Annotated in this window: 98 protein-coding genes and 2 pseudogenes (2 of these 100 running past the window's edge); 42 read left to right on the top strand and 58 right to left on the bottom strand. The window is 67.9% G+C overall.

Annotation, left to right across the window (positions count from 1 at the left end; all coding sequences use genetic code 11):
- Positions 1 to 182, top strand: partial view of an esterase/lipase family protein gene (locus tag C5E41_RS03995; protein WP_104374444.1) — the end only. It extends 1,060 nt beyond the left edge of the window; the window shows 182 of its 1,242 coding nt (coding positions 1,061-1,242); the start codon falls outside the window, past its left edge; the stop codon is at positions 180 to 182.
- Positions 183 to 386: 204 nt separating this feature from the next.
- Here C5E41_RS03995 and C5E41_RS03990 read toward each other — a convergent pair whose 3' ends face one another.
- Positions 387 to 962 carry a TetR/AcrR family transcriptional regulator gene (locus C5E41_RS03990; protein WP_104374552.1) on the bottom strand — a complete coding sequence of 192 codons (576 nt, stop codon included), beginning with the start codon at positions 960 to 962 and terminating at the stop codon, positions 387 to 389.
- Positions 963 to 1,251: 289 nt separating this feature from the next.
- On the opposite strand from C5E41_RS03990, the gene C5E41_RS03985 reads away from it, so the two are divergent.
- Positions 1,252 to 2,367 carry an aminotransferase class I/II-fold pyridoxal phosphate-dependent enzyme gene (locus C5E41_RS03985; RefSeq protein WP_181063088.1) on the top strand — a complete coding sequence of 372 codons (1,116 nt, stop codon included), beginning with the start codon at positions 1,252 to 1,254 and terminating at the stop codon, positions 2,365 to 2,367.
- Between the two features lie 19 nt (positions 2,368 to 2,386).
- Here the strand turns inward: C5E41_RS03985 and C5E41_RS03980 are convergent, their stop codons facing one another.
- Positions 2,387 to 3,061, bottom strand: a complete 675-nt coding sequence (locus C5E41_RS03980) for a TIGR04282 family arsenosugar biosynthesis glycosyltransferase (protein WP_104374442.1) — start codon at positions 3,059 to 3,061, stop codon at positions 2,387 to 2,389.
- Positions 3,058 to 3,720 (bottom strand): glycosyltransferase family 2 protein, encoded by a 663-nt coding sequence (locus tag C5E41_RS03975; protein WP_104374441.1) that lies wholly within the window; start codon positions 3,718 to 3,720, stop codon positions 3,058 to 3,060. The genes C5E41_RS03980 and C5E41_RS03975 overlap by 4 nt, the downstream gene beginning before the upstream one ends.
- Positions 3,721 to 3,884: 164 nt before the next feature.
- On the opposite strand from C5E41_RS03975, the gene C5E41_RS03970 reads away from it, so the two are divergent.
- The 3 genes from C5E41_RS03970 to C5E41_RS03960 are packed head-to-tail and all read left to right on the top strand — an operon-like array spanning position 3,885 to position 7,002.
- Positions 3,885 to 5,240, top strand: a complete 1,356-nt coding sequence (locus C5E41_RS03970) for a hypothetical protein (protein WP_104374551.1) — start codon at positions 3,885 to 3,887, stop codon at positions 5,238 to 5,240.
- A 6-nt stretch (positions 5,241 to 5,246) separates the two neighbouring features.
- Positions 5,247 to 5,936 (top strand): response regulator transcription factor, encoded by a 690-nt coding sequence (locus C5E41_RS03965; protein WP_104374440.1) that lies wholly within the window; start codon positions 5,247 to 5,249, stop codon positions 5,934 to 5,936.
- A complete protein-coding gene (locus C5E41_RS03960; RefSeq protein ID WP_258080720.1) occupies positions 5,926 to 7,002 on the top strand; it encodes a sensor histidine kinase in 1,077 nt (358 codons plus the stop codon). Before C5E41_RS03965 ends, C5E41_RS03960 begins: the two co-directional genes overlap by 11 nt.
- A 33-nt stretch (positions 7,003 to 7,035) precedes the next feature.
- Here C5E41_RS03960 and C5E41_RS03955 read toward each other — a convergent pair whose 3' ends face one another.
- The gene (locus C5E41_RS03955) at positions 7,036 to 8,100 is read right to left on the bottom strand and encodes an NAD-dependent epimerase/dehydratase family protein (RefSeq protein WP_104374438.1); all 1,065 of its coding nucleotides are present in this window, start codon (positions 8,098 to 8,100) and stop codon (positions 7,036 to 7,038) included.
- A gap of 313 nt (positions 8,101 to 8,413) precedes the next feature.
- Here C5E41_RS03955 and C5E41_RS03950 point away from each other — a divergent pair, with 313 nt between their 5' ends.
- Entirely contained in the window at positions 8,414 to 8,887 is a 474-nt protein-coding gene (locus C5E41_RS03950) for an NUDIX hydrolase (protein WP_104374437.1), read from the top strand.
- Between the two features lie 268 nt (positions 8,888 to 9,155).
- On the opposite strand, the gene cbiE is transcribed toward C5E41_RS03950, so the two are convergent.
- Positions 9,156 to 10,451: a precorrin-6y C5,15-methyltransferase (decarboxylating) subunit CbiE gene (cbiE, locus tag C5E41_RS03945; protein WP_104374436.1), complete on the bottom strand. Its 1,296-nt coding sequence runs from the start codon at positions 10,449 to 10,451 to the stop codon at positions 9,156 to 9,158.
- A gap of 246 nt (positions 10,452 to 10,697) precedes the next feature.
- A complete protein-coding gene (locus C5E41_RS03940) occupies positions 10,698 to 11,453 on the bottom strand; it encodes an SDR family NAD(P)-dependent oxidoreductase (protein ID WP_181063087.1) in 756 nt (251 codons plus the stop codon).
- 43 nt (positions 11,454 to 11,496) lie between these two features.
- Between C5E41_RS03940 and C5E41_RS03935 the strand changes: the two genes are divergently transcribed.
- Entirely contained in the window at positions 11,497 to 11,907 is a 411-nt protein-coding gene (locus C5E41_RS03935) for a TIGR03618 family F420-dependent PPOX class oxidoreductase (protein WP_104374435.1), read from the top strand.
- 50 nt (positions 11,908 to 11,957) lie between these two features.
- Here the strand turns inward: C5E41_RS03935 and C5E41_RS03930 are convergent, their stop codons facing one another.
- A complete protein-coding gene (locus tag C5E41_RS03930; protein ID WP_104374434.1) occupies positions 11,958 to 13,085 on the bottom strand; it encodes a M24 family metallopeptidase in 1,128 nt (375 codons plus the stop codon).
- 103 nt (positions 13,086 to 13,188) lie between these two features.
- Here C5E41_RS03930 and C5E41_RS03925 point away from each other — a divergent pair, with 103 nt between their 5' ends.
- Positions 13,189 to 14,154 carry a 5'-3' exonuclease gene (locus C5E41_RS03925; protein ID WP_104374549.1) on the top strand — a complete coding sequence of 322 codons (966 nt, stop codon included), beginning with the start codon at positions 13,189 to 13,191 and terminating at the stop codon, positions 14,152 to 14,154.
- Positions 14,155 to 14,468: 314 nt separating this feature from the next.
- Here the strand turns inward: C5E41_RS03925 and C5E41_RS03920 are convergent, their stop codons facing one another.
- From C5E41_RS03920 to C5E41_RS03850, 15 genes are all read right to left on the bottom strand, one after another.
- Positions 14,469 to 15,191: a DUF4333 domain-containing protein gene (locus C5E41_RS03920; RefSeq protein WP_104374433.1), complete on the bottom strand. Its 723-nt coding sequence runs from the start codon at positions 15,189 to 15,191 to the stop codon at positions 14,469 to 14,471.
- Positions 15,192 to 15,295: 104 nt separating this feature from the next.
- Positions 15,296 to 17,995, bottom strand: a complete 2,700-nt coding sequence (locus tag C5E41_RS03915; protein WP_104374548.1) for a DEAD/DEAH box helicase — start codon at positions 17,993 to 17,995, stop codon at positions 15,296 to 15,298.
- Complete coding sequence (gene tatC / locus C5E41_RS03910; RefSeq protein WP_104374432.1) at positions 17,992 to 18,981, bottom strand: twin-arginine translocase subunit TatC; 990 nt, start codon at positions 18,979 to 18,981, stop codon at positions 17,992 to 17,994. Before tatC ends, C5E41_RS03915 begins: the two co-directional genes overlap by 4 nt.
- Before the next feature lie 111 nt (positions 18,982 to 19,092).
- On the bottom strand, positions 19,093 to 19,383 hold the full coding sequence (gene tatA / locus C5E41_RS03905; RefSeq protein ID WP_062997181.1) for a Sec-independent protein translocase subunit TatA: 291 nt from the start codon (positions 19,381 to 19,383) through the stop codon (positions 19,093 to 19,095).
- Between the two features lie 98 nt (positions 19,384 to 19,481).
- Positions 19,482 to 20,525, bottom strand: a complete 1,044-nt coding sequence (locus C5E41_RS03900) for a 2-dehydropantoate 2-reductase (protein WP_104374431.1) — start codon at positions 20,523 to 20,525, stop codon at positions 19,482 to 19,484.
- Positions 20,522 to 21,526 (bottom strand): helix-turn-helix transcriptional regulator, encoded by a 1,005-nt coding sequence (locus C5E41_RS03895; protein WP_104374430.1) that lies wholly within the window; start codon positions 21,524 to 21,526, stop codon positions 20,522 to 20,524. Before C5E41_RS03895 ends, C5E41_RS03900 begins: the two co-directional genes overlap by 4 nt.
- 40 nt (positions 21,527 to 21,566) lie before the next feature.
- Entirely contained in the window at positions 21,567 to 22,562 is a 996-nt protein-coding gene (locus C5E41_RS03890) for a helix-turn-helix transcriptional regulator (RefSeq protein WP_104374429.1), read from the bottom strand.
- 118 nt (positions 22,563 to 22,680) lie between these two features.
- Positions 22,681 to 24,039: a Pup--protein ligase gene (gene pafA / locus C5E41_RS03885; protein WP_030518120.1), complete on the bottom strand. Its 1,359-nt coding sequence runs from the start codon at positions 24,037 to 24,039 to the stop codon at positions 22,681 to 22,683.
- A gap of 322 nt (positions 24,040 to 24,361) precedes the next feature.
- Positions 24,362 to 25,144: a proteasome subunit alpha gene (prcA, locus tag C5E41_RS03880; protein WP_104374428.1), complete on the bottom strand. Its 783-nt coding sequence runs from the start codon at positions 25,142 to 25,144 to the stop codon at positions 24,362 to 24,364.
- On the bottom strand, positions 25,141 to 25,959 hold the full coding sequence (gene prcB / locus C5E41_RS03875; protein WP_104374427.1) for a proteasome subunit beta: 819 nt from the start codon (positions 25,957 to 25,959) through the stop codon (positions 25,141 to 25,143). Before prcB ends, prcA begins: the two co-directional genes overlap by 4 nt.
- Positions 25,960 to 25,985: 26 nt before the next feature.
- The gene (locus tag C5E41_RS03870; protein WP_030518123.1) at positions 25,986 to 26,180 is read right to left on the bottom strand and encodes a ubiquitin-like protein Pup; all 195 of its coding nucleotides are present in this window, start codon (positions 26,178 to 26,180) and stop codon (positions 25,986 to 25,988) included.
- Positions 26,181 to 26,362: 182 nt separating this feature from the next.
- Complete coding sequence (gene dop / locus C5E41_RS03865; protein WP_104374426.1) at positions 26,363 to 27,862, bottom strand: depupylase/deamidase Dop; 1,500 nt, start codon at positions 27,860 to 27,862, stop codon at positions 26,363 to 26,365.
- An 82-nt stretch (positions 27,863 to 27,944) separates the two neighbouring features.
- Positions 27,945 to 28,700: a TetR/AcrR family transcriptional regulator gene (locus C5E41_RS03860; protein ID WP_258080719.1), complete on the bottom strand. Its 756-nt coding sequence runs from the start codon at positions 28,698 to 28,700 to the stop codon at positions 27,945 to 27,947.
- 214 nt (positions 28,701 to 28,914) lie between these two features.
- Entirely contained in the window at positions 28,915 to 29,292 is a 378-nt protein-coding gene (locus C5E41_RS03855; RefSeq protein WP_104374425.1) for a nuclear transport factor 2 family protein, read from the bottom strand.
- A gap of 118 nt (positions 29,293 to 29,410) precedes the next feature.
- Complete coding sequence (locus tag C5E41_RS03850) at positions 29,411 to 29,779, bottom strand: arsenate reductase family protein (RefSeq protein ID WP_062965134.1); 369 nt, start codon at positions 29,777 to 29,779, stop codon at positions 29,411 to 29,413.
- 114 nt (positions 29,780 to 29,893) lie between these two features.
- Between C5E41_RS03850 and C5E41_RS03845 the strand changes: the two genes are divergently transcribed.
- Positions 29,894 to 30,502: an acyl-CoA-like ligand-binding transcription factor gene (locus C5E41_RS03845; RefSeq protein ID WP_104374424.1), complete on the top strand. Its 609-nt coding sequence runs from the start codon at positions 29,894 to 29,896 to the stop codon at positions 30,500 to 30,502.
- 50 nt (positions 30,503 to 30,552) lie between these two features.
- Positions 30,553 to 30,759: pseudogene (locus tag C5E41_RS03840) on the top strand (FAD-dependent monooxygenase); the annotation flags it as partial.
- 220 nt (positions 30,760 to 30,979) lie between these two features.
- On the opposite strand, the gene C5E41_RS03835 reads toward C5E41_RS03840, so the two are convergent.
- From C5E41_RS03835 to C5E41_RS03825, 3 genes are read right to left on the bottom strand one after another with little or no spacing between them, the layout of a single operon-like run.
- Positions 30,980 to 31,840: a biotin-dependent carboxyltransferase family protein gene (locus tag C5E41_RS03835; protein WP_104374423.1), complete on the bottom strand. Its 861-nt coding sequence runs from the start codon at positions 31,838 to 31,840 to the stop codon at positions 30,980 to 30,982.
- A gap of 17 nt (positions 31,841 to 31,857) precedes the next feature.
- On the bottom strand, positions 31,858 to 32,490 hold the full coding sequence (locus tag C5E41_RS03830; protein WP_104374422.1) for a 5-oxoprolinase subunit B family protein: 633 nt from the start codon (positions 32,488 to 32,490) through the stop codon (positions 31,858 to 31,860).
- Positions 32,487 to 33,236: a LamB/YcsF family protein gene (locus tag C5E41_RS03825; protein WP_104374421.1), complete on the bottom strand. Its 750-nt coding sequence runs from the start codon at positions 33,234 to 33,236 to the stop codon at positions 32,487 to 32,489. Before C5E41_RS03825 ends, C5E41_RS03830 begins: the two co-directional genes overlap by 4 nt.
- Positions 33,237 to 33,342: 106 nt before the next feature.
- Between C5E41_RS03825 and C5E41_RS03820 the strand changes: the two genes are divergently transcribed.
- Complete coding sequence (locus C5E41_RS03820) at positions 33,343 to 33,861, top strand: NUDIX hydrolase (RefSeq protein WP_104374420.1); 519 nt, start codon at positions 33,343 to 33,345, stop codon at positions 33,859 to 33,861.
- Positions 33,862 to 33,903: 42 nt separating this feature from the next.
- Here the strand turns inward: C5E41_RS03820 and C5E41_RS03815 are convergent, their stop codons facing one another.
- The 4 genes from C5E41_RS03815 to C5E41_RS03800 all read right to left on the bottom strand — a co-directional run bounded on the left by C5E41_RS03815 (position 33,904) and on the right by C5E41_RS03800 (position 54,834).
- Positions 33,904 to 34,569 (bottom strand): DUF6875 domain-containing protein, encoded by a 666-nt coding sequence (locus tag C5E41_RS03815; RefSeq protein ID WP_104374419.1) that lies wholly within the window; start codon positions 34,567 to 34,569, stop codon positions 33,904 to 33,906.
- Between the two features lie 136 nt (positions 34,570 to 34,705).
- Complete coding sequence (locus tag C5E41_RS03810) at positions 34,706 to 51,985, bottom strand: non-ribosomal peptide synthetase (protein ID WP_258080718.1); 17,280 nt, start codon at positions 51,983 to 51,985, stop codon at positions 34,706 to 34,708.
- Positions 51,986 to 52,295: 310 nt separating this feature from the next.
- Positions 52,296 to 53,165, bottom strand: coding sequence for an SDR family NAD(P)-dependent oxidoreductase (locus C5E41_RS03805; protein ID WP_258080717.1), 870 nt, complete (start codon positions 53,163 to 53,165; stop codon positions 52,296 to 52,298).
- 31 nt (positions 53,166 to 53,196) lie between these two features.
- A complete protein-coding gene (locus C5E41_RS03800; RefSeq protein ID WP_104374417.1) occupies positions 53,197 to 54,834 on the bottom strand; it encodes a GMC oxidoreductase in 1,638 nt (545 codons plus the stop codon).
- Positions 54,835 to 55,109: 275 nt separating this feature from the next.
- On the opposite strand from C5E41_RS03800, the gene C5E41_RS03795 reads away from it, so the two are divergent.
- Both C5E41_RS03795 and C5E41_RS03790 read left to right on the top strand, forming a co-directional pair.
- Positions 55,110 to 56,228: a cytochrome P450 gene (locus C5E41_RS03795; protein ID WP_258080716.1), complete on the top strand. Its 1,119-nt coding sequence runs from the start codon at positions 55,110 to 55,112 to the stop codon at positions 56,226 to 56,228.
- A gap of 93 nt (positions 56,229 to 56,321) precedes the next feature.
- Entirely contained in the window at positions 56,322 to 57,791 is a 1,470-nt protein-coding gene (locus tag C5E41_RS03790) for a class I adenylate-forming enzyme family protein (RefSeq protein WP_181063084.1), read from the top strand.
- Here C5E41_RS03790 and C5E41_RS03785 read toward each other — a convergent pair.
- Positions 57,779 to 57,991, bottom strand: coding sequence for an acyl carrier protein (locus C5E41_RS03785; RefSeq protein WP_181063083.1), 213 nt, complete (start codon positions 57,989 to 57,991; stop codon positions 57,779 to 57,781). The two genes, C5E41_RS03790 and C5E41_RS03785, sit on opposite strands and share 13 nt — an antisense overlap.
- 96 nt (positions 57,992 to 58,087) lie before the next feature.
- Here C5E41_RS03785 and C5E41_RS03780 point away from each other — a divergent pair, with 96 nt between their 5' ends.
- Positions 58,088 to 59,413: a phthiocerol/phthiodiolone dimycocerosyl transferase family protein gene (locus tag C5E41_RS03780; RefSeq protein ID WP_104374413.1), complete on the top strand. Its 1,326-nt coding sequence runs from the start codon at positions 58,088 to 58,090 to the stop codon at positions 59,411 to 59,413.
- A 51-nt stretch (positions 59,414 to 59,464) separates the two neighbouring features.
- Here the strand turns inward: C5E41_RS03780 and C5E41_RS03775 are convergent, their stop codons facing one another.
- Positions 59,465 to 60,145: a TIGR00266 family protein gene (locus tag C5E41_RS03775; RefSeq protein ID WP_030518137.1), complete on the bottom strand. Its 681-nt coding sequence runs from the start codon at positions 60,143 to 60,145 to the stop codon at positions 59,465 to 59,467.
- A 120-nt stretch (positions 60,146 to 60,265) separates the two neighbouring features.
- Between C5E41_RS03775 and C5E41_RS03770 the strand changes: the two genes are divergently transcribed.
- Entirely contained in the window at positions 60,266 to 60,997 is a 732-nt protein-coding gene (locus tag C5E41_RS03770) for a peptidylprolyl isomerase (RefSeq protein ID WP_308706025.1), read from the top strand.
- 83 nt (positions 60,998 to 61,080) lie between these two features.
- On the opposite strand, the gene arc is transcribed toward C5E41_RS03770, so the two are convergent.
- Positions 61,081 to 62,841, bottom strand: a complete 1,761-nt coding sequence (arc, locus tag C5E41_RS03765) for a proteasome ATPase (RefSeq protein ID WP_104374411.1) — start codon at positions 62,839 to 62,841, stop codon at positions 61,081 to 61,083.
- 379 nt (positions 62,842 to 63,220) lie between these two features.
- Here arc and C5E41_RS03760 point away from each other — a divergent pair, with 379 nt between their 5' ends.
- A complete protein-coding gene (locus tag C5E41_RS03760; protein WP_258080715.1) occupies positions 63,221 to 63,652 on the top strand; it encodes a hypothetical protein in 432 nt (143 codons plus the stop codon).
- A 101-nt stretch (positions 63,653 to 63,753) separates the two neighbouring features.
- Here the strand turns inward: C5E41_RS03760 and C5E41_RS03755 are convergent, their stop codons facing one another.
- Positions 63,754 to 64,587: a tRNA (adenine-N1)-methyltransferase gene (locus tag C5E41_RS03755; protein WP_104374409.1), complete on the bottom strand. Its 834-nt coding sequence runs from the start codon at positions 64,585 to 64,587 to the stop codon at positions 63,754 to 63,756.
- A gap of 83 nt (positions 64,588 to 64,670) precedes the next feature.
- Between C5E41_RS03755 and C5E41_RS03750 the strand changes: the two genes are divergently transcribed.
- The gene (locus C5E41_RS03750; RefSeq protein ID WP_104374545.1) at positions 64,671 to 65,534 is read left to right on the top strand and encodes a RecB family exonuclease; all 864 of its coding nucleotides are present in this window, start codon (positions 64,671 to 64,673) and stop codon (positions 65,532 to 65,534) included.
- 22 nt (positions 65,535 to 65,556) lie between these two features.
- Here C5E41_RS03750 and hisG read toward each other — a convergent pair whose 3' ends face one another.
- The 9 genes from hisG to metH form a co-directional block, all read right to left on the bottom strand.
- Positions 65,557 to 66,408 carry an ATP phosphoribosyltransferase gene (gene hisG / locus C5E41_RS03745; protein ID WP_062965127.1) on the bottom strand — a complete coding sequence of 284 codons (852 nt, stop codon included), beginning with the start codon at positions 66,406 to 66,408 and terminating at the stop codon, positions 65,557 to 65,559.
- A 93-nt stretch (positions 66,409 to 66,501) separates the two neighbouring features.
- Positions 66,502 to 66,765 (bottom strand): phosphoribosyl-ATP diphosphatase, encoded by a 264-nt coding sequence (locus tag C5E41_RS03740; RefSeq protein WP_030518144.1) that lies wholly within the window; start codon positions 66,763 to 66,765, stop codon positions 66,502 to 66,504.
- A 14-nt stretch (positions 66,766 to 66,779) separates the two neighbouring features.
- Positions 66,780 to 67,442 carry a GNAT family N-acetyltransferase gene (locus C5E41_RS03735; protein WP_258080714.1) on the bottom strand — a complete coding sequence of 221 codons (663 nt, stop codon included), beginning with the start codon at positions 67,440 to 67,442 and terminating at the stop codon, positions 66,780 to 66,782.
- A 217-nt stretch (positions 67,443 to 67,659) separates the two neighbouring features.
- Positions 67,660 to 69,474, bottom strand: a complete 1,815-nt coding sequence (locus C5E41_RS03730; protein WP_104374408.1) for a choline/carnitine O-acyltransferase — start codon at positions 69,472 to 69,474, stop codon at positions 67,660 to 67,662.
- Positions 69,471 to 70,280, bottom strand: a complete 810-nt coding sequence (locus tag C5E41_RS03725) for a class I SAM-dependent methyltransferase (protein ID WP_219823086.1) — start codon at positions 70,278 to 70,280, stop codon at positions 69,471 to 69,473. Before C5E41_RS03725 ends, C5E41_RS03730 begins: the two co-directional genes overlap by 4 nt.
- A gap of 28 nt (positions 70,281 to 70,308) precedes the next feature.
- Positions 70,309 to 71,169, bottom strand: a complete 861-nt coding sequence (locus C5E41_RS03720; protein WP_104374407.1) for a HalD/BesD family halogenase — start codon at positions 71,167 to 71,169, stop codon at positions 70,309 to 70,311.
- A 581-nt stretch (positions 71,170 to 71,750) separates the two neighbouring features.
- A complete protein-coding gene (locus C5E41_RS03710; protein ID WP_258080713.1) occupies positions 71,751 to 72,416 on the bottom strand; it encodes an HAD family hydrolase in 666 nt (221 codons plus the stop codon).
- Positions 72,417 to 72,441: 25 nt separating this feature from the next.
- Complete coding sequence (locus tag C5E41_RS03705) at positions 72,442 to 74,082, bottom strand: serine/threonine-protein kinase (RefSeq protein WP_104374405.1); 1,641 nt, start codon at positions 74,080 to 74,082, stop codon at positions 72,442 to 72,444.
- Between the two features lie 73 nt (positions 74,083 to 74,155).
- Positions 74,156 to 77,734 carry a methionine synthase gene (gene metH, locus C5E41_RS03700; RefSeq protein WP_104374404.1) on the bottom strand — a complete coding sequence of 1,193 codons (3,579 nt, stop codon included), beginning with the start codon at positions 77,732 to 77,734 and terminating at the stop codon, positions 74,156 to 74,158.
- A 162-nt stretch (positions 77,735 to 77,896) separates the two neighbouring features.
- On the opposite strand from metH, the gene C5E41_RS03695 reads away from it, so the two are divergent.
- The gene (locus tag C5E41_RS03695) at positions 77,897 to 78,757 is read left to right on the top strand and encodes a PAC2 family protein (protein ID WP_258080729.1); all 861 of its coding nucleotides are present in this window, start codon (positions 77,897 to 77,899) and stop codon (positions 78,755 to 78,757) included.
- A gap of 72 nt (positions 78,758 to 78,829) precedes the next feature.
- Here the strand turns inward: C5E41_RS03695 and C5E41_RS03690 are convergent, their stop codons facing one another.
- Positions 78,830 to 79,135, bottom strand: a complete 306-nt coding sequence (locus C5E41_RS03690) for a hypothetical protein (protein ID WP_062965122.1) — start codon at positions 79,133 to 79,135, stop codon at positions 78,830 to 78,832.
- A 286-nt stretch (positions 79,136 to 79,421) separates the two neighbouring features.
- Between C5E41_RS03690 and C5E41_RS03685 the strand changes: the two genes are divergently transcribed.
- From C5E41_RS03685 to C5E41_RS03665, 5 genes are all read left to right on the top strand, one after another.
- Complete coding sequence (locus tag C5E41_RS03685) at positions 79,422 to 80,561, top strand: hypothetical protein (protein ID WP_104374541.1); 1,140 nt, start codon at positions 79,422 to 79,424, stop codon at positions 80,559 to 80,561.
- Between the two features lie 112 nt (positions 80,562 to 80,673).
- Complete coding sequence (locus C5E41_RS03680; protein WP_104374402.1) at positions 80,674 to 81,438, top strand: DUF2127 domain-containing protein; 765 nt, start codon at positions 80,674 to 80,676, stop codon at positions 81,436 to 81,438.
- A 159-nt stretch (positions 81,439 to 81,597) separates the two neighbouring features.
- Positions 81,598 to 83,106, top strand: a complete 1,509-nt coding sequence (locus C5E41_RS03675; protein ID WP_104374540.1) for a TIGR02677 family protein — start codon at positions 81,598 to 81,600, stop codon at positions 83,104 to 83,106.
- Positions 83,106 to 84,551, top strand: a complete 1,446-nt coding sequence (locus tag C5E41_RS03670; protein WP_104374401.1) for a TIGR02678 family protein — start codon at positions 83,106 to 83,108, stop codon at positions 84,549 to 84,551. The genes C5E41_RS03675 and C5E41_RS03670 overlap by 1 nt, the downstream gene beginning before the upstream one ends.
- Before the next feature lie 2 nt (positions 84,552 to 84,553).
- The gene (locus C5E41_RS03665; RefSeq protein ID WP_104374400.1) at positions 84,554 to 88,774 is read left to right on the top strand and encodes a TIGR02680 family protein; all 4,221 of its coding nucleotides are present in this window, start codon (positions 84,554 to 84,556) and stop codon (positions 88,772 to 88,774) included.
- A 39-nt stretch (positions 88,775 to 88,813) separates the two neighbouring features.
- Here C5E41_RS03665 and C5E41_RS03660 read toward each other — a convergent pair whose 3' ends face one another.
- Positions 88,814 to 89,107, bottom strand: coding sequence for a hypothetical protein (locus C5E41_RS03660; RefSeq protein ID WP_181063082.1), 294 nt, complete (start codon positions 89,105 to 89,107; stop codon positions 88,814 to 88,816).
- Positions 89,108 to 89,275: 168 nt separating this feature from the next.
- Positions 89,276 to 89,764 carry a M15 family metallopeptidase gene (locus C5E41_RS03655; RefSeq protein WP_104374539.1) on the bottom strand — a complete coding sequence of 163 codons (489 nt, stop codon included), beginning with the start codon at positions 89,762 to 89,764 and terminating at the stop codon, positions 89,276 to 89,278.
- Positions 89,765 to 89,922: 158 nt separating this feature from the next.
- Here C5E41_RS03655 and C5E41_RS03650 point away from each other — a divergent pair, with 158 nt between their 5' ends.
- Complete coding sequence (locus tag C5E41_RS03650; RefSeq protein ID WP_104374398.1) at positions 89,923 to 90,507, top strand: NADPH-dependent FMN reductase; 585 nt, start codon at positions 89,923 to 89,925, stop codon at positions 90,505 to 90,507.
- Between the two features lie 10 nt (positions 90,508 to 90,517).
- A complete protein-coding gene (locus tag C5E41_RS03645; RefSeq protein ID WP_104374397.1) occupies positions 90,518 to 90,985 on the top strand; it encodes a YybH family protein in 468 nt (155 codons plus the stop codon).
- 16 nt (positions 90,986 to 91,001) lie between these two features.
- Here the strand turns inward: C5E41_RS03645 and C5E41_RS03640 are convergent, their stop codons facing one another.
- Positions 91,002 to 91,253: a hypothetical protein gene (locus tag C5E41_RS03640; RefSeq protein ID WP_258080712.1), complete on the bottom strand. Its 252-nt coding sequence runs from the start codon at positions 91,251 to 91,253 to the stop codon at positions 91,002 to 91,004.
- 118 nt (positions 91,254 to 91,371) lie between these two features.
- Here C5E41_RS03640 and C5E41_RS03635 point away from each other — a divergent pair, with 118 nt between their 5' ends.
- Positions 91,372 to 91,560 carry a hypothetical protein gene (locus C5E41_RS03635; RefSeq protein WP_104374396.1) on the top strand — a complete coding sequence of 63 codons (189 nt, stop codon included), beginning with the start codon at positions 91,372 to 91,374 and terminating at the stop codon, positions 91,558 to 91,560.
- A gap of 53 nt (positions 91,561 to 91,613) precedes the next feature.
- On the opposite strand, the gene C5E41_RS03630 is transcribed toward C5E41_RS03635, so the two are convergent.
- The 5 genes from C5E41_RS03630 to C5E41_RS03610 form a co-directional block, all read right to left on the bottom strand.
- Positions 91,614 to 92,318, bottom strand: a complete 705-nt coding sequence (locus tag C5E41_RS03630; RefSeq protein ID WP_104374395.1) for an ESX secretion-associated protein EspG — start codon at positions 92,316 to 92,318, stop codon at positions 91,614 to 91,616.
- A 3-nt stretch (positions 92,319 to 92,321) separates the two neighbouring features.
- Positions 92,322 to 93,680, bottom strand: a complete 1,359-nt coding sequence (locus tag C5E41_RS03625) for a WXG100 family type VII secretion target (RefSeq protein ID WP_104374394.1) — start codon at positions 93,678 to 93,680, stop codon at positions 92,322 to 92,324.
- 2 nt (positions 93,681 to 93,682) lie between these two features.
- Positions 93,683 to 94,321, bottom strand: coding sequence for a DUF3558 domain-containing protein (locus C5E41_RS03620; RefSeq protein ID WP_181063081.1), 639 nt, complete (start codon positions 94,319 to 94,321; stop codon positions 93,683 to 93,685).
- A complete protein-coding gene (locus tag C5E41_RS33175; protein ID WP_146097454.1) occupies positions 94,311 to 94,682 on the bottom strand; it encodes a hypothetical protein in 372 nt (123 codons plus the stop codon). The genes C5E41_RS03620 and C5E41_RS33175 overlap by 11 nt, the downstream gene beginning before the upstream one ends.
- Positions 94,683 to 94,919: 237 nt before the next feature.
- The gene (locus tag C5E41_RS03610) at positions 94,920 to 95,132 is read right to left on the bottom strand and encodes a hypothetical protein (protein ID WP_104374391.1); all 213 of its coding nucleotides are present in this window, start codon (positions 95,130 to 95,132) and stop codon (positions 94,920 to 94,922) included.
- A gap of 764 nt (positions 95,133 to 95,896) precedes the next feature.
- Here C5E41_RS03610 and C5E41_RS03595 point away from each other — a divergent pair.
- From C5E41_RS03595 to C5E41_RS03585, 3 genes and pseudogenes are all read left to right on the top strand, one after another.
- Positions 95,897 to 96,766: a helix-turn-helix domain-containing protein gene (locus C5E41_RS03595; protein WP_104374388.1), complete on the top strand. Its 870-nt coding sequence runs from the start codon at positions 95,897 to 95,899 to the stop codon at positions 96,764 to 96,766.
- Positions 96,763 to 96,975 carry a DUF397 domain-containing protein gene (locus tag C5E41_RS03590; protein ID WP_104374387.1) on the top strand — a complete coding sequence of 71 codons (213 nt, stop codon included), beginning with the start codon at positions 96,763 to 96,765 and terminating at the stop codon, positions 96,973 to 96,975. Before C5E41_RS03595 ends, C5E41_RS03590 begins: the two co-directional genes overlap by 4 nt.
- Positions 96,976 to 97,032: 57 nt before the next feature.
- Positions 97,033 to 97,206 (top strand): annotated as a pseudogene (locus C5E41_RS03585) (DUF397 domain-containing protein); the annotation flags it as partial.
- A gap of 316 nt (positions 97,207 to 97,522) precedes the next feature.
- Here the strand turns inward: C5E41_RS03585 and C5E41_RS03580 are convergent.
- Positions 97,523 to 98,299, bottom strand: a complete 777-nt coding sequence (locus C5E41_RS03580; protein ID WP_104379730.1) for a DUF3558 domain-containing protein — start codon at positions 98,297 to 98,299, stop codon at positions 97,523 to 97,525.
- 337 nt (positions 98,300 to 98,636) lie between these two features.
- Here C5E41_RS03580 and C5E41_RS03575 point away from each other — a divergent pair, with 337 nt between their 5' ends.
- Both C5E41_RS03575 and C5E41_RS03570 read left to right on the top strand, forming a co-directional pair.
- A complete protein-coding gene (locus C5E41_RS03575; RefSeq protein ID WP_104374385.1) occupies positions 98,637 to 99,368 on the top strand; it encodes a dienelactone hydrolase family protein in 732 nt (243 codons plus the stop codon).
- Between the two features lie 339 nt (positions 99,369 to 99,707).
- Entirely contained in the window at positions 99,708 to 99,863 is a 156-nt protein-coding gene (locus tag C5E41_RS03570) for a hypothetical protein (RefSeq protein ID WP_181063578.1), read from the top strand.
- Positions 99,864 to 99,992: 129 nt separating this feature from the next.
- On the opposite strand, the gene C5E41_RS03565 is transcribed toward C5E41_RS03570, so the two are convergent.
- Together C5E41_RS03565 and C5E41_RS03560 are read right to left on the bottom strand one after the other, a co-directional pair.
- Positions 99,993 to 100,256 (bottom strand): hypothetical protein, encoded by a 264-nt coding sequence (locus C5E41_RS03565; protein WP_104374384.1) that lies wholly within the window; start codon positions 100,254 to 100,256, stop codon positions 99,993 to 99,995.
- A gap of 220 nt (positions 100,257 to 100,476) precedes the next feature.
- Positions 100,477 to 100,884, bottom strand: coding sequence for a PPOX class F420-dependent oxidoreductase (locus C5E41_RS03560; RefSeq protein ID WP_104374383.1), 408 nt, complete (start codon positions 100,882 to 100,884; stop codon positions 100,477 to 100,479).
- Between the two features lie 364 nt (positions 100,885 to 101,248).
- On the opposite strand from C5E41_RS03560, the gene C5E41_RS03555 reads away from it, so the two are divergent.
- The gene (locus tag C5E41_RS03555) at positions 101,249 to 102,475 is read left to right on the top strand and encodes an FAD-dependent monooxygenase (RefSeq protein ID WP_181063079.1); all 1,227 of its coding nucleotides are present in this window, start codon (positions 101,249 to 101,251) and stop codon (positions 102,473 to 102,475) included.
- 307 nt (positions 102,476 to 102,782) lie between these two features.
- Here the strand turns inward: C5E41_RS03555 and C5E41_RS03550 are convergent, their stop codons facing one another.
- On the bottom strand, positions 102,783 to 104,459 hold the full coding sequence (locus C5E41_RS03550; RefSeq protein ID WP_181063078.1) for a fumarate hydratase: 1,677 nt from the start codon (positions 104,457 to 104,459) through the stop codon (positions 102,783 to 102,785).
- A 251-nt stretch (positions 104,460 to 104,710) separates the two neighbouring features.
- On the opposite strand from C5E41_RS03550, the gene C5E41_RS03545 reads away from it, so the two are divergent.
- The 6 genes from C5E41_RS03545 (at position 104,711) to C5E41_RS03520 (ending at position 110,014) form a co-directional block, all read left to right on the top strand.
- Entirely contained in the window at positions 104,711 to 105,238 is a 528-nt protein-coding gene (locus C5E41_RS03545) for a MarR family winged helix-turn-helix transcriptional regulator (RefSeq protein ID WP_104374537.1), read from the top strand.
- A gap of 152 nt (positions 105,239 to 105,390) precedes the next feature.
- Complete coding sequence (locus C5E41_RS03540) at positions 105,391 to 106,284, top strand: STAS domain-containing protein (RefSeq protein ID WP_030518330.1); 894 nt, start codon at positions 105,391 to 105,393, stop codon at positions 106,282 to 106,284.
- 12 nt (positions 106,285 to 106,296) lie between these two features.
- The gene (locus C5E41_RS03535; protein ID WP_030518329.1) at positions 106,297 to 106,671 is read left to right on the top strand and encodes an STAS domain-containing protein; all 375 of its coding nucleotides are present in this window, start codon (positions 106,297 to 106,299) and stop codon (positions 106,669 to 106,671) included.
- A complete protein-coding gene (locus C5E41_RS03530) occupies positions 106,671 to 107,087 on the top strand; it encodes an ATP-binding protein (protein ID WP_372464269.1) in 417 nt (138 codons plus the stop codon). The genes C5E41_RS03535 and C5E41_RS03530 overlap by 1 nt, the downstream gene beginning before the upstream one ends.
- Positions 107,080 to 107,712 (top strand): SpoIIE family protein phosphatase, encoded by a 633-nt coding sequence (locus C5E41_RS03525; protein ID WP_104374381.1) that lies wholly within the window; start codon positions 107,080 to 107,082, stop codon positions 107,710 to 107,712. Before C5E41_RS03530 ends, C5E41_RS03525 begins: the two co-directional genes overlap by 8 nt.
- A 40-nt stretch (positions 107,713 to 107,752) precedes the next feature.
- Positions 107,753 to 110,014, top strand: a complete 2,262-nt coding sequence (locus C5E41_RS03520; protein ID WP_104374536.1) for a SpoIIE family protein phosphatase — start codon at positions 107,753 to 107,755, stop codon at positions 110,012 to 110,014.
- Positions 110,015 to 110,079: 65 nt separating this feature from the next.
- Here C5E41_RS03520 and C5E41_RS03515 read toward each other — a convergent pair whose 3' ends face one another.
- Positions 110,080 to 110,976, bottom strand: a complete 897-nt coding sequence (locus C5E41_RS03515) for a TetR family transcriptional regulator (RefSeq protein ID WP_104374380.1) — start codon at positions 110,974 to 110,976, stop codon at positions 110,080 to 110,082.
- A gap of 130 nt (positions 110,977 to 111,106) precedes the next feature.
- Between C5E41_RS03515 and C5E41_RS03510 the strand changes: the two genes are divergently transcribed.
- From C5E41_RS03510 to C5E41_RS03495, 4 genes are all read left to right on the top strand, one after another.
- A complete protein-coding gene (locus tag C5E41_RS03510; RefSeq protein ID WP_104374379.1) occupies positions 111,107 to 112,315 on the top strand; it encodes an acyl-CoA dehydrogenase family protein in 1,209 nt (402 codons plus the stop codon).
- Entirely contained in the window at positions 112,312 to 113,334 is a 1,023-nt protein-coding gene (locus tag C5E41_RS03505) for a phosphotransferase family protein (protein ID WP_104374378.1), read from the top strand. Before C5E41_RS03510 ends, C5E41_RS03505 begins: the two co-directional genes overlap by 4 nt.
- On the top strand, positions 113,331 to 114,077 hold the full coding sequence (locus C5E41_RS03500; RefSeq protein ID WP_104374377.1) for an SDR family NAD(P)-dependent oxidoreductase: 747 nt from the start codon (positions 113,331 to 113,333) through the stop codon (positions 114,075 to 114,077). Before C5E41_RS03505 ends, C5E41_RS03500 begins: the two co-directional genes overlap by 4 nt.
- Before the next feature lie 525 nt (positions 114,078 to 114,602).
- Positions 114,603 to 114,941 (top strand): hypothetical protein, encoded by a 339-nt coding sequence (locus tag C5E41_RS03495; protein ID WP_104374376.1) that lies wholly within the window; start codon positions 114,603 to 114,605, stop codon positions 114,939 to 114,941.
- Between the two features lie 4 nt (positions 114,942 to 114,945).
- Here C5E41_RS03495 and C5E41_RS03490 read toward each other — a convergent pair whose 3' ends face one another.
- Both C5E41_RS03490 and C5E41_RS03485 read right to left on the bottom strand, forming a co-directional pair.
- Complete coding sequence (locus C5E41_RS03490) at positions 114,946 to 115,209, bottom strand: DUF3618 domain-containing protein (RefSeq protein WP_104374375.1); 264 nt, start codon at positions 115,207 to 115,209, stop codon at positions 114,946 to 114,948.
- Positions 115,206 to 115,343 carry the final stretch of a phage holin family protein gene (locus C5E41_RS03485; protein ID WP_104374374.1) on the bottom strand. The gene runs 276 nt beyond the window's last position, so 138 of the gene's 414 nt are visible here — the last part of the coding sequence; its start codon lies beyond the right edge, outside the window — the gene reads right to left on this strand; it ends in the stop codon at positions 115,206 to 115,208. The genes C5E41_RS03490 and C5E41_RS03485 overlap by 4 nt, the downstream gene beginning before the upstream one ends.

Below are 115,343 nucleotides of genomic sequence, written 5' to 3'. Positions count from 1 at the left end.
TGGTGCTGACTACGAGCGGTTCGGGCCGGAATCGCGCCCGCCGCATCGGTTTCGACGACGACAATGGCCTGCACCTGTCCGGGGCGAATCATTTCACGCTACTCAACCACGAGGCAGTCTATGAAGCATTGACCCACTGGCTGTGCGGCGAGCGCGAACAGCGGTCTCGTCGTCCAGTCTGACGCCGACCCCGCCCCGGCCGACCGCCAGTGGAAACCTCGACGCCGCGCCACTGAGCCACCACAACAACCGACAGTTCTCCACCGGCTCCGGAGACGACCGAGGTACCAGTCCACGCCGAGATGGGTTGTGGCCGGGGCGATCCCGACCGATTCCAGAGCCCCTCCACCCGCGTCACCCGATCGGCGGTCATTCGGATACGAACATCATGGCCGGAGGCCGTCCATCAGAAGGTCCAGCAGGCGGCTCGCCACGGCTTCCTGGGCGGGCCGCGGGGCGACGGTGAAGATTCCGACGAGCATGGCGGCGATGTCTTCGGCGGTGGCGTCGGAGCGATGGTCGCCCGCCGCGTGCCCGACGTCGAGGATCATGGTGATGGCCGCCGGTAGCTCGGTTCGGGTCTGCGCATGGGCGATCTCACCTGTCTCGATTATCGACACCAGCGTGTCGAGCATCCCGTTCTTGGTCGCGATCCAGTCCCCGAACAAGTCCATCCACTGCCGCATCGCCGCGGCCGGGGCCAGTCGGCCGAGCAGTTCGCGGGCTTCGGCCGTCAGCCGCACGACCTGGTCCCGGTAGACCGCGTCGACCAGCGACTCGCGGGTCGGGAAGTGCCGATAGAGCGTGCCGATGCCGACGCCGGCCTCGCGCGCGATCGCACGCAGCGACGCCTCGGACTCACCCGAGGCGAACATGCGGGTCGCCACCGCGAGCAGCTGGTCACGGTTACGGGTTGCGTCTGTAGGCCGAGTGCGGGCTGAGGCGCCTGCAGACCGAACCATGCTCTCGACGATGCGATGCATCGAGTGGAGGCCGCTCTGTCGTCGGGCCGAGTTCCATCCGCGGATGTGGCTCGGCCCGAGGGGCTCCGCGCCCTCGACACCCCGCATCACGCGAAACGGGCCCGACGAGACGAGATCATGACGTCATTGTTTCGTCATCGCATCGCGGGGCACCTCCCCCTCGGAGTGCGCGATGATCTTCGGGGCGCCTGCTCACCAGGCTGTGGCGGCGGGCGCCGACCAGGCAGGCGAATCACACCGACGAGCGCGACCTACCGAGGAGACCGAGGTGGCAACAGTCGCCGAGCGCGTGCAGCAACATATCGGCCGCGGCGACGCGGCGCAGATGCGAGAGGCCCGGATGTTTCTTCGCGGCCCCGGCACGGCCGCCACAGACATCGGGCTCTCGACGAGCGACTACCTGGCGCTCTCCCGCGACCGGCGGATCACAGCCGCCATGAGCGAGGCGCTGCTCACCCCGAGCGAGCCCGAGACCGGTCCTCTGGCGCGCCGCCTGGCCGGCTACACCCACAGCGCTTCGGCGGTGCTGTGCCAATCCGGCTGGGCGGCCAATATCGGGTTGTTACAAGCCATCGCGGCGCCGGGCGTTCCGATACATGTCGGGGAGAACACGCACATGTCCTGGCGGCAGGCGGCCCTCGCCGCGGCCGCGCCGCTGCACATCTTCGGGCACAACGACCCCGCCCGGCTGGCAGCGCAGATTCGCGCCTACGGCCCAGGCATCATCGCCGTCGACGCAATCGACAACACCACCGGCACACCCAGCCCGCTGACCGCACTGTGCGACGTCGCCGACGAGTCCGGCTCCATTCTCGTCGTCGACGAATCGCACTCCCTGGGCGTCGTCGGCCCGCACGGTGCGGGTGCCGTGGTCGCGCTCGGACTCACCCGACGCGTGCCGTTTCGCACCGCGAGCCTGGCCAAGGCGTTCATCGGCCGGGCCGGGCTGGTGACCGCACTCGACCCCGAGTTCGCACCCTATTTCGAGTCGGTGTCCTACCCCGCGATCTTCTCCTCGGGCCTGCGATCCCACGACATCGCCGGGTTGTCCGCCACTCTGGAGCTGATCCGGGCCGAGGACGGACGCCGCGCCCGGCTCCGCGAGATCGCCCACACCGTCCGAAACGCGCTCGCCCGCATAGGATTCGACATGGCGGGAGTCGACAGCCACATCGTCGCTGTTCCCGCCGGAACCGAAGCCGACGGTCGCGCGGTGCGGTCGATCCTGGAAGCACACGGTGTCCTCGGCGCGCCGTTCTGTCCGCCCGCCACCCCTCCGGGCAGGTCCCTGATCCGGCTGTCGCTGCACGCCGCACTCACCGCCGAGCAGGTCGAACGAATCATCACCGCGTGCGAACAGGTTTATGCCAGATACGGCGGGTGAGGCAGGCCGCGCTCGATACTCATGTGCGCGGAGCCGCTGTCAGCGATCCGGCCGCCGCCGCGAACAGCCCCTGACAGCCCGCTGCGACCTCGGCGATATCGGAATACAGGTCGACATCGTTGAGTTCACGCAGCATCTCGACGCGGCAACCGTTGCGCAGCAATGCCTCTCGGGTCAGCGCACCGGTTCGATCGGTGGACATCGGCACCTCCGCGAGAACTCGCGCCGGGCGCACGTCACAGAGCCCCAGCGCCCACCAGCCACCGTCGGCCGCCGGCCCCAGCACCGCATCCGGGCCTGCCAGCAGCCGAGCCCCGCATTCGGCCAGCAGCGCCGGCCCGGCCTGCGGGGTGTCCATCCCGATCTGCAGAACAGGCAATCCGAGTCGAGCCGCATCAGCGTGCGCATTCGCCAGGCGCACACCGAAACCGTCACCACGCTGCCGGATCACATCGAAATCGCGCAGGGCCGAACCTATTTCGCGTGCACGGCAGGCTCGCTCCAGGTCGCCGGTCCAGGCAACCACACCTCGGTCCGCGCCGCAGTCGCGCACCGCGGCCAAGGTGTCCAGGAGCGCGGCGGCGGCCAGATCCGCGGCCTCGGCCGGAGCCAACGGCGGGGTCAGCCGGGTCTTGGCGAATCCGGCGACCGGCGCCTTCGCCACCACCAGCAGCGTCAATGGCAGCACAGTCATCGCACACTCCAGAAGTCGCGGGCGGCACGCACCGTCCCGATTACCGAACCGGACACTTTCGACACACCATGGGTGCGCGGCCGGTAGGTGACATCGTGTTCGACCACCTGCCAGCCGGCGCGTGCCGCCCCGGCCAGCAGCGCCAGCGGATATCCCGACCGCGGATGCAGCGGGCCCAGTGCCACCAGCTCGCAGCGGCGAATCACGCGCATCGCGGCCAGATCGTGCACCGGCAGCCCGTAATGCCGCCGCAACCAGAGTGCCAGCAGCCAATTTCCCAGGCGCGCATGCCACGGCCAGGCGCCCCGGACCGGGCGGCGGCGCCCGGCCACCATAGCCACGTCGGGGCCCAATTCGGCCACCAGCAGCGGTAATTCGTCGGGCGCCATCGACCCGTCGCCGTCGAGCACCGCCACCAATTCGGTTGTCGCGGCCGCGATCCCGGCCTGGACCGCACTGCCGTAACCCGGGACGGATTCGACGACCACCGTCGCGCCCGCCGCACGCGCCACCGCGGCCGTGTCATCGGTCGATCCGTTGTCCACGACGACGACCCGATACTCCGCGGGGACCGCCGCCAGGACGCCCGGTAGCGCGTCGGCCTCGTTCCGGCAGGGAATCACCACGGTCAGCTCTCGACTGCCTTCGACTGGGGTCACCTGTCGACCGTAAGGCCGATCGGACGAAAAATTGCTGGTGACACAGGTGACGAAAGTATGACGGCACGATCGCGTCGGCGTCGCGTCGCACCGACGGACCCTACGGTGAACGAGTGAGCGATACCCGCAGCAGCACCGCATCGCAGACACGGCGAGTATCGGGCGTGCGCGCCGATATCGGCTGCGCGGTGGCAGCGACGATCCTGGTGGCCGCCGCCTTCCTCGTGCCGAGGATCAGCACACCGCACTATCGCGATTCGCTCTACGCCGCGGCCGCGCCGATCTTCGGCTCCTGGCTTCCGCATATCGGATGGGGTACGGGTCCCGCGATCGTGATCGCCGTCGCCGTGGTGCTCTACGGCCCCCGGCTCGCCGCCACGCTCACCTGGCGACGGCTGCTGCCGGCCACTTGGATGACCGCACTGGCGTGGGCGTTCTTCCTCGCCATGATCGACGGGTGGCAGCGCGGATTCGCCGGCCGGCTCACGACGACACACGAGTATCTGCACGAGGTCGGCGGAGTGCACGACATTCCGGCGATGCTGCGCGGATTCGCCGGCCGGATCCTGGATTACCAGCCCGATTCGTGGACCACACACGTGTCCGGCCATCCACCGGGCGCACTGCTGGTGTTCGTGTGGCTGGATCGGATCGGGTTGGGCGGCGGCGTCTGGGCTTCCACGCTGTGCGTGCTGGTCGGGTGCAGCGCGTCGATGGCCGTGCTGGTGGCGATGCGGGCATTGGGCGCCGAGAGCAGGGGGCGGGCGGCCGCCCCATATCTCGCGCTCGCGCCCGCGGCGATCTGGCTGGCGGTCTCGGCGGACGCGTTCTTCGCCGGTGTGGTCGCCTGGGCGGTGGCCGCGCTCGCGGTCGGACTGGGCGGCGCGCGGCCACGTCCGCTGATCCTGTTCGTCTCCGGCGTGCTGTTCGGATTCGGCATCTATCTCAACTACGGACTGGTCCTGATGGCCGTCCCGGCCGCGGCGGTGGCGCTACTGCGCGGTGTGCGAGCGGTGTGGCCCGCGGCGCTGGGCGTGCTGGCAGTCGTCGTCGCCTTCACGCTGTCCGGCTTCTGGTGGCTGGAGGGATATCACCTGGTGGTGCAACGCTACTACCAGGGCATCGCGACGACACGTCCCGTGTCCTACTGGATCTGGGGAAATCTGGCGGCGACGGTGTGCGCGGTCGGATTGGCGTCCGCGGCGGCCCTGCATCGGCTTCCGGGTGCGCTGCATCTTCCCGCACCGGCGCAGATCCGCGCCGCCCCCGCCGCGGCGTTCGCGCGCTGGCGTGTCCGCGCGGACCCGGCGGCGCTACTGGCCCTGGCCGCATCGACCGGTCTTCTGCTCGCCGATCTCAGCGGCCTGAGCAAGGCGGAGACCGAGCGGATCTGGCTGCCGTTCGACATCTGGGTGATCGGCGCAACCGCCTTCCTGCCCGCGCACACCGCGCGCGCCTGGCTGACCGTTCAGGCCGTCGGCACCCTGGTGCTCGCCCACGTCGTCCTCACGAATTGGTGAGCCGCGGTGCGCATCCTGATCGCCGATGACGACCCCGTAGTGCGTGAGGTGGTTCGCCGCTACCTCGAACGCGACGGCATGGAGGTCACCGAGGCCGCCGACGGGGTGCAGGCGGAACGCGCCCTCGACGGCGGTGACATCGATCTGGCCGTTCTCGATGTGATGATGCCCGCGCCCGACGGCATCGAGTTGTGCCGGTCGGTGCGCGAGGGCGAGCGTCCCGAGACACCGATCATCATGCTCACGGCCCTCGGTGAGGAGGAGGACCGCGTGCTTGGGCTGACAGCGGGCGCCGACGATTACCTGACGAAGCCGTTCAGTCCGCGGGAGTTGGCGCTGCGGGTGGCGTCGGTGCTGCGCCGCACCCACGGACCGGCGCCGACAGCCGGCGTGTTGCGCAGCGGCGAGATCCGTCTGCGGCCGGCGGCGCGGACGGTGGATATCGCCGGTCGGCCGGTATCGCTGACGGCACGCGAATTCGACCTGTTGTGTTTCCTGCTGGCCAATCAGCGGCGCGTGTTCAGCCGGACGGAACTGCTCGCGCAGGTGTGGGGCTGGGATTTCGGCGACCAGTCGACGGTGACGGTGCATGTCAAACGCTTGCGTGCCAAACTCGGCGATACCCACCGGATCGAAACGGTGTGGGGGCGGGGTTACGCCTGGGGTACCGGGACTGGAGTCGATCGTGCCCAATGATGTTGCGGGACTGATCGGATGGGCGCTGGCCGGGTCGGTGCCGGTCGTCGCGTTCGGAGCGGTGCTGCTGCGTGCCTTTCGCAATCGGGCACTCGGGGTGTCGATGGTGATTCTGGTGTTGATTCCGACGCTGGCCACCCTCAGCGGTTTCATCGCGGTCAGCGGCCTGATGTTCAGCGACGCGCTGGCCACGATGTCGGTGGTCCTCGTCGTGGTCACGGCGGTGACCGTGCCCGCGGCGGTCGTCTTGGGCCGGGCACAGGCACGGCAGCTGGTCTGGGAGAAACAGATGCTCGATCAGGAGCGCGCCGCCGAGGCGTCACGGCGCGAACTGGTGGCCTGGGTCAGCCACGATCTGCGCACGCCGCTGGCCGGGATCCGGGCGATGGGCGAGGCGCTCGCCGACGGCGTGGTCGCGCAGGCCGGAGATGTCGAGCGCTACGGCAGGCAGGTCGTGCGCGAGACCACGCGATTGTCGGGCATGGTCGACGACCTGTTCGAAATGTCGAAGATCAACGCGGGAGCGCTGCGCCTGCACCTGGAACCACTCGATCTGCGCGAACTCATCGACGAGGTGGTCGCCGCCAACGAGCCGGCCGCCGGGCGTGCGGGAGTGAAACTGACTGCCCGGCAACCGAACTCGTCGATCACGGTGGCCGGCAGTGATCAGGCGCTGACCCGGGCGCTGACCAACCTCGTGGCCAATGCGATCGCGCACACCCCGCCGGGCGGGCGCATCGACATCTCGGCCGAGGCCGCGCACGCCGACGCCTGGGTGCACATCGATGACAGTGGCCCAGGCATCGCCGAGGCGGATCTCCCCCGCATCTTCGAGGCCGGGTATCGCGGCACCGCCGCGCGCCCACCGGCGGCCGAGGGCGGAGGTAGCGGTATGGGCCTGGCGATCGCCGCCGGTCTGGTGTCTGTCCACCACGGCGAGATCAGCGCGTCCAACCGGGAACGAGGCGCCCGCTTCGACATTCGGCTACCACTGCTCGACGGCGCCGACCCTGCCGCGGTGCCGCGGCCCGGTCGCGACCGCGGGTTGTCGATCTCACCGTCCTGATCGTCGCCGACCGCTCGTCAGTGCCGCCGCTCGTCAGTGCCGCCACTGCGGCGCCCCCGTACCGGCCGCGGCCCGCAACGGAGCGGTGGCGAAGTCGGTGAGCCCCTGCGTGGGATCGATGGCCGCGGTGAAGCCCAGCAGTTCGCGTGCCCGATCCGGTCCCGCGACGATATGCCGCACATCGCCCGGCCGGAACTCGCCGGTCACGACCGGCTCGGGACCGCCCTTTGCACGGGCGAGGATCGCGGCCACCGCGCCGATGCTGATCGGATGTCCCGACGCGATATTCAGCGCCGTGAACCGGTCCAACGGCTGTTCCACGGCCCGCAGGTTGGCGTCGGCGATATCGGTAACGTGCACGAAGTCACGCATCTGGGCACCGTCCTCGAATACGCGCGGCGCCGCCCCCGTCTCGAGCGCCGATCGGAAAATCGCGGCCACACCCGAATACGGTGTATCCCTGGGCATCTCGGGGCCGTAGACATTGTGGTAGCGAAGCGCGGTCACCGTCGAGCTGGTGGCCGTGGCCCACGCCGCGGCATAGTTCTCCTGCGCGAGCTTACTGGCGGCATACAGGCTGCGCGGGTCCAGCGCCGCATCCTCCGACACCGGCGCCCACTGCAGTGGCGCACCGGTGTCAGGGTGGGTGTGGTCGAATACGCCACGCTCGAGATCTGCGCGGCGACGTGGCAACGGCGCCACCGCCACGGAATCGGCTGTGCGATAACGCCCTTCGCCGTAGACCACCATCGACGATGCCAGCACCAGCCTGCGGCAACCGGCCCGATCCATCGCGGCCAGCAGTACCGCCGTTCCCAGATCGTTGTGACTGGCGTAGGCGGGCGCATCCTGCGCAGTCACCCCCGCACCCACGACCGCGGCCTGATGGCACACCACATCGATTCCCGGCAGCAAGCGGTCGAGCGCGTCCTCGTCGCGCACGTCGACGCGATGCAGCCCCTCCGGCGACCGGGCTTCGACGCCGTGCGCCGCGGTGAGCATCGCATCTACCGCCACCACCTCGTGCCCCGCATCGGTCAGCGCGCGCCACACATGAGATCCGATAAACCCGGCCGCTCCGGTCAGCAGAATCCGCATACCGAGATTCTGGCCACGACCGCCGCGTGATGTGGGGACGCGGCGCCACCGGTAAGCAAACCGTCATAATTCGACGTCGGTTCGATGGTCGATCGAATCCGTCATTTTCACCGGCTTACTCCCGGTCGGCACCGCCCCGTGGCCAGTCGGACAGTAACCCGAGAGCACCCGAGACACCGACCACGCGAACGGTTCGGCCGTGACACATCAAGGCGATCGAATCCGCCCCTCGCACACCGTTTCCGGTCTACCTTAATAATGGGTCGTCTCTGTAGTGCCCGTGTGGTGCACCGATCAAGGGTTGGTGAGTCGGATGATCTCTACATCCATGCTCGACGAACTGTACGAGAGCGCGGAAAAGGAGGGTGTCGCACTACGAATCGGCACGATCATCGATCGCGGCGGGGAGGTTCTGCTGCTGGAACGTGACGACAGCGGCCCCATCAAGGCCACCCTCAAACTCCCCGGCACCACCGTCGAAGCCGGCGAACCGCTGGACGCGGCCGTGGCGCGCGGAGTCGCCACCGAGACCGGGCTGATCGTCACCCGAATCCGTTGCCACGTAGGCTCTTTCGACTATCTCTCGCCCGGCGGAAAACCGGTCCGACGCCTGCACTTCGCCGTCGACGTGGCCGCCACGTACCCCATCCGTCTGTCCGCCCACAGCGCCTACACCTGGGCGCCACTGGGCAGCGACCTGCGCGTGACGCCCTCCATTCGCCGCATCCTCGAGGACTACCGCACGCTTGCCGAAGCTCGAAACCCGTTGTCGGAAACCTTGGGATGAGGATGGCCTCGGCGCCTCCGTCGGTGGGTACGAGCGGGTCAGCTCGAGGGCCCACGGGAAACACGACCGCGGCGTCGGCACGGTGGGCCGCCCGCCACCGATCGGCGCCCTCACCGATCGAGGCCGAGATGCCTGCCCTGCGCGCGGCCGCGCTGAGAGCCGGAATGAACCCGTAGTCGCCCGGGTCCGTGCACGGTCGCCGCGAGTCGCCACAGCCGACGCACCGATACCGGCAGGCTCCCAACACTGACCGGCTGCCCGCGTGTCGCTACTCGGGCGATACGGACTGAGCGATCGGCTTCGTTGCGATCCACTGCGCGACCGGAAGATGTGGGCGCCAGGCCGTGAATCCGCCGAGCGGCTCGCCCCGGTAGATCTGGAATTTCCGCAGTTCACCGCCATACGTCGCGGCCCAGCGCAGCAGCAGCGCCTCGGATTCGGCGGTCACGGCGTTGGCGACCAGCCGTCCACCCGGCCGCAGCCGGTCCCAACATGTCGTGAACAGTCCGTCCTGAGTGAGGCCGCCGCCGAGGAAGACCGCGTCCGGCGCCGGATCGCCGGACGCGGGCAGATCGGCGGGCGCCTCGCCGCGCACGACGATCGCGGGCACTCCGAGCGCCGCGGCGTTGGCGGCGATCTGGCCGCGCCGCGCCGCGCTGCGCTCGAATGTGATTGCGCGGCAGTCGGGATGGGTCCGGCACCATTCGATGGCGATGGTGCCCGACCCGCCGCCCACATCCCACAGCAATTCGCCGGGCGCGGGGGCGAGCGCGGCGATCGACAGGGTGCGGACCTCCGCCTTCGTCAGCTGCCCGTCGCCGCCGTAGGAGGCATCGGGCAGTCCTGGAAGCCGGGTGAACCGGGGCGCGGCCGGATCATGGACGGCCTCGACGGCGACGAGGTTCAACGGGTCCCCGGGCGGCCGCGACCACTGCGCCGCCGTGGCGGCGACGATCCGTTCGCCGGGACCACCGAGTTGCTCCAGCACGGTCACTCGCGATTCACCGAAACCATTGCACCGCAACAGTTCCGCCACCCGCGCCGGAGAATGTTCGTCGGCGCTGAGCACCAGCAACCGCCGGCCGTCGGCGAGTTCCGGCAGAACTGTTTCGAGGGGGCGGCCGACGATGCTCACCACCGGTGTGTGCGCACTGGCCCAGCCCAGTCGCGCACAGGCCAACGTGGCAGACGACGGCTGCGGATAGACCCGGATAGCTTGCGGGCCCAGCAGTTTCGCCAGCGTGACGCCGATGCCGTAGAACATGGGATCACCGCTGGCGAGTACGCAGATCCGCGAATCGTGATGTGCGGCCAGCAGTTCCGGCAGCGCGGGCAGCAGCGGTGTAGGCCAGGCCCGGCGCTGCGCGGTGCTCGCGTGGGCGGGGATCAGATCCAGCTGGCGGCGCGATCCGAAAAGCACCTGGGCCGCGGCGATCTCGGCGCGCACGAGCGGGCTCAACCCCGGCCAGCCGTCGGCGCCGATGCCCACCACCGCGATCAGGCGATCGCTGTCCGGTGTGTCCTGCGTGTCTCCCGCTGCGGGAGTGTGTTTTTCGCCTGTCATACCGTCACCGGACGCCGTCCCGGGACTGCCGCGCAGACAGGCAGACCGCTGCCGCGCAACCCGGCAACGGCACTGCCGCGCAAGCGGGCAACGGCACTGCCGCGCAAGCGGGCAACGGCACTGCCGCGCAAGCGGGCAACGGCACTGCCGCGCAAGCGGGCAACGGCACTGCCGCGCGACCCGGCAACGGCACTGCCGCGCTCGAAGCGTAGCGGGGCTGCCGCGCAGCCGGTGTGGACGTGCGCATCAGCGGGGCATCCGGCGCCAGACGGCCCGTGGCACCCATCGGGCCACCGCGAAGGCGAATCGCAGGGTGCGCGGTACCCAGACTTCGCCCGCGTGCCGATGCAAGGCGGTGACCACCGCGTCGGCCACCTGCTGCGGTGTACTCGACAGCGGCGCCGGGCTCATTCCCTCGGTCATCCGCCCGATCACGAAACCCGGCCGGACGAGCAACAGATGAACGCCACTGCCGTGCAACGCGTCCGACAGTCCCGAGGCGAATCCGTCCAGCCCCGCCTTGCCCGAACCGTAGACATAGTTGGCACGCCGCACCCGCACCCCGGCAACCGAACCGAACACCACCAGCTGGCCACCGCCCTGGGCGCGCAGCAGATTCGCCAGTACCGTCAGCAGGCTCACCTGCGCGACGAAGTCGGTGTGCAGCACCGCGACCGCCGCGGCCGGATCCTGTTCGGCGCGGGCCTGATCGCCCAGTATCCCGAAGGCCAGAATGGCGACCCCGATACGGCCGTGGTCGGCGGTCAGTTTCTCCAGCAGCGGCTGATGGCCGGACAGGTCGTCGGCGTCGAACTCCACCGCGTGAACCGCAGCGGCTCCCGCCGCGCGCAGCATCGCGGTCTCCTCCCCCAGCCGATCGCTGCGCCGCGCCGCGAGCACGACCTCGCGATCCACGCAGATCCGGCGGACGACCTCGAGTCCCATCTCGCTGCGCCCGCCGAACAGCACGATCACCCCGTCGTCGACCTCACGCACACCCATGGCGCATAGTCTGCCATCGGCGCCGGTTGCTAGCGTCACAGCCATGACCAGTACCGCGGCCGCGCGCATCGACCTGTCCCCCAGCGCCCTCGAATTCGTGACCGAACGGCATCTGGCCACGCTGACCACGCTGCGTGCGGACGGTACCCCGCACGTGGTCGCGGTCGGTTTCACCTGGGATCCCGAGGCCGGCATCGCGCGGGTGATCACCAGCGGTCCCACCACCAAGGCGCGTAACGCGGACCGGCGTGGTTACGCCGCGCTGAGCCAGGTCGACGGCCCGCGCTGGCTCACCCTCGAGGGCCCGGCCGAGGTCTGGACCGAACGCGATCGGGTCGCCGAGGCCGAAGCCCGCTACGCCGAGCGCTACCGCACCCCGCGTGAGAACCCGCAGCGCGTGGTCATCGCGGTGCGCGTCGCGCGGGTGTTGTCGAGCAGTACCCTGCGCGGCTGAGTTCTCCGCGCCTCACAGCGTTCTCCGCGCCTCACAGCGTTCTCCGCGCCTCACAGCACCGTCAGGCCGTGCGGGCGCTGGTTCACCGATTCGCCGCCCTCCTCGGTGACCACCACGATGTCCTCGATGCGCGCGCCCCATTCGCCGCCGAAGTAGATGCCCGGCTCGATGCTGAACGCCATCCCCTGCCGCAGCACGGTCTCGTTGCCGGCCACGATGTAGGGCTCCTCGTGCACCGACAGCCCGATGCCGTGGCCGGTGCGGTGAATGAACGCCTCGCCGAACCCCGCCTCGGACAACAGGTTCCGGGCCGCGGCGTCCACCGATTCGGCGGTGACGCCCGGTCGCACCGCAGCCACCGCGGCGGCCTGCGCGCGTTCGAGCGCGGCGTAGCGCTCGGCGATCTCCGGATCGGGCTCGCCCAGCACGTAGGTGCGGGTGGAATCGGAGAAGTACCCGGGTTCGACGGGGCCGCCGATATCGATGACCACCACGTCGCCGGCGTCGATGATCCGGTCGGAATGGCTGTGGTGCGGGTTGGCGCCGTTGGGGCCGCTACCGACGATGACGAAATCGGCGCGGTCGTGTCCCTCCTCGACGATCGCGGCGGTGATGTCGGCGGCGACCTCGGCCTCGGTGCGGCCCGGTCGCAGCCACTCACCCATCCGGGCGTGGACCCGATCGATGGCCGCACCCGCGCGGCGCAGGGCGTCGATCTCGGCGGCATCCTTGATCATCCGCAGTTCGCGGATGATCGGGGTCGCCGACACCGGCAGTGCCGTCAGCGCGTCCGCGATCGGGAGCAGATGCAGGGCGGGCATGGCATCGTCGACCGCGACTCGCGCGCCCGCGTTCAGCGTCGATTTCACGACCCCGTACGGGTCCACGCCGTCCACCCACGACACCATGTGCAATCCGAGTTCACCGGCCGCCGAGCCATCGAGCGCCGCCAGCTCCAGCTTCGGTACCACCACCGACGGGGTTTCGCCGCTGGCCGGGACGACCAGGCAGGTGAGCCGCTCGAAGGATTGGGCGGCCGATCCCAGCAGATATCGCAGATCCGGTCCGGGGGTGATCAGCAGCGCGTCCAGATGCGCCGCGCGGGTCAACTCCGCCGCCCGCTCCAGCCGCTTGCCGTAGATCTCGGCACCGAATCGTGACTCCGTACGCGCGCTCATGCGATACGACGTTACCCGCCGCGCCGGACGCGGTCCGGGCGATCGCGACGTTCGCGACCGGGTCGTGGCCCGATTGTCGGTGCGGCCCGGTAGCGTCTGCGCCATGCTCACCTCCAGTGCGAGTGACCGGCCACTGCTGCTGCTCGACGGCGCTAGCCTGTGGTTCCGGGCGTTCTACGCCATCCCGGAGAAGATCGCCGCGCCAGACGGCCGGCCGGTGAACGCACTGCGCGGTTTCACCGATATGGTCGCCGCGCTGATCACCCGGCACAATCCGGGCCGCCTGGTGGTGTGCCTCGATCTCGATTGGCGCCCGGCCTTCCGCGTCGAGCTCGTGCCCTCCTACAAGGCCCACCGGCTCGACACCGGCACCGACGCCCAGCCCGGCGCCGAGGAGGTGCCCGACACCCTCACTCCGCAGGTCGACATGATCGCCGAGGTGCTCGCGGCGGCCGGGATCGCGACCGCCGGTGCGGCCGGTCTGGAGGCCGACGACGTGATCGGCACCCTCGCCGCCCGCGAACGCGACAACGAGGTGATCGTGGTCAGCGGTGATCGCGATCTGCTGCAGGTGGTGCGCGCGGACGCGCCGCCTGTCCACGTCTTCTACGTGGGCCGCGGGCTGGCCAAGGCAGAACTGTACGGCCCTGCCGAGGTGGCTGCGAAATACGGTGTGCCACCGGAGAATGCGGGCCCGGCCTACGCCGATATGGCGACCCTGCGCGGCGATTCGTCCGACGGCCTGCCCGGTGTCGCCGGGATCGGTGACAAATCCGCCGCCACGCTGATTTCGCGCTACGGCTCGCTCGAGGCGCTGGTGGCCGCCGTCGCCGACCCCGGGTCGGATCTGGCGCGCGGCGTGCGCGCGAAACTCGCGGCGGCCGAGGAGTATTTGAAGGCCGCCGCACCCGTGGTGCGGGTCGTTCGCGATGCCGAGGTGGAATTGTCCGGCCCCGACCTGCTGCCCGCCGAGCCGGCGGATTCGGGCCGGCTGCACGCGCTGGCCACCGCCTACAACGCCGAGAGCCCCATCAAACGACTGACCGCCGCCCTGGCGGCGAACACCTGACGCCCGACATCCACCACGGTCACGAAATGTGTTGGCGGGCATAGATTGCCACATGACCGGTGAAGACTCCGGCACGATCGGGACGGCACGCCGGAGACCCTGGGAGACCCTGTCACAGAGCACGGGAGCGCGGCAACCGCGCAGACTCGCCGCGCCCAGCCCGCACCCTCGCCCCGGCGCACGCCGACGAGTTCGTACGGCTAGACGAGTTCGTACGGCTAGGCGATCGTGCCGTCGCGCCCGGCCCTAGCCGCCGACCTGGGGCGCGCCGAACTATACGTGTTGCCCGGCCGACCGTTCGACGGCAGTCACGCTCAGTTGGGGCGGCCGACCTCGTAGGTGCCGTCGTCCTTGGTGATCTTGACGGTGACCTTCTTCTGCTCGCCGCCGACCTTCAGGGTGCAGTCGAAGGTGCCACCGACCTCGACCTTCTGCCCCGAGGGGCAGCTGACGTTCTGGACATCATCGATGCCGTAGGAATCCTTGAGGACCTTCTGCACGCCATCCTGCACGGCCTTGTTGTCCAGTTTGTCGCTGCCCAGGAAGACGAAGGCGAGGACCACGGCGACGACCACCACGACCAGCACGCCGATACCGCCGAAGAGCAGGCCCTTCTTCGACTTCTTGGCGGGTGTGTTGCTCAGCTGGGGTTCCTGCATCCCCCACTGCTGCTGCGACTGGTCGGGCTGCTGCCCCCACCCCTGCTGGGTAGGCTGCTGCTGCGCCCATTGCTGCTGTGACGGCTGCGGCGGCTGCCCCCACTGCTGCTGGGTCGGCTCCCACGGCTGCGCCTGGGCCGGTGGCTGCTGAGGCCAGGACGGCTGGCTCTGGCCACCCCACTGCGGCTGCTGCGGTGCCCACGGCTGCTGCGACGGCGCGGGCTGGCCCCACTGGGGCTGTTGCGGCTGCTGGGCACCCCACTGCGGCGCCGGTCCGGACTGGCCGGGCTGCGGCTGCCCCGACCACTGCTGGGTCGGATCGCTGCTGTGGCCCTCCCCTGGGCCAGGGGTCTCGTTCGGTCCGTACGGGCCGCTCATGTGCCTGCCTCCACTCGCACTCGTCGTCTCACATCCCCCCGCGTGAGGTGATCAGGCCCTCACCACGGTCGGTACCGATAGTCATCCAATCACAGCCCGGCACGCTACGCGGCGTCCACCGCCACAACGCCACGCCGGATGGCGCGCACCGACTTGGCGGCGGTGGCGGCGATTTCGGTGTCGTCGGCGGTCTGGTGGATCTGGTCGAGCAGATCGATCACCTGTCGGCACCAGCGCACGAAATCGCCCGCCGACAACGCACTGCCCTGATCACCACTGGCCAGCAACGATTCGGCCAATCCGTCGCCGCGGGCCCATTTGTAGATGCCGGTGACGAAGCCCAGATCCGGTTCCCGGGTCGGCGGCAGTTTGTGCCTGGCCTCGTCGGTGCGCAGCTGGCTCCACACGCCGATGGTGGCGCCGACCGCGCGCCGCACCGGCTCGGTCGGCCCGGACGGGCCGAGGTAGCCGCCCTCCTGCCGCGACTCGAAGACCAGTACCGACACCACGCCCGCGAGCTCGGCGGCACCGAGCCCGCGCCACAGCCCCTGCCGAAGGCATTCGGCCACAACGAGATCCGCCTCGGTGTAAATCCGAGCGAGCCGCCGCCCGTCGGCGGTGACCTCCCCGCCGTCGACGTAGCCGCGCTCACTCAGCAGCGCGACGATCCGATCGAAGGTGCGCGCGAGCGAATTCGTTGTCGCAGCGACCTTCTGGCGCATCGACTCGGTCTCTCGCTCGAGCCGGTTGTAGCGCTCCCCCAGCCGGGCCAGCTGCTCCCGGTCGGGCCGGGAGTGAGCGGGATGAGCGCGCAGCGCACGCCGTAGCGTCGCCAGTTCCCGATCGTCGGCCGCACGCGCACGACCACCGCGCCGGCCCCGCCCGGGTACCGCGATTCCCGTGCTGCGCAACGCCGATGCCAGATCGCGGCGCGCCCGCGCGGTGCGGTGGTCGACATGGCGGGGCAGCCGCATCCGGCCCAGCGGCTGAGCGGGGGTCGGGAAGTCGGCGGCCGAGACGCGGCCGGCCCAGGTGTCGGCGGTCAGCACCAGCGGCCGCGGATCGCCCGGACTCGCGTCCGGTTCCAGGATCACCGCGAGACCCTGGCGGCGCCCGGTCGGGATGGCCACCACGTCACCGCGGCGCAGCGAGGTCAGCGACTCGACCGCCGCCCCGCGCCGGTCGGCGCGCCCCTGCCGTTCCAGTTCCCGTTCGCGTTGTTTGATCCGCTCGCGCAGCGACAGATATTCGAGAAATCCGTCGTCGCCGATCTGCGAGCGCAACTTCCGCACCTGCGCCTCGTTGCGCTCGATGCCGCGGACCAGGCCCACCACCGACCGGTCGGCCTGGAACTGCGCGAACGAGCGCTCCAGCAGCTCTCGCGACTGCGTGGCGCCCATCCGGTCGATCAGGTTGATCGACATGTTGTATCCGGGCCGGAACGAGCTGCGCAACGGATAGGTGCGGGTCGAGGCCAGGCCCGCGACGGCGCTGGTGTCGACGTCGGGATGCCACATCACCACCGCGTGGCCCTCGATGTCGATACCGCGCCGCCCGGCTCGGCCGGTGAGCTGCGTGTATTCTCCGGGAGTCAGCTCGGCATGGGTTTCGCCGTTGAACTTCACCAGCCGTTCCAGCACCACCGTGCGCGCCGGCATGTTGATGCCGAGAGCCAGTGTCTCCGTGGCGAATACGGCCCGCACCAGCCCGCGGACGAACAATTCCTCCACGGTGTGCCGGAAGGCGGGCAACATGCCGGCATGATGGGCGGCCAGGCCCCGGTAGAGCGCCTCCCGCCACTCCCAATAGCCGAGCACATCGAGATCCGCGCGCGGCAGATCACCGGTATGGCGTTCGATCACGGCCTCGATCTCCGCCGCCTCGTCGGGACGGCTCAGATCCAGGCGCGAGCGCAGGCACTGAGCGAGGGCGCCGTCGCACCCGGCCCGGCTGAAGATGAAGGTGATCGCCGGTAGCAGCCCTTCCTCGTCGAGGCGGGCGAGCATCTCCGGGCGCGGCAGCGGCCGGAAATCCCGGCGCGGGCCACCACCCCGGTGACGCGGCCCACCCCAACCGTTCATCCGGTCGGCGGTCTCGCGATGTTTGATGTAGCGAACGAGATCTTCGTCGACGAGGATCTTCTGATCGCTGGATTTGGTATCGAACAGATCGAACAGCCGCCGACCGACCATGACGTGCTGCCACAGCGGCACCGGGCGCGTCTCGTCGACGATGACCGCGGTGTCACCGCGCACGGTCTCCATCCACGCGCCGAACTCCTCGGCATTGCTCACCGTCGCCGACAAGCTCACCAGGCGCACCTCCGGTGGCAGGTGCAAGATGACCTCTTCCCACACCGCGCCGCGGAACCGGTCGGCCAGATAGTGCACCTCGTCCATGACGACGAACGACAGCGCGTGCAGCGCGTCCGAACCCGCGTAGAGCATATTGCGCAGCACTTCGGTGGTCATGACCACGACATGAGCGTCCGGATTGATCGACTGGTCACCGGTCAGCAGTCCGACCGCGTCGCGGCCGTAGCGGTCCACCAGATCGGCGTACTTCTGATTCGACAGCGCCTTGATCGGGGTGGTGTAGAAGCACTTCCCACCGGCCGCGCGGGCCAGGTGCACGGCGAATTCCCCGACGACGGTCTTACCAGCGCCGGTCGGGGCGCACACCAGCACACTGTGCCCGTTCTCCAACGCCATACAGGCCTGCTGTTGGAACGGGTCCAGGGAGAATTTCAGGTCGGCGGCGAATGCCGCGAGTTCGCCAGTCAGCGAGGGTTGTCCCACGCTCAGAGGGTATCGGAGTAGTCCGACACCGGGCGCGGAGTTTTCGGCGCGGGCTCGGCCGACACCGGTCCGCTCGCCGTCACCGGGCGGGCGGGCTCCACCGGGCTCACGCCGTCCAGATCGTCGGGTCCGGCCAGCGGGGAGGCCTCGTCGTCGGACAATGCGCCCCAATTGTCGCCTCGGCGCGCGCGGCGGCGGTCGTTGAGCCGGGCGATCTGCACCGCCACCTCGAACAACACGGTGAGCGCGGCGGCCAGCGCCAGCATCGAGAAGGGATCCTGCGGGGTGACGATCGCGGCGAAGACGAACAACCCGAAGATCATGCCGCGGCGCCACTTCTTGAGCCGCTCATAGGTCAGTACGCCCACCATGTTCAGCCCGATGATCAGCAGCGGTGTCTCGAAACTGACGCCGAAGATTATCAGTAGCTTGATGATGAACCCGAAATACTGACTACCGCTCAGCGCGGTGATCTGCACATTGCTGCCGATTCCCATCAGGAAGCTCAGCGCGTGCGCCACCACCCAGTACGCGAGCACCGCGCCGGTGACGAACAGCACCACACCGGAGGCGACGAAGCTGATCGCGTACTTGCGCTCCTTCGCGTACAGGCCGGGCGTCACGAATGCCCACAGCTGGTACAACCAGATCGGGCAGGCCATCACCACACCCGCGGTGAAGGCGACCTTGAACCGCAGCATGAACTGTTCGAACGGTGCGGTGGCCAGCAGCCGACAGGCACCGTCGGAGGTCAATTGCGCACGATGTTCCGGCGGCAGCGAACAGTACGGGCCGCGCAGCAGATCGCCCAGGCTTTCGACGCCGAAGAACGAATGCGAGTACCAGAGGAATCCGAGCACCGTGGTCAGCGCCACCGCCAGCAACGACTTCAACAGTCGCGAACGCAACTCTTGCAGATGTTCGACCAACGACATAGTGCCGTCGGGATTCGTCCTGCGCCGGCTACGGCGGGGGTCGAACGGAATGCGCATGGATGTGACTGCCTCGCTGATCACCTGGCCGGATCCGGATGAAACGCCCAACCGCCATCGCACCGCCACCCCGCGGGCGTTGCCGGGGTGACGGCCTCGAGACGGACCGGATCAGGCCGTGTGACGATCCTTGTCGGCCTGCGGGGCCGGATTCACCGGCTGGGCAGGCGGCAGTTCGGCCGCGGGCGCCGACTGCTGCGCGGTGCCGGACGCGTTCGCCGACCCCGTGTTCGCAGAACCCGCGTTCGCCGAGCCCTCGGAATGCATCTCGCTCATCTCGCTCTTGAAGATGCGCAAGGAACGTCCGAGACCCCGGGCGGCGTCGGGCAGCCGCTTGGCGCCGAACAGCAGCAGGATCACCAACGCAATGATGAGCCAGTGCGTCGGGCTCAATGAACCCATCGAAAACCTCCCAAGACTGTGGTATGTCCGATGCTACCGGACCCCGACGCGGCGCCGACGCGCGTCGTCACTCGTCGGATCGGCGAGATGGCGCCAGGTCAGCGTGACAGCGGTCCCGTCGCCTCGGCGGTCGATGCCCCGCGCAGCTCCGCGAGCAGGTCGGGACCGCTCCAGCGGCGTTCGTCGCCGTTCTCGGCGGCACGTATCAAGGCGACCAGTCGCGCGTTCACCGGGGTAGGCACGGCCACCATCCGGCCCAGCTCGACGATCTCCCCGCAGAGCCAATCGATTTCGGTGCGCCGGCCCAGCGCCAGATCGTCGGCCATCGACGAGCGCGCCATCGGGTCCACCGCGAGCACCCGTCCGGCCACCCGCTCGAAGACGCCATCGGGAACGGTCAGCAGACGGGCCATCACACGCGGCGGCAGGACGGTCAATCGCGCGGGACGGATCCGGGCGCGCCGCATCACCGCGAGTGCCTCCCCCTGCGCCAGCGCCAGGCAACGCCGGTAGTCGCGGGTGGCCAATTCCTCGCGCAGCGCCCGGCCCGACAGCGCGTTGATCGCGTTGTTGAGGTTGAGCAGCAGCTTGGCCCACTGCACCCGACGCAGATCGGAACGGCGGTCCAAGGGCAACCCGGCCCGCTCGAACAGCGGCGCGAATCGGGACACCGCCGGATCGTCGGCCACCGCCACGGTGCCGTCGGTGCCGCGATGGAAATGGCCCGGACCGCTGTGGACGACATTGAACATCACCATGCCCGCCGAGACCACCGCCGTGGGCAGCACCTGCTGGATCGCCGCATCGTTGCCGACGCCGTTCTGCAGGCTGATCACCACCGTGTCCGCGCGCACCCGATCGCGCAGCTGTGCCGCGGCCTGGACGGTCTGCGCCGATTTCACGGTGACCAGCACCAGATCGGCGGTGGCGGCGCTGCCCGGTTCGGTCTCGGTGCGGAAACCGCTCGCCGCGACGCGCTCGTCGCCGCCGTCCAGATCGGTCAGCCGCAGACCGTGGGCGCCGATCTCGTCCAGCAGCCGCGGGCGGCCGACGAAACTCACCTCCGCGCCGGCGGCGGCGAGTTTGCCACCGACGAACAGACCGATACTTCCGGCGCCGAGCACCGTCACCCGGAACGTCACGCGGGCCCGACCTCCTCGACCATGTTCCGGTCATATCCGAGATCGCCGACGTGGTCGTAGGCGGCCAGCGCCGCGGCCGAACGTTCTCGCACCGCGCTCACCAGCTCGGGCGGTCCCAGCACAGTGACACCGGAACCGAAACCGAGCAGCAGTCGCGCGATCCAGCCCAGCGTGGCGAACCGCATGGTCGCCTCGACGCTGCCGTCGGGATGCACCACCACCGGATGCATCGGATACTGATCCAGCACCCACCCGTAGTCGGCACGAATCCGCAAGCGCGCCAAGGCAACCGCCGGATCGTCGGAGAACAGGTCGAGCCCCGCGGACTCCTCGGTGGCGTGGCTGGGCGGGTTCGCCGGCTCGTCGAGTTCGGCGGCCTCCTCGATCCGGTCGAACCGAAACAGCCGCACCCCCTCCGCCTGCCGGCACCACGCCTGCAAGTAGGAGTTGTTGTCCACCAGTACGATTCGGATCGGATCGACGACACGCTCGGACACCACATCCCGGCTCGCCGAGTAGTACACCAGCCGCAGCGCACGCCCGTCGGCCAGCGCGGACCGCACCGTGGTCACCGCCGGCGCCTCGACCGGCTCCGCGGTGTCGGGTTCGCTGCGATGCCCGGCCTCGCCGGAGATAGCGGATTCGATCTTGGCGGTGGCCGACCGGGCGGCCGTCGGATCGACCATGCCCGGCAGATCCGCGATCGACCGCAGGGCCACCAGCAGCGCCGTCGCCTCGATCGAGGTCAGCCGCAGCGGCCGCTCGATACCGGCGGAGAAGGTGACCTCGATGCTCTCCTCGGAGAACGACAGATCGATCAGATCGCCGGGACCATAGCCGGGCAGTCCGCACATCCACAGCTGATTGAGGTCGCTCATCAGCTGTTTGGTGCTGACACCGAGTTCCGCGGCCGCCTCGGGCGCACTGATCCCCGGATTCGCGAGGAAGTACGGGACCATATTCAGCAGCCGGGACAGCCGCGTCGACAATCGGCTGCTCATCGCCGCACCCCCGCCCGGGCCGTTGCGACGCTCGCGCGTCTCATGCCGACACCTCCGTCCGTTCCAGTACCGACCGCAGCCGCGCGATCACATCGGCGCGCAGATCCTCCGGCGCCAGCACCAGCGCATCCGGGCCGAGACCGGTGATCAGCCGCGCCAGCCAGTCCCGCGACCGCACCGGCACCTCCACCACCGACCCCGGGCGACCGGCGACCGTCTCCTCGGCGATCACCACACCCAGCCGGCGGATCTCCTGCCCACGGCCCTGCGCCACCCACACCGTCGCCGATCCGCTCACCGGCGCCGCACCCGTCACCCGCGCCACGATCCGACGCAGATCCACATCCGCCGGTTTGCGCACGGCGTTCTCGGGCCCGTACACCTCCACGTCCGCCCCGATCCGCGACAACCGGAAGGTCCGCACCGCGTCCCGGTCACGGTCGTGGCCGACCAGATACCAGCGGCCGTGCCGGGTCACCACACCCCACGGCTCGACATCGCGCGTGGTGTACGGCGCGTTGTGGGTGACGCGATGCTCGAATCGCACCGCACGCCCCGCGTCGATAGCCGCCAGCAGCTTGCCCAGCGCGGCTTCCGAGCCGCGAGTGCGCGCCGGCACCGCGGGCACCGACGCCGAGGCCGCCTCCGCGTCGACGTGCACACCGGCGGCCCGCAATTTGAGCACCGCGCTCTCGGCGGCGCTGGCCAGCTCCGGGGACTCCCACAACTGCACCGCCACCGCGACCGCCGCCGCTTCCGCGCTGGTCAGGTCGATATCGGGCAGTTCGTAGGCATCGCGATTGATGCGGTACCCCTCCTGCCCGGAAAACCGGCCCACCGGGCCGACCTCCAGCGGAATCCCCAGATCCCGCAGTTCGTTCTTGTCGCGCTCGAACATTCGGCTGAACGCTTCGTCGCTGGCCGACTCCTCGTAGCCGGCGACGCTGTCGCGAATGCGTTCCGCGGTCAGGAACTGCCGGGTCGACAGCAGCGCGATCACCAGATTCATCAGCCGCTCGACCTTGGAAATCGCCACCCGACACAGAGTAATCGGACTCCCGGAACGACGGTGCACCACCGCACCGATCCGCGCCGGGATAGCGCTGCCGGAATCCGGATCGACCGGCCCCGCGGATCGCCGCGGGGTAGACACCTCACATCGAGGCGATCAACCGATCCACGCGCTCGTCCACGGATCGGAACGGGTCCTTGCACAAGACCGTGCGCTGCGCCTGATCGTTCAGCTTCAGATGCACCCAGTCGACGGTGAAATCGCGGCCCGCCTCCTGCGCGGCGGTGATGAAATCACCGCGCAATTTGGCCCGCGTCGTCTGTGGCGGCGTCGTCACCGCCGCATCGACCGCCTCGTCCTCGGTGACCCGCTTGACCAGACCCTTGCGCTGCAGCAGATCGAACACTCCGCGACCGCGCTTGATGTCGTGATAGGCCAGATCCAGCTGAGCGATCTTCGGATCCGACAACTCCATCGAGTACCGGTCCTGGTAGCGCTGGAACAGCTTGCGCTTGATCACCCAGTCGATCTCGGTGTCGACCTTCGCGAAATCCTGCGCCTCGACCGCGTCGAGCGTGCGGCCCCACAGGTCCACCACGGCGTCCACCTGCGGATCGCGCTCGCGATTGCGCAGATGCTCGACCGCGCGGGCGTAGTACTCACGCTGGATGTCGAGCGCGCTGGCCTGGCGGCCACCCGCCAGCCGCACCGGTCGCCGGCCGGTCAGATCGTGGCTGACCTCGCGGATCGCTCGGATCGGATTGTCCAGCGCGAAATCGCGGAACGACACCCCGGCCTCGATCATCTCCAGCACCAGCGCCGCGGTGCCCACCTTCAGCATGGTGGTGGGTTCGGCCATATTCGAGTCGCCGACGATCACATGCAGGCGGCGGTACTTCTCCGCGTCGGCATGCGGCTCATCACGAGTGTTGATGATCGGCCGCGACCGCGTGGTCGCCGACGACACCCCCTCCCAGATGTGCTCGGCCCGCTGCGACAGGCAGAACGTAGCCGCCTTCGGCGTCTGCAGGATCTTTCCGGCACCGCAGATCAGCTGCCTGGTCACCAGGAACGGCAACAGCACATCCGAGATCCGGGAGAACTCGCCGGCCCGCACCACGAGGAAGTTCTCGTGGCAGCCGTAGGAGTTGCCCGCCGAATCGGTGTTGTTCTTGAACAGATAGATGTCACCGCCGATCCCCTCCTCCGCCAAGCGCTGCTCGGCATCGATCAGCAACTCCTCGAGCACCCGCTCACCCGCGCGATCGTGGGTGACCAGCTGAACCAGCGAGTCACATTCGGCCGTCGCATACTCCGGATGGGAACCGACATCGAGATAGAGCCGCGCTCCGTTGCGGAGAAATACGTTCGAACTACGGCCCCAGGACACCACCCGGCGGAACAGATACCGGGCCACCTCGTCAGGACTCAACCGACGGTGACCGTGGAACGTGCACGTCACCCCGAACTCGGTCTCGATCCCCATAATTCGTCGCTGCACACCATCGACATTACGGCAAAGCGAACGGCGAAAGTGGCTGTGCGAGCAAGCGGTTGTATACGGGTTCACAACAATATGGGCGGTGCCCGACGGCGCCGACGCCGCCGACACCGGGGTTTACGGCCTCCGGACCTCGTCGCCGGGCACCCGCTCTTTGCCCCGCCTCGCGTCCGCAACGGGCGCCCGGCCACGCTACCGGCACAAATCCGCAGGTCGGAGCACATGTTCACAAGGTGTCGCGCTACCGCAGCACGATAACGCCCGGCCCGACCCGCTGCGCGGGGGTCGGGCCGGGCGTCTCGTTCGAAGCCGCTACCAGTGCTTACGGGTTGGAGGGGTCGCCGGCGGAGGGCGTCTCCGGTTCGGCGTTCTCCTCGCCCGCACTCGCCGCGCCGTCGGCGGAGAGCAGCGTCTCCAGCGCGGCGTGCGGAATGCGGCGGAAGGCCCGGCGCGGGCGGGCCTGCTCCAGGGTCGCCACCTCCAGCGAGGACACCGCGATACCGCGCTTGTCCTTCTCGCTGTTGTCCGGCGACGCCTTCTGCAGGGCGTCCACGGCGGTGCGGATCGCGGCCCGCAATTCCACGCCCGGCTGGTAGGTGTCCTTGAGCGCGGTGCTGATCGGGTCGGTATTGCCGCCCATCACCACGAAGTCGCGCTCGTCGACAATCGAGCCGTCGAAGTTGATCCGGTACAGGACCGAATTCGACGCCTGCTCCGGATAGCCGACCTCACCGATGCAGATCTCGACCTCGTAGGGCTTGAGCTGGTCGGTGAAGATCGTGCCCAGGGTGGACGCGTACATGTTCGCCAGCGCCCGCCCGGTCACATCTCGCCGGTCGTACTGGTATCCACGCAGGTCGGCCTGCAGGATCCCACCACGACGCAGACTTTCGAACTCGTTGTACTTGCCGACCGCGGCGAATCCGATGCGGTCGTAGAGTTCGCTCACCTTGTGCAGCGTCGCCGAGGGGTTCTCGGCGACGAACAGCACACCCTTGTCGTACACCAGCACCACGACACTGCGTCCCCGGGCGATGCCTTTGCGCGCAAGTTCGGTCTTGTCGCGCATGATCTGTTCGGCCGACGCGTAGTACGGCAGTGTCATGGACGCGCACTCCCTTCTTCGGCCATCCGCTCGTCGACGATCGAGCGCGCGATCTGCTCGAGTCGCTCGTCCGAAACCTCCAGCGCCCCTTCGGCATTGATGGCGATCGCCGTCGGGAAGATACCGCGCTGCAGATCCGGGCCACCGGTGGCGGTGTCGTCGTCGGAGGCGTCCAGCAGCGATTCGACGGCGACGCGCAGGGCGCGGTCCTCGTCCATATCGCGGCTGTAGGTCTTCTTCAACGACGACTTGGCGAACATCGAGCCCGAACCGGTGGCGGTGTAGCCGAAGCGCTCTTCGCTGCGGCCGCCGACCACGTCGTAGGACACGATGCGGCCGGCCCGCTCCGGATCGGTAGCCTCGAGGTCGTAACCGACCAGGATCGGCACCACCGCCAGGCCCTGCAGTGCCGCGGGTAGATTGTCGCGGACCATCTTCGACAGTTTGTTGGCCTTACCGTCGAAGGTCAGCGGAACGCCCTCGATCTTCTCGTAGTACTCCAGCTCCACCGCGAACAGGCGGATCATCTCGACCGCCACGCCCGCGGTACCGGCGATACCGGCCGCGGAGAAGGTGTCGGTGATGTACACCTTCTCCATATCGCGGCTGGCCAGCAGGTTGCCCTGGGTGGCCCGGCGGTCGCCGGCGATCAGCACACCGCCGCGGTAGGTCACCGCGACGATGGTGGTGCCGTGCGGCGCCAGGTCCCCGGCCGAGCCGTTGCCGCCGGACGCGCGCCCGAAACCGTTGCCCGGCAACAATTCCGGCGCGTTTTCCCGCAGATATTCGGAGAATGACGAGAGGGCGTACCCCATGTGGAGCCGCAAGGGGTCACCTGATGTCACTGGCCGCCTTTCTGGACGTAGGCACGCACGAAGTCCTCCGCGTTCTCCTCGAGCACATCGTCGATCTCGTCGAGCAGGTCGTCGGTCTCCTCGGCCAGCTTTTCGCGGCGCTCCTGTCCCGCGGCCTCGACACCGGCCGCGTCGTCGTCCTCGTCGCCACCACCGGCGCGCTTGGTCTGCTCTTGTGCCATAGCAGCCGACCTCCTCTGTACTGATCATCGGCGAGCATCGGAAACCTCCGATGCTCGTCCCTCAACACTACCCAGCGACGGTGACAACATGCCGGATTACCTCGCAATGTGCCCCCGCCGCAACGTCACAGCACGCTGTGCCACCCCGGCACCGACGCACCGCCGGCGACTCGCCCGCCTGGTCAGGAAGTGAGCTGCTTGACCAGTTCGGCGGCCGTACCGGCCCCCTCGAGCAACTTGCCGACGTGGGATTTCGTCCCGCGACGCGGCTCCAGGGTGGGAATGCGGACCAGCGAGTCACCGCCCAGGTCGAAGATCACCGAATCCCAGCTCGCCGCGGCGATATCGGCGCCGAAGCGGCGCAGGCATTCGCCCCGGAAGTAGGCGCGGGTGTCGGTCGGCGGGTTGGTCATCGCGTCGGTGACCTGCTGTTCGGAGACCAGCCGCTCCATCGAACCGCGCGCCACCAGGCGGTTGTAGAGGCCCTTGTCCAGGCGCACATCGGAGTACTGCAGATCCATCAGGTGCAGTTTCGGCGCCGCCCAGCCCAGGCCCTCGCGGCTGCGCATGCCCTCGAGCAGGCGCAGCTTGGCCGGCCAGTCGAGTAGGTGCGCACAGTCCATGGGGTCGCGTTCGAGCAGGTCGAGCACGTGCGCCCACTTCTCCAGCACATCGGTGACGCGAGCGTCGTCGGTGCCCTCGCGGTCGTGGAACTTCTCCACCCGGTCGAGGTAGATCCGTTGCAGCGCAAGGCCGGTCAGTTCGCGGCCGTCCACCAGCGCGACCGTGGCACGCAGGCTGGGGTCGTGGCTGATGGTGTGCACGGCGGTGACCGGACGCGCCAGCTGCAGATCCGACAGGTCCTCGCCGGCCTCGATCAGATCCAGCACCAGCGCGGTGGTGCCGACCTTCAGGTAGGTCGACCATTCCGCCAGGTTGGCGTCGCCGATGATCACGTGCAGGCGCCGGTACTTGTCGGCGTCGGCGTGCGGTTCGTCGCGGGTGTTGATGATGCCGCGCTTGAGGGTGGTCTCCAGGCCGACCTCGACCTCGATGTAGTCCGACCGCTGCGACAGCTGGAATCCGGCATGGTCGCCGGACTGCCCGATGCCGACCCGCCCCGAGCCGGTGACGACCTGCCGGGAGGCGAAGAACGGCGTCAGGCCGACGATGATCTGGTTGAACGGCGTATCGCGGTTCATCAGATAGTTCTCGTGGGTGCCGTAGGAGGCGCCCTTACCGTCGACGTTGTTCTTGTACAGCTGCATGCGCGGCGCACCCGGCACACTGGAGGCATAGCGGGCGGCGGCCTCCATGACCCGCTCACCGGCCTTGTCCCAGATCACCGCGTCCAGCGGGTCCACGACCTCGGGAGCCGAGTATTCGGGGTGGGCGTGGTCGACGTAGAGGCGGGCGCCGTTGGTGAGGATCATGTTCGCCGCGCCGACCTCGTCGGCGTCGATCACCGGCGCCGGCCCGTTGAGCCGGCCCAGGTCGAAGCCGCGGGCATCGCGCAGCGGCGATTCCACCTCGTAGTCCCAGCGCGTGCGCTTGGCCCGGGGTACGCCCTCGGCCGCCGCGTAGGCCAGCACCGCCTGGGTGGACGTGAGAATCGGGTTCGCCGAGGGTTCCGTCGGTGTCGAGATGCCGTACTCGACCTCGATTCCGATGATGCGCTGCATGGGTCGAGCCTAGGCGACGCGCGTGAGCCCTGGGGCCGCCCGGGTGCTGTGGGCCGTCACCGCAGCGCTGCGCGCCGCGAATTCAGTTGACCGCCAGCGGGTCCGAGGCCGCGGCACCGGACCGGACGACCAGGTCGGCGAGGGTGGCGTCGCGGTCCAGCGGAACCCCCAGACTGCGCGCACTGCTCTCCAGCAGCCCGAGCACCGATTCGGTCACGATCGCCTCGATCTGCTCCGACCCCAGCGCCGACGCGGTGTCGGCGCGCCAGCTGTTGACGACACCGTCGACGAAGCCGACGATGCCGAAGGCCATCGGCCGGGCCCGCACGGGATCGATCCCGACACGGGCTGCGGCGGTGGCGAACAGATCCGCGAGCCTGGCACCGATGCGGTCGCGCGCCCCGGCCAGCGCGAGCGACGAATCTCCTTGCGGGGCACTCGCCGCCAGGAATCGGTGCAGCTGCGGATGCGATGCTACCCATCCGACATAGGTGCCGACCGCCCCGCGCACCGCGTCCTTGACCGTGCCGTCCGCGCGCAGCGTCGGAAGCAGTTGTTCGAGTAGCGATTCCAGGATCCGGCCGCGAATCTGCTCGTCCAGATCGGCCCGCCCGTCGAAGTGGCGGTACACCACCGGGCGTGGCAGGCCCAGCCGGTCGGCGATCTGCTGGACCGGCACCTCGGCGCCGTTCTCCTCGATCACCGCGACCGCGGCCTCGATCACCTCGGCGCGCCGTCGCTGTTTGTGCCCGTTCCAGCGGGTACTGCGACCGTCCACACCGGCCACGGCGGACCGTTCCGCACGCCGCGGGGGCCGCTGTCCACCGGTTTCACTCACACGTCAACGATACTCATGCGGTATCGACCGATACATCCCGTCTCACCAATCTTTCTGATACAATCTGTCTCGGTAATTCGATTCGCGTGGAGCGCAGTCATGGGCAACGACGCCACCCCGCTCCCGCGGGATACCTTCGCGCAGCGCGGATCGCCGGAATCGCGCGACCGCCGTTTCCCCTGGTGGACAACGACATTCGCGGACAGAACCGCGGTCAGCCCGGAATTTTGTCCAGGAATCCGTGCACGCGGGCGATGCGATCACCGTCGAGAACGACCACATCGAAGCCCACGATCAGCGGTTCGGCGCCGGGAGTGCCCAGCGTCCACGTGAATCGCAGCTGGTCGTGGTGTCCGTCGATCGGTCCGAGGCCGAATCGCATACCGGCGAACTGTTCCCGGACGCCGGCGATCATCTCGTCGATCGCGGCGACTCCGGTGACGGCCGCGAGTGGATCGGTGTAGGTGGCATCCGGCCGGTACAGCTCGTCGAGCAGTTTGCGCCGGGCCGGGGCGTCCGCCTCGTTCCAGGTATCGATGTAGCGCTGGGCGACAGCGTCGTAGGTACCGGTGGTGGTTTCTTTTTCGCTCATACGACGAGCATGTCCGAGCGCGGGCGCCCGGTCGATTACCCGCCGGGTAATACCCCGGCTCACCGAAGTGTTTGCCGCGCAGCCGGTCTGAGCTTCCGCCCGCGCGACGCGTGGAGGATTACAGCACCGATTTCAGCGATTGCTCGTCCCGCGCGACGACGGCCCGGCCGTCGGGGGTGACCACGATCGGTCGCTGGATCAGCTTCGGATTGCTCGCCAGCGTCTCGATCCACTGCTCGCGATCGGCCTCCGTGCGCGACCAGCCCGCCATACCGAGCTCCTTGGCCTCCGGCTCACCGGTGCGGGTGATGTCCCAGGGCTCCAGGCCGAGCTGGGCCAGGACTTCGCGCAGATCCGCCACGGTCGGCGGGTCGTCGAGATACCGCCGCTCGATGTAGTCCACCCCAGCCTCGTCCAGCGCGGTTTTGGCCGCGCGACTCTTGGAGCAGCGAGGGTTGTGCCAGATCTGCGTCTGTCCGGATGTCATAGCCGAAACCCTAGCGCGCCTGTTCGCTCGCACGGCGGAACATATTTGCCTGAAAGGCAAACTTTCCTGACGTGCATTATTGAAGTGTTTCGCACTTTCCCTGACACTGAGGTCGTGACCACGGAGCCGGCCCTCGGGCTGCGGGAACGCAAAAAGCTCGATACCCGGCGCGCGCTCAGTGATGCGGCTCTGGAGCTGCTGTTCGAACGCGGTCTGGACCATGTGCTGCGCGAGGACATCGCCGCCCGCGCAGGAGTATCGGTTCGGACGTTCAACAACTACTTCGCGAACAAATACGAGGCGCTGGCGTACCGGCAGATCGACCGGATCCGCCGCGGCATCGAACTGTTGCGGGCGCGGCCGACCGGTGAGTCGCTGTGGGCCGCGATCACCGAGGCGATGCTGGAACCGTTGCGGGTCGACGGCCTCGATGCCGACCCCCCGCCGCGCGACCGGCCGACCGAGGTCCGCAAGCTCGTCGTCAGCCCCGAGGCGCAGGCAGCACTGACCCGCACCACCACCGACGCCTTCACCGAGGCGGTCGCAGAACGCACCGGCACCGATCCCGGCACGCTCTATCCACGGCTGGTCGCCGAAGCCGTGCTCGGAGCACTGGTGGCGGCGATCGAGGTGTACCCCCGGTGCGATCCTCCGGCCTCGATCACCGCGCTGACACGGCAGGCACTGGAACTGGTCGCCGCCGGCCTGCCCGAACCCCACTGACTTCCCCTCTTTCCTCGAAACCGCTTATCCGACAACGGGGTTGATCCAGCATGTCCGAACACACCTGTGCGGTACTGATTTCCGGTGCCGTACCGAACGGGCTGATGCTGGCCTGTGAACTCGCACTGGGCGGCGTCACGACGACCGTCCTGGAGGAGCTGCCCGCCCCCAGTACCGAACCCAAGGCCAACGGCCTCGTCGGGCAGGTGGTGCGGCTGATGGATATGCGTGGCTTGTATCGCCCGGCCGCCGGTGACGGTGGCCGGGCGATCGACCCTGCCGACCGGGGTGAGCGAGGTGCACCGGCGGCGCAGGTCTGCCTCGTCGCCGCCGACGATCAAGGCGGTCTCGGCACTGTCGGAGAGCGGATTTCGGGGGACCTCTGCGAACGTATCGGTTTCCGGCCGCCGAGGAGTCGCCCCGCAGACCGATCCGCGGTCAGCCTCGAGAGGTATGCCGACCCGTCCTCACGGCGGATCAGCGCCGCCAGGAACGGAATTCGATCAACTGGCCGGGCCGGGCCTGGCCGAGCAGATCCACATCGGCGTCGATCACGGTGCCCACCACGGGATAGCCGCCAGTGATCGGCCGGTCGGCCAGCAGCACCACCGGGCGGCCCGCGGGCGGCACTTGAATCGCACCCAAAGCCATTCCCTCGGTGGGCAATTCGGCCTCGTTCGCCCGCCGCAGCGGTGGGGCGTCCCCGTGACGGTCCAGGCGCACACCGATGCGGTCGGTGTCGGTGGAGACCGCCCAGGCGCCGGTGAACAAGTCGGCGGGATTGTGGAACCAGTCCGCGCGCGGCCCGAGCCCGACGCGCACCCGCAGCGTCCCCTGGGTGAGCGGTGCGACCGGAGCCATCTCGACCGTCGGCCAGCCGCGCGGCGGGGCACCGACCGGCAGGGTGTCGCCCCGGCGCAGCGGTTCGGGACCCAGCCCCGCCATGGTGTCGCGGCTGCGCGATCCGAGGACCGGCTCCACCGCGATCCCGCCGCGCACCGCCAGATAGCAGCGCAGGCCCGCCTCGGCCATCCCGATCCGCACCCGCTGCCCGGCCGCGACGAACAGCACCGAAGCCGGGGGTTCCGGCCGGGCGCCGACGTTGATCGGCACCGGCGCGCCGGTAATGCTCACCACCGCCGGGGCGTCGAATTCCACGCTCAGCCCGCCCAGCACGCATTCGATGGCCGCCGCCGATTCGGCGTTGCCCACCAGGCGGTTCGCCAGTCGCAACGCCCGGCGGTCGACGGCGCCGGAGACCCCGACCCCGGCATGGAACCAGCCCGGCCGGCCGAGATCCTGCACGGTGCTCATCGCCCCCGGTTCGAGCACCCGCATCCGCGCCGCCGAGGATGTCACCGATCCACCGCCTCGAACCGGACCCGGGTACCCGCGCGCAACAGCGCCGGTTCGGGCCGCCCCACGTCCCAGAGGACCACGTCGGTACGGCCGATGATCTGCCAGCCGCCCGGCGAACTGTGCGGATAGACGGCGCTGTATCCACCCGCCAGGGCGACCGAACCCGCCGGAACGAAGGTCCGGGCCTGCGAGCGCCGCGGCACCGACAGTCCGGCGTCGGGTGCGTGCAGATAGCCGAAGCCGGGCGCGAAACCGATGAACGCGCACCGCCACTGGGCTTCGGTGTGCCGCTCGACCAGTTGCCCGGGTGTGATGCCGAGAAGTTCGGCGGCATCGGCGAGGTCGGGTCCGTCGTAGCGCACCGGAACGGTGACCGTCTCCGCCGCGGCCGCACTCCCGGAATCGGCGTCCGGTGCGAGATCCAGTGCGCGCACGCGCGATTCGATCGCGGCGGGGTCGATGCCGGGACACAGTGTGAGCAGGACTGTCCGGGCGGCGGGCAGGAGGTCGGCCACCCCATCGATCGGCGCGCGGCGCAGATGGTCGAGCAGCAGCGGCAGCTGAGCGGCGTCGGCCGGTTCGAGCAGCAGCGCGCGGTCGCCCGCGGGCCGCACGGTCACCGCGTTCATGTGAAACTCCGCAGTTCGACGCCCTTGTCCAGCAGCGACTCCCGGATCGAGCGCGCCATCCGGACGGCATCGGGCGAATCGCCGTGGACGCAGAGGCTGCGCACCTCGACTCGCACCGGCTCGCCGGCCACCGTGCGGGCGTGCCCGTCCACGGCGATCGACACGGCCTGCCCGAGTGCCGCTTCCACGGCCAGCACCGCACCGGCTCGGCCGCGCGGCACCAGTCTGCCCTCGGGGGTATAGGCCCGGTCGGCGAAACCTTCCGCGTGGAACGGGATTCCGGCCGCCTCCGCCGCGCGTGCCAGTTCGGAATCGGCGGGTCCGAGCAGGCTCAACTCGTCGAAGGCAAGCAGCGCCGCGACCACCGCCTCGGCCGCCGCGGGATCGGACGCCGCCGAGTGATACAGCGCGCCATGGGGTTTCACATACCGCACCCGGTCACCGGCCGCCCGGGCGAAGCCGTCGAGGGCGCCGATCTGATATATGGATTCCGCGGTCAGTTCGGCCGGGGACACCGCCATCTCGCGGCGGCCGAACCCGGCGAGGTCGCGATAGGAGATGTGCGCGCCGATCCGCACCCCGTGCGCGACCGCCAGATCACACGTGCGCCGCATGATCACCGGATCCCCGCCATGGAAGCCGCAGGCGATATTGGCGCTGGTCACGACGTCGAGCAGGGCCGCGTCGTCACTCATCGTGTACGCACCGAACCCCTCCCCGAGATCGCTGTTCAAATCGATCACCACGAAGTATCACCTCGCCTCGCCGTTGTCCTACCACCATCGTCCGCGCCCGTCGCCGATACGCCACCGTGGGCGCATTGTCCCGCACTCACCGCCTAGGCTGGCGGGAATGGGTGAGGTCATCGCCGTCTACGACGGCCGCGGCAACGAGACCGGCAGTGCCGAACGCGCCGAGGTGTATGCCGAAGGATTGTGGCATGCCAGTGCGGGTGTGCTCGTGCGATCGCTCGACGGGCGGCGCATCTACGTCCATCGGCGTACCGATACGAAGATGGTGTTCGCCGGTATGCACGACTGCCTGGCCGGCGGGGTACTGGCCCCCGGCGAGGATCCCAGCGCCGCGGCGGTCCGCGAACTGGGCGAGGAACTGGGAATCGTCGCCGCGCCGGGCGAACCGCGGCCGCTGGCCCGGGTTTCCTGGGACGGCAGCTGGGCGGGCCGCCCGATGCGGTGCCACCTGTTCGCCTACGAGATCCGTTCCGACGGGCCGATCACCGTGCAGCCCGAGGAGATCGCCGCGGGCTGGTGGTGGACCGACACCCAACTGTGGGAGCACCTGAGCGATCCCGGCTGGCCGTTCGTCCCCGACACGCGAGCCCTGATCGAGCACCTGCTGCACCCGCGGTGACAGGTTGTGACCGCTGAGCGCGGGCCCGCCGGCGTCCGGAGATCAGTTCTCCCTTGTCTGTTTCACCAGTTTATCGGCCAGGTAATGGCGCAGGAAGGTAGGCATTGCGGGGGCGAAGATCCCGAGGTAGCTCTCGACCCATTCGTAGCGCGTCTCGAGGAACGCGAGGTCGGTGGGGGTCATGTGACGCACAGCGAGCAGGGGCAGCGGGGAGTCCAGAGCGGGAAAGTCCGCGTTGTGCAGTCCGGCCACGGTACAGCCCGGATAGAACTGCCCCAGCATCAGTCCGTGTCGGACGAACTCGGTCTTCTGGCTGCGTTGGACGGCCTCGAGATCGTCGTATCGGGTGAGGTCGGGAAAGACCGAGAGGAGCGCCTTGAGCCGGGAGTCGGGCTCGTCCTCGGGCGGCAGCAGGGGGAACAGGTCGTTCATGTCGCCGACGACCGCGGTGAGGAAGTCCGGGGTGATCTCGCCGCCTCCGATGAATGCGGCCCAGAGGAATCGGCCGGCCACCGCGTGCTTGGTGTACGGGCAGACCGGCCCGGGGCGGCCGAGGTCGGGATGGGGTTGACACAGGTATTCCACAGTCCACGAGCGCAATTGCGCGGCGCCGGGATGCTCATCCACGTGCGTGTCGGAGTCGGTGGCGAACAGTCTGGTCGGCCTCAGGCCGGAGCGTTGGCCGATGAACTCGTCGGTGGCGTTCATGATGATCGAGTCCTGGGTGCCGAGTTGCGGTCGAGATGATGTGAGGCCGAACGCATGCCGACGCCGGTCGCCACGTCGCGGGCGAACAGGTTCGCTGGTTCGGCGCCGGAACGCATTCCGACGGTTCGGGCGATGTTCATGATCGGCTTGTCCTTGCTGAATCGGGTGTGGCGCGGGTCGACCGGAAATGCTCGGTGAGAGCGGAACCGACAGCGCGTAGCGAATCCTGTTCGGTCATCCGTTCGTGTGGCACGGGAATCCGGTGCTCGGTGATACGCCCGGTGACGTAGGCACTCCAGGCACGGGCAGGAGAGCCGCCGTCCTCGGTGTCACGATCGGCGGCACTGAAGTAGATCAGGTCACCGTCGAACACAGCGGGCCGATGGTTCCAGGTGAGGTCGACAAGCCGGGTGTAGTCGCGTTGCAACCTCACGAGATGCTCGGGGGTCACGCTGGTGAACAGTCCGCCCTGCCGGTGCAGTAACTCGGTGGCGGCCTCGACGGTCGGCTCGGCAGAACCTTCCGGCACCGCGAAACCGCCGAACTCGGCGAGCATCTTCGCCACCGAGGGTGTGGGAGCGCGGAAGCTGTCGGCCGTGACGACGCGGGTGTCCATCATGGCCAGCGTGCCCACGCAGTCGCCGTCGCGGCGCAGGTGGACGGCCATCGCGTGAGCGATGGTCCCACCCAGCGAGTAACCGAGCAAATGGTAAGGGCCACGCGGTTGTACGGAGCGAATCTCCCGCACATAGCGGGCGGCGAGTTGGTCGAGCGTATCGAACCGCACCGCGGGATCGGTCAGTCCCGGGGATTGCAGCCCTCGAATCGGCCGGTCGGACTCGATGTACCGCACGAGTCCGCTGAAACCCCATGCCAATCCGATCGCCGGGTGGATACAGAACAGTGGCGGGTCGGTTCCGCCGGCGCGCAGCGGCAGCATGACGGAGAGTGCCTCGGCCAGATCCCGTTCGCCGAAGTCACCCGCGAGGCCATCCCGGCGGCTCTCGATTCGCCGGGCCAGCGACCGAGGCGTCGGATCTGTGAACAACCACGGCAGCGGCACGGTGACGCCTGCGGACTCCGCGAGACGCGCCACGAACTGGCTGGCGGCCAGGGAGTTACCGCCGACAGCGAAGAAGCTGTCGTCGACTCCGATTCGTTCGATGTCGAGCGTCCGGCCGAAAGCGTCACAGATGGCGGCCTCGAGCGGGGTGGACGGCGCCCGGAATCGAGACCGCTGGCGCTGGTCCGGTGCGGGCAGGGCGTTGCGGTCGAGTTTGCCGGTGGTCGTGACAGGTATCCGGTCGAGCGTGACGATAGCGGTGGGAATCATGTGGAGGGGCAATCGCGTGGTGAGATGCGCGATCAGCGCCGCGGGATCGGGCGTCGCGTGTGGGGTGGGCACTACGTAGCCGGTGAGCTGGTCGGCGCCGTGGGGGCCGGGGTGGACCGCGACGGCGGCGCGGGAGACGTCCGGATGGCCGCACAACGCGGTTTCGATATCGCCGGGTTCGATGCGGTGTCCGTGGACTTTGATCTGCAGGTCGCTTCGGCCGATGTAGCGCAGTCGCCGGTCGCCGGTCCAGCTGACCAGATCGCCGGTGCGGTACATGCGGGTCCCGGCCGGTCCCCACGGGTCGGCGACGAACCGGGCCGCGGTGGTCACAGGGTGCCCGCGGTAGCCGCGGGCGATGCCCGGACCCGACAAATACAGTTCGCCGGCCACTCCGGGCGGGACGGGGCGCAGTCTGCGGTCGAGTACCACAGCACAGAACCCGCGGGCCGGACCGCCGATTAGCGGCGGACTGTCCGTGACTGCGGTCAGAGGGATATCGCGGCAGCTCAGAATGGTGGTCTCGGTAGCGCCGTAGGTGTTGATCAGCGTGCGGCCTGGAACCCATCGGTTCACCAGATCCGGCGGGCATATCTCGCCGCCGAGGATCAGTGTGTGCAGGGTATCGAGTTCGCCCGGGGGCAGCGAGGCGAGCACGGTCGGGGTGAAGGCCGCATGGGTGACTCGGGCGGCATTGATCCGCTCGGCCAGTTCGTCCCCGGCGACCGCTGCCGCTGGAGCGAGCACCAGTGTGGCTCCGGCAGTAGCGGCGCCGAGCCATTCCAGGACGGATACGTCGAAGCTCGGCGCCGCCGCGGCCAGCATCCGAGACGAGGGGGTGAGGCGGAGCCCTTCCCGCGCTTCGGCGGCCAGGTTCGCAATCCCGGTATGGGTGACCACGACCCCTTTGGGGGTCCCTGTGGAGCCTGAGGTGTAGATCAGGTAGGCGGGATGTTCCGGCAGGAGCGCGGCGGTGCGTTCGCCGTCCTCGATCGCGGTGGCGGAGCGCGAGGCTGCCTTCGCCGCGAATGCGGGGCTGTCGATGCTGAACCACGTGGTGGCATCCGGCAGCCGATGGCGATGGGTCTCGGCCGTGAGCCCGACGACGGCGTGGGCATCGGCGAGAATACTGCTGATCCGGTTTCCGGGCATGGCCGGGTCGATCGGAACGAACGCGGCACCGGTTTTCGCGACCGCCCATACGGCGATCACGGCGTCGACAGAGCGCGGCAACGCCACGGCCACAGCCGATTCGGGACCTGCTCCGACGTCGATCAGTACCCGCGCCCACCGGTTCGAGATGTCATCGAGTTCGCGGTAGGACAACGTTTCGCCGTCACAGACCACCGCGTCCGCGGCGGACCTCGCCGCGGCCGCCAGCACCTGCGGCAACAACGACGTCGCCGCGCCGGACCCGCCGCGCACGGGAACCAGCGTGGCCAGCTCATCGGGCGACATCAACTGCAGTCGCGCGAGCGGCAGATCGATGTCTGCTGCGATGGCCTCGAGCACGCGACGCACTCGGCCGGCGAGGGCGTCGATCCGGTCCCCGGTGAACAGCTCGGACAGGTAGGTGAAGGTGAGCTCCAGCTGGGTATCGAGACGGGCGACCAGGCCGAGCGGATAGTGCGCGGCCTCGCGTCCGGACACGTCCAGGACGTGCATCCCGGCGATATCCGTATCTTCGGACAACCCACTCGTGTCGACCGGGTAGGACTCGAAGACGACCATGGTGTCGAACATCGCGCCGGGCCCGGCCGTCTGCCGGATCCGCGCGAGGCCGAGGTGGTTGTGGTCGAGCAGCGCGGCTTGTTCGGTGTGGATCCGCCGGAGTAGCTGGGCGAGGGTTTCGCCGTAGTCGACCCGGACCCGGACGGGCACGGTGTTGACGAACAGTCCGATCATCGATTCGATGCCGGGAATCTGTGGGGGGCGTCCGGAGACGGTGGTGCCGAAGACGACGTCCTCCCGTGTGGTCGCGCTCGCGAGCACGATCGCCCAGGCGGCTTGAACGACGGTGTTGAGAGTGGTCTCCTGCCGGTGGGCCACCGCGACCAGGGCCGCGGTGTGGTGCTCACTCATCCGCACCCGGACGTCGCGGGCATCGGCGGGGTCGTGGCTGCCGCGGTCCGCGCCGGCCAGCAGCGTCGGCTCGGTGATGCCCTCGAACGACCGCGCCCACGCGGCCTGTGCCGCGCTCCGATCCTGGTTCTTCAGCCACGCCAGATATTCGCGGTAGGGAGGCACCGGGGCCAGCGCGCCGGGATCGCTGTCGCCGGCGTAGAGGATCAGCAGTTCCCGGACCAGCAGCGGGGTGGACCAGCCGTCGATCAGGATGTGATGCATGCTCAGCAGCAGTCTGTGCCGCTGCGGGGAGGTGTCGATCAGCGTCAGTCGCAGCAGCGGCGGCACGGTGGTGTCGAAGTGCCGGTCGGCGTCCATGAGGTCAGCGAGCGCGGCGGCGGTGTCCGGGCATTCCGCGAGGTCGATCCGGGTGAACGCCACGTCGACATGGGCCTGCACCACTTGGACCGGCTCACCGGTGCCGCGGCGCACGAACGCGCTTCGCAGGTTCGGGTGCCGCCCGAGGAGGGTCTGCGCGGCGCGACGGAACCGGTCCGGGTCGACGGGCCCATCGAGTTCCAGACCGAGTTGCAGGACATAGTTGTCGAGCGCGTGGTCGTCGGAGGCGTGGTCGTCGGAGGCGTGGTCGTCGGAGGCGTGGTCGCCAGGCTCCCCGTCGTCGCGGGCGCCGTCGGCGAGCTGGGCGTGGAAGAGCAGCCCCTCCTGCAGCGGGGTGAGCGGCCAGATGTCGTCCAGGGCGGGGTACCGGACCTCGAGCCGGTCGATCGCGGCCTGATCGAGGTCGACGAGGTCGAGATCGGAGGGTGTCAGTCCCCCGGCGCCGGGCCGGGCCGCATGGGTGGCCAGGGCCGTCACCGCGTCGCGCCACAATTGCGCGAGATCGGCGACCTCGGTGGAGGTGATCAGCCCGGACGGATAATCCCAGGCCGCGGTCAGGGCAGGGCCGTCCGGCGTGTCCACGGTGACCGCGTTGACGCCCAGCACGGCGGCCGCGGATGCATCCGGGTGCTGGATGCTGCCACCACCGGCATCGCCGCCGACCGGCATCCAACCGCCGTCGCGCCACGTATCGGGGATGGTGTCGAACCGGCCGAGGTAGTTGAAACTCACCTGGGGACCGGGCAGCGCATCCAGGACGCGGGCGGTATCGGGGTTGAGGTAGCGCAGCAGCCCATAGCCGATGCCGTGGCCGGGTACCCGCCGGAGTTGTTCCTTGACCGATTTGACGACCACCCCCGCGGCGCTGCCGGCCGCGAACGCGTCGTCGATGTCGAGATCGGACAGGTCGAGCCGGACCGGGTAGGTCGTGGTGAACCAGCCGACGGTGCGGGTGAGATCGGCGCCGGGCAGGACCGTGTCGTGGCGGCCGTGACTTTCGAGAGTAAGCAGCGTCTCGGTGAGGGTGTCGCCGCGGCGGCGCCGCCACCGGGTCAGCGCCAGTGCCAGCCCGGCGATGAGGGCATCGTCCGCATTGCCACGGAACGCCTGGGGCACGGTGGTGAGTACAGCGCGGGTGGTCGCGATGGGCAGCGTCGTCCGAACAGTGGCGACGGTGGCCTGTACGTCCACGGCCGGGTCGAGCGGGCGCGTCCCGATCGGCGGATCGGCGGCAGCGAGCGTGGAACGCCACCAGCCGAGTTCATCGACGCGCGCGGCAGCGGCCTCCAGAGCGTGCGCCCAGCGTCGCATCGACGTACCGACAGGCGCGAGCCGCGGCTGTTGCCCGAGACTCACCTGGGTCCCGGCGACAGCGAGGTCGGGAACGAGGATTCGCCACGACACGCCGTCGACCACCAGGTGGTGTGCGACGACCAGCAGCCGACCCGGCCGGTCTGCGCAGTCCAACCAGACCACCTGCATCACGACTCCCGCGGCGGGGTCGAGGCGCTCGGCGGCCGAACGTGCCTCCGCGCCGGCAATCGCGGCGAACGCGCCGCTGTCCGGCGCCGCATCCACCGGCACGTGCCGGATGAGCCCTGCGGCGGATACCCCCGGCGGCTCCACCCGCAGCGCCCAGCCCGTCGGGTGGTCCGGTTCGGGCCGTAGCCGGGCGCGCAGCATGTCGTGGTGATCGATCACCGCTTGCACGGTCGCCGCTATCGCGGTCCCGTCGATGCCGGCAGGCAGCGTGAGCATCACCCATTGGCAGAAACGATCGAATCCGCCGCGCTCGAACATCCAGCACATGATCGGTGTCAACGGCATCGGCCCCACGCCCTCGCCGGGCAGCTCTGCCGGAAGGGACGCCGCGGCGGCGCTGTCGGGAACGGCGAGCCGGGCCAACCCGGCGACAGTCTTGCCCTCGAACACGTCACGGACCGAGAACACCAGCCCCACCGCTCGGGCCCGCGTCACCAATTGGATCGACATGATGCTGTCGCCGCCCAGGGCGAAGAACGAATCGTCGAGCCCGATCCGGTCGACACTCAGTACATCGGCGAACAGCCCCGCCAGCGTTCTCTCGGTATCGGTGACCGGCGGCCGGAATTCGGCTCGGCCCGTGGTGAAGTCCGGCTCGGGCAGCGCGGCGCGATCGAGTTTCCCCGTCTCGGTCATCGGCAGCCCGTCGAGCACCATCACAGTCGCCGGCACCATGTGCGGGGCCAGTCGCTGCTCGGCGACCGTGAGGACCGCGGCCGGATCTACATCGGCGCCGGGCTCGGGCACCACATATCCGATCAACCGATCGCCGCCGGCGGAGTCGTGGTGCACGGCCGCTACCGCGCGAGCCACCCCCGGACACGCCAGCAGACCCGATTCGACCTCGCCGAGCTCGATGCGGAAGCCACGAATCTTGACCTGGAAGTCCGTGCGGCCGACAAAGTCGAGCGTCAGGTCTCCCTGCGGTAGTCGCAGCCACCGCACCAGATCCCCGGTCCGATACATCCGCTGTCCCGGATCGGCGAACGGATCGGCGACGAACCGCGAGGCCGTCAGCCCCGTCCGGTTGCGGTAACCGCGAGCCAGTCCCGGACCGGCGAGGTAGAGCTCGCCGACGACTCCCAGCGGCACCGGACGCAACCACGCATCGAGCACGACCTCGTCGACACCGCGGATCGGTCTGCCGATCGCCGCCGTCTCGCCCGGCACCATCGGGGTTCCGGCATCGGTCTGGATCGTGGCCTCGGCCGGTCCGTAGGTGTTGAACAGTTTCCGGCCCGGAGCCCACTGCGACACCAATCGCGGCGGAGGAGTCTCGCCACCGATCGCGACCGTCCGGAGGTTCCGCAGTCCGGCCGGGTCGACCGTGCCCAAGGCCGTGGGCGTCAGCGCGGCGTGCGTCACCGAGTTGTGCGAAATGATCTGCGCCAGCTCGATTCCGCCGAAGACGGTCGGTGGCGCAATCACCAGCCGCCCGCCCGACGCGAACGCCCAGAGCAGTTCGAGGAGCGCGGCATCGAAACCGGGAGACGCGGCGTGCAGCACCCGCGCACCCGGCCCGATCTCGAACCGCGAGCATTGCTCGGCGACCAGATTCGCCAACCCCCGGTGCGAGACCACCACGCCCTTCGGCACACCCGTCGAGCCGGACGTATAGATCACATAGGCGGCATCATCGATCCGGACCGGCCGCCTTCGCTCGGCATCGGTCACCGGCGTCGTCGGTAACCCCACCACCTCTGCTCGGACCGCCGGCTCGTCGAGGATCAGCCACGGGACCGATCCGGGCAGCCGATCCCGCCACTGCGACACCGTGATTCCGTTCCCCGCACCCGAGTCGGTGAGCGCGTGCTGCACGCGGCTTCCCGGATTGCGCGGATCAACCGGGACGAATGCCGCCCCCGACTTCGCCACCGCCCACACGGCGAGCACCGACTCGAACGAGCGCGGCAACCCGACCGCGACACTGGTCTCCGGCCCGGCGCCCCGCCCGATCAGCAGTCGCGCCAACCGGCTCGACTCGGCATCCAACTCGCGGTACGTCCACTGCCGGTCCCCGCACACGACGGCGACCGCCCCCGGATTCTGCGCCACCGCCGCCGCGAAGAACTCCGGCAACACCCGCTCGGGCAGCGCGGGAGGACCCGACATCGGCGCCAACTCGCGAAGCTCCTCCGGAGTAAGCAGATTCAGCCGGGCCAACGGCAGATCCGGGTCGGTGGCGACGGCGTCCAGCACGCGCAGGACTCGTCCCAGAGTCGTCACCATCGTGTCGTCGCCGAAGCACTCGGGCAGGTACTTGATCTCGAGGTGTAGTCGCGTATCGACATGCACGACCACTCCCAGGGGATAGTGCGCTGCGTCGACGCCGACCACATCCACCAGCCGCATCCCGGCGATGTCGGTGTCCGCGGTCAGCCCGTGGCGCTCGATCGGGAAGGACTCCAGCACGGTTATCGTGTCGAACCGCGTCCCCGGCCCGGCGATACGCTCGATGTCGGCCAGGCCGATGAATTGATGATCGAACAACGCGGCCTGCTCTGCCTGGATGCGGTCGAGCAACTGCCCGAGCGTCTCAGTAGTGTCGAGCCGGACGCGCACCGGCACCGTGTTGATGAACAGCCCGATCATCGATTCGATATCCGCGATCTGCGGGGGCCGTCCGGAGACCACGGCACCGAACGTCACATCCTCGCGAGATGTCAACGCGCTCAAAACGATCGCCCATGCCACCTCGATCATCGTGTTGAGCGTGATGCCGCGAGACCGCGCGCAGCGGGTCAGCGCCGCGGTCTGCTCCTCGGTGAGTTCGCCGGACACCTCGCGCGATGCGCTGCCGCGACGGCCCGGATCGGGCGCGGCCACCAGGGTCGGCTCGTCGGCGCCGTCGAAGGCACGGGCCCAGGCGTCGAGTGCGGCCGCCGGGTCCTGGTGGCCGAGCCAGGCCAGGTAGTCCCGGTAGGAGCGCACCGGCGGCAGCGACGCCTCGTCGCCATCGGTGGCGTAGAGCAGCAGCAACTCCTTCAGCAACAGTGGCGTCGACCAGCCATCGAGCAGCAGGTGATGATCGGTCAGCACCAGCCGGTACTGCTCCGGTCCGATGGTGACCAGCATCCAGCGCAGCAGCGGGGCACGGGCCGGATCGAACCGTTTGGCGCGGTCCGCGGCCAAGAGCAACTCCCACTCGCGACGGCGTGCGGTGTCCTCCATTCCGGACAGGTCCAGCTCCGACCAGGGTGCTTCGGCATCGTCGACGACGACCTGCACCGGTCCGGCGCCGGCATCGGTGACGAAGGCCGTGCGCAGATTCGCGTGCCGGTCCAGCAGTATCCGCACGGCTCGGTGCAGCCGTTGCGCGTCGACCCGGCCGCGCAGTTCGAGGATCAGCTGCGTGAGGTACGTATCCACCGACTGCTCGGACACCAGCGCATGGAACAACAGCCCCTCTTGCAGCGGGGCCAACGGCCAGACATCGCTCAGCGCCGGATACCGCTGCTCGAGTCGCTCGATCTCGGACTGTCCGAGCTTCACCAGCGCCAGATCCGATGGTGTGTGTCCCCCACTCCCGGCACGGCGGACGTGTGCGGCCAAGGCCTGAAGCGCCCGGCGCCACGAGTGCGCCACCTCGCGCACCTCGTCGGCGGTGAGCACCCCGGCGGGATACGACCAGATCGCCCGCAGCCGTCGTCCCCTCATGTCGTCCAGGACGACGGCGCTGATGTCGAGCGCCGCCGGCACCGGCATATCCGGATCCTGAGTTCCGGCGAGGTCGGCGCCATCGCCCCCGGCGCCGCCGATGTCCACCGGCACCCAGCCGGCCGCCGATATCTCCCCGGTGGCAACCGGGCCGAGATAGTCGAACGCGATCTGCGGCGCCGCGGTCGCGAGGATCGGTCCGGTGCCTTCGTTGAGATACCGCAGCAAGCCGTAGCCGATCCCCTGTTCCGGGACGGTGCGACGTTGTTCCTTGACGGACTTGATCGCCGCTCCCATCGCCGGTCCACCCGCGCACGCGTCGTCGAGATCGATGCCCGACAGATCCAGGCGCATCGGGAAACTCGTAGCGAACCAGCCGACCGTCCGCGTCAGGTCCGAGCCTGGGACGACACTGGCCGCACGGCCGTGTCCTGCGAGCCGGATCAGGATGTCCCTGGATGGCCCGGCGGACGCTGCCGTCTCGTGCTCGCGCCGCCACTTCGCCAGTGTCATTGCCAGGCAGGCCAGCAGCCCGTCGTCCACACTCGCGTGGAAAGCGGCGGGCACTTCGGTCAGCAGAGCCTCGGTCACCTCCGGGTCCACGTCGACCCGTATCGTGCGGGCAGTCGCGGCCACGTCGATCGCGGGGTCGAGGGGCCGCGACCCGATCATCGGATCGTCTCCGGCGGTCATCGCCTGCCACAACTCGAGTTCCGCGGCTCGCTCGCGTCGGTGTGCCGCCTCGACCAGCCCGAACGCCCACCGGCGCATCGACGTTCCGGTAGGGGCCAGATCCGGTGACCGACCGGATCGGATCCGCGCCCACGCGGCCGCGAGGTCCGGCACCAGCACGTTCCAGGAGACACGATCGATCGCCGAACGATGGACCACCACCAGCGCCGCGCCCGGCTCCGCCGAACTCGCCGGATCGAACCAGACCACCTGCACCACGATCCCGGCGCCCGGATCGAGCCGATCGGCGGCGGCAGCCAACTCGGCCGCCGCCGATGCGCGCGACGCGCCGCGTCCCGGCCCGCCTGCCATCGGCACGCGCACGAGTACGTCGTCGGCTCGAATCATGCCGACCGGCAGCACCTCCCACGTCCGATATCCGTCACTGCGCCGGCCGAGGCGCGCACGCAACATGTCGTGCCGATCGAGTACCGCCTGCACGGTGCCGGTGAGCTGCCGCCGGTCGATCCCCGCCGGCAGAGTCAGCATCATCGCCTGCGAAAGGCGGCCGAATCCCGGGCCCGCCCGCTCGAGCAGCCACCGCATCATCGGTGTCAGCGGTAGCGGGCCCACCCCCGCGCCGGGCAGTTCCGCCGGAAGCGACAGCGCCGCCGCGCTGTCCCGGATGGCGACCTGGGCCAGTCCGGCGACCGTTTTGCGTTCGAACACATCGCGCGGAGAGAACACCACACCCGCCGCTCTGGCCCGAGTCACCAGCTGAATCGACATGATGCTGTCTCCGCCGAGAGCGAAGAAGGAGTCGTCGATACCGATGGTGTCGACGCCGAGCACATCGGCGAATGTGTCGGCGATGAGGTGCTCGATCGGAGTTCGCGGCGGCCGGTACGGTGCGTCATCGGCGAACACCGGTTCGGGCAACGCCCTACGGTCGAGTTTGCCGGTCGGCGTCAACGGAATCCGGTCCAGCACCACGATCGACGACGGAACCATGTAGGACGGCACACGATCGGCCAGATACTCCGTCAAAGCCGCGGTATCGATCGAATTACCGGGTGCCGCAACAACATACGAGACCAGCGACTGAGCTCCCGAATCGGGACGGTAACCGATGGTGGCAGAATAACCGACACTCCCCTGACCGGCGAGCACGGAATCGATCTCACCGAGCTCGATACGAAGACCTCGGATCTTGACCTGGAAATCGGACCGGCCCAGATGTTCGATCGCACCATCGGCAGACCACCGCACCACATCACCGGTCCGATACATCCGTTGATCCGGCAACCACGGACACGCCACGAAACGCTCGGCCGTCAACCCCGCCCGGCGGTAATACCCACGAGCCAATAGCCCACCGGCAATATACAATTCACCCGCCACACCGACCGGCACCGGCTGTAATCGCCGATCCAGCACCCACATCGAGACACCCGGCATGGGGCGGCCGATCGTGACCGGGTCTTCCGCTGTCAAGGGGGACGTCACCGTCGCGGCGATGGTGGTTTCGGTGGGCCCGTACTCGTTGAACAGCTCACGATTCTCGCCCCATCGCTGTACCAGTTCAGGGCCGTAACTCTCGCCGCCGACGATCAGATGGCCCACATCCGTCAGCGGCCAACGGGTGCGGTCGATAGTGGACAGCGTCGAAGGTGTGATGCAGGCGTGGGTGACGTGTTCGCTGTCGACGAGTTCGGCGAGGTCGTCTCCACCCGCGATGCCACTGGGCGCGACGATCATCGTGGCGCCCGAGCACAGCGCCAGCAGCAGCTCGAGAATCGAGACATCGAAACTCGGCGAGGCCAGATGCAATGTGCGGGAGCGGTTTTCGATGCTCAGCAGAGCGCGATGTTCGGTTGCGCAGCTCTTCAGTCCTCGATGCGTGACAGCCACACCTTTGGGCAGCCCGGTTGATCCGGACGTGTAGATGACATAGGCGATATCGTCGATACGCAACGGGCGCACCCGATCACCATCGGTCACGGGCCGATCGTCGCCCTCACCGAGATGGTCCGGTGTCAACCAGTCGATATCGTCACCGGGCAAGCGGTCACGCGCGGACGCCACCGTCAGGCCGACACCCGCCCCCGAATCGGTCACCATGTGCCTGATGCGCTCGACGGGGTTGTCCGGATCGATCGGAACGAATGCGGCCCCCGTCTTGGCCACCGCCCACACCGCCGACACCGATTCGGCAGAACGCGGCATACCGATCGCGACGACGTCCTCCGGACCGATACCCCGCCCGATCAGCTGCCGAGCCCACCGGTTCGAACGCTGGTCCAACTCGCGATAGCTCAACCGCTGGTCACCGAACACCACCGCCGAAGCATCAGGATTCAGCCCCACCGCGGTGGCGAACAGGTCGGGCAGGGTGGCCGGCGCGACCGCGGGCGCGCCGTGCCGGCTCAGCAGATCGGCTCGCTCGGCGGGCTCGAGTATCTCGATGGCCCCGGTGAGTACCGCCGGATCGGTGGCTACCGATTCGAGTATCCGGATCCATCGCTGCGTGAGAGAGTCGATCGTCGCGGCGTCGAACAGATCGGTAGCGAAAGTGACCGCCGCGGTCATATCGCCGCTGCCCTGGTCCGGCGAGAGAATGAACTGCAAGTCGAAACGCGAGACATCCATCGGTAGATCGACCACCGACAGGTCGAGGCCGGGCAGTTCGAGTCCTATCGGTTCCGGGTTGTGGAACGCCAGCATCACCTGGAACAGCGGATGGCGTGCCTGGGATCGATGCGTAACCAGTTGGTCCACGACTTGTTCGAACGGAACATCGGCACGATCGAACGCGTCGACATCGACCTGCCGAACGCGACCCAGCAGATCGGTGAACGACTCTCCCGGAACGACCTCGACCCGCAACACCAAGGTGTTGACGAACATCCCGACCACATCGTCCAGTACCGCCATGCCACGGCCCGCGACCGGCGTTCCGACCGGAATATCAGCGGTACCGCTGATTCGGGCGAGCAACACCGCCAGCGCGGCATGAATCACCATGAACAGCGAGGAGTTATGCTCGCGCGCGATATCTTCCAGCGCGCGGACCAGATCCGCACGCAACGAAAAGCTCGCGGTTGCACCCCGATTCGACATCACCGCCGGCCGCGGCCGGTCGAACGGCAGACGAAGTTCCTCGGCCACTCCGGACAACGTCTCCGTCCAATATCGAATCTGCCGGGCACACAGCGATTCCGGCTCGTCCGGCGAGCCGAGAGTAGCTCGTTGCCACAACGCGTAGTCCGCGTACTGGACCGGCAGCGGGTTCCACGACGGGGCTTCACCGCGTATCCGCGCGCTGTAAGCAATCGCGACGTCACGAGCCAGCGGCGTCATCGAGAAGCCGTCCGCGGTGATGTGATGCATCACCACCGCCAGCACATGGTCGGATTCTCCCGCATCGGCGATGCGGAACAGCTGGGCGCGAAGCGGCGCCCGGGCGCTCACATCGAAGCCTGCGGTGACGAATTCCGTTATTGCCGAGGGCAACTGGTTCGCCGAAACCGATACCAGGGTCAACTCACGGTCCACATCGTCAACGGGTTCGATCAGTTGGATCAGCATTCCGTCACGGTCCGGGTACCGCGTTCGCAAGGACTCGTGTCTACCCAGTACGTCGATCATGGCCGATCGAAGCGCACCGAGGTTCAACTCGCCACGCAGCCGGATGACAATCGGCACGTTGTATATGCCCGAGCCGGTGTCGTATTGGTTGATGAACCACATCCGTTGTTGGGCCGGCGCCAAGGGAATCAGCTCTGGGCGCGGCCGGGCAACCAACGGTGGGCGCCGTCGCCCGGTATCGGACCTCTGACCTATGCGAGTCGCGAGCGCCGCCACCGTGGGCGCCTCGAACAACAGTCGCACCGGGACCTCGGTATCCAGCGCGGCACCGATGCGCGCGGCAATCCGCGTCGCTATCAGGCTGTCTCCACCGAGCGCTAAGAAAGAATCGTCCGCACCGACCTTGTCGACACCCAAGATATCCGCGAAACACCGGGCAACGATCTGCTCTGTCGACGTGGCGGGCTCCCGGAAAGGCCTGCGCTCAGCAGGCACCGGCTTCGGCAACGCACGACGGTCGAACTTCCCCGCCGGCGTCAACGGAATACGATCCAATACCATGATCGACGCCGGAATCATGTACGACGGCAACCGATTCCCCAGATACTCGGCCAACTCTGCCGTATCGATCGAACAACCCGGCGCGGCAACGACATACGAAATCAATGACTGCGTCCCCGAACCGCCACGAGAACCGACGGTCACCGCGTGACTCACGGCCGCATGTGCCGTTAACGCGGAATCGATTTCTCCCAGCTCGATACGCAGACCTCGAACCTTTACCTGAAAATCCAGCCGGCCCAGATGTTCGACCGCTCCCATGGTGGTCCATCGAGCCATATCCCCGGTCCGGTACATCCGCTTACCCGGTGCCCAGGGACACGCGACGAAACGCTCCGCCGTCGTACCGGGCCGGCGGTGATACCCACGAGCCAATAAAGTGCCCGCGATGTACAACTCACCGGCCACACCGACCGGTACCGGCTGCAGCCGCTGATCCACAATCCATTCCGAAACGCCACGAATCGGACCGCCGATCGTCACCACATCACCCGTCGCCAGCGCAGCGCTGTGGTTCGTCATGATCGTGGCCTCGGTGGGACCGTAGGCATTGATGAACTCACGACCGTCGGTGGACCAGCGCTGCACCAGTTTCGGGGGGCACGTATCACCGGCCGCGACGACGACGCGGAGAGTGTCGAGACCGTCCGGATCAACCGACATCAACGCGGTCGGGGTAACCACCGCATGCGTGACTCGTTCGCGGCGCAGCAGGTCCGCCAACTCGGCGCCACCGTAGGTGCTGGGCCCGGCGATTACCATGGTCGCTCCGGCGCCCACCGCGAGCAGCAATTCCCAGATCGAGGCGTCGAAGCTCGGCGACGCGACATGCAGGGTCCGCGAAAAGGCGTTCACCCCATAGCGTTCCCGTTGTTCGCAACTGAGTGCGGCCAACCCCGCATGCGTCACCGTCACGCCCTTCGGTACACCGGTGGAGCCCGAGGTGTAGATCAAGTACGCCGGATGCTCCGGTCGAAGCACGGCAGTCCGATCCCGGTCGGAAATCGGCTGAGCATTCGCGGCCTCGTCGAGGTCGTCCGCAATCAACCACTCGATATCGTCCGGCAACCGCGCACGCACAGATGCCACGGTGACGCCCACGACCGCCCTGGAATCAGCCATCATGTGCGTTATCCGCTCTCGCGGATAACCCGGATCGACCGGCAGAAAAGCCGCTCCCGTCTTCGCGACCGCCCAGACCGCCGTCACCGACTCCGGACAACGCGGAATACCGACCGCGACAACGTCCTCGGGGCCCACGCCACGCCGAATGAGTAGTCGGGCCAGCCGATTCGAATACTCGTCCAACTCCCGATAACTCAGCCGCCGGCCGTCGAATACGACCGCCGAAGCATCGGGGTCCCGTCTCACCGCCGCGGTCAGCAGCTCCGGCAACGTCATCGTCTCCGTCGCCGCCGCGGCACCCGAACGAGACGACAAGTCGGCTCGCTCAGCAGGCTCGAGCACATCGATCGCGCCGATCGGGATCGTCGGGTCGGCGGCTGCTGATTCGAGTATCCGGATCCATCGCCAGGCGAGAGAATCGACCGTCGCAGCATCGAACACGTCGGCGGCGTATGCGATCGTGGCAGTCACATCACCGCCGTCACGGTCTGCCGACAGGGTGAATTGCAGGTCACAGCAGCATATCTCGCTGGACGGGCCGATGGTCGGCGCGTCGAGATGGACCAGCGCCGGTTCGACCGGTGCCGAGCTCCGGAACGTCAGCATCACTTGATACGAGCGGTGTCGCCACGGGGATGGTTGATCCGCCGGCTGTCCGAGCGGGACATCGGCATGGTCGAACGCATCCAGGTCGATCTGCCGGACCCGGTCCAGCAGATCGGCGAACGACTCCCCCAGGTCGACCTCGACCCGCAGCACCGGAGGTTGGACGAACATCCCGGCCACATCGTGGAGCGCCGCCACACCGGGACCGGCGACAGACGTGCCGACCGGAATGTCGGTGGCGCCGCTCATCCGGGCGAGCAATACCGCCAGTGCACCGTGCATGACCATATAGAGCGAGGAATCATGTTGCTGCGCAACAGTTTCCAATGCCCGAACCAATCCGGCACCCAACGAGCCGACGACGGTGGCGCCGCGATTCGACATCACCACCGGCCGCGGCCTGTCCATCGGCAGGCGAAGTTCCTCGGGAAGTTCCGCGAGCGCAGCCCGCCAGAACGTCAGGTTCTCGCGGCGGCGGCGCAGCGCCGCGCCGCCCGCGGCACTGCCGGGATGGACCTGTCCGAGCTCGGTGTCCGCGGCGGCGGCAGCGAACTCGCCGAGGAACTCCACAAATCCGGTGCAGTGGGCCGACAGTTCGACATCGGTGTAGAGGCGGGGGTTGGCCATGAACTGGACGATCGTGCGCGGCGGATCCCCGCTCTGATAGACGTCGACCAGCAGATCCTCGACCGGGCCGGAGCTGAGAATGTGGAATTCCCCGGTCACCGAGCCGAACCGGATCTGGTGGTCGAAAAGCATGACATTCACCACCGGGCCCGCGAAGCGCCACTGTGCGCCGCGGTTCCCCGTGGCAGCGCGAATGTCGGTGAGGCCGCACCGCTGGTGCCGCAACACACCCACCAGATCGGACTGCACCCGCAGTGCCAGCGTCGCGACTGTGTCATCCGCATCGAGGACGATCGGAAGCGGTGTCACATTGACGAATACGCCTGCGGACCGCCGCAGCACGGCGGTCGTGCGGCCCGAGACGGGAATATTGACCAGGACCTCGTCCCGGCCCGTTCGCCGGGCCAGATAACAGCCGAACGCGGCGATCACCACCGCGGCCGGACTCGCGTCCATTGCTTTCGCCGAACCAACGATCCGCCCCACCGTCACCGCCGGCAGTTCGGTGATGACGACGACGTTCTCCGCACACGGGGCCGCGCGCCCGCCGGACAGGCTGCCTTCCGCGTCGAGTCCGGCGAGTCGGTTCACCCAATATGCCTGGTCGTCGGTGAACCGCTTCGACTCCCGATAACTGCGCTCGGCCTCGTACAGGGCCCGGATATCCGCCGCCCGACTGGGCTCTGCGGTGCGGTGCTGCACGGCCGCGGTGTATAACGCCGCGATCCGGTTCACGATCATCATCGCGCCGTATCCGTCCAACGCGACGTGATGGCTCCTGCAATACAGCAGATAATGCCGATCCCCGACTTGGACAATCGCCGTCGCGACCAACCGGTCCCGCATCATATCCAAGGGCGCGGTGTACTCCCGGCGCATCCATTCCGAGGCGGCCGCGACGGGATCCGCGGCACCGCGCATATCGATGACCGGTCCCGCCGACTTCAGCGACGGGTCGTACACCTGATAGGGCTCACCGTCGACCTCGATCAATCGCAGGTAACCCGACTGGAACTCCTGCCCGGCTTGAATCGCCGTCCGACGGAGCAGATCTACATCGAGATCACCACGGAACTCGATGTACTGCGCCTCGGATATCGGCACATCCGGAACGAGTTTCTGCGCCAGCCACAAACCCTGTTGCCCGGCTGAGAGCGGTATCGGCTGTATGCCTGAGGGGTCCGGTTCGCTATTTTCGCTCGATCTCCGAGCAGAGTCTATCGGGGGCCGCGGAGCGGTCATAATTTTCCTTCTTACCCCTGACCCGATAAGCATTATAAGCAGAGCAACACTTTTTTGTACACCACCGTTGTGCTGAAGAAACTTTCGCCGCCACCGCGATCTTGTGACTTTCGTCTTTCGATCAGGGGACGAATACTCTTACCGATTCGGACTGCCCCGCACGACCTTCGAGCACGATTCGAATCTCTCGACCATTGATTTATACTTGATGGCCGGGCTCATTCCACCGTCCGGAGTTCGGAATGTCCGAAGCCTGCTGATTGACGATTATCGAATTCGCTCTTTTCCAAAAAATGACGGGCGCAGCCCTTCAGCGACGAGACCTGCGTTCCAGAAAGCGCTGAACGCGGTCGCGATGGACGGCGGACCACGCTTGGACCCGGACTGCCCACCAGGGGGCGATATCGTGCGGTTTGGCGGCGACGGCGTACGCGATGAGATCGGCGGCTTCCGCCACCGTGAGAGCAGGGACGCGGCGAAAGTCCGTGGGAGCGCTCATCCTGGTGTGGACCAGTGGCATGTATACCGAGGTGGTGGTGACGTCGTTGCCGGCGATTTCCGCGGCGACACTGCGCAGCCAGACGTCGAACGCCGCTTTCGAGGCACCGTAGGCCGACCAGCGCGGACTCGGCGGCATCAGCACACCCCAGGTGGACACATTGACGATATGCCCCTGCCGACGGGCGCACATATCAGGCAGCAGGGTGAGCAGCAGCCGCACCGGACCCAAATAGTTGATATCGATGGTGCGGGTGAAATCGTGGAAGCGGTCGTAGGACTCGGCGATGGGACGCCGGATGGACTTCCCCGCGTTGCTGATCACGATATCGATATGCCCGTACTCGGCCAGCAGCGTCCGGCCCAGCGACTCGACGGCATCCCAATCGGTCAGGTCGCTCGCATACGGGTGGGCTGTGCCGCCGTCCGCTGTGATCTCGGCGGCCAGCCGTTCCAGTTCGGGCCGAGAACGCGCCACCAGCGGCACCACGGCCCCGGCCGCGGCCAGCTTCCGGGCACTGGCCTTACCGATGCCGTGCGAGGCACCCGTCACCAGAACCACCTTGTCCGCGACCGCCGCCCGCAACGATTCCCCGGTCGCCCGGACTGTGGGGTACAGCAGCCGGATAGCCGCCCGTTCGGCGAGCGACCGCTCGCGGTTCGTGACCGGGGTCTGGTGCACAGTTTCCGACTGTATCGCTCGACGGTATCCCTCACCCACCGGAACGAATGATCTCTTCGATATTGCGCTCGGCCAGCGCACTAATCGTCAACGAGGGGTTCACCGTCCCGGTGCTGCCGGGTACGGCCGCCCCGTCCATCACATAAAGGTTTCGATAACCGCGCACCCGGCCGTACTCGTCGGTTGCACGTCCGATCACCGCGCCGCCCAACGGATGGGAAGTGAACGACGCGTCCGCATCCAGACCCGCGCGAAAAGCAGGCGGGCAGTGACAAGCCACGTTGCTGTTGACCTCTCGTGCTCGCTCGAGATAGCCGACAGCACCGCCGGGTGGCCATTGCAGCTCGACGCGACCATCGGTCGTCGGATCGCAGACGAATCGGCCCCGGGTGTCGTCGAGCACGATGCCCAGCGACGCGAGAATGGTGGTGTCGAGGGGCGTCGTGCCGGGGACGAACCAGCTTTCCAACGCCACGGGTGCGCCCGCCTCGTCCAGAATCCGGCTCGCGGACGGTGTACCCTGCGTACCCACCTCGAGCGTGGTGAGCGGCCGCGCCAGGGCGACGTCGCCGTTGGTGCCCCAGCCTTCGCCGATGTGTTCGTTCAGGTCCGGCAGCGCGCCCGTGGCCCGCGCGCGCACCAGCAGCTCGGAAGTGCCGATGGAGCCAGCGGCGAGGAACAGCATGTCGCAGGTCAGCGTGCGGGTGCGAAGCACCTCGCCGGTCGGGGCGAGTTTGGTCACCGCGACGGTATAGCGACCCGACGCTCCCGGTTCCTTGGAGATGGCGTCCACCCGATGGCCCGGGTAGATCCCGGCATAACCGGTGGCCTCGGCATAGCGCAGGTAGTTCTGGTTCAGATCGAATTTCGCGCCGTTGGAGTTGCCGAGGTTCGAACAGCCGATCGTCGCCGACGGCCTCGATCGTCCGTCCAGTTCGTCGCGGATGATGTTCCACCGCCACACGCCGTCGTTTCGCTGCGGCAGGTAGCCGGCCGCGCGGACCTGTCCGTCCCAGGCACGAGAGTGCGCGAACGCGACGGAGTTGTAGATGTCCTCCGGTATCGGGCTCGGCCGCAAAATCTGCCGGACTCTGGGGTAGTAGACGTCGTGCATCTCGCGATAGTCGACCACACCCTGGAATACATGGTCGAAGAACCGCTGCTCCGGCTCGATGAACACCCCGGTGAACACCACCGAGCCGCCACCGACACACGCTCCGCGCCAGACATCCATCCCCGGGTAGCTGCACACATCGAGAACACCACCGAACGGATCGACAGCCAGTGGGACCCTGTTCACCCCGGTGAAGCTGGTGCGGTACCAGAAGCCACGGCCATCCGGAACGGTGTCCGCTGCGAAAATGTCACGCCACGGATCACTCGGCCAGCGCGACCCGCGCTCGAGGACTGCGACCCGAGTGCCGGACTGCGACAGCCGCAGCGCGGTGACCGCCGCACCGAACCCCGATCCGATGACGATCGCGGGTACATGATCGGCCGGGTCCGGCAAGGGGGCGAAGATCTCCGGCACCAGCGTGCGATACAACGACGTTCTCGGGCTCGGCCCGAAGTTGTCGGCGCGAGCGACTGGTGGGGTGCTGTCCACACGCGCGAGACCCACCATCGCCGCAGCCAAGCCGACGCCTTTGACGAAATCGCGCCTGTCCATGACGGCCCCTTGCCGATCCGACGTCGCTCGATCATCCAGCGCCCGCACAACGAATGCGCCAGACATAGCGACTACCTATCATAGGAGTAGGTCGGGTGTGGGAGGTGCCAATGCTGACTCGCGCATGGACTCGGTGGCTGCTTACGCACGGCCTTCCGCGGACCTATCTCCAGTTGTCGGCGCGTCTGGGTGACCCGCTCGGGCAAATCGCCGCCGGTCCGGATCGCTTGCTCGGCTCATCGCCGTACATCGAGCAGATCCGGCGGAGAGGTCGAATGCCCAAGATGTCGGGGGCACACATCACCGCGGACTACGAATTGTGCCGGCTCATTCTGCGCGACCGACGCTTCGGCGTCGTGACGCCCAATCACCCGGCCCTGCCGAAGCCGGTCCGCTGGATGCTGACCAAGACCGATCTGGGACTTCCCAATTTGGGCGAACCGCCCTCGATGCTGGTGACCGATCCGCCGGATCACACCCGATACCGGCGCCTGGTCGGACAGGCATTCGGCCCGAAGGCGATCGCCATGCTGGCGGAGCGAATCGCCGAAGTAGCCGATAACCTGCTCGAACGGCTGCAGTCGAATCCTCGGCCGGATCTGATCGCCGACTTTTCCGCACAGCTGCCCGTCACGATCATCGCCGAAATCCTCGGGCTGCCCGGAGATATGAGTTCGACTCTGCTGAAATGGGGCGACTCCGGTGCGCCGCTGCTGGAACGCGGTCTGCCCTGGACCACCTACCGCCACGCCATCGAAGACTTGGCCGAAGTCGAACGGTACTTCGAGCGGTACCTCGACGGGCTCACCACGGAACCGCGAGATGACGTGCTCAGCACGCTGGCGACCAGTCGGGAGCTCACCCGCCGCGAGCAAATCGCCAACGCGACTCTGTTGCTGGACGCCGGATTCCTGACGACGGTGAACATGCTCGGCAACGGCATCGTCCTGCTGACAAGCCACCCGGAACAGCTGGAACTGTGCGCCGCACGGCCGGAGTTGTGGCCGAACGCGGTCGAGGAGATCCTGCGCTACGACGGTCCGGTCCGAATGACCGGCCGGATCGCGAACTGCGACGCGGACATCGCCGATCAGCACATCGCCTCGGGTTCGCTCGTCCTGCTGTCACTGGCAGGAGCCAACAACGATCCCGCAGTCTTTCCCGATCCCCAGCAATTCGATATCACCAGGAACAACGCCGCGGAACATCTGTCATTCGGCAGCGGGATTCACGGCTGCCTGGGAGCCTGGCTCGCCCGGTCGGAAGGCGCCATCGCGCTGCGAGCCCTTTTCGATCGGTATCCGGGTCTGAGCCTCGACGGCCCACCGATCCCTCATCCGCTGCGAAACCTCCACGCCTACCGCTCGATGCCTGCCCTGCTCCCCACCGGGTAGTTCTCCGTCCACACGCATGCTCGCCGAGCCTTGTAGATGCCGCAACCGGCTCCTATTCTTACGGGCGGAAGGGCGGGGCTGCGCGGAGTAGAGATGATCTACGACAATCTGCTCGCTCTGACAGCGCGGGCACCGATCACCAGTGGATTGCGGCAGGGCGAAGAATTTACACCCTACGCAGCGTTGGTCGAGCGGATCGGCCGACTCGCTGCCGGCTTCATCGAACGTGGCATCCAGAGCGGCGATCCCGTCGCCCTGCTGATTCCGAACTCACCCGATCTTTTCGTCACCGCCCACGCGCTCTTCGCCATCGGCGCCATCGCGATGCCGCTGGGCGTGACGGCCACGCGATCCGAACTCGCCACATTCGCGAAAAAGGCCGCACCCAAGGCCGCCGTCGCCACTCCCGGCCTCGCCGCCGTTGCCGGAATGCTGACCGCAGATGCGGCCCCCGGCATCCCCCTCTTCCTGACCAGCGCCCTGCCCGAAGCACATTCGGCCACCCGGCTGCCGAAACTGTCCGGTGACACCACGGCGCTCTATCTCTTCTCGTCCGGCTCCACCGGGTTGCCCAAGGTGGTGCCGCACACTCATGCCGAGCTCATCGCCGATAGTGAACGAGCCAGCACAGCCTGGGACATCGCGCCCGACGACCTCGTCCTCGACATTCTGCCGGGCAACTTCTCGATGGGCTTCCTACTGGGCACTACCCAAGCCGTCGCCGGTGGCGCGACAACGCTCTACTGGAGCGATCCGCTGCCGCTGGCGCTTTCCCGCGGGAAGCTGCTCGACACCATCGTCGGCGAGCGCGTCACCTTCGTGGGCGCCGTTCCGGCAATGTACGAGATCATCGCCGGTGGGCCGGACAGTTTCGACCTGGGTCTGCGCCTGGCCTTCTCGGGCGGCGCCGCCCTGAAGCGGTCCGTGTTCGACGTGGTACGCGAGCGTCTCGGAATCACACTTCGTCAGGACTACGGCTCGACCGAGGCCAGTATGTTCTCGCACAACGACTCCGCCGATCCCGATGCAAGCTGGGCCTCGGTGGGCAAGCCGGCGGGCGATGGCAGGGTCCGCATCGTCGCGTTCGACACCGAGTTCGGCCCATCCGTCGGCGAACTGGAACTGAAATCGTCGTCGCTCATGCGGGGCTATCTCGGCGACGCCGCGGCCAACGCCGTGGCGTTCGACGAGGGGTGGTTCAGGACCGGCGATCTTGCCTCGCTCGACGAAGAAGGCCGCATCTTCATTCGTGGCCGCGGCAAGCTGCTGATCGAGGTATCGGGCTACAAGATCGACCCCATCGAGGTCGAGGAGACGCTCATGACGTTGCCCGCCGTCGCGGCCGCCGTGGTGACGGGGCTACCGGATCCGCGCCACGGTAATCGGCTGATCGCGTTCGTCGTCAAACGGGCGGATCTATCGGCGGACGAGGTGATTCGCTATGCCCGCGAAAAGCTGTCGGTGCAGAAGGTCCCGGCCGAGATCGCGTTCGTCGACGCACTACCGCGGAGCCCGACCGGCAAGGTGCTGCGCGCGCGACTGCGCGAACTTCACGCGGGCTGAGCGGCTCGCCGCGAAACATACGATGCCAGCTTCGCAGGAGATTCGAACAGTTCCGCCCGAATCTCCGTGTCCGGAATGCTGATCTTGAATCGTTCCTCGAGGAAATGCACCAGTTTCACCAGACTGATCGAGTCCAGCAGGCCGATCTCGAGTAAAGGGGTGTCGCGAACGACCGGCGCCGCGCCGGTTTCAGCCGCCATGATCGAGATATACTCGATTATCGGTCGTTCGAAATCATTCATCACTCGAATCCTTTACGTAGTGAGCATATCAGCCGATTTCATCGGGATCTGAAAATGGAATTCGAAACCTGGGAGGACGGCGTGGGCGAAACTCGCCCACTGGGCGAACGCGAACAACTGCTCAATCATTTGCATGCCCGTCGCGGGCTGATCACCATGCAGGTGCTGCACGTGCGTGGCCGCATCGATCCGGCGCTGGTGCGACGCGCGCTCGCCTGGTTGCAGACCCAGCACCCCATCCTTCGCGCTCATGTCCGCTACGGCAAGATCGTCTGGCGCCCGCTGCCACCCTTCGCCTATCGCCGGCGCTGGTTCGACACCGAGGGCACGACCGAGATCCCGTTGACGGTGCTCGACGACACCGACCCGGAGGCTTGGCGCGCGGTTCTTGCCACCGATATGCGCACGCCGATCCCGAACGGCAAACATCCTCGCCTGCGGATCACACTGGTGCGGCAACTACCCGATGCCGATCTCAACCACATCGTCATGTGTGCCGATCACGCGACGCTCGACGCCCAGTCCGCCAATATGCTGGCTCGACGCCTTCTCGAATTTCTCGCCGATCCGGCCATGGCGCAATCGAATCCGCCGCCCGTCACGGCCCTGCCACCGCCGATCGAGGCCGGTCTGCCGGACGAGTCCGGCAGGGACTCGAAGTCCGGCAGGGGCGCCGAGAACACCTATACGCCGGCCATCCGGCTACCCAAACAGGCTGTGCGTGATCCGAAGAAACAGACGCGGGTACTGGAGCGTCACCTCGGGCCCGTCGAAACGGCAACGCTCGCAGATGCGATCAAAGCCAACCGAACGACGCTTCACGGTGCGGTAACGGCGGCCTTCCTGATTGCCGTGCGAGAGCGGTACGGGCTCGAGGTGATGACCGTATTGACCACGGTCGACCTTCGTCGCCTCAGTACCGTGGCGCTGCCATCCGAGACCTACGGTTGCTACGTCGACATTCTCCGGAGCGAGCACCCGATCACCGACGACTTCTGGGCAATCGCCCGCGACGTCTCGTTCAAGCTGATCGCCACGCTGGCCAAGCACCGAGAGTCCGCCTCGATCATGGGATTTCCCGATTGGGAGGTTTTTCGGCACGAAGCGATCCCAACGCTGCGAAACCACCGGCGCGTCGACGGGCTCGCGGTTACGACGGCAGGCGAGTCCGGCCTCCGGTCCAGCTACGGCGCCTACACGCTCGAGGACACCACCAGATCCGTTTCGCTCGACACGTTCGGCCCGTCACTGTTCGTGATCGCCAACGAGCGGCTCGGCGGCCTGGACCTCAGCGTGTGCTACACGGCAATGGCGATGAGCGACAACGAGGTCCGGTGGCTCACCGACACCGCGGTAGGCCGGCTCGAAAGGACCGGCTGAACACGCCGCGCCGATCGCAGCACCCCGGGAAGCCGCCCGGCACGCCATCGACTAGCCGGACGAGGTGACCGCGCCGGCCCAGGCCGCGAACGCGCCGGGGTTGCGGGTCTGCAGCAGCACCCGACCCGGACCGGTGAAGTCGAACACCAGACCTTCGCCGGAGGTGATCGATTGCAGGGAACGACCCGAAACCGCCCGGCGGATACCGAATTTCAGTGCCAGGTCGTAGGCCACCACATGGCCGCAGTCGATGGTCACCGACTCACCCGGCTGCAGATCGATCACGTCGATCGCGCCGAAGACGCCGAGCACGACCTCGCCCTGCCCCTGGGCGCGCAGGCCGAATCCGCCCTCACCGCCGAACATGTTGGCGAAGCCGCCCCATTTCGCTTCCACTTGCACGCCATGGGAATTGGCGATCCAGCCGCCGCGGCTGATGAAGTACGGGCGGTCGGGCGCGATCGGCAGCGCCAGCATGTCCCCGGGCAGTGCCGGCGCGACATCGACCCAGCCGCCCTGAGGCGGCGCGGTGAACGTGGACACGAAGAACGACTCACCGGCCAGCACGGAACGCTTCAGCCCCGCCAGGAATCCGCCCTCGGCCTTCGCGGCCAGGCTCACTCCTGCCGAATGGGCCACCATCGCACCGGTTTCCGCACGCAACGGCTCCCCACCGGCGAGAAAACACCGTGCCACTGTGGACGACGGATTATGCCGCAACACCACCTGCATGGCCGCGACGTTAGCAGCGCCGGGGCCCGGATGTCTCATTCACCCGCACCCGGCGGTCGGACATGCGATGATGCCGGGCGACCGAACCCATCACGAAACGAATGTCGGAGGCCCGCCCCGGTGCAAATCGATTTCCCACACTCGCAGTCCGATCTCGACCACTCCGCCCGACGCGACCGCAGATCGCGCAGATTGCCGGTGCGCAGCGGCCTGGCGGCGGCGGGTGCGGCGATCGCACTGCTGGCCGGCGGCACCGCTGCCGTGGCTGCCCCGCTGCCGCTGCACAGCCAGGCACCCGGCTGCATGATCCCCGGCGACGCCCAGCCCAACGGCAAGCAGTGGCCGGCCGAACCCGCGGTGACCATCGACCCCAACGCCGGGTACACGGCGACGCTGGAATCCAACTGCGGAACCATCACCGTCGCCCTCGATGCCGCGCGGGCGACGCATACGGTCAACTCGTTCACCTTCCTCGCCGGCGAGCAGTACTTCGACCACACCCGCTGCCACCGCCTGACCACCGAGGGCATCTTCGTGCTGCAGTGCGGTGACCCGACCGGAACCGGCACCGGCGGTCCCGGCTACCGGTTCGGCGACGAAAACCTCGCCGGGGCGACCTACCCAGCGGGAACGGTCGCCATGGCCAACTCCGGCCCGAATACCAACGGAAGCCAGTTCTTCCTGGTTTACTCCGATAGCAAACTGCCGCCCCGCTACACCCCCTTCGGTCGAGTCACCGGAGGTATGGACGTGTTGCAGAACATCGCCGCAGGCGGCGTGAAGGACGGATCCGGCGACGGCGCGCCGGCCACCGATATTGTGCTCGACTCGGTGGCCACTGCCCGGCGCTGACACCGGATACGGCGAAGGCCGCGCTCGCGATGCGGGCGCGGCCTACGTGTGTGCGCGGTACTCCTAGAGGTTGTGCGGTACTCCTAGAGGTACTGACCCGTATTGGATTCGGTATCGATCGCCCGGCTCGCCGAAGCGTTCTTACCGGTAACCAGCGTCCGGATGTAGACGATCCGTTCGCCCTTCTTACCCGAAATACGTGCCCAGTCATCCGGATTGGTGGTGTTGGGCAGGTCCTCGTTCTCGGAGAACTCGTCGACTATCGAATCGAACAGGTGCTGGATGCGCAGACCGGGATTGCCGGTCTCGAGCACCGATTTGATCGCGTACTTCTTGGAACGGTCCACAATGTTCTGGATCATGGCGCCGGAGTTGAAGTCCTTGAAGTACAGGACCTCCTTGTCACCGTTGGCATAGGTGACCTCGAGGAAGCGGTTGTCCTCGCTCTCGGCGTACATCCGGTCCACGACCCGCTCGATCATCGCCTTGACGCACTTGGAGCGATCGCCGGCGAATTCGGCGATATCGTCGGCGTGCAGCGGCAGGTCCTCGGTGAGGTACTTGGAGAAGATGTCCTGGGCCGCTTCGGCATCCGGACGCTCGATCTTGATCTTGACGTCCAGGCGGCCGGGCCGCAGGATCGCGGGGTCGATCATGTCCTCGCGGTTGGACGCACCGATCACGATGACGTTCTCCAGGCCCTCCACACCGTCGATCTCCGACAGCAGCTGCGGCACGACCGTGGTCTCCACATCCGAGGACACACCCGAACCACGAGTGCGGAAGATCGAGTCCATCTCGTCGAAGAACACGATCACCGGGGTGCCTTCGGAGGCCTTCTCACGAGCTCGCTGGAAGATGATCCGGATGTGGCGCTCGGTCTCGCCCACGAACTTGTTCAGCAGCTCGGGACCCTTGATGTTGAGGAAGAAGGACTTGGCCTCCTTGGCGTCCTCACCGCGCGCCTCGGCGATCTTCTTCGCCAGCGAGTTGGCGACCGCCTTGGCGATCAGCGTCTTACCGCAGCCCGGCGGACCATAGAGCAGCACGCCTTTGGGCGGGCGCAGCGCGTACTCACGGAACAGATCCTTGTGCAGGAACGGCAGCTCCACCGCGTCGCGGATCTGCTCGATCTGGCGGCCCAGGCCACCGATGTCCTCGTAACCGACATCGGGCACCTCTTCGAGCACCAGATCCTCGACCTCGGCCTTGGGAATGCGCTCGAACGCGAATCCGGCCTTGGTGTCGACCAGCAGCGAATCACCCGGGCGCAGCCGCCGCACGGGCGCGTTGGGATCTTCGACGTCGTCCGCGTCGACCAGCGCCGACAGCGGGCCCGACAGCCAGACCACGCGTTCTTCGTCGGCATGGCCCACGACCAGGGCGCGACGGCCGTCGTCGAGGACCTCGCGCAGGGTGCCGATCTCACCGGTCTGGTCGAAGGTGCTGGCCTCGACCACCGTGAGCGCCTCGTTCAGACGCACGGTCTGCCCGTAGTGCAGTTCGGAGGTGTCGATATTCGGCGAGCACGTCAGGCGCATCTTGCGTCCGGAAGTGAACACGTCGACCGTCTGGTCCTCGTACACACCGATCAGCACGCCGTAGCCGCTGGGCGGCTGGCCCAGCCGGTCGACCTCCTCACGCAGCGCCACCAACTGCTGACGGGCCTCCTTCAGGGTGTCCATCAGTTTGGTGTTGCGAATCGTCAGCGAATCGATACGAGCTTCCAATTCCCTTGAACGATCCGGCGAGTCGGCGAGTTGCCTACGGAGTGCAGCCGCCTCGGCGCGTACCACCTCGAGTTCTCTCCAGGCCGCCGAATCCGAATTCTCGATGGGGCTCATGATGCTGCTCCTCCCAGTCCCGGTCTATCAACGCTACCGGGCGCGAACCGTTCTCGCTTTCCGACATGGTTTCGTCGTGATCACATCTCAGCTGCGGTCTATCGGCCCGGCAACCATGTTAGCCTGCCCTAACCTGCATTCGGCGAGCGATTTCGCCGGACCGAACCGAAAGGTCTAGTCGATGCTCCTTCCCACGCGGCTCCTTCCTGCGCGGCTCCTTCCTACGCGCCACAGCGCTACTCCCTTCGGTGGCAGTACCCGCACCGGGAGCAACGCCGCGCCGACCGCCGGTGTTTCCGGTGTGCGTCGCTCCGGGATGCATCGTGCCGGGTTCCGCCGTGCCACGGCTACCGCCTTCGCCGCGCTCGCAGTTACCGCTATGACAGCATGCGGGTCCGACAATTCCCCGGACTCCACGCCGACGAGCACCACGACGGCCACCTCGGCCGCGACGAGCGCCGCCGCCGCGACCGCCCCCACCGCCGAGGAACTGCAGGCCACACTCAACGGTTTCGTGGATCCGGCCAAGCCGACCGCCGAGAAGGAGAAGCTGGTGGCCGGAGGGGACAAGCGCGTCACCAACATCGACACCATGACCAAGGGCCTGGCCAACTACGGCACCATCACCTTCACCGTCGCCGACATCAAGACCGAGGGCGATCAGGCCACCGGCCAGGTCACCATCACCTCGCCGCACGGCCCGGCCGGCCCGATGCCGATGACCTGGCAGCACTCGGCAGCGGGCTGGCAGCTGTCGGACGCCTCCGCGTGCCAGATCCTGGCCATGGGCATGGCGCCCTGCCAGCCCTGAGCGGCGCACGACACCGGCCCCGGTTTCGCCGAGCGCGAACCGGAGCCGAATCGGCGGCCGGACGGCCGCGACGGGTAGGGCGAACGCGCTGAGCCGCCCGCTCAGCCCTTGGAGGGCCGCCGCTGCGGTTTGGGTGCCACCACACCGTCGGCGAGGCGCCGGGCGCTCACCAGGAAGGCCGTGTGCCCCTGCATGCGATGCTCGGGGCGCACCGCCAGGCCGACCACGTGCCACGGCCGCACCAGCGACTCCCACGAACGAGGTTCGGTCCAGCATTGTTGCTGACGCAGCGCCTCCACGACCTCCGACAGCTGCGTGACGGTGGCGACGTAGACGATCAGGACCCCGCCGGGGATCAGCGCGCGCGATACCGCGGGGAGCGCGTCCCACGGTTTGAGCATGTCCAGCACCACCCGGTCGACCTGCTCGCCGTCGTAGTCGGCGACGTCGCCCAGGGTCAGCGTCCAGTTGTCGGGGCGTTCGCCGAAGAATCGCTCGACATTGCGGACGGCGTGCTCGGCATGGTCCTCGCGGATCTCGTAGGAGCGCACACTGCCGTTCGGCCCGACCGCGCGCAGCAGCGAACAGGTCAGCGCGCCGGATCCGGCGCCGGCCTCGAGCACCCGCGCGCCGGGGAAGACGTCACCCTCGTGCACGATCTGCGCGGCGTCCTTGGGATAGATCACCGCCGCACCGCGCGGCATCGAGAGCACGTAGTCGACCAGCAGCGGCCGCAGCGCGAGATACGGTGTGCCGTTGGCGGATTGGACCACACAGCCCTCGTCGGCGCCGATCAGCTCGTCGTGTCGGATCGGTCCCTTGTGCGTGTGGAACTCCTTGCCCGGCTCCAGGACGACGGTGTGTTGCCTGCCCTTGGCATCGGTCAGCTGCACCCGGTCCCCCGTGGTGAATGGGCCGGTCCGTCTGGCCGTCATGAATCTCCGTTCTCGTGCGCGTCATTTCCGGCGGCGGTATCGCGCCGCGGAATGTGTCGGTACCCGCCGATAGCCTGCCAGGTATGTCCGCACCACCGACGGCGACCCCGCCCGAATTACCGGCCGTTTCCCGCGGGCCGGCGTTGTCGCCCTCGCGGGCAATCGATTTCAAACAATGTCCGCTCAAATACCGATTACGCGCGATCGACCGCATTCCGGAAACACCCGGCCGCGACGCCGTACGCGGAACGGTGGTGCACGCGGTCCTGGAATCGCTATACGGGCTACCCAGTGGTGAACGCGTTCCGGAACGGGCCGCGGCGTTGGTGGAACCGGCCTGGCAGCGTTTGCTGGCAGATCGCCCCGAGATCGAGGTGGTGCTCGAACCGGGCGGTCTCCCGTTGTTTCTCGACGAGGTGAGCCGCCTGGTACGCGACTACTACCACCTCGAGAACCCCACCGGATTCGACCCGGAATCCTGTGAATCGCTGGTCGAGGCCCGGCTGGCGGACGGATCGCCGCTGCGCGGATATGTCGACCGCATCGATATCGCGCCGGACGGCCGGTTGCGGGTGGTGGACTACAAGACCGGGCGCGCTCCCGCACCCGATGCCGAACAGAAGGCGCTGTTCCAGCTGAAGTTCTACGCGCTGATCATGTACCGCACCCGCGGCGTGGCCCCGGCCCAGCTGCGGCTGCTGTACCTGCGTGACGGACAGATCCTGACCTATGCGCCGGACGCGGACGAACTCGTCCGTTTCGAGCGCATCGTGTCGGCCCTGTGGGCGGCGATCACCACCGCCGGCCGCGACGGGGATTTTCCGCCGCGGCCCGGGTGGAGCTGTAAATTCTGCGAGTACCGCCCGCTGTGCCCGGCCTACGGCGGAACCCCGCCGCCGTATCCGGGCTGGCCGGACGACGCCGCCGCGACGGTGCCGCGCCCGTGAGCGCGGCATTCGGCGAGCGAGGTCAGAAGGCGCGGCAGGAACGGATATCGGTAGCCAGAATCGCCTTGGCGCCGAGTTCGGCGAGCTGATCCATCACGTCGTTGCCCTGATTCCGCGGTACCAGCGCACGCACGGCGACCCAGTCGGGATCGGTCAGCGGGGAGACGGTCGGCGACTCCAGCCCGGGCGTGATCGCGGCGGCCCGGTCGAGCAGATCCTTGGGGCAGTCGTAATCCAGCATCAGGTACTGCTGGGCGAAGACCACACCCTGGACACGCGCGATGAGCTGGTTGCGGGCCTTGTCGCTGTGATCGGAGCCGGTAGCCTCGATCAGCACGGCCTCCGAATCGCACAGCGAATCGCCGAAGGCGACCAGATCGTGCTGGCGCAGGGTGCGCCCGGAGCCGACCACGTCGGCGATGGCGTCGGCAACCCCGAGTTGGATGGAGATCTCCACCGCGCCGTCGAGGCGGATCACCTCGGCCTCGATGCCCCGGCGCTGCAGATCCCGCAGCACCAGATTCGGGTAGCTGGTGGCGATCCGCTTGTCGTAGAGGTCCTCGACCTTCCATTCCCGCCCGGCGGGGGCGGCGTAGCGGAAGGTGGAGCGGCCGAATCCGAGGCCGAGCCGTTCCTGCACCGGGGCGCCGGAATCCAGGGCCAGATCGCGGCCGGTGATGCCGAGGTCGAGGCGACCCGACCCGACATAGATCGCGATGTCCTTCGGACGGAGGAAGAAGAATTCGACCTGGTTGGCGTTGTCGATCACCGACAGGTCGCGCGAATCGCTGCGCTTGCGGTAACCGGCCTCGGTGAGAATTTCCACGGCCGATTCGGAGAGGGCGCCTTTGTTGGGGACTGCGACGCGGAGCATGGGGGTGTCCTTTCAGGACGGATGGCGGACAAAGGTGTCAGGGAGCGGTCGAACCGTTTCGCCCGGTAGCCGTGGCGGTCCGGGCCTCACCCGTCACAGATGTCGGTACACGTCCTCGAGCCGCAGACCGCGGCCCACCATCAGCACCTGCACCCAGTACAGGAGCTGGGAGATCTCCTCGGCCAGCTGTTCGTCGGTCTCGTGTTCGGCGGCGATCCACACCTCACCGGCCTCTTCGATCACCTTCTTGCCCTGCGCATGGACCCCGGCGTCCAATGCCGCCACGGTTGCGGAACCTTCCGGACGGTTGGCCGCACGATCCTGCAGCTCGGCGAACAGGGTTTCGAAAGTCTTCACGGGACACCATTCTTTCAGACGACCGCATATGTCCCGCAATCGGTTATCGGCGCGGCCACCGCGGTTGCCGCTGGTGTGCGCGCGATCACCGTCCGGCGCCCCGCGGGTGCTGCAGGCGCCTCGCGTGGGCGGTCGACTCGATAGATGTAATGCCATCCGTCGTCGATCGGGTTGTCCGGCGGCAGCTCCCCTTCCGCGACGCGGCGCAGACCGGCCTTCTCCAGCGCCCGCCAGGACGCCCGGTTCGCGGCCGCGACGGGAATCACGATGCAGTCGGCGCGCGGATAGTCGGCCCAGCTCTGCGCCACGACCGCGCGCAGCATCGCCGTACCCAGGCCGCGGCCGGCCCGCCCCGGCTCGCCGATCAGGTAGTCCAGCGACACGGCCTCGCCGGGCACGTCGAGTATCGGCCGCACCTGCTCCACATACTCCGGCCAGTCCGCCCAGCGGATCCGCTGCACCAGCCCGACGGGTTCGCCGTCGGCACTGACGAGCAGATCCTCGGCGGCCACCTCCCCACGCGCGGTCGGCCCGAAATCGCGTTCAACCGATGCGGCATCGAAGTCGTGATGCCACCACCGCCGCACATGCGGTTGCGCCAGCCACTGCCCGAGCAACGCGAAATCCGCCGGTGCCACCTGGCGCCAGGTGAACTGCGGCATTACCGAGTCGACCATGGGAACGAGGCTAGCAATCGTGGTGCGCTCCCACCTCGGATCGAGACCGACGCGGCACCGAACCTGCACCCCGGCGACGGTACCTGTGGACCGAAACCCGGTGCGGCCATGGCAGACTCGCGGGACCCGCTCGCCGCGACCACGCCCCGAGACGACCGGCACCCGAGCCGCCGGTCTCCCGGTGCGGGCGGCAATCGGCTCGGGTGTAGTCCACCGATCAGGCCGAGGCGAGCAGTTCCTCCAGCTCGGACACCGCGGTCCGCAATTCGTCGGCGAACCGGTACATCTGCTCCGCAACGGATTTCGGCGTGGCGAGGTAGATGTTCCAGCGATCCGGCAGCAGGACGTAGGCGATGCCGATGCATTTCGGGCTGGTGCAGCCGAAACCGAAGTATTCGATAGTGGCCGAAGGCGCCGAGCTCGTACTCAGATAGTCGTCGCGGGTGATGATCCAGCCCGGGCTGTCGAAGAAGGGCATCGGCTCCGTGGCACCCAGTTCGGCGCCTCGCCGGCGCTGCACCCACTGCAGCTCCCAGAGATGCTGTTCCGGCGCTTCACCGCGCTGGCACTGCTTGGCGCGCTCCACATGGGCGGTCGCGGCCGCGCGGGCGGCGGCCAGCTTCGTCGCCGCATCGGCCGACGAATCGTCCATGGTGGCAACGAATTCCAGGATCTGCGGGGTCACCACGCGCATGGCCTCGGTGCGGCCGTTGCGATACTGCCGGGTCGCGATCGATTCGTAGGTGGCCCCGATCATTCCCTTGCTGCGCTGATGAGCGAGCTGATAGCTCAACTGTGCGAAGGCGTCCGGCGAGATGCCGAGCTCCTTGGCGCGGGCCGTGCCGAAGCGGTCGATCGACACCGTGGTCGTCGCGTTGTCGGCGACGAACTGCGCGAACGCGGCTGCGGCCGAGGAGATCTCACCGCGCAACCAATCGTCGAGCCGGAATTCGATCGGCTCCACCGAGGGCAGTCCTTGCGGTTGTGCCCCCGACCGCGCGGCGTGCTCGGCGGCCGGGGCCTCGAGCAGCCGGTCGACGAACGACAGGATGGTCGTGCCGTCGAGCCCGCAGTGTTCGACATTGATACCGGCACTGCCGTCGGCGAAGACGATCAGCGAGACCGCCTTGTCGAACCACCGGTTACCGCTGTCGCCGTGCAGCAGCTGATCACTGGCGGCGAGCTGATCGGCGGGGGTCACATCGTCGAGGCACACGCAGAACAGCGCGGTTTCGATCACCTCCAGCGCCGCCGTGTTCACCGGATCCTCCAGCAAACGGGCACGCACACCGGCCCATTCGGCCCGCGCCAGGGTGGTCAGATGTCCGGCCGAGGAGTCGACCGGCAGTTGATCGGGCGCCGCCTTGAGCACGGCCCGCAGCCCGTCGGCGAGATCCTCCGGGGCATGCGGCGCACCGCCGGCGCCGATGACCTCCATCCGGAACATGGCGCCGTGGTGGAAGACCACGATGTGGCGCGCCGGCGACGGGCCGGGCCATGCGTCGCTGTAGGGCACGCGCACACTGTCCTGTGGATCGCCCGGAATCCTGGTCTCGGAGAACAGGAATTTGTTCTGCGCCATCGACAAGTGCGCTCCGCGTTGCACGACCGGCGCGATCTCCTCCCGATCGAGCAGCAGTTTGTAGTTCACCGCGGCGGTGATCAGCGCGGCGGCGCGATCGGCCTGCTGGTGCGAGGTGGACTGCGCCAGTGGCGTGTCGTTGCGGAACAGGAAGAAGAAGTTGGCATTGACCGCGATCCGGTCGCGACGGCCCAGATACCGCGAGGGCCAGAACTCGTCGAGCCAGCTGCCCACACCGGGGGTGCGGTCGAACCGCTCCAGATCGGCGTGCAGGATCCGGGCCGGGCCGTCGGCGCGCAGCAGATCGGCCACGGCGCGCTCGGTATCGGCGTATTCGTCCTCCGACAGCAGCGGCCGCGACCACTGCAGGAAACGCGCACAGCTGTCGTCGAGCGTGGGCAGCGGCACGCGCGGCAGCTGATCGTCGAAGGCGAAGGTACGGTCGGTCACGGGCGGTCCTCGGGGGTCGGTGTGGATATGTAGAGTTCGGCGTGCAGCCAGCCGTCGGATTCGTAGCCGGTCGGATCGATTCCATTGGCGGTCAACGTATTCAGTACCTGTTGCTGTTCGTCGGCGGAGGCGAAACGGCGCTGCCGGAAGGTGCCGGGACGGCGCTCGGTCCGGTACCCCAGGACGGCGAGTTCGCGGGCGATCGGCTCGAAGGCGTACATCCGCAGCACGAAGTGTGCCATCCACGGTAGCCGGGTGCCGTGTGCGCGGGCCACCCGTGTGAGGGTACGGCCGGTGACGTAACCGACGCAGCCCGTGGAGATCACCAGATCGGCCGAGCCGATGATCTTGCGCTGTGCCTCGGTGGGATCGCCCGCCTCCAGATCGGCGTGGACGATCTCGTGCAGCAGTCCGGTGGCCGCCGCGTAGTCCAACGCCGGCGCGGAGGCGTCCATACCGATGAAGCGGATCCGGGGCAACCGGTCGTCGGCGGCCAGGCGGGCGCGGTCGCGGGCGATGCAGGTGGCGGTGTCGGCGTCGCCGTAGTGCTCGGCCAGATCGCCCACGGTGGTGCCGAAGCGCAGCAGTGCCGCGTTCACCCCGTACGAGCAACCCAGGTCCAGGACGGTCGGCACGGTGCCGGTGCGCGCCTCGTAGTCGGCGAACAGTTCCAGGAAGGCGGGTTTCGCCAATTCCGGTATGCAGTAATCCAATTCGGCCATCCGGCGGCAGTAGGCGCTCGGATCGGGGCGATCGTAGATGTCGTCGAACGAAGCTTTTCCGGTGCTGTGCATCGAAACCGTCACGGGCGATCCTCCTGAGTCGAACGGGTGATCAGTCGAGAAGTCGGTCACCGCGCACGGCATTGCTCGCCGCGGCCAGATGGTCCGGAAGAACCCGCCCGAACAGCTGCCGGGTGCGTTCGACCGCGCCCACGATGCCCGGGCGGTCGCTGTAGGCGAAGATCGCGCTGTGGCGTTGGGAGGTGCCCTCCACCGGGGAGACCCGATGCAGGGAAAAACGGCCTTGGAACAGTTGCAGATCGCCGGGACGCAGCGTCAGCCGCCGGATGAACGATTCGCCCGATCCGGTGAGCACGGCCCGCACATCGGCCAGATTCTCCGATTCCGGCGTCCGGATCCGCGGGCAGTATTCGAAGACCCCGCCCGCGTCCGGTTCCTGGGTCAGCATCGAGACCGTGAATTCGTTGGTGTCGAAATGCCACGGATGCGACATGCCGGGCGCAACCACGTTGAGGCACAGGCCCGCCAGCGGATCGGTGTATTCGTGCAGCCGAGGCAAGCCGAAGCATTCGGCGACCAATCGCTGGAACGCCGCACTCGTGTAGAGCACCTGGATCACCGCGGTGGGAGGAATGAGATCCCGCGCGACGAAGGCGTTTCCGCGCTCGAGCACGATCGTGGCCGGATGGTCGGGCGGTAGGTCGGTGTCGAGCGGAATGTTGTACGCGTTGACCTTCTCGACCGTGTAGTAGGCGTGCGGGGCGAGTTCGGCGCCCTCGTCGCGCAGCGTGGCCAGCAGATTCGGGCGAACGAATCCCGGCAGGACGGTGCAGCCGTCGGCGGCGAGGTCGTCGCGCGCCCGGTGCACCACCTCGTCCCATCGCGCGCTGCCGGGTGCGTCGAGCGGATAACGCTCGGTATCGACGACGGCAGCGAGGGCCGGACCGGCCACCGCTGCATTCCCCTGTTCCGAAGTACCTTCTCCCCCAGCCATTTCGCCGTCCACCCGGCCCGGTGCACCCACGTTGACACAACCCCCTGTCGCCGCCATGAAGATCATTGTGACCTGCCGGGCGCCATTGCACAGCAGATTCCCGGATATCATTGGGAAACCTCACAAGTCCTCGAGTACCCCTGTGCGCCAGCGATATTCGCCACCACAACGTCGCGACGCACCGGCGCGCGGCACTAACGGGTACCATGCTGAGCCCGGACAGTACCGACACGGTCACCGCACGCACCGGAATGGGATCTGCCGACGCGAGCCGCACAGGAGGTCGCCGCGGTGGCGGCGGCCAGGTGGACCGACGGCGCGCCGTTGCGGAGCAGCGGGGTGATTCGGCGCGCACGGTGGACGCCCAGATAGCGGCCGTCCTGCGCAAGCTGGCGGGTAGCGTCGCGCGCCGAGATCGCACCGCGGGTGCCGCCCGAGTGCCGCGTCGGTGCGGACCGGAAACCGAGACCACGCCGACTCCGCACCGTGCCCGCACCAACTCCGCACCGTGCCCGCACCGGCGAGCTCGGTGGCGCGTGTCAGCGTGCGCCGGCGTGAACCAGGGCAAGCTCGTCGATGGTGAGGCCTACCAGGGATTCGCGGAATTCGAGTCCGGGCCGCGCCGGGACCGCGATCTCACACGGCACCACCAGCACCCGGCATCCGGCGGCCAGCGCCGCGGCCGAGCCGGTCGGCGAATCCTCCACGGCCACACAATCTTCCGGGGCGACACCGAGCAGCCGCGCGGCGCGCAGATAGGGATCGGGCGCGGGTTTGCCGCTGTCGACCTCGTCGCCGCAGACCGAGAGGTCGAACATATGCCGGCCCAGAGTTTCCAGGCACAGCTCGGTGATCGAGCGCTTGGTGTTGGTCACCAGCGCGGCCGGCAGGCCCGCAGTCCGCAGCGTGGCCAACGCGTCCTGCGCACCGGGCCGCCACGGGATAGGCCCGGCCATCAGTTCGGCGACCCGGCGCTCCAGCCACTGTCCCGCCGCGAGCATCGCTGCCGGGTCGCGCTCCAGGCCCAGGCCGTCGAACAGGATCCGCAGCGCGTTGCGGGCGTCGGCGCCGATCAGCGCGTGCCGGATGGCGTCGGTCATACGGCCGCCGAGCTCCTCGGCGAGTTCGCGCACGCCGATATCCCAGAGCTTCTCCGAATCCAGCAGGGTGCCGTCCATATCCCACAGCACGGCGGCCACAGTCACCCGGAGCTCTCCTTCCGATTCCGCATCAGGTTCCCGACGCGGTGATGAGCATCCGGCCGGAGGCCGTATCCACCGTGAACCAGCGGCTCTCGGAAGTGACGGTCCCGTTCTTCAGGGTATAGGTGAGCGTCGCGACCGCCCGCCCGGGACCGCTCTGCGTCACGCCGCCGACTCGAACCGACGACACCGTCGACCAGAAATTCGAGTACTGCGCGTAGCCCCCGGTCTGGGACTGGTATGACGGCGCCAGCTCGGCCCAGGCGCCGCTGGTGTTACCGGGCAGCATGCCGTAGTAGCCGGAGATGAAGCCCGCGATATCGGCCGGCTGGGCCGGGCCGTAGGGAGCGCTGGTTCCGGGTGGAGATGTCCGGGTGGCACTCGCGCCGGGCGCCGGGGCGCCACTCGGCGCCGGGCCGGGTGGGAGCTGGCCACTGGGCACCGGGCTGCCGAGCGACGCGCTGCCCCCCGCACCGTTGGACGAGGATCCACCGGGCGCGTCCGGGGTCGCGGCGCCGGGCGGCGCGAAAACGGTCGCCGAGGGCTGCTCCGGCGCCGAGGTGGCGCCGTCCCCCGCGGCCGCGCGGTGCTTGTCGTCGGACCCGGACGTCGCCACCAAACCGACGATCACCGCGACGACGAGAACGGCGGCAGCGGCGGCCGCCCAGATCCGCCGATCGCGCAACGGGCCTGGTTTCGGTTGCGGCGCGGGCGTTCTCGCCGTGGATGTGGCACCCGCGGGGGCGGGCGTGGGTGCCGGCTTCTCGGGAGCCGACAGCACCGTGGTCGCGGCGGCGTCGGCGCCCGGTTGCGGAAGGACCTTGGTGGCCGCGGGGACCAACGCCGCCGATCGGCCGTCGGCGACGGCCTCGAGCGCCTCTTGCGCTTCCCGCATGGTCGGCCGGTCCGCGCCGTCGGCGGCCAGCAGGCTCATCAGCACCGGGCCCAGCGATTCCGCGCGCTCGGGCTCGGGCACCTTGGCACTGACCACCGAATGCAGTACCGCCAGCGGGTTATCGCCCTCACCGAACGGCGGCGCGCCCTCGACCGCCGCGTACAAGGTCGACCCCAGCGCGAACACGTCCGACGCAGGTTCCGGATCCTCCCCGCGCGCGATCTCCGGCGACAGATACGCCGGGGTGCCGGCCAGGAAGCCGGTCGAGGTGACCGTGACGTCGCCGACGGCCCGCGAGATCCCGAAGTCGGTGATCTTCACCGTGCCGTTGTCGGCGACGAGGATGTTCGCGGGCTTCACGTCCCGGTGCACGATGCCGGCGTCGTGCGCGGCGGCCAGCGCCGCGGCGACCTTCGCCCCGATCCGGGCCACCTCACGCGGCTCGAGCGGCCCCTTGTCGCGCATCAACGCCGCGAGGCTCGGCGCGTCGACATATTCCATCACCAGCCACGGCTGGCCGTCCTCCTCCGCGACGTCGAAGACTGTGACCGCGTTCTGATGGTGCAACCGCGCCGCGATGCGCCCCTCCCGCATGGCGCGCATCTTCGCCTCCAGCGCCTGCGCCTTGGTCAATCCGGGCGCCAGCAGCAGCTGTTTGACCGCGACGGTGCGCCGCAGCCGGACGTCACTGGCGCGCCACACCACGCCCATGGCTCCGCTGCCGATGGGATCGGCCAGTCGGTACCGCCCGGCGATCAGCCGATCTGAACTCATGGTGTCGAACTCCTCCTGCGCTCACACACCGAGCACCCCACCACTACGTGTGACGCACGGAAACGCTCAAAGTTTACGCGTTGAAGTACTTGGCTTCCGGGTGCAGCAGAACGAAGGCGTCGGTCGACTGTTCCGGATGCAGCTGCAACTCCTCCGACAGTGACACGCCGATCCGGTCCGCCTCGAGCAGCGACACCAGTTTCGCGCGGTCCTCGAGTTCGGGACAGGCGCCGTAACCGAAGGAGTAGCGTGCGCCACGGTAGCCGAGTTTGAAGTAATCCGTCACCTCGGCGGGGTCCTCGTCGGCGACCGAATGTCCTTCCAGCACAAGCTCTTCGCGAATCCGGCGGTGCCAGTACTCGGCCAGCGCCTCGGTGAGCTGCACGCCGATGCCGTGCACCTCGAGGTAGTCGCGGTAGTTGTTCGCCGCGAACAGCTCGTTGGCGAAATCGGCGATCGGCTGCCCCATGGTGACCAGTTGGAACGGCAGCACGTCGACCTGGCCGCGCTGCGCGGCCAGCTTCCGCGAGCGCACGAAGTCGGCGATGCACAGGAACCGGTCGCGCTGCTGACGGGGAAAGGTGAACCGATACCGTTGCGGCGCAGCGGGATCCGGATCGGTGAGAACGATCACATCGTCACCCTCGGACACGGCCGGGAAGTAGCCGTAGACCACTGCCGCGTGCTGTAGCACCCCCTCGGTGGACAACCGGTCCAGCCAGTATCGCAGCCGCGGGCGGCCGTCGGACTCGACCAGTTCCTCATAGCTCGGCCCCTCGCCGCTACGCTGCCCGCGCAGACCCCATTGCCCGAGAAACAGCGCGCGCTCGTCCAGCAGGCCCGAGTATTCGCCCACCGCAAGGCCTTTGATCACCCGCGTGCCCCAAAACGGCGGTACTGGCACCGGCAGGTCGGCGGCGACGTCCGAGCGTTCGGGCACCTCGACGGGCACCTCCTTGGCACGCCGTTCCGCCGCGATGCGCTTGGACCGCTCGTGGCGGGCCTTGCGTTCGGCGGCCTTGGCGCGTTCGGCCTCGGCCTCGGGACTGTCCGGATCGACGGCGCCGCCGCGCTTGCGGGTCATGATGTCGTCCATCAAGCGCAAGCCCTCGAACGCGTCACGGGCATAGTGCACATCGCCGGCGTAGACGTCGGTCAGGTCGTTCTCGACGTAGGCGCGGGTCAGCGCGGCGCCGCCCAGCAGCACCGGGAACTGGTCGGCGACCCCGCGGGTGTTCATCTCCTCGAGGTTCTCCTTCATCACCACTGTCGACTTGACCAGCAGCCCCGACATGCCGATCACATCGGCCTTCTTGTCGGTCGCCGCGTCCAGGATCGCCGAAATCGGTTGTTTGATACCGAGATTGACGACCTCGTAGCCGTTGTTCGACAGGATGATGTCGACCAGGTTCTTGCCGATGTCGTGCACGTCGCCCTTGACCGTGGCCAGCACGATGCGGCCCTTGCCGGAGTCGTCGGTGGCCTCCATATGTGGTTCCAGATACGCGACCGCGGTCTTCATCACCTCGGCGGACTGCAAGACGAACGGCAGCTGCATCTGACCGGATCCGAACAGCTCACCGACGGTCTTCATACCCGACAGCAGCGTTTCGTTGATGATCTGCAGCGGCGGCACCTCCTGCATCGCCGCGTCCAGATCCTGTTCCAGCCCGTTGCGATCGCCGTCGACGATGCGCCGCTCGAGGCGTTCGAACAGCGGCAGCGCGGCCAGTTCGTCGGCGCGTGAGGCCTTGGCCGAGGCGGCCGACACGCCCTCGAACATCGCCATCAGCGTCTGCAGCGGGTCGTAGCCCTCGCGGCGGCGGTCGTAGATCAGATCCAGCGCCGTGGTGCGCTGATCCTCCGGGATCCGGCTCATCGGCAGGATCTTGGAGGCGTGCACGATCGCGGAATCCAGTCCGGCCTCGACACATTCGTGCATGAACACCGAATTCAGCACCTGCCGCGCGGCCGGGTTGAGGCCGAAGGAGATGTTCGACAGGCCGAGGGTGGTCTGCACCCGCGGGTGGCGGCGCTTGAGTTCGCGGATGCCCTCGATGGTTTCGATGCCGTCGCGCCGCGACTCCTCCTGGCCGGTGCCCAGGGTGAAGGTCAGGCAGTCGACGATGATGTCGCTTTCGGCCAGCCCCCAGTTGCCGGTGATGTCGGCGATCAGGCGCTCGGCGATCTCGACCTTCTTCTCCGCGGTGCGAGCCTGGCCGTCCTCGTCGATGGTCAGCGCCACCACGGCGGCGCCGTGCTCGGCGACCAGGCGCATGATCTGCTGAAAGCGCGAATCCGGACCCGCCCCGTCCTCGTAGTTCACCGAGTTGACCGCGCACCGCCCGCCCAGGTGTTCCAGACCGGCCTGCAGCACCGGCGGCTCGGTGGAGTCGAGCATGATCGGCAGTGTCGAGGCGGTGGCCAGCCGGCCCGCCAGCTCCGCCATATCGACGCTGCCGTCGCGGCCGACGTAGTCGACACACAGATCCAGCATGTGCGCGCCGTCGCGGGTCTGGTCCTTGGCGATGTCGAGGCATTTCTGCCAGTCGCCGGCCAGCATCGCCTCGCGGAATGCCTTGGAGCCGTTGGCGTTGGTGCGCTCACCGATCATCATGATCGAGGCGTCCTGTTCGAACGGCACCGAGGTGTACATCGAGGACACGCTCGGCTCGTGAACCGGATCACGTTCGGCCGGAGCGACATTCGCGACCGCGTCGGCGACCTCGCGAATGTGCTGCGGGGTGGTGCCGCAGCAGCCACCGACCAGCGCGAGGCCGAATTCGGTGACGAAGCCGTGCAGCGCGCTCGCCAATTCGCCCGGGGTGAGCGGATATTCTGCGCCTTTGGCCCCCAGCACCGGCAGCCCGGCATTCGGCATCACCGATACCGGCAGCTGGGCGTGCTTGGACAGATGGCGCAGATGTTCGCTCATCTCGTCCGGGCCGGTGGCGCAATTGAGACCGATCATGTCGACGCCGAGCGGCTCGATCGCGGTCAGCGCCGCACCGATCTCACTGCCTACCAGCATGGTTCCGGTGGTCTCGACCGTGACGTGGGTGATGATCGGAATGCGCCGCCCGGCCCGTTCCATGGCCCGGCGGCTACCGGTGACCGCGGCCTTCACCTGCAGCAGGTCCTGGCAGGTCTCGATCAGGATGGCATCCGCACCCCCGTCGAGCATGCCCAGCGCGGCCTCGGTGTAGGCGTCGCGCAGCGCGACGAAGGGGGCATGGCCCAGGGTGGGCAGTTTGGTGCCGGGGCCCATCGACCCCAGGACGTAGCGGGGCGTGCCGTCGGCGGACGGGCCGATCTCGTCGGCCACCTCGCGGGCGAGCCGGGTGCCACGTTCGGACAGATCGCGGATCCGGTCGGCGATGTCGTAGTCGGCCAGGTTGGGCAGATTGCAGCCGAAGGTATTGGTCTCGACCGCGTCGGCGCCGGCCTCGTAATAGGCGCGGTGGATGCCGCGCAGCACGTCGGGGCGGGTTTCGTTCAGGATCTCGTTGCATCCTTCGAGGCCACGGAAGTCGTCGAGCGTCAGATCGGCGGCCTGCAACATCGTGCCCATCGCACCGTCGCCGATCACGACGCGCCGGGCAAGCGTGTCGAGCAACGTGGTATCGAACTCGGCGCGGGAGGACACAGACATGTACCCCAGAGTAGTGGGCGGCCCCGACAATCCTGACCACCGGACCGGGCGGCCCGCGCCACATCGCTGTCGACACGCGGTATCCCGCGATATGCGGTGAACGACACCGCCGCCACGCCGTAGGCTGACCGGGTGAACCCCAGTGCCTCATCCGATCCGGCAATGCCGACGTTGCGTGATCCGGTTCTCGTCGCCGCCTTCGAAGGCTGGAACGACGCGGCCGACGCCGCCAGCGGCGCCGTCGAACATCTGGAACTGATCTGGGACGCCGAACCGCTGGCCGAACTGGATTCCGAAGACTACTACGATTACCAGGTCAACCGGCCGACCGTGCGCCAGGTCGACGGTGTGACCCGCGAGATCCAGTGGCCCTCGACCACCCTGTCGGTGTGCTCACCTCCCGGTAGTGAGCGCGACATCGTGTTGCTGCACGGCATCGAGCCGAACATGCGCTGGCGGGCGTTCTGCTCCGACATCATCGAACTGATCGAGCAACTGCGGGTGACGACGGTGGTGATTCTGGGAGCACTGCTCGCGGACACCCCGCACACCCGGCCGGTCCCGGTCACCGGCACCGCCTACAGCAAGGAAGCGGCCGAACAGTTCAGCCTGGAACAAACTCGCTACGAGGGGCCGACCGGCATCACCGGCGTGCTGCAGGACGCGTGCGTGCGAGCGGGCGTGCCGGCGATCTCGTTCTGGGCGGCGGTTCCCCACTATGTCTCCCAGCCGCCGAATCCGAAGGCGACCATCGCGCTGCTGCGCCGGGTCGAGGACGTGCTCGATATCGAGGTGCCGCTGGGCGAGTTGCCCGCGCAGGCCGAGGACTGGGAATCCGCGGTCGACGAGATGACCGAGGGTGACGAGGAGGTCACCGAGTACGTGCGGTCGCTGGAGGAGCGCGGCGACGCCGCGGTCGACCTCGACGACGCGATGGCCAAGATCGATGGCGATGCGATCGCCGCGGAATTCGAGAAATATCTGCGCCGGAGAGGCGGCGGCAAGGGCGGATTCGGCTTGTAGCCGGTGGCGGCGCCGGACACTCGGCCGGCGGGCGAGTCCCGCGGACGCGTGTCCGGCGACAGCCGCGCGCGGTCAGGTCTCGATGGTCAGCACCTGGGCTTCCGCGTCGTGGGCCAGTTTCGCGATCAGCACGTCGCGCGGAATGGTCTGGCCCGCAAGATGATCGAGCGACGGAACCACCACATGGTGTGCCTCGGCCCGCTTGAGCTCGGCCGTGAGCTCGGCGAACGCGGTGCCGTCACCCTGGGTCGATTCATGGAACGTCGCGGCGAAGCAGAGGCCGACTTCGCTGGCCAGGGTGCACATCGCATCCTCCAGCTCGGCGGCGTGACCGTCGGCCAAGTCGTCACGCACGTATCCATAGATCAACGCTTCCACCCGAACCTCCGTTTGGATGTGTAAGGGACTCGCTGTTCTGTTGTGGATCACCTGCTAGTGGATCACCTTCTGCGGACGGGAAAACCGCCCGAATCGAGCATCCGTCATCTGCAAATGCAATTGCAGATGTCAATGACGGACAACCGCGTGCCCTATGGGTCCAACTCGCGTTAACTGGTGGGATACTACAGACGTGGCCGTGAGTGACGATCGACCCATCTGGGCTGTCAGGATGCGCTCCGAACGCGACGCCCGGGGGTGGTCCCAAGCGGATGCCGTCCGTGCGATGCGCGCGAAGTCATCCCACAACTTGCCGACAGACAGTACCCTCCTACGCAACTGGCGCCGTTGGGAATCGGGCGAGTCGCGTCCGGACGATTTCTACGCGCCGATCATCGCCGCGGCGTTCGACACCGTCACCGCGGCGTTTTTCCCCAAGGCGCGCCCGAATCGGGACGACGAACTTTTGTCGTCAACGGGAATGGACACGCTCGAGTTCATCGGCCGACTGCGGATGTCCGACATCTCTTCGGCCACACTGGATGCCATTCGCATCACCGCCGAGCGGCTGTGCTGCGAATATCCCTTCGCCGACCCGCACGAACTGCATACCGAGGGCACCGCGTGGCTGCGGCGCATCACCTCCCTGCTGGACGGACGGCTGACCCTGGCCCAGCATCGCGAGGTGCTGGTCCTCGCCGGTTGGGTGGCATTGCTGGTCGGATGTGTCGACTACGACCTGGGCCGGCGCACCGCCGCGGAGGCGACCCGCCGCGCGGCGCTGTCACTGGGACAGGAGGCCGACCATCCCGAAATCGTCGGCTGGGGTGCGGAAATGGCGGCATGGTTCGCCATCACCCAGGGCAATTACCGCGGTGCGATCGATGTGGCCGAGTCCGCTCTGGACAATTGCCGCGGCATGGGCGTCGGCGTGCAGCTGGCCGCGCAGCAGGCCAAGGCGTGGGCCCGCATCGGCGATCGCGAGGCGATGGAACGCGCCCTCGAGCGCGGCCGGGATATCTTGCGGCAATTGGACAATCCGGCAAATCTGGACAACCACTTCGTGGTCGACGCGCAGAAGTTCGACTTCTACGCCATGGATTGCTGCCGGGTCGCCGGTGACGATCGCCCGGCGGAAGCCTATGCCCGCCAGGTGATCCGCGGCGCCACCGGCCTCGACGGTACGGTCCGCCAGCCGATGCGCGTATCGGAGGCACAGCTGACCCTGGCCGTCGTGGCGGTCCGCGATCGAGATCTGGAACTCGCGGTCGACGAGGCGATGCGCGCGTTCGAGGGCAAGCGCCGTTCGCTGCCCTCGCTGCTGTGGATCGCGGGCGAGGCTGCGCGGGAGATGATCGAACGCTATCCGTCCGATCCCCGCACCCGCACCTATCTCGAGCAACTGCGGGTGCTGTCGATGAGCTGAGCGGATTCGCTTGCGCCGCCGAATTGCACTGAGCTACCAAATTGCACTGCGCTACCGAATCGCACTGCGCTACCGAATTGCAGGACACCGCCAGGGTTGTACGCTGCGACGAATGGACTTCAGTCTGCGCAGCTGCTCGTGGCACGGGCACGCCACCTACGCCCCCGACGAAGCGGAACTGGCTGCGCGCCTGCATGTTTCGACGGCCGCCGGCGAGGCCTGGCGGTGTCTGCGCTGCGGAAACTTCGTGATCGGCGAGCCGCGCGGGCGCGGCCCCGCCGATGCGGCGCCCGAGGTGCCGCGCGGGCGGCTGCTGCGCGACCGGCTGATCATGCGGTTGCTGGCCACCGAACGCGTGATCCGCGGACTGGTGTTCGTGGTGCTGGCCGTCGGGGTGTTCAAGGTGCGCAATTCGCAGGAGCAGCTACATGCCGCATTCGATCGGGAGCTGCCGCTGATCCGTCCGCTCGCCGACCAGATCGGCTGGAATCCCGACAATTCCAAGATCGTGGCGTTCATCGAGAAGGGCTGGACGCTGTCGCCGACCGTGCTCACCTGGATCGCGGTGGGGTTGCTGGCATACGCCGTCATCGAATTCGTGGAGGCCGTGGGCCTGTGGTACGTGCAGCGCTGGGGTGAGTATTTCGCGGTGATCGCCACCTCGCTGTTCCTGCCGCTCGAAATCTACGAGCTCACCGAGCGCATCACCGTCGTCCGTGCCGGCGCACTGGTGATCAACATCGCCGCGGTGCTGTGGTTGCTGTGGTCGAAGCGGTTGTTCGGCCTCAACGGCGGTAGCGCCGCTTATCATCGTGAGCACAGTGAGGAGAGCCTGCTGACCGTGGAACGCTCCGCGGTCGCCACCGAGGCGGGGTGACGGCGCGCCGAGGCCCGGGTGCGCCGCCCCGGCGCGCGGGCAGGTATTACGCTCGTGCCGGTGACCGAGTCCGCTGACCGATTGCTGCCCGCCGAACCCGCACTGTTCGACGGCGTTTCGCCCACCCGGGACGAGACCGTGATCGAGGGCGCGGACCGGCTGCGGTTGTTCTCCTTCGCCACCGCCGACAAACGCAACGACTACCTGTGGGTGCTGCGTGCGTTCGATCACGCGCGTGCCGCCTATGTGGTGCTGCTGCACGCCTCCGATGTGGCCGACACCTTGGCTCGGATGCCGGACGCCCCGCACCCCACCACCACCGAGATCGGGCCGCTGCTCGAGCAGTTGCACACCTGGGGTGTGCTGGAGCGCAGTTACGACGGCACCCGTGCGGCGACCCTCGCCGAATATCGCAACCGGCACTACGTATATCAGTTCTCGCAGGCCGGATATCAGGCGTATCGCGCGGTGAACGAGGTGTTGGGTGCGCGCCTGGACGAGGCCTCGCTGTCGCGGCTGGTGCTCCCGGAACTGCTGGCCGATCTGCAGGCGCTGGCGCAGGCCAATCGCGACGGTGACGCCGAGCGGGTATACCGCATCCTGAAGCGGCTCGACACCGCGCTGTCCGAATTGGCCGACCACGCCGCCCACTTCTATCTGACCCTCGGCGATCTGGTCCGCACGACCGAGGCCACGCCGGAAGCCTTTCTCGCACACAAGGATGCGCTGCTGGCGCATATGCGCGAATTCAGTATGGATCTGGCCCGCTACGCGCCCCGGCTGGCGGCCGCGATCGCCGAGGTCGACGACACCGGCGCCGAGTCGCTGATCGCCCGCGCCGCATCCTGTGACGAGCGGGTGCTGCTGGACATCGGCGCGCGCGAAGCCGATTGGCGGGCCCGCTGGCAGGGGCTGCGCGGATGGTTCGTCGCGGTCCGCGATCGCGGCGCGCCCGATACCGGCGGCGAATCCGCCCCGGCGACCGAGGCCGAACGGTTGCGGGAGGCGACCATGAGCGCGATCGCGGCGGTGCTGTCGCTGCTGCGCCGCGTGACCGAAACGCGCAAGGGCGGGGTGAGCCGGGAGTCGGCGCTGCGGCATCTGGCCGGTTGGTTCGCCGCCGCGCCCACCACCGACAGCGCGCACGCCCTGTTCGACGTCGTATTCGGACTGGGCAAACCTCGGCATCTGTCGATGGAACATCCCGACGCCGACATCATCCCCGCCCACCGATCCTGGTGGGAGGCAGCGCCACTGGAGATCGCGCGCACTCTCGCCGAAACCGGCCGCCAGCCCACCCCGGGCGCGCCCGCGCGGCTCGTGCGCAACGATGCCGGGGTGCGGCGGCTGCGCCAGGCGCAGTGGGAGACGCAGCGGGCCCGCGCGGCTGCCGCGATGTCGCTGGCCGCCGCCGATGTGCACGACCGGGTGCTGGACGAACGTGAAACCGAGGTCCTGCTACGGCTGCTCGACGCCGCCTCCACCGCGTGGGTGCCCGTGAGCGGCCGGGTGAGCACGACCGGCTCCGACAGCGGCGTCACGCTGACGGTCCGCGAACATCCCGGCTCCACGGTGGTGCGCACCGCCCAGGGTCTGCTGTATCTGGATCACCGCCGGCTCGAGGTGCGCGAGAATTCCCGCGCCCGTACCGCCTCCGGGCGGTCGTGATGCACGCGAAAACCATCGACCCACTGGCATTGGACAGCTACCAGCGCGCCGCGCGGGTCCTGCTGGCCAATCATCTGGTGACGCGGACCTTCCCGGATCGCATCGCGCTGCCGTTGATCCGGCGCTGGGCTACCGAGCTGCGCGAGGACATGGCCGAGCTGCTCGGTTACCGGCTCGAGGTCACCGAGACCACGGCGCGACTGTTCCCGATCCCCGACCGGCTCGACACCGGCCGTCCCGCCCGCACCCCCGCCGATCGCGTCTTCGACCGGCGCCGCTACGCCTATCTGTCGCTCGCCCTGGCGGCGCTCGGTCGCGCCGGCGATCAGATCACGCTGTCGGAGTTGGCCGATCAGGTCGCCGCCTACGCCGTGCGGGTGGAGGGCCTGGAACTGTCGACCGAACGCGCCGCCGACCGGGATGCGTTCGTGGACGCGGTGGCCTGGCTGGCCGCCCGCGGCGCACTGACCCTCGCCGACGGCGACGCCGGCGGCTGGGCCGCCGACCCGGAAGCGGGTGAGGCGCTCTACGACATCGACCGCTCGGTGGTGTTCGCGATCTTCCGGCCGCCGCGCGCGTTGCAGCACCTGCACAGTGTGCGCACCCTGCTCGACGACGACACCGACTCCGCCGCAACGACTTCCGTGCCGTCGCGCGCCGCGGCTGCGCGCCGGGTGCGGCGGGCGCTGATCGAACAGCCGGTCGTCTACACCGAAACCCTCGGTGCGGCGGAACAGTCCGCGCTGGGCAGCGAGAAGATCGTGGCGGAGGTGGAGTTGCTCACCGGCCTGCGCGCCGAACGCCGCGGTGAGGGCGTGGCCTTGATCGACACGTCCGGCCGGTTCTCCGATGTGCGCTTCCCCAGTACCGGAACCCTCGCGCAGGTGGCGCTGCTGCTGATCGGCGAGATCGCCGACCGGGTCCTCGACATCGACAATCCGCTGCCCCGGCAACCGCGCCCACCGGCCACCACCGGCATCGCCGACAGTCTCGATGCCGCCATTCCGGCGGCCACCGTCTTCGCGCCGCTGGCCACCACGCCGCAGGAACCCGGCGACGCGGAAGATCCGGCCGACGACGAGGAAGGTCCCGAGCCGATCACCCATCCGTTCGTCGACGACGAGTGGATTCGCGCGACGGTGCACGCCCTCACCGAGCGGTACGGTTCGACCTTCGCCGCGCAGTGGCAGGCCGACGTCGGCGGGCTCACCACCGAAGTGGTCGGCCTGCTGGCGCGGCTGTCGCTCGTGGCGACGCTCGACGGCGGTGTCCTGGCACTGCCGGCGCTCGCCCGCTACCGGGGCGCGGTGGTCACCGTGCGCACGCGGGCCGAAACCGAACTGTTCGCCTCGGCACGATCGCTGGGCGCGCACGCCACCGGGGAGCCGGCGACCGCATCGGCCGGCGCCGCGGGATCCGATACCTCAGGAAAGGGGACGGAGTAACCATGGACCTCATTCACGGTGGTGTCCGCTTCATTCCCACCCGCGCCGGGATCGTCAATCTGTGGGACTACCGCGATCAGGAATTCTGCTTCGCGGACGGGCGGCTGGTGCTGCGCGGGCCGAACGGCTCCGGTAAGACCAAGGCGCTGGAGGTGTTGTTCCCCTTCGTCTTCGACGGCCGCATCGAACCGCGGCGGCTGAATCCGTTCGCCGGTGAAGAGCGCACGATGAAGTCGAATCTGCTCTATCGCAAACAGGATTCGGCCTATTCCTATGTCTGGATGGAATTCGCGCGCGGGCGCTGGTCGGATCCCGAGGTGGTCACCGTCGGCATCGGCATGCGCGCCACCCGGTCCTCGGACAAGGTGACGCGGTGGTATTTCGTCGCCGACGGCCGGGTGGGCGTGGACTTCTCGCTGATCGGACCCGACGACCGGCCCTTCACCCGCAAACAGCTGGCCGAGCAGATCGGCACCGACGCGATCGTGGATCGCCCCGTCGACTACCGCGCCGCGATCGACGCGCGCATGTTCGGCCTCGGTGTGCAGCGCTACGACCAGCTGATCAATCTGATCCTGACCCTGCGCCGCCCGCAGCTGGCCAAGAACCTCGATCCGCGCGGACTCTCGCAGGCCCTGACCGACGGCCTGCGCCCGCTCGACGACCAGCTGATCCTCGACGCCGCCCGCTCGTTCAGCGATATGGAGGAGGTCGGCCGCACGCTCGAGGGGCTGGTCGCCGCCGACTCCGCCACTCGCACCTTCGTCGATGTCTATCGCAAATATCTTGCGGTGCAGGCGAAATCGGATGTGGATCAGGTGCGCTCCCGGCTGGACGCGGTGACCCACGGTAGCACCGCGCTGTTCGCGGCCGCGGCACTGCGGCAGCGGCGCGAGACCGAGCGCAGCGCCGCCGAGCATCGCGCCGAGGAGGCCGATCGCGCCTACGAGCAGGCCCTCACCGATCGGGAGACGCTGCAGCGCTCCAGCGCCTACGAGGGCAAGCAGCAGCTCGACGATCTGGCCGATGCGGTGCGGCGGCTGGAGACCTCGGCGGCGGTCCACCGCGACAAGGCGACCAAGGCCCAGCAAGCGGCCGACCAGCGCGGCGACGAATACGAACGCGCCACCACGGCGGTCACCACCGCCGTCGCGGCCCTGGCCCGCGGCGAGGACGAACTGCGCGCGGCGGCCGAGGAGGCCGGAATCGCCTGGGCCGCACTCCCGGAACAGGCTCGCACCGAACAACTCACCACCACCGTGCGCAGCCACGCCGAGGAACGCGACGCCGATGTGCGCGCGGTGCGCCAGGCGATGACGGTGGCCGATGCCGCCGCGGCCGACCGCACCCGCGCGGAGCGAGCCCTCGAGCGGGCGAGCCGCCACCGCGATACCGCGGCCGCCGAACTGGCCGAGGCGGAGGCGGCGGTGGCGCTGGCGCGCGCGAATACCGCTGCCTCCCTGCGTAGTTGGTGGAACACCCACGGTGAACTGCACTCCCCCGTGGCCACCGGAGTGTTCGAGGCGCTCGACGCGGCGCTCGCCGAGGCCGGCGGCGACGATGCGTCGCCGCTGCCGCAGGTGCTGGCCGAGCACACCGAATCGCTCACCGAAACGGTGCGGGACCGCCGCCGTCAGGCCCGTGCGAGCGCCGAACAGGCGCGCGACCGGGCCGCGGCGCTGCGCGCCGAGCAGCAACGGGTCGCGGCCGAACAGGACGACGCGCCGCCGGCCCCGCGGAGCCGCACCGAGGCCCGGGCGAGGCGTCCCGGTGCACCGCTGTGGCAGCTGGTGCGCTTCGCCGACGACATCGATGCCGAGCGCGCGGCCGGCATCGAGGCGGCTTTGCAGGCCGCGGGCTTGCTCGACGCCTGGGTCGCAGCGATCGACGAGGCGCCGCAAGGTGTTTCGGACGTCTTCCTGACCCCGCTGCCGCCCAGCGCCCGGCCGGACGGGTCCACGCTCGCGCAGGTGCTGGTCGTCGAGGACGGTGTCGGCGACGATGCAGACTCGCCGATCGCCGCGGTCTCGCGCACTCACCTCGCCGATATCCTCGCCTCGATCGCACTGAGCGACGACGACTCCCACGTCGGCGACCTGGTCGCCGTCGGCGGCGACGGCGGTTTCCGGCAGGGCGTGCAGCTCGGCCGCCACCACAAGCCGCAGGCCGAATTCATCGGCGCCACCGCCCGGGCCCGACGCCGGGAGCGGCGCCTGGCCGAGTTGGCGGAGGAGATCGCCGCCGTCGAACAGGCCGAGCAGACCGCTCGCGCGGACGCCGACGAGGCCTCCGGCCAGTTGGCCCGGCTGGCGGCCGCCGCGAAGGAATTGCCGCGCAGTAGTGCGGTGATCGCGGCGTTGCGTTCGGTTTCCGAGGCGGCGGGCGTCCTGCGCTCGCAGACCGAGGCGGCGGCGCAGGCCGAGCACGATCTGGACCGGGCGGTCGCGGCGTTCACCGCGGCCGACAAGAAGGTGCGCGCGGTCGCCGCCTCCCGCAACACGCCTCGCGACCCCGCCGAGCTGGACGCGCTCGCCGCGGCCGTCCGCCATTTCGAGAACACCGGCACCGCGCTGCTGCGGCTGCGCGGCGACCAGCAGCGCGAGGCCGAACGCGCCCGCGAGGCCAACGACCGGCTCGTCGAATCCCGGGATCTGGCCGAGGCTTTCGCCGAGGAGGCCGAATCCGCCCGAGCCGGGTACGAGGAACAGCTGCGCAAACTCGAGACGCTGCGTGAGGCGTTGGGCGCCGACGCCGCCGATATCGACCGCGAACTAGAGCAGGCCCGTGAGCGCATCGACGCCGCGCGCGCCGAACAGCGCGCCGCCCGCAAGGCCGCCGCCGAGGCGATCGAAGCCGTCGGATCCGCCGAGGGCGCCTATCGCGCTGCCCACGAGTCGCTCGGCACCGCGCTGACCGAACTGCTCACCGACGTCCGGCAACTCGCCCCCTACGCGCGACCCGATCTGCTCTCGCTGCTGGGCGCGCCCACCGAGAGCCGGTGGCCGAGTTCACCGGCGGCCTGGTCGACGGCCGATCAGCTGCTGTATCGGATCGAATCCGGCGGGCCGGAGGGTGAGACCGCCGTCCTGCCCGCCGAGGTGCACGAGTTGTTCGACAACCTCTGCGCCGCCACCGCTTCCGTGCGCGCCGGGGAGTCCGCCCGCAAATCGACCCGCAGCGCCGTGACAGCGGCGCTGCAGGAATTCGACGCCGCCCTGGCCTCCGCGCGCCAGGACTACCGCTTGCAGTGGGACGCCGCCGACGGCCTGACCGTCGTCCAGGTGCACGACGACAGCGGGATGGCGGCACTGGCCGATTTCGCCGACCGCATCGCCGCGGCCCGCGCCGATCAGGAACTGCTGCTGACCGATGCCGAGCGGCGCATTCTCGAGGACGCGCTGTTGACCGGACTCGCGCAGCAAATCCACGAACGCACCTGCGACGCCCGCGATCTCATCGCCCGGATGGGTGCGGAGATGAAGCAGCGGCGCATGTCTTCGGGCAACACCATCGGGGTGCACTGGGTGCTGGCGGACAATCTGTCGGAGTCGGCGCGCGCGGTGTGCAAACTGCTGGACCGGGCCGCTGCCGATCTGGGCCCCGACGAATTGGCTACCGTGCGTGCGCATTTCGCCGCCGAGATCCGGGCGGCACGTGCGGCGCATCCGGAACGGTCCTATCCGGAGATTCTTGCCACCACCTTGGACTACCGGACCTGGCGGGTGTTCTCGTTCACCCTGCTGACCGCCGACGGCTCCGAGGATCGGCTCACCGTCGCGCGGCACAGCGCGCTCTCGGGTGGCGAACAGTCGGTGTCGCTGCATCTTCCGCTGTTCGCCGCCGCACATGTGATGCTCGATTCGGCCGATCCGCAGGCGCCGCGACTGCTCGCACTGGACGAGGCGTTCGCCGGCGTCGACGACAACGGTCGCAGCGAATTGCTCGGACTGTCGGTCGATTTCGATCTGGACCTGTTCATGACCGGTTACGACCTGTGGATCACCTACGATCACGTACCCGCGTGCGCGCATTACGATCTCGCGCATTCGGCGGCCGAGAACACCGTCAGCGCGACGCTGCTGGTATGGGATTCCTCGGCGCTGCTGGCCGAACACGACGGCTCCGATCTCACCACCGCCCTGGGCTCGCCCAACCGGCGGCGCACCCCCCACACCGTCGAGGGCGGCATCACCTTCGACGAGGCGCTGGAGCCGACCAGCTGAACGGGATCCGTTGCGCGCCAGGCACATTCGGCCCCGCGCTCACCTGTCGCCGAAGGTGACCGACAGCGTATCCCGGTCGCCGGGTGCGACGACGACGGTCAGCGGCGGATCGGGAATCGGCCGGTCGGAGGCGGCGTAGCCGACCCAGCCGGTGCCGACGAAGACCGCGATGAGCAGGGCGGTGGGCAGCTCCGGCAGCAGCCATCCGCACGGTATCGAGGACAGACCGGTCTCGGGGATCAGCTGGAGGGTGGGTATGTCCGGTCCGGTCTCGCTGCGCACCGCATCGTCACGTACCGCACCGCTCCGCCGCGCCGGAACCCGCCCTCGCACCCGAACCTCCATCGCTTCGAGCGTCCCGGCCCGCCTGCCGGGAAACCGCCAGACATTTACAGTGCCCCATCCGCGAGTGCGCCACACCGGTTATGGACAGGACAATCGGCGTGTCTCCGAAAGTTTGCTGAATCGCGGTTGGTAGCTATCCGATTCGCGAGTTTCGCGCTACCGGCGCGGACGGACACTGGCGTCGGGCCACCGGGGCGGGCAGGCGCCGCCGGGGAAGGTCTGCAACTCGAAGTGCCACCACTCGTTGTCGAACGTCCGGCACAGCCCCCACCGATTTCCGTTGTCCTGCAACCACTGTGCGCCCTGCTGCGGGCCGACGTCGATGGCCTTACCGGTCACGTGCGTGGATTCGTCCGGCGGCAGCACCCACCGCCGCGCGGCGTCGGGACCGCCGTAGGTGGCGATGCCCTGCTCCCACAGCTGTTCCTGTTCGTCGCGGGTGCGGTGCCCGGACACGATCTCGAGCGGCACGCCCTGCTGGTGGGCCTGTCGTTCGGCCATCGTGTAGGCGGCGGCCAGCAGCGGATCCAGTCCCTCGGTGCCGGCGGCGAACGCGGTATGGGTGGGTTCGGCCAGACCCGGTCCCGCGGCCCCGGCCAGCGCCACACCGACCACCACGGCTGTACCAGCAAGTCCTCGCAGCATGGGACCGATCGTAACCAGCGCCGATCCGTACATCGCGCAACCGGGCCCCGGCCCACCGTCGCGACCGCGAGCCGCCGAGCACAACCGCCACCTGACATTCCGGGCGGCTGCGTCGTCGGAAGGACGTACCAGTTTTCAGCCATCCAGGAGTTCCGCAAATGACCAGAATCGGCATCATCCTCGGCAGTACCCGTCCCAACCGCAACGGTGCGCAGGTTGCGCAGTGGGTTCTGGACTCGGCATCGCGTCGCAGCGACGCCGAGTTCGAACTGATCGATCTACGCGATCACCCGCTGCCGCATCTGGACGAGCCGGTGCCGCCGGTGTTCGGCCCCTCGGTGCATGCGCACACCAGGGCCTGGGCCGAGCGGATCGCACCGTTCGACGGTTTCGTGCTGGTGACCCCCGAATACAACGGCGGGATGCCGGGGGTGCTGAAGAACGCCCTCGATCACGTGTTCGCGGAGTGGGTCGACAAGGCGGTCGGATTCGTCTCCTACGGCGCGAACGGCGGCGCCCGCGCGGTCGTACAGCTGCGGGCGGTCTGCAGCTCGCTGGGCATGGCCGATGTGGGCTATCAGGTCTCGATCTCGGTGCTCACCGACTTCGAGAACCACACCACGTTCACCCCGCGGGACCACCATGCCGCCGCGTTGGACAAGACACTGGACCAAGTCATCGCGTGGAGCACCGCACTGGCTCCGCTGCGGGCCGGCGCCGAAACCACTCTCGCCAATTCCTGAGGAGCCGAACATGACCGTATCCAACGACTTTCAGTCCCGCGCCGACCGCATTGCGGCCGACGAAGCCGAGATCCGCCGGCAGATCGACCGGGTGGTCGACGGACTGCGCGCCAAGGATCTCGACGCGGTGCGGCGTGTATACGCGACCGACGTCGTGTCCTTCGATGTCGAGCCGCCACTCCAGCACGTCGGGGTCACCGCGAAACTCGACAACTGGGCCAAGGTGTTCCTGTTCTTCGAGAACGTGGACTACGAGATTCGCGACCTGACGTTCACCGTGGGCGAGGACGTGGCATTCGGGCACGCCTTCGCCCGGCTGCACGGCACGATGAAGAACGGGGTGGCCAACAGCGGTATGTGGGTCCGGGTCACCTACGGAATGCGCAAGATCGACGGTGCCTGGCTGATCGCGCACGACCAGGTGTCGGTACCGTTCGACATCGCCAGTGGCACAGGCGTCGTCGATCTCGAACCCTGACCGGGCTTCCGCGGTGTCAGCCGGATGAGACGGCTTCCTCGTAGGCGCGCAGTGTCGTGATGACCAGGGCCCGCTGCTCCGCGGTCAGCGGGCCCAGCGCGGCGCGCCACCCCCGATCCGCGCCGCCGAGCCAGTCCGCCACGGCCGTTCGGTGCGCGTCGACGATCGCGACGAGGGTGCGCCGCCGGTCGTTGTCGTCGGTTCGGCGTTCCAGGACGCCCTGGCGGCTCAGGTCGCCGATCATCAGGCTCACGGTGGTCGGCGCCACCTCCAGTCGCCTCGCTAGTTCGTTGACCGTGAGCGGCCGTCGAACAGCACGTACCTCAACAACGACAGATGGCGCGGTGCCAGATCGAACGATCGCAAGGCGTCGGGAAATCCGCGCAGTGCTGGCGCACCAATCGTTCGACCTCGCCATGGTGGGCGGGGCGGTGCGAGCCATTCCCGAGCACACCCTGCTGTTCGAGCGCGTAGTCAACCTCGTCGTCGACGCGGTGCCGGGAATCCGCTTCCGCTTCAGCACCTCCCCCGAAACCACCCTCGACGCTCTCCGCAGAGCAGCCGCACCCGTCTGAATTCCACGATCACCAACAGGTCGAGGGGTCGACTCGGCCCTGCGGCGGCCTTGTCAGCCCGTCGTCAGACGCACGACCACCCGGTCCAGCTCTCCGCACGGATCGATGTGGAAATCACCATGTCGGCGGGTATAGGTGTAGCGGCCGTCGTTTTCGACGTCGAACCAGCTGACGTACCGTGGCGGGAACGGGCGAGTACTGCGGCGATCTACACGAATTTCGATGTGGCCGTGGGCTGTTCGCGGTGCCGACAGCAATGTGCGGATGCGGTGCGCGACGGCGGGACTATCGTGGACGAGGGCGCTTACCGGGCCCGGGTCCTGTACTCGCTCCCAGGTGTCGACCAGCGGTTTCGTGGCTCCGGCGGGTTGTTTCCCGGCGACGGCGGCGAATACGCGAGCAACGAGATCCGGCGTTCCGACTTCGACGACGATATTGCCACCGGTTTCCGGCTCGGGCCCGGGCCGCTGGACGACACTGACTCCGATATTCGCGGTGATCGCTCCGTAGGCGCGCAGCGGCTTCTTCCGAAACCCCACCATCACGAGCGAGGTGTCCGGGTCGGCTGCCGTCTGCAACACCGGCAGCAGATCCGGGTCTTCACGGACCGGAAAACGCAGTCGCAGTTGGTGTTCGAGCGTCTCCCACTCCAACTGGGAACCGACCTCCGGGCGAACGGTGAGCGGTGCCGGAAAGCGATCGAGGCCGAGTTGATCCCAGGCGAACATGAACTCCGCCTGAGTGAACTCCCATTTCATGCGCTACCAGTCGCTCTCGGTCTGCTTGCGTCGCTGCGGGGGGTCATCCGCATAGGCACCGAATACCGGCGGCACCGCGGGTGGCGGGTCGCCGATCAGGTCGGCTTTGTTGCGTTCGTGAACGAGAAGATCGGGATTCCCCTTGCGCTCCTTGTCTTCTTCGCCTTTCCCCTTCGCACCGGGCATCCCCATGCCGGGCAGACCCGCCGCCCCTGCGGCCGCCGCAGCGGGGCGGCCGAGCGCACCGAGCTTGCCGAGCGGATCTCCGGCGCCTGGCACGCCGGGCACACTGCGCCCCGGGCCGCCAGGGCTCGACGGGCCGCCGGTCCGGCCCGGCCCACCGGCGTACCCGGGAACCCCACCGAGGCCACTGCCCGTCCCGGACCCGCTGGTGCCGCCGAGCCCGGCGGGCGTCGTTGCGGTGGAATCGAGTCCGGCCGGTGTCGTGGAACTCGCATCCCGTGTGCTGCCGGCCGGGGAAGTCTGATTCGATGCCGCGGCAGCCGGATCGGTTCCAGGCTGCTGGTCGCCGGCACCGGTCCCGTCACCGGTCCCGGATCGGTTGTCGCCACCGGGTTTTTGGTGGCCGTCCACCGTTCCACCGGTGTCGCCACCGGGCAGGCGACCCCCGACTCCCGGCGGATTGACGCCACCACCGTCATCGGGTGCCGTGGGCGGCGTGAACATCGGCACCTGTTGTCCCGCTGGCTGATACGTGGGTACGTAATGGTTCACCATCGCCCACTGCGCGGCCTGTTCCTCCGATGAGCCGGTGGTCACGGCTCCGACCGCATCCTTGGGGCTTTCCGCACCGTCGACCGTCGGAATGGGTTTCGGCGGCGGCAGCGGCGGAACTTGCGCCTTCACGACGTCGGCGCCGTAGGCGGCAGCTTCGATGCGCGACATCACACTCTGTGCGACGTTGTGCATCTCCGCCATCTCGTTGGTGAATCGCTGGGTCGCCGCGATAACCGCATCGGCCGCTCGCCCCTCCCACCCGGCGGCAACGCTCTTGTGCACCTTGGCATTCAACGCCATGTTGTTGAACAGAGTGGCGTCGGCGGTCTTCTTCCATCCTTGCGCGAATTGATGCATGAGACCAGGCTTCATCTGCGTAACCCCGGCCAGAATCGCGTCATGCGACATGGAGCGAAAGGGTTCCATCACCGCTGCCGGAATGTAGTCCGGATCATGGTCGACATTCCCGGCCGCTTTACCCTCATCCGCAGCCGACCGCTGATAGAACTGGGCTGCATTGCTTTTCGGGACCAGCTTGGGGTCCAGGGTCGGATCACCCGTGTTGACCGCGTCGATGATGCCGATGATAGGCGGAGTGGTACCCGGCTTCGAATCATCGCCCATGATCAGTTGTCCTTACCGATGTAGGGCTCGAGGGTTTCGGCCATCTCTGTCACTCGGTCGCAGGGTTTGATGCCGGTGCCGATCCCTTGCGTACTCAGGATGTCCGTGAGCCCGAAATAACCTGCCTTCGTCTCGATGTCGACCGAGCATTCGTTGTCACCCGTCTTTTCAGAGGTTAGGATCGCCTTCCGCCCATTGATTGTTGTGTCTTGCGTTCTGCCCGCGTACTTCTGCCTCACCTCATCAAGCGTGACGTTGCCCGAGTCCATCTGAAGAGACTCGTCCCGGTTCTTGACGTCGCAGGTCAGAAATGTGTATTCGGCGACGATATCGGAGCCCCGTTCGCGTGCAGACGGATCAAGCCCGAGCTTGGCGAACGGTTGGTCTGGAATCCATGTACACGGATCGAATATCACCTTCGGTCTGCCAGACGTCTTGGTATAGTCGTTGTCCTGCGATGGCGGTTGCAACCTCGATGCTGTTAACGTTGCAGGCGTCGATGTAGTAGTGACGCCCAACGCGTCACTAGCTGCTTCCTCGGGGGAGTTCTCGGTGGAGCTACAGGCCGGAACAAATGAAATTGTCGCCAGCGTCGAGACGAACAAAATAATACGTGCCAGTGAACTGTTCCTAGTTTTCACGCATACTCCTGTTCGCAGCTTTGATCGCATCCGCGTTGGAGGCCTCCGCTTCGTCGATCAAACTGGCTGATTGATATATTGCGGCCGCCATGCGGTGAGCTGATTCTTCCGCTGTCTTGTATGCATCGAATGCCTGGCAAGCCTTTTGCTCGAAACCCTGCTGCAACCGTTTCGACGATTCGAAGCCACCGAAACCATCGAGGCGTTGGAGCCGCCGCAGCTCGTCCTGCCGCGCAACCATCTCCCCCGCGAACCACTCGTAGTGCCCCGCAGCCTCGCGCGCCGCATCCGGCGTCAGCGTGAACCGCCCTGTGGACACAGCCTGTGACAGCTCCGCTGCCGCGTCCCTCCCCAGCGCCATACCGACCTCCCACCCGAAACCATGTCGCGCGCCCATACAGTTCGACGCATCAGACTACTCGACGGTTCCGATCGGCTCCTGCTGTCATGCCCGCCCGGTGCCCAGCACAGCGGCGAACTGCCGTCGACTTCCTGATCCTCGGCTCCGCTACCAGCCGTTGCGGTCGTCGGATGCCACGCCCGCGGAAAGATGGGGCAGCTGCGCCGAGAGCTTCTGAACCGCTCCGACGAGGACAGGTCATGAATCGAGCCATTGTTCGATCCGGTCGAGTTCGGTGGTAGAGAAGATGTCCTCGCGGTATTCGCTGTCCAGCAGTTTCCATTCGTAGCGCGGTGCGGCACTGCCGACGAGGACGTAGCCGGCGGCTTCGGCGCGCGCAGCGAGTTCACGGATTCGATCGACCGGCGGATCTGATTGTGCCGCTGGGACATTCGCATCGTGATCAGTCATTGTTCTCGCTCCATATGGTGTTGCGGCGGGTGGAATCGGGATGGATACGGCCGGCCGCGACGAGTGCCGCGAAGGCCGTGCGTTTACGCGGGCAGTCGTGGTCGCGATGGAGCCGCATCCAGGTGTGCGCCTCGGTCAGAGTGAAGGGCCGGTCCGGCTGGGCGCAGCTCCATTCCGTGGGCCATCGGACCGCCGGCGACCTGCTGCCGGGTCGATTCGGTCGATACAAGCGATCCGGGCGCGGGGCATGATCTCGCGGCCAGATGCATCCGACCGCGAGTAGCACTACCCCACAACCCGACAGCACCGTGACGATGCTCGACAGGGCGTTCCATGTCCCCACCGATCGCTCACTCGTCACCGATGTCGTTCGGGTGCAGGCTGTTTGCGAGTTCGTTCAGTCCGGCGATGGTTGGCTCTCCTTCGATTGCGTTGGGCTGATAGGCAATTCGCGGCCGACGCTCGCCGGGTCGGTACAACTCGGCTATCATGAGCGGTAGCCGCGGTACAGGGGGGCGGATTCCCCGCCTGCTGCCGCAATTGCTCAGGCACGAGCGATTCGTTTGGTTCCTCTGTTTATGCGGGCCGCTGTAGCGGCCGTGGATTTCGCGTCGGTCTCAGTAGCAGCACCAGAACACCATCGACCGGCCCGGACTGGTTGCGCGACGCGAAATCTCGTGGGAAGTAACGCAAAGCACCAGGACGGATTACAGGAATCTTCAGACACCGTTTCAACTCAAAACGAAACAGATAGGGGGCACTAGATGGCCGAAACCGGGGAACCACTCTCCCTGCCGAAACGCCAGCTCGGTTACTACCTCCGGCAGGCCCGGGAGGAGATAGGCATGAGTCTGGCGGAGGCTGCGGCGCATATCGGACGCTCAGCGCCCACTCTGATGCGTATCGAGAAGGGGCTCACCCAGAAGCTGTCGGTTCCCGAGATCGAGGCGTACTGCCGGCTGTACGAGTTCGATGAGGAGAAGAGCGATGCGATGAAAGGACTTGCCCAGCAGGCTAATACACAGAACTGGTGGCACGAGTACGACGATCTGATTCCGGCCGGCTTCGACATCTACGTGGGGTTGGAGACCGCCGCGCAGGAGATTGCCACGTACCAGCCCGAACCGATCCCCGGCCTACTTCAAACCCCCGACTATGCCCGGGTACTTTCGCGAAACGCATTGCCGAACGGCACGGATGACGCGATCGAACGGCATGTCCAACTCAAAATTCGACGGCAACTACTCATCACTCGCAAGGTCCGGCCGGTGGGAATGCAACTCATCGTTCATGAGGCGGCTCTTCGTCGCGTCGTCGGAAGCGGCAAAGTGATGAGCTCCCAGGTGCGCCACCTGGCAGATATAAGTACACGCGCGAATATCGACATTCGGATTCTTCCGTTCACCGCGGGCGTGCCGGTAGGCGAAGCGATCGGTCCATTCGTGATGCTGCGCTTCGGCCACGCCAACCACAACGTCGTATACGCGGAAACCTACACGGGTGATCTGTATTTGGAGAAACCTGCTAGCGTCCGTCGGTACGCTGAAGCATACGAGGTCATGCAGTCTGCCGCACTGGATGCGGCACGCAGCAGGATCACCTTACGGCAGATAGCGAAGGAGCATCTAGGGTGAGCGCTGATCTATCCGGTGCGAAGTGGTTCAAAAGCAGTCGAAGCGGGGGTACGAAGGAGTGCGTCGAAGTCGCGTTCCTCGACAGTGGCACGGTCGGCGTTCGTGATTCCAAGAACCCGAACGGCCCTGCACTCGTTTTCGCCGCTGATGCGTGGGACGCCTTCACCGGCAACCTACGTAACGGTGGGCTCGACCGACCGTTCGCGTAGTCGAGATGGAGGCGTGAAGTAAACGTCGACCCAGCCGGAGCATGGTGGTTCAAGAGTACCAGGAGCAATGCAACGAAGTATTGCGCCGAGGTCGCGTTTCTGAAGGTTCCCCGGGTCGGCGTCCGCGATTCCAAGAATCCGAATGGGCCCGCCCTCGTCGTCACCGGCGACGAGTGGGATACCTTCACCGGCAGCGTGCGCAACAGCGTGCTCAGCCGACCGCGAGCGTAGCCGACTGCGTCTCACCTCTCGGTCACCACGATGGCCTCGCGGTGCGCATGACAGTCGGACACGTCTGTCCGGCCTCACCCTGCGCCGAGAATGCGACGGTCTTCCGGCCCACGTTCGCAATGCCGTTGCCGCGCTGGTGGATCCGCGGCAGTTGACGTTGAACCCCGGCCGGGCGGTAGGCCGACGCCCGGCCTGATCCACAGCTCGGACGGGGTTTGGCGCGACATGCGGCTCCACGCCGACGGACGGAACACCCTCGTTGATCGAGATCGGTGTTCTGGCCCGAACTACCTCCGACCGCCACGCATCGTGAGCGTCAATTGTCCGCTCCGATGGTCGGTTCGATCAGGTCGACCAGTTCGGTCATCTTGTCGCAGACATCGTTCGGGCCGGCGGGAAGGGCCCGCCGGTTGAACACCACGTAGCCGGCTTTCGTCTCCAGGTAGACAGTGCACGAGGCCCCGTGGCCGGCGTCGACAAGTTGGAAGCCGGTTCGCCCATGGGCCCGGATCGGCGTTATCCGTGGGTTGTTGGCGGTGGATTCGACTTGCTGTCGCCGTTGGTCGAGGGGCACATTGGTTGATGCGATCCAAAGGTCGAACTTTTCGTAACCAGGCCCCTTGGCATCATCGCGGAACTGGCACCCCAATGTCACGGTGGCACCATTGATTTCGTCGAAGCGCTGGCGGCTCGCAGGATTGTACCCCGCTGCTGAAACGAAACTGTCAGGAATCCGAGTGCACGGGTCGTACGTCACCCGGGGATCGACATCCGGCCCCTGCATCGGGGGCTGCACATTCGGTGCGGTCAATGTAGTCGCAGGCAAAGGCGGAATCGACGGGCCAGAAGGAGCCGAGCGCCCACACCCCGCCGACACCAGCAATCCAACACCGAAAAAAGCGCGTGCGACAAACGTCATCAATAGCGGGAATATGTTCGTGTCATGGACCGCCTCCCCCAGCTTGCCGAGACCGATGCCGGCCTCACGCAACGACTCCGGCGTTATCTTCATCAATGCCCCCAGAACTAGATCCTGCATCGAGACCTCGGCAAGATCGTAACAGCGGACGCCGACGGTCTGCGGACTGCTCACCAGGCCTGTCCAACGTGTGAAAGCTATTGCACTACAACGATTGTGGAGGATTGCGTCCCACACTTTCGTTGCCGATCGACATGGCGTCGAAGAAAGCGATACGACTCGCGACCGGCCGGCGTCTTGGCTCGACGGTTTGCGTGCCGCGTTGACGGAGCCCCCGCAATAATCTGTTGGCACACCGCCCCGACCACTGCTACTTTTCCGGAGACCGTGCAAGAGAACGAGGAGGTGGTACCCGTGAACGCAGTATCGACATGGGTGCTCCCCTCAGGGGTCACGGTCGGGCGATAGGTCGTCCGGGAGCGCCGCGAAAGCACTCCCGAAAGGCACGACCATGCAATTCACCTCCGAACAGCGTCTCGGCGACGATGTCCTCGAACGCCAGTTCACCCTCGGCGAGATCCCCGGCATCCTGTGGACGCCGACATCCGCCTCCGCACCGACACCGCTGATCCTGCTCGGCCACCCCGGCGGACTGGACAAGATGTATCCCCGTGTAGCGGGCCGGGCTCGGCACGCCGTGGCGCACGGCTACGCCGCGGCCACCATCGAACTCCCCGGCAGCGGTGACCGGCCCCGTTCCGCCGCCGCCGAGCAGGCCCGCGCCGATCTGCGCCGGACAGTCCAGGCTGGCGAGCCGGTCGACGACGAGATCGTGGACCGGCTCGTCCTACCTTTGGTCGACAAGGCGGTACCGGAATGGCGGGCCACCCTGGACGCCCTTCTGTCGCGCCCCGAGATCGGCGGCCCGGTGGGGTTCTCGGGAGGGGTGATCGCCATCGGACTCCGGCTCGCGGTCGTCGAGCCGCGCATCGCGGCTGCCGTCTTGTTCGCCGGAAGTTTCGTGCCCCGCAGCATGTTCGACGAGGCCCGGCAGGTCACCATTCCGCTGCTGGTCCTGCTGCAGTGGGACGACGAAGGAAACGACCGGCAGCAGGCCCTCGACCTGTTCGACGCCTTCGGCTCGAAGGAGAAGACGCTGCACGCCAACATGGGCAGGCACACCGGCGTCCCGCGATTCGAGGGAGACTACGGAACCCAGTTCTTCGCACGGCATGTGAAGTGACGCAGGGCGATCGCAGCGGCACCAGTTCTTGACTGCGACGGCGCCTCGGCCGGGACACACCCGGCGCCATCGCCCCAGCGCCCAGACGACCGTCGTTGCAGTGTCAGCAGCTGTCGCCTCGATGACGGTGGCGGGCGATCGGAGCTGACCCGATCGGGCGGCGCCGGCCGATCGGGTCAGCACGCCCGCGAATCATGCGAGGCGGGCTGTCAGTTGCCGGGAGGAGTTCGGGCGATGTCGCCGATCGTGTGCGTCAAACGCGATGCCGCCTCGTCGATGTCGTGAGCCGACAAGGCCTGGTTGACGATCAGCTAATCCTCGATGTTGTCACTACACGCGATGACCGACGCCTTCACCGCGGCCGGATTCCGCATCGGCGTCATCAGCGAACCGCCGGCGCTGCCCGCCGCTCGCGATCTGATCCCGGAGGTGCTCGGCGAGAGCGCCGACAACAGGTTCCTGTGCTTCCTGTACTTCGTCCTGCACGCCGACTGACAGCCGCAGCCTGGCCCGCGAAGTCGCCGAACGGCTGTCGGCACCCCGCCATGCTGGAATATCGCTACGGGGTGGGCGCTGGATCTGTTCGTCGGCCCCCTCGTCGACGCCCGCCGGGTTCAGCCCGGATCAGGAATCGTTGTCCTTGCGAAGTTCGTCCGGTGGTTTGTTCTCGGTGATCTGCTCATCGACCGAGTCGGCGAAGGCGGTACCGGCGACCATGCCGTCGGTACCGGGTACGACGACGCTGGCCCGGGCACCGGGCTCGTAGATCTCCTCCAGCCTGTCGGCTTCCTTCTTGGCCCGCTCCCGGGTTTCCCGATCCGGTTCCGGTGCGACCGTCTCGGCGGGCTTGGCGGTCGACTCCGACGCATCCGATGTGTTCTCCGTCATAGTCGTGTGATGCCCGCCCTTCCTGCTCTTACACGGGCCTGGAAACATCGGAGCCGGCATTCGACATCGGTGCCGGTGGAGGGAAATCGCGGATGCGTCTCGCTGGCCGGACCACTGCCATTGAATCCCGGCCATCTCGGAGTCCCGGTGTGGCGCGGCGTGTGATATCCACCAGTGAACCTGGCGACCGGGCCGACCCGCGACATCGACCGGCGCGGCGCTACATGACGCCTGCGGGCTTGCGACTGGTGAAGTCGAAGGATCCGCTGTCGATACCCCAGGAGATGATCCGTTCGGGGTGGATGCGGATGACCGCGCGTTCCTGGGGCGGGAACGGAGGCTCCTCGTCGTCGAGCGCAACAGCGGTGCCACGCACCTCGATGCCGCGAATTTCGTAGGGCTCCAAGGAAACCTGCTGATCGACGACGAACGACACGCGGCTACCCGCCTCGACGTTGCGATACTTTCGGCTGGCGCGCATGCGCATACCCCCGATGTCGATGGTGCCGTCCGCGTTCACCCGATAGTTGGTCGGGTTGTTCTGCACGACGCCGTCGGGCGACACCGTGGCGAGGCGGCCGATTCCGGCCTCGGCGAGGAACTTCAGTTCGTTGATGGTGAAGGTCATGTCAATTACTCCTCGGTGAACTCGAATCACGGTGCGTCTCCTGAAAGCTATCAACGCTAGCGACTGGAGCGACGGTAACATGTGTCGCGATAGATTGTCTAGCGCCGCTATACTAGCGTCCGCGGCCTGAGCGTTACGCTCGAATCACCAAGCTGCACAGGTGGTTCCGCCCAAGCGAACACAGCGGCGTCGGCAGCACCGATGAATCCTCCGCCGCCCCGCCGTCGACACCTCTGGAGACACCGACAGCACTGGGCCCGGTCCAGCGCGGGAAGAAGCACAGGGAGGCAACGATGGGCACCAACGGACCCGAGCAGAGGCACACGCGCCGTTCGATGATCGGCACGTGTGAGCAGGGGGCACTGTGAGCGGCACCCGAGTGTTGGTGACGGGAGCGAGCATCGCCGGGCCCGCGCTGACCCACTGGCTCGTCCGGCGGGGCGCCGAGGTGACCGTGGTGGAGCGGGCACCCGAGCTGCGTCCCGGCGGTCAGGCCGTGGACGCGCGCGGAGTGACCAAAGAGGTCATCCGGCGGATGGGACTCGACGCGGCGGTGCGCGCCGCGCGCACCGAGACCGCCGGCGCGCACACCGTAGACGCGAACGGCACAGTGCTGGAGACATTTCGCGCGGACGACGACGGCGGCGACGGATACATCTCCGAGATCGAAATCCTGCGCGGGGACCTGTCCCGGGTGCTCTACGACGACACCCGCGACAGTGCCGAGTACATCTTCGGCGATCGGATCGCCGAGCTGACCCAGGACTCGGACGGGGTCGACGTCGTCTTCGCAGGCGGCGATCGGCGGCGCTTCGACCTGGTGATCGGGGCGGACGGGCTGCACTCGGCCCTGCGCGCGATGGTCTTCGGCCCGCGCGAGCAGTTCATCCGTCACCTCGGGCAGGCACTGGCGTTCTACACCGTGCCCAACGAGTTCGGGCTCCAACGCTGGCTGATCGATTATCAGGAGTCCGGGCGGTCCGCCGGTCTGCGACCCCTCCGCGACGCCACCCAGGCGATGGCCATGTTCTCCTTCTCGGCCACCGACCTCGACGTCGACTACCGCGACGTCGAGGCCCAGAAGCGTCTGCTCCGAGAGCGGATGGCCGGCATGGACTGGTTGACTCCGCGCATCCTCGCGCATCTGGACGACACGCCGGACTTCTATCTCGACCAGGTCGCCCAGGTGGTGATGGACCGGTGGTCCAGCGGCCGGGCGGGGTTGCTCGGGGACGCGGCGTTCAGCTCCTCACCGATGTCCGGTCAGGGCACCGGGCTGGCCCTGGTCGGCGCCTACCTGCTGGCCGGAGAATTGGCCGCCGCCGACTGGAACCCGGCGATCGGATTCGCCCGCTACGAGGAACAGATGCGCCCGTATGTCGAGGCCAACCAGGAAATCGGCCGTTTGCACGCGCGCAGTCGTGAGGTCCCCACGCCCGAGTCCGAGCCGAGCCCCGATTTCACCGGTGCCTGGTTCGCCGAACTGATCGAACGCGCGCTCAACGGCGTCGAACTGCCCGACTACGCGGGGGTGCCCGACTCCGGGGTCACGGCCACACCACCGACCACATCATCGGCCGGACCTCGGTAGGACTCGAAGGCCTGGTCACCGGCCCACTGGACGTCCGGGTCCTCGAAGCAGTTCCCGCGGGGGGACCCGGACAAGGGCGCCCTCTAGCCATTCCCTCGCGCCGCGCGGTGATCGGACCGCGCGGCGCCTTGTCGTGTAATCACCCTCCGCTGCGCGGCCCCGCGATCGCAGCCTCGACGATCGTTTCGAGCTCGGCGCCGATGCGAACAACCGGTCCGGCAACCAGGTGGCCGCTGCTGATCGATGGTCCCGCAAACCATCCGGACCGCGGCCCCGGGCCGCTACCGGCAGCGGCCCGGGACGACGCTCAGACCCGTTCCTTGGAGCGCGTCCGCACGCGCAGCGCGATCGGCTTCTGGGTTTCGGCGAAGAAGTCGTTGCCCTTGTCGTCGACCACGATGAAGGCCGGGAAATCTTCGACGTCGATCTTCCAGACCGCTTCCATACCGAGTTCCGGATATTCGAGGACCTCGACGTTCTTGATGCAGTCCAGGGCGAGGCGGGCGGCCGGGCCGCCGATGGAGCCGAGATAGAAGCCGCCGTGCTCCTTGCACGCCTTGGTCACCTGCGCCGAGCGGTTGCCCTTGGCGAGCATGACGAACGAACCGCCCGCGGCCTGGAACTGGTCGACGTAGGAGTCCATCCGGCCCGCGGTGGTGGGGCCGAACGAGCCCGACGCGTAGCCTTCGGGAGTCTTGGCGGGCCCGGCGTAGTAGACGGCCATATCGCGCAGATACTGCGGCATCGGCTCACCGGCGTCGAGGCGCTCCTTGATCTTGGCGTGCGCGATGTCGCGGGCCACGACCAGCGGACCGGTGAGCGACAGCCGGGTCTTCACCGGGTACTTCGACAGCTCGGCGCGGATCTCCGACATCGGCCGGTTGAGGTCGACCTTCACCACGTCGCCGCCGAGAATCTCGTCGGTCTGCTCCGGAAGGTATTGCGCCGGTTCGCGTTCCAGCTGCTCGAGGAAGACGCCCTCGGGGGTGATCTTGGCCAGCGCCTGGCGGTCGGCCGAACACGACACCGCGATCGCGACCGGGCAGCTCGCGCCGTGGCGCGGCAGGCGGATCACCCGCACGTCGTGGCAGAAGTACTTACCGCCGAATTGCGCGCCGATGCCGAAGGACTGGGTCAGCTTGAAGACCTCCTCCTCCAGTTCCAGGTCCCGGAAGCCGTGCGCGGCCATCGAACCCTCGGTCGGCATGGTGTCCAGATAGTGCGCGGAGGCGTATTTCGCTGTCTTCAAGGCGAATTCGGCGCTGGTGCCGCCGATGACCACGGCCAGGTGATACGGCGGGCAGGCGGCGGTGCCCAGCGACCGGATCTTCTCGTCGAGGAATTCCAGCATCCGGGTCGGGTTCAGGATGGCCTTGGTCTCCTGGTAGAGGAACGACTTGTTCGCCGAGCCGCCGCCCTTGGCCATGAACAGGAACTTGTACGCCGGATGCGTGGGATCGCCTGCGGTGGAATACAACTCGACCTGCGCCGGCAGGTTCGAGCCGGTATTCTTCTCGTCCCACATGGTGATCGGCGCCAGCTGCGAATACCGCAGGTTCAACTTGGTGTAGGCGTCGAACACACCGCGCGAGATCCATTCCGCGTCGTCGGCGCCGGTGAGCACGCCCTCGGACTTCTTGCCCATCACGATGGCGGTGCCGGTGTCCTGGCACATCGGCAGGATGCCGCCCGCGGAGATGTTGACGTTCTTGAGCAGGTCCAGCGCGACGAAGCGGTCGTTACCGGAGGATTCCGGATCGTCGATGATCTTGCGCAACTGCGCCAGGTGCGCCGGGCGCAGGTAGTGGCTGATGTCGTGCATCGCCTCGGCGGTCAGCATCCGCAGCACGTCGGGGTCGACCTGCAGGAACGTGCGTCCGCCCGCTTCGAATGTGCTGACACCCTCGGTGGTCAGCAACCGGTAGGGGGTCTCGTCGGCTCCGATGGGAAGCAGATCCGAATAGCGGAACTCAGGCGCGGTCACGAATCGCACTCCTTGTGTGTCTGCGGGTGCACTCGGCCGGCGGGAGAACCGCTCGCGGCCGAAACAACGCTCCGACTCTAATCAGCACCCCGCGTCACACGAAGGTCAGGCCAGCCTAATCTTCATTGCCGAGCACAAAGGTTGCACCTTCAATGCGGCGGGTGTAGGTGTCGATCCGATACCGCGACTTCGGGTATCGCCGACAGCGGGAAGGCAATACCATGACCCACGCAGAACCCTGGAGAGGAATCGTGACCGAACCCCGTTGGCTCGACGATCTCGAAACGCGTGCGTGGCTCGGCTTCGTCTTCACCCGTGATCTCATCGCCGCCGCCGTCGGCCGCGACTCCCTGCGCGTCTCGAATCTCACCTACGTCGAGTACACCGTGCTGGCACGGCTGGCCGACGCCACCGACCACCGGCGCAGCTTCGCCGAACTGGCCTCGGTGCTGGAATGGTCGCAGAGCCGGCTCTCCCACCAGATCACCCGCATGGAGAAGCGCGGGCTGGTCGCCCGCGAGGCCATCCCGGACGATGCCCGCCGCACCGCCGCCGTCCTCACCCCGAAGGGCGCGGAAGTGCTGGCCACGGCCGCTCCCGCCCATGTCGAGAGCGTGCGGCGGCATATGATCGACGTCCTCAACCGCGACCAGCTCGCCGCGCTCGCCGACATCTACGACACCCTGCTCACCCATCATCGCGCGCCGGACCCGGGCGTCGAGGCCTGCATCGACCACAGCGGCGCCGTGCCGCGCGAACCCAGTCCGCAGCCGGGCTGATGGGGTGGCCGAGCACACACCCCCGCGACATGTTTCGATTGTTCGCCAGCGGGTATCGAGTGAGACTAGGCTCGACTGCGGCTTCTCGACGGCAGCCACGTACGAGCGACCCCGACGAACCGACCTCCCTTAGGAAAGGGGCACGAGTTTTCATGTCCGACGTGTCCATCGGCCTCTCTCCGGATTCGATACCGGCAGGTCCGGTCGAGAATCTGCTGCCGCAACTGGTCGAGCACCTGCGCCAGAACCGCACTGAACTACGTGAGGAATGGGCACGTCGTATCGGGGATGCCGCACTGCTGACCGCGATGACCCCGGAGGAGATCTTCTCCGAGGCCACCTCCATCTACGACAACTACGTCGAGGCGCTCCAAACCGGTAGCGTCGAGGCGCTGCAGGCCTACGCCCGCGACCTGTCCGAACGCATCATCCCGCGAGGCGTCGAAACCGACGAGGTCGTCGGGATCGTGCTGCTGCTGCGAGATGTGCTCGCGCGCAGCCTGTTCGAGAAGTACCAGTCCGACTTCGAACTACTCAAGCGAGTGCTCGACGCCTACGAGCCCGCGGCCAACCGGATCGCCAACACCGTGGCCATCTCGTTCGTGCAGGAGCGCGAGCGCGTCATCCGCCAGCAGCAGGAAGCCATCCGCGAGCTGTCGACGCCGGTGCTGCAGGTGCGTGAGCAGCTGCTGATTCTGCCGATCATCGGCGTGCTGGACAGCCAGCGCGCCCGTCAGCTCACCGAACAGCTGCTGCGCGCGATCCGCGCCAACCGCGCCAAGGTGGTCGTCATCGACATCACCGGTGTTCCGATGATCGACTCCACGGTCGCCAACCACCTGGTACAGACCGTCGACGCGTCGAATCTGATGGGCGCCAACGTCATCATCACCGGCCTCTCGTCGGAGATCGCACTCGCGCTGGTCACCATCGGCCTCGATCTGACGAAGATGAACGCGGTCGGTGACCTACAGGGTGGTATCGAGGAAGCGGAGCGACTGCTCGGCTACGAGATCTCGAGACTCACCGACCGCGACGGACGGTAGTCAAGGCGCCTCATGCCGGTACCCATTCTGAAACAGGGCACCTACCTGATCGCGTCCGTGCAATCGGCTCTCACCGACGCCGATACCGAACGCCTGCAGGACGACTTGATGACCTACGTCAGCAAGTACCGTGCCCAGGGAATCATCGTCGACGTCACGGCCATCGACGTCATGGACTCCTTCGCCGCGCGCTCCCTGCGTACCATCGCGCACATGACCAAGCTGCGGGGGGCGGAGACGGTGATCGTCGGTCTGCAGCCCGAAGTGGCGTTCGCGATGGTCCAGCTTGGTCTGACCTTCGAAGGCATGCACACGGCTCTGGACCTCGAGGAGGGGCTGGCCTGGCTCAACAGACAGCTACCCAACGGCCGGCGAAGCGGTCGGTGATCGTGGCCTCCGACAACGTGGTGATAGCGGTGAAGGTGTCGGGCGACATCGTGACCGCGCGACAGGCAGGACGGGAGCTGGCCGCCGAGCTGGGTTTCACGTTGACCGACATCACCATGATCTCCACGGCCATCTCCGAAATCGCCCGCAATATCACGAGTTACGCCGGAACCGGTGAGATCCGGGTCGCGGTGCAGGAGCGCGACGGCCGGCGGGCCCTGGTCGTGCAGGCCCAGGACCAGGGGCCGGGAATCCGGGACATCCCCCGGGCGCTGGAGGACGGCTACTCCACCGGCCGCGGACTCGGGCTGGGGTTACCCGGCGCGCGACGGCTGATGGACGGATTGATCGTGGAGTCGGCACCCGGGCAGGGAACGCTGGTGGAGATGTGGAAGTGGGTACCCACCGGTGCATGAGGACGGATCCGTCGGCACTGTCGAATGGGCGGTGGCGGGCCGCGCACTGCCGGGCCAGCGCGTCTCCGGCGATCGGTCGGTGGTACTCGACGCCGGCGACGGTTCGGTGCTGTTCGCGGTCCTCGACGGGCTGGGGCATGGGGCCGCGGCCGCCGATGCCGCCGACCGGGCCGCGCAGGTACTCGCCGACAATCGCGCCGAACCGCTCGACGTGCTGATGGTGCTGTGCCATCGCGCGATGGCCGACACCCGGGGCGCGGCGGTCTCGCTGGTGCTGTTCACCGGTGACGACGAACTGCAGTGGCTCGGGGTCGGCAACGTCGAATCCCGCGTCGTCGCCATCGGCCCCGGCAAGCCCGCGGTCCGCGCGACGGCGCTGCTGACCGGCGGCATCGTCGGCTATCTGCTGCCTCCGAATCTGCAGACCCAGACCGTGGCGATCCGGCCCGGCGACGTGCTGGTGATGTCGACCGACGGCATCGTCAGCGATTTCGTCGACACCCTGGATCTGGCGCGGCCGACCTCCGATATCGCCGACGACATCCTGCGCCATTACGTCAAGGACACCGACGACGCGCTGGTTCTGACCGCGCGCCACCGCGGTCCGATCGCGGGTGCGTCGTGAGCCGGCCGGGCCGGCCGACGAGCGCACCACGGGTGCGGCCATGAGCGCGGTGCTGGCCGCGTTCCGCGAGGCGTATGCGAATGCGCTTCGGCTGCATATGGATTCACCCACCCAGAACACCCTCGCCGAAGGGTACGAACTCGGCCGGCGCGCACTCGTCGAGGGCGTGAGCATTCTGGATCTGACCGAGCACCACTTCCGGTTGCTCGACGAACAGGGCCTGATCGCCGGCCCCGCGGCGCAGGAGCCCGACGGTGATGCCGCCCAGCGCGCGCAGGCGGCGCTGGAGTTCCTGTTGCAGACTCTCGCCGCGCTCGATGTGGCCACCCGCGGCTTTCTCGACAGCACTCGCAGCTACGAATTGCAGCGCCTGCGGGCCGAGGATCTCGAGGGCCGCGACGCCTTCCGCACCGCACTGGTGGAGTCGCTGCAGGACGGCTTCTTCGTCGCCTCCGACGACGGAACCGTCACCGAGGTCAATTCGGCATTCGGCGCACTGACCGGGTACGGCCCCGACTCCGCCCCCTACCCGCTGCCGCATCCGTGGACCGACGACGATTCCTCGACGGAATATCCGGCGCTGGGCACCGAGGCCGCGCGGTTCGTGATGCCGGCCCGGCACCGCGACGGGCGCCGGGTGTGGCTGGCGGTCAGCACCTCCTCGTTGCGCAATCCGGAAGACGACGAGCGGCTCTTCGTGGGCACCATCCGCGATGTGACCGCCGAACACGACGCGCAGGCCCGCGACCAGGCGGTCTCGCGGCTGGCCACCGCCGTCGGCGCCGCTACCACGGTCGCCGAGGTGCTGTCGGTGGGTCTCGACGAACTGCGCCGGGCCATCGGCGCGGAAACCGCCGTAGTGTCGATGTGGGCGAATCGCCAGACCGCACCGCAAATGTACGTCTCGGGCCCGGTGGCCGGCGGCGACGCCGTCTCCCGGCAGGTGATCGACGCGCGGGCGCGGGCGCTGCTGGACCGGACCCGGATGCGGCCGCATCGCGCCATGTTCGCCATCCCCGAGGGCGCGGCGAGTTCCGAGGGCATCGTGGCGCCGCTGGGCGAAACCGGCGATGCCGCACTGTGGGTGCGCTTCGCCGCGCCGCGGGCGATCAGTTCCGGTGACTGGGCGCTGTGCTCGCTGCTGGTCGGCCATCTCAGCCTGGCGGTGCAGCGCGCTCGTAACTTCGATCAGGCGCGCTCGACCTCGCTGACGCTGCAGCGCGCCATGCTGGGTCCGATCGAACTGCCGCCCGGATTCGCGGTGCACTACGAACCGGCGCTGCCCCCGCTCGAGATCGGCGGCGATTGGTACGACGTGGTGCGGTTGCGCGACGGCACCCTGGGCATCGTGGTCGGCGACTGCGTCGGCCGCGGTCTGTCCGCGGCGGTGGTGATGGGCCAATTGCGCACCGCCGCACAGGCTCTGCTGCTGCGCGGCGCCGGGCCCGCACAGTTGCTGGCCGAACTGGATGCGGTGGCCGCCCGCATACCCGGCGCCATGTGCACGACGGTCTGCGCCGCCATCCTCGATCCGGGGCGCGGGCTGGTGCGGTACTCCAGCGCCGGGCATATGCCGCCCGTGGTGGCGGCGCCCGGGCACACCGGCCGACTGCTCGAAGGCGGTCGCGCGGTACCGCTGGCCACCTTCGACACCCCGAACCGGCCCGAGGCGACCACCGCGCTCGAACCCGGCTCGACGCTGGTGTTGTTCACCGACGGACTGGTCGAGCAGCGCGGTGTCGACATCGATATCCGGTTCGAACAGATCGCCGACGAATTGTCCGGCGCCGCAGCACATCTGCCGCGCGAGGTGGCCGACGCGGTGCTGTCGCGGCTGCGCCCCGAGGCGGGCTACGACGACGATATCGCGATGGTGGTCTACCGCCAGCCGCCCCGGCCACTACACCTGGACATACCCGCCGAACCCGCGCGGCTCTCGGGTGTGCGCCACGCGCTGACGTCGTGGCTGTCCGCGGCTGCCGTCGGTCACGACCTCGCGGCCGATCTGGTCGCCGCCGCCAACGAGGCCTGCACGAACAGCATTGAGCACGCCTATCCCCCGGGCACCCCCGGCAACGTGACACTTACCGCCGCCCATGTGCGCGGCGCGGTCTGCCTCGAGATCGTCGATACCGGGACGTGGCGGCCGCAGCCCGAGGATCCGGGCACCCGCGGACGCGGCCTGTCGATGATGCGCGCTCTCGCGGACGACGTGGAGATCGAGCAGAGCGATTCGGGCACACGGGTGCGGTTGACCGCGACATTGCCCCTGGTGACGTTCTCGGCGGCGAGCAGGGTCTGAGCAGGTCGATCCGCGGACAGTACGACCGTGGCCGACCGGTCCCTCGCCGATCACCTCGTGGCCGATCACCCCGTGGCACACACCGCGTTCCGCGTCTCGATACCCAGCAGACCGAGGGCGAAATCCGCGTACGCGGTGGCGATCTGCTCGGGAGTGGCGGGCCCTTCGAGCCGGAACCATTGCGGCAGTGACGTACACATCGTGGCGATGGCGCGCCCGGCGACACGCGCGTGGGCGGCAGTCAGGTTCGCCTCCGCCAGCGCGGCGTCGATGTCCTCGTCGAGCAGATACTGAATCTGGTTGCGGGAGACTACGATTCGAGCGCGATTGTCCGGTGTGAGGCTGCGCATCTCACTGGCGCCGATGAATGCCAGTTCGCGGCGATGGGTGTGGAGCAGGGCGAGCGCCTCGACCACGCGGATCAGGCGGTCGCGGCCACTGATCGCCTCGCCGCGCGCCGCCCGCACGCGCCAATGCAATTCGTCCATGGTGAGTTCGAGAGCGCGGACGAGAAGTTCCTGTTTGTCCCGGTAGTGGTGATAGACGCCGGGCACGCTCATCCCGGCGCGGTGGGCGATCGACCGCATGGTCGCGCCGTGATATCCGGTCTCGACGAAGGAGTCGATCGCGGCGGCCAAGACCGGATCGATGTCCAGCGGCGGGAATTCGCGCCAGGCGCGGGCGGTGTTCCCCTCGGAAACGCCTGCCGTTCGTGCGCGCGGGCGTGGCGGCAGCGGCGCTGGAGCTTCGCCGATCAGCCGCGCGACGGTGGTGTCGAGCGCCGCGGCCAGGGCACGCAGCCGGGCGATCGAGACGCCGGTCTTGTCGTTCTCGACCGCGCTGAGCGTGGCCGGACTGACGCCGATCCGTTCCGCTGTCGCGCGCAACGACAGCCCGGCAGCGGTTCTCGCCTGCCGCACCCGGCTGCCCACACCATGTCGATCTCGCTCGGCGCCATTCATGATGTTCAGGGTATCTGAACAGTGGAGCGAGCGCGTAACACCGAATTGACAGGCCTTATCACGACATGCAACTGTACATGACAGGTGATCGCCGAGCGATCGTTCGGCGACTGAGATCGAGGAGTGGACCGTGGCGATCGAGCTGTCCCTTCCGCCCGAGGTACACGAACTGGCCGAACGTACCCGCGCCTTCGTCCGCGACCGGGTGCTGCCGCTCGAGGATGCGCACGACGGCGACATCGCCGCGGCCGGTGGCGACGCGTTCCGCGTCGAAATACAGCAAGCCGCCCGCGAGGCAGGTGTGTTCGCGCCGCACGCGCCGATCGAATACGGCGGCCACGGCCTCGGCATGTCGGATCGCGCGCCCGTATTCGAGGAGGCCGGCTATTCACTGTTCGGCCCGACGGCGCTGAATATCGCCGCCCCCGACGAGGGCAATGTGCACATGCTCGCGCATATCGCGAACCCGGAACAGAAACAGCAGTACCTCGCGCCACTCGCGCACGGCGACGTGCGGTCCGCCTTCGCGATGACCGAACCGGCGCCCGGCGCGGGCTCCGATCCGTCCGCGCTGGCCACCCGCGCGGTCCGCGCCGACGGCGGATGGCGAATCAACGGCCGCAAATGGTTCATCACCGGCGCCGACGGCGCGGGCTTCTTCATCATCATGGCCCGTACCTCGGGCGAACCGGGCCAGCGCGGCGGCGCGACCTTGTTCGTGGCGCCGGCCGAGACTCCCGGCATCCGGGTCGGGCGCCATCTCGACACGCTGGATCGCTCGATGGTCGGCGGGCACTGTGAGGTGTTCTTCGAGGATCTGCTGGTTCCCGAGGCGGCCGTCCTCGGCGAGGTCGACCGCGGCTTCGAATACGCCCAGGTCCGTCTCGGCCCGGCCCGCATGACGCATGTGATGCGCTGGCTCGGCGCCGCCCGCCGCGGACACGACGTCGCGGTCGCGCATGTGGCCCGGCGCGAGGGCTTCGGCTCGCGACTGGGCGACCTCGGCATGGTGCAGAAGATGATCGCCGACAACGAGATCGATATCGCCGCCACCCGCGCCCTGCTGACCCGCGCGTGCTGGGAACTCGACCGCGGCGAGCCGGCCGCCGACGCCACCTCGATCGCGAAAACCTACGCGGCCGAGGCCATTTTCCGGATCATCGACCGCAGTATGCAGATGTGCGGCGGCCTCGGTGTGTCCGGTGATCTCCCGCTGGCGCGGCTGTCGCGTGAAGTGCGGCCCTTCCGCATCTACGACGGTCCGTCCGAGGTCCATCGGTGGGCGATCGCCAAACGTGCGGTCGGCGCCGCGAAGCGGGCATTGCGAGCAGCCGAATGAGCCTGCCTGGAATGGATGTCGCCGCGCTCGAGCGGTTCCTGCGCGAGCAGGGCGTCGACGTGCGCGGTGAGCTGCGGGTGGAACTGATCAGCGGCGGCCGTTCGAATCTGACCTTCATCGCCTCCGACGAGGCGTCACGGTGGGTGGTGCGCCGCCCGCCGGTCGCGGGCCTCACCCCGTCCGCGCACGATATGGCCCGCGAGTTCACGGTGGCCCACGCCCTGCGCGAATCGGCTGTGCCCGTGGCGAAGACGGTCGCCTTCGACGCCGACGGCGCTACGCTCGGCGCGCCCATGACCGTCGTGGAATTCGTCGACGGCACCGTAGTCCGCGATCAGGACGATCTCGCCGCCCTCACCGACATTCAGATCGACGCCGCCGTCGATGAACTGGTGCGAGTACTGGCCGAGCTGCATGCCGTGGATCCGAACGCGGTCGGACTGGGGAAGTTCGGTCGCCCGGACGGATTCGTCGCCCGGCAGGTGAATCTGTGGGCCTCGCAGTGGGAACGGGTGAAGACCCGCGAACTCCCCGACGTCGCGGCCCTGCACACCGCGCTGGCCGAAGCGGTGCCCGACCGGTCGGCGGCCTCGATCGTGCACGGCGACTTCCGGATCGACAACACCATTCTCGATGCGCGCGATCCCGGGCGGGTCCGCGCCGTCGTCGACTGGGAGCTGTCCACCCTCGGCGATCCGCTGACCGATGTGGCGTTGATGTGCGTGTATCGGGCACCGATCTTCGATCTGGTGCTCGGTTTGCCGGCCGCGTGGACCAGCGACCGTATGCCCGGCGCCGACGATCTCGCCCAGGCGTATGCCCTTGCGTCGGGCCGCGATCTCCGGGACTGGGGTTTCTATCTCGCATTGGCCAATTTCAAGCTCGGCGTCATCGGCGAAGGCATCACCCACCGCGCGCTGCGGGGCTCGGACGCGGGCTCCGCCGCCGAACGCGCGGCCGAGGCGACACCGGAATTCATGGCCGCCGGGTTGCGCGCACTGAAGCGAGTCCGGAAGTGACCGGAAATCGGAAGTCCGCCCTGATCAGCGGGGCGTCTCGCGGCATCGGGCTCGGCATCGCGAACAGGCTTGCCGAACAAGGCTATGCGCTCACCGTCACCGCCCGTGACGCCGCTCGCCTCGACGAGGTCGCAGCACAACTGCGGTCGGCCGGCGCCACCGACGTCGTTGCCGTGGCCGCCGATATGTCCGACACCGACGGCGTCGAGCGGGTGCTGGCCGAGCATGCGAACCGATTCGGCACCCTGTCGGCGCTGATCCTCAACGCGGGGGTCGGCACCGCCGGTCCGGTCGCCGACACGTCCATGCGGCGCTTCGACAAAACCCTCGCGGTCAATCTGCGTGCGCCGCTGCAACTCATCCAGGGCGCGCTGCCGATGCTGCGCGCCGCCGCCGCGGCCGCGCCCGATCGCGGCGCGAAAGTGATTGCCCTGTCGTCTATCACAGGCGTCTACGCCGAAGCCGGACTCGCGGTCTACGGCGCGGCCAAGGCGGCACTCATCTCCCTGATCGCCACCCTCAACGCCGAGGAATCGGGTAACGGCATCAGCGCCACCACCCTCGCCCCCGGCTATGTCGACACCGATATGAGCGCCTGGGTCCACGACCGCATCCCGCCGGAGCAGATGCTGGCCGTCAGCGACATCGTCGAAATGGTCGATGCCCTGCTGCGCTTGTCGTCGCGAGCGGTGGTCCACAACATCGTCTTGTCCCGCGCGGGGACCGACGCCTACCGCGCATAGCGACCTCGGTGCCGCCGGATGCCGGTCCGGCGGCAGAATCCGCCGTAGAACCCCGAATCGGCGGACAGCTGCCGAACATCCACCACTTCCCACGGTTTGCCGAAAATTTGCTGCTGCCCGCATCACCCAGATCGTCACCGACCTTCGGGAATCTCGGCATTCCGCCGAGCAACGCACCGGCACTCACGCCTCAGACGCGGGACTCCCTTCGGCCCGGAGCGGACACGATGCGGCGATGTAGGTGACCTCATCGCCCTCCCCGAGGCGCCACAGCAGACATCAAGATCATCCTAAAACCCAAGCTGACGTCGGCAGATCCTCCGTCGCACCCAGCAAACAGAACCGGACGAGCGCCCCTGGCAACCCCCGGACACGGGTTTGCCCGCCTCTGCGATCGGGAAATATCGTCCGAGATTGCTAGGTATTCGCGGTCCTGTCCGCGAGAGGTACAGCGGCGGAACGAACCGGCGTGCGGACACCAGGCCGCCGGTGGTTCCGATTGCGGACGACGCGAGGAGGAATGCCATGAGTTTTCTGGCCCTCGGCTTTCTGCGCACAGACGTATCGCTCCTGCACCAGGAGTGGGATACGGCGCAGATCCGTTGTCTGGCAAGACGTTTGGGCTACACACTCTCGCAGACGGTCGCCTTCGGTGATCGTACCGACGACCCGGTGCAGTTCCTGATCGGCGCGGCGATCACTCATGATGCCGAAGCGGTGATCGTGCCCAGTCTCGAGCACTTCCCCGACGGCCTCGTGCCCGCCGAACTCGTCGAGGTCACCGATGTGATCACCGTCAGGCCGGAGCGCACCTACGCACGCTGGCCCCTCGGGGAGCCGCCCGGCGCCGGCGGTGCGAACTGACTCGTCACGACCGCTTGCGCCGCACCAGCCAGATCGCGGCCACCGCGCCCGCCGCCGTGACGCCGATCGCCGGTAGCGGGATCTGCTTGACGACCTGTGCGGCCCGGTCCGCATTGTCCTGAGCGGACCGGGCACCGCGGTGCAGCCGCTCGCGGGTGCGACCGGGCACGTCGAGCTTGTCGCTCAGCGCCTGCACCGTTCGGCCCAGTTCCTCGCGCGTCAGATCCCGGTCGCAGCGCAACGCCTCCGGATCGGAAGGGATGTTCATCGCCGAGTCCTCTCCTTGATGACGGCCACATCTTCCCGGACATTCGCGGCGGCCTGCTCGGGCATCGGCGGACTCCCCTTACGGATGCTCGTCCGCCCGAGCAGACCGAAGACGCCGGCGACCACGGCCAGCGC

Origin of the sequence: Nocardia nova (assembly GCF_002933465.1) — a bacterium.
GTDB lineage: Bacteria > Actinomycetota > Actinomycetes > Mycobacteriales > Mycobacteriaceae > Nocardia > Nocardia nova_B.
This window is presented reverse-complemented; position numbering and strand designations above follow the sequence as displayed.

What these genes read in the sequence shown, in the direction of transcription:
- C5E41_RS03790 (WP_181063084.1), top strand. Translation starts at nt 56,322, where the DNA reads ATGATCTACGACAATCTGCTCGCTCTGACAGCGCGGGCACCGATCACC.
- C5E41_RS03850 (WP_062965134.1), bottom strand. Translation starts at nt 29,779, where the DNA reads ATGACATCCGGACAGACGCAGATCTGGCACAACCCTCGCTGCTCCAAG.
- C5E41_RS03630 (WP_104374395.1), bottom strand. Translation starts at nt 92,318, where the DNA reads ATGAAATGGGAGTTCACTCAGGCGGAGTTCATGTTCGCCTGGGATCAA.
- C5E41_RS03835 (WP_104374423.1), bottom strand. Translation starts at nt 31,840, where the DNA reads ATGCGGGTGCTCGAACCGGGGGCGATGAGCACCGTGCAGGATCTCGGC.
- C5E41_RS03575 (WP_104374385.1), top strand. Translation starts at nt 98,637, where the DNA reads ATGCAATTCACCTCCGAACAGCGTCTCGGCGACGATGTCCTCGAACGC.
- C5E41_RS03610 (WP_104374391.1), bottom strand. Translation starts at nt 95,132, where the DNA reads ATGACTGATCACGATGCGAATGTCCCAGCGGCACAATCAGATCCGCCG.
- C5E41_RS03925 (WP_104374549.1), top strand. Translation starts at nt 13,189, where the DNA reads ATGCTCACCTCCAGTGCGAGTGACCGGCCACTGCTGCTGCTCGACGGC.
- C5E41_RS03940 (WP_181063087.1), bottom strand. Translation starts at nt 11,453, where the DNA reads ATGGGTGTGCGTGAGGTCGACGACGGGGTGATCGTGCTGTTCGGCGGG.
- C5E41_RS03980 (WP_104374442.1), bottom strand. Translation starts at nt 3,061, where the DNA reads ATGACTGTGCTGCCATTGACGCTGCTGGTGGTGGCGAAGGCGCCGGTC.
- C5E41_RS03895 (WP_104374430.1), bottom strand. Translation starts at nt 21,526, where the DNA reads ATGAGCAGCCGATTGTCGACGCGGCTGTCCCGGCTGCTGAATATGGTC.
- C5E41_RS03800 (WP_104374417.1), bottom strand. Translation starts at nt 54,834, where the DNA reads ATGGACAGGCGCGATTTCGTCAAAGGCGTCGGCTTGGCTGCGGCGATG.
- prcB (WP_104374427.1), bottom strand. Translation starts at nt 25,959, where the DNA reads ATGGGGTACGCCCTCTCGTCATTCTCCGAATATCTGCGGGAAAACGCG.
- C5E41_RS03515 (WP_104374380.1), bottom strand. Translation starts at nt 110,976, where the DNA reads ATGAATGGCGCCGAGCGAGATCGACATGGTGTGGGCAGCCGGGTGCGG.
- C5E41_RS03870 (WP_030518123.1), bottom strand. Translation starts at nt 26,180, where the DNA reads ATGGCACAAGAGCAGACCAAGCGCGCCGGTGGTGGCGACGAGGACGAC.
- C5E41_RS03920 (WP_104374433.1), bottom strand. Translation starts at nt 15,191, where the DNA reads ATGAGCGGCCCGTACGGACCGAACGAGACCCCTGGCCCAGGGGAGGGC.
- metH (WP_104374404.1), bottom strand. Translation starts at nt 77,734, where the DNA reads ATGTCTGTGTCCTCCCGCGCCGAGTTCGATACCACGTTGCTCGACACG.
- tatC (WP_104374432.1), bottom strand. Translation starts at nt 18,981, where the DNA reads ATGCGCATTCCGTTCGACCCCCGCCGTAGCCGGCGCAGGACGAATCCC.
- C5E41_RS03570 (WP_181063578.1), top strand. Translation starts at nt 99,708, where the DNA reads ATGACCGACGCCTTCACCGCGGCCGGATTCCGCATCGGCGTCATCAGC.
- C5E41_RS03830 (WP_104374422.1), bottom strand. Translation starts at nt 32,490, where the DNA reads ATGAACGCGGTGACCGTGCGGCCCGCGGGCGACCGCGCGCTGCTGCTC.
- dop (WP_104374426.1), bottom strand. Translation starts at nt 27,862, where the DNA reads ATGCAGCGCATCATCGGAATCGAGGTCGAGTACGGCATCTCGACACCG.
- arc (WP_104374411.1), bottom strand. Translation starts at nt 62,841, where the DNA reads ATGAGCCCCATCGAGAATTCGGATTCGGCGGCCTGGAGAGAACTCGAG.
- C5E41_RS03695 (WP_258080729.1), top strand. Translation starts at nt 77,897, where the DNA reads ATGCCGACGTTGCGTGATCCGGTTCTCGTCGCCGCCTTCGAAGGCTGG.
- C5E41_RS03655 (WP_104374539.1), bottom strand. Translation starts at nt 89,764, where the DNA reads ATGCTGCGAGGACTTGCTGGTACAGCCGTGGTGGTCGGTGTGGCGCTG.
- C5E41_RS03815 (WP_104374419.1), bottom strand. Translation starts at nt 34,569, where the DNA reads ATGAACGCCACCGACGAGTTCATCGGCCAACGCTCCGGCCTGAGGCCG.
- C5E41_RS03670 (WP_104374401.1), top strand. Translation starts at nt 83,106, where the DNA reads ATGCACGCGAAAACCATCGACCCACTGGCATTGGACAGCTACCAGCGC.
- C5E41_RS03680 (WP_104374402.1), top strand. Translation starts at nt 80,674, where the DNA reads ATGGACTTCAGTCTGCGCAGCTGCTCGTGGCACGGGCACGCCACCTAC.
- C5E41_RS03780 (WP_104374413.1), top strand. Translation starts at nt 58,088, where the DNA reads ATGGAATTCGAAACCTGGGAGGACGGCGTGGGCGAAACTCGCCCACTG.
- C5E41_RS03685 (WP_104374541.1), top strand. Translation starts at nt 79,422, where the DNA reads ATGCGCGCGAAGTCATCCCACAACTTGCCGACAGACAGTACCCTCCTA.
- C5E41_RS03935 (WP_104374435.1), top strand. Translation starts at nt 11,497, where the DNA reads ATGACCAGTACCGCGGCCGCGCGCATCGACCTGTCCCCCAGCGCCCTC.
- C5E41_RS03495 (WP_104374376.1), top strand. Translation starts at nt 114,603, where the DNA reads ATGAGTTTTCTGGCCCTCGGCTTTCTGCGCACAGACGTATCGCTCCTG.
- cbiE (WP_104374436.1), bottom strand. Translation starts at nt 10,451, where the DNA reads ATGACAGGCGAAAAACACACTCCCGCAGCGGGAGACACGCAGGACACA.
- C5E41_RS03760 (WP_258080715.1), top strand. Translation starts at nt 63,221, where the DNA reads ATGACAGCATGCGGGTCCGACAATTCCCCGGACTCCACGCCGACGAGC.
- C5E41_RS03565 (WP_104374384.1), bottom strand. Translation starts at nt 100,256, where the DNA reads ATGACGGAGAACACATCGGATGCGTCGGAGTCGACCGCCAAGCCCGCC.
- C5E41_RS03750 (WP_104374545.1), top strand. Translation starts at nt 64,671, where the DNA reads ATGTCCGCACCACCGACGGCGACCCCGCCCGAATTACCGGCCGTTTCC.
- C5E41_RS03775 (WP_030518137.1), bottom strand. Translation starts at nt 60,145, where the DNA reads ATGCAGGTGGTGTTGCGGCATAATCCGTCGTCCACAGTGGCACGGTGT.
- C5E41_RS03535 (WP_030518329.1), top strand. Translation starts at nt 106,297, where the DNA reads ATGCCGGTACCCATTCTGAAACAGGGCACCTACCTGATCGCGTCCGTG.
- C5E41_RS03625 (WP_104374394.1), bottom strand. Translation starts at nt 93,680, where the DNA reads ATGGGCGATGATTCGAAGCCGGGTACCACTCCGCCTATCATCGGCATC.
- C5E41_RS03505 (WP_104374378.1), top strand. Translation starts at nt 112,312, where the DNA reads ATGAGCCTGCCTGGAATGGATGTCGCCGCGCTCGAGCGGTTCCTGCGC.
- C5E41_RS03595 (WP_104374388.1), top strand. Translation starts at nt 95,897, where the DNA reads ATGGCCGAAACCGGGGAACCACTCTCCCTGCCGAAACGCCAGCTCGGT.
- hisG (WP_062965127.1), bottom strand. Translation starts at nt 66,408, where the DNA reads ATGCTCCGCGTCGCAGTCCCCAACAAAGGCGCCCTCTCCGAATCGGCC.
- C5E41_RS03755 (WP_104374409.1), bottom strand. Translation starts at nt 64,587, where the DNA reads ATGACGGCCAGACGGACCGGCCCATTCACCACGGGGGACCGGGTGCAG.
- C5E41_RS03950 (WP_104374437.1), top strand. Translation starts at nt 8,414, where the DNA reads ATGATCTCTACATCCATGCTCGACGAACTGTACGAGAGCGCGGAAAAG.
- C5E41_RS03785 (WP_181063083.1), bottom strand. Translation starts at nt 57,991, where the DNA reads ATGGCGGCTGAAACCGGCGCGGCGCCGGTCGTTCGCGACACCCCTTTA.
- C5E41_RS03665 (WP_104374400.1), top strand. Translation starts at nt 84,554, where the DNA reads ATGGACCTCATTCACGGTGGTGTCCGCTTCATTCCCACCCGCGCCGGG.
- C5E41_RS03705 (WP_104374405.1), bottom strand. Translation starts at nt 74,082, where the DNA reads ATGAGTTCAGATCGGCTGATCGCCGGGCGGTACCGACTGGCCGATCCC.
- C5E41_RS03855 (WP_104374425.1), bottom strand. Translation starts at nt 29,292, where the DNA reads ATGAGCGAAAAAGAAACCACCACCGGTACCTACGACGCTGTCGCCCAG.
- prcA (WP_104374428.1), bottom strand. Translation starts at nt 25,144, where the DNA reads ATGACACTGCCGTACTACGCGTCGGCCGAACAGATCATGCGCGACAAG.
- C5E41_RS03490 (WP_104374375.1), bottom strand. Translation starts at nt 115,209, where the DNA reads ATGAACATCCCTTCCGATCCGGAGGCGTTGCGCTGCGACCGGGATCTG.
- C5E41_RS03820 (WP_104374420.1), top strand. Translation starts at nt 33,343, where the DNA reads ATGGGTGAGGTCATCGCCGTCTACGACGGCCGCGGCAACGAGACCGGC.
- C5E41_RS03520 (WP_104374536.1), top strand. Translation starts at nt 107,753, where the DNA reads ATGAGCGCGGTGCTGGCCGCGTTCCGCGAGGCGTATGCGAATGCGCTT.
- tatA (WP_062997181.1), bottom strand. Translation starts at nt 19,383, where the DNA reads ATGGGTTCATTGAGCCCGACGCACTGGCTCATCATTGCGTTGGTGATC.
- C5E41_RS03810 (WP_258080718.1), bottom strand. Translation starts at nt 51,985, where the DNA reads ATGACCGCTCCGCGGCCCCCGATAGACTCTGCTCGGAGATCGAGCGAA.
- C5E41_RS03955 (WP_104374438.1), bottom strand. Translation starts at nt 8,100, where the DNA reads ATGCGGATTCTGCTGACCGGAGCGGCCGGGTTTATCGGATCTCATGTG.
- C5E41_RS03795 (WP_258080716.1), top strand. Translation starts at nt 55,110, where the DNA reads ATGCCCAAGATGTCGGGGGCACACATCACCGCGGACTACGAATTGTGC.
- C5E41_RS03645 (WP_104374397.1), top strand. Translation starts at nt 90,518, where the DNA reads ATGACCGTATCCAACGACTTTCAGTCCCGCGCCGACCGCATTGCGGCC.
- C5E41_RS03560 (WP_104374383.1), bottom strand. Translation starts at nt 100,884, where the DNA reads ATGACCTTCACCATCAACGAACTGAAGTTCCTCGCCGAGGCCGGAATC.
- C5E41_RS03990 (WP_104374552.1), bottom strand. Translation starts at nt 962, where the DNA reads ATGGTTCGGTCTGCAGGCGCCTCAGCCCGCACTCGGCCTACAGACGCA.
- C5E41_RS03650 (WP_104374398.1), top strand. Translation starts at nt 89,923, where the DNA reads ATGACCAGAATCGGCATCATCCTCGGCAGTACCCGTCCCAACCGCAAC.
- C5E41_RS03930 (WP_104374434.1), bottom strand. Translation starts at nt 13,085, where the DNA reads ATGAGCGCGCGTACGGAGTCACGATTCGGTGCCGAGATCTACGGCAAG.
- C5E41_RS03540 (WP_030518330.1), top strand. Translation starts at nt 105,391, where the DNA reads ATGTCCGACGTGTCCATCGGCCTCTCTCCGGATTCGATACCGGCAGGT.
- C5E41_RS33175 (WP_146097454.1), bottom strand. Translation starts at nt 94,682, where the DNA reads ATGGCGCTGGGGAGGGACGCGGCAGCGGAGCTGTCACAGGCTGTGTCC.
- C5E41_RS03735 (WP_258080714.1), bottom strand. Translation starts at nt 67,442, where the DNA reads ATGGTCGACTCGGTAATGCCGCAGTTCACCTGGCGCCAGGTGGCACCG.